The organism is Pseudomonas sp. R4-15, from assembly GCF_055768815.1.
Map to the genome: position 1 here is coordinate 561,301 of NZ_CM147293.1, position 114,712 is coordinate 676,012.

The following is a 114,712-nucleotide window of genomic DNA, read 5'->3' on the forward strand; positions in this document are numbered from 1 at the left end:
GTACACGGCGACCAGTGCCTGGACGACGACGAGCGCGCCGAATACCTCGCCGTGTGCTGCGGCGGCTGCAATTCCAAGCGCCTGACCCTGGAGCTGTAAGGCATGCCTGCGCCGACGCTGCTGAGCAATGCGCGCCTGCCGCGCTGGTACCTGCCTGCCGACTGGCCGTCGCAGCAGGGCCAGCCGCTGCTGGCGGACATCCCGCTGGATGGCAGCGGCGCGCCGCGCCCGGCCGGCGCCCAGGCGCCCGCCGGCGAAGTCATCGACCTGCACGGCCGGCTGGTCCTGCCGGCGCTGATCGAGGCCCACGTCCACCTGGACAAGACCTACACCCGCAGCCGTCTCGGCGCGCTGCAGCCCGGCCTGCTGCCGGCCATCGAAGCGATGCGCCGCGACCAGCACACCAACTGGAACGCCGAAGACCTGCGCCAGCGCAGCGAGCGCGCCCTGCACGCCGCCTGGGACGCCGGCACCCGGCTGTTGCGCAGCCACGTGGACTGGATCGACGCCGAGCGCACGCCGCTGGCCTGGCAGGTACTCGGTGAGCAGGCACAACGCTGGCAGGAGCGCCTGCGCCTGCAGCGCGTGGCGCTGGTGCCGCTGCCGCTGCTCGCCGACGCCGGCTGTGCGCAGGCGATCATCCGCCAGGTGGCGGCCAGCCAGGATGCGCAGATGGGCGCCTTCATCCACAGCAGCAACTTCGACGCCGCGGCGATCCACCAGTTGGTCGCGCTCAGCGCCGCCGCCGGGGTGGACCTGGACCTGCACATCGACGAAGAACTCAGCGGCCATGCCGGCGGCCTGGAATGCCTGCTCGATGCCCTCGAAGCGCTGCCTGCTCGCTTCCCCGGACGCATCGTCTGCGGCCACCTCTGCGCCCTCGCCAGCCAGGCCGAGGACGGCGCCCTGGCGCTGCTCGAGCGCGTGGCTGCGCAGCCGATCACGCTGGTCGCGCTGCCGGCCACCAATCTCTTCCTGCAGGACGCGCGCCCCGGCCGCACGCCGCGCCAGCGCGGCCTGACCCTGCTGCAGGAGGCCGCGGCGCGGAATATTCCGCTGCTGCTGGCCAGCGACAACGTGCAGGACGCCTTCAACCCGCTGGGCAACTACGACCCGCTCGACGCGTTGCGCCTGGGCGTACTCGCCGCGCAGCTGGACGAGGCCTTCGACCGCTGGTCGCGGGCGATCTGCGACAGCGCCGCGCTGGGCGCCGAGGCGCCCGTCGGCGAATGGCTGGTGTTCGACAGCCGTGATCCCTGGAGCTGGCCAAGCGAGCCGCGCCACTGCGTGGTGCGCGCCGGGCAGACGCTGCCGGCCAGTCTTCTTTCCCCCACCGACGAGCCGAGGAGCCGCCGATGAGCACCGAGAACAGCCAGGGCGCGCCCCTGGCGCGCTACGCCGCCAGCAAGCGCGTGGGCGATTTCATTTTCCTCTCCGGGGTGATTGCCGTGGACCCGGCGCGCCGCCTGATCGTGCGCGGCTTCGAGGACATCCCGGCGGACGTCGCCGACAGCCTCGGGCGCACCGGTGAGTTCTCCAGCGACATCAAGCAGGGACCGATCCTGGCGCAGAGCTGGTACGTGCTCGACGCCATCCGCCAGATCATCGAGCGCGAAGGCGGCCAGATGAGCGACGTGTTCAAGCTGGTGCAGTACTTCCGCAACCTCGACCACTTCCCGGCCTACAGCCAGGTGCGCCGGCGCTTCTTCCCCGGTGAACCGCCCATTTCCACCATCGTCGAGGTCAGCGCCATGCTGCCCAGCGAGGACATCCTGGTGGAAGTCGAAGCCACCGCCTACCTGCCGCTGCGCGGCACCAAGGAGTAACGATGCTACACGGTTATACCCCGGCCAAACGCTTCCTGCCGTACCTCAGCTGGACCGACGTCGACGCCCTCGAGGACAAGGCCAACACCGTCATCGTGCTGCCGGTCGGTGCCATCGAACAGCATGGCCCGCACATGCCCTGCGCCACCGACTCGATCATCGGCGCCGGCGTGGTCGGCAAGGCCATGGAGCTGCTCGAGGATGACATCCCCGCCTACGCCCTGGCGCCGATCACCTACGGCAAGTCCGACGAGCACCTGCACTTCCCCGGCACCATGACCCTGACCGGCGAGATTCTCCTGCACACCATCCAGGAGATCGGCGAATCGGTATACCGTGCCGGCTTCCGCAAATTCATCATGGTCAATGCCCACGGCGGCCAGCCGCAGCCGCTGGAAATGGCCGCGCGCGAGATGCGTCTGCGCCACGGCGACTTCATGGTCATCACCCGTTCCGCCTGGAGCGTCAAGGTGGATACCAGCTTCTTCTCCGAAGAAGAACGCCAGTTGGCCATGCACGCCGGCCACGGCGAGACCGCGATCCTCATGCAGTTGGCCCCCGACACCCTGCACATGGACCGCGCCGAAGCCCATTTCCCGCCGCCGTTCCCCTGCCCGACGCTCTCCAGCACCCGCCCGGCAGCAGCCTGGACAGCCCGCGACTTCGGCCCCACCGGAGTCATCGGCGATCCCACCGGCGCCACTCCGGAACAGGGCGCGCAGCTGCTCGAGCAACTGGCCAGCCAGTGGGCCCAGGCGATCCGTGAAGTGCATCAGGCGCGCTGGCTGGAACGCGACGTGCCCACCTGGGGCCGTGGCCACTTCACCGGCCACATACAGACCCACGACTGAAACCGCAGCACCCCATAACCAGAACGTTTGGAGACCGTGTCATGCAGGCAAAAAGACTTTCCCGTGCTTGGACCCGCTGCGGCAGCGCAGTGCTTTCCCTGACCGCCGCTTTCGCGTGCGCCCAGGCCCAGGCCGCCACCCCGTTCACCGTGATCACCAACTGGTACGCTCAGGCCGAGCACGGCGGCTTCTACCAGGCCAAGGCCGAAGGCCTCTACGCCGACAAGGGCCTCGACGTGACCGTGCGCATGGGCGGACCGCAGGTCAACTCCACGCAACTGCTGGCCGCTGGCCAAGCGCAGTGCATCATCCGAGACGACCTGGGCACCATGCTGGCGCGCCAGCAGGGCATACCGATGACCATGGTCGCCAGCAGCTTTCAGTACGACCCCGTCGTGATCATCAGCCATAGCGATATCGCTTCGTTGGAGGACCTGAAGGGGCACACCCTCCTGATCTCTTCCAGCGCGCATTCGTCCTGGTGGCCGTGGGCCAAGCAGCGCTTCGGCTATAGCGACGAGATGGTGCGTCCCTACACCTTCAATATCCAGCCGTTCATGGCCGACGCGAACTTGGCGCAGCAGGGCTATATCGGCTCCGAGCCCTTCGCCATGAAACAGGCGGGTGCCGACTACAAGGTGTTCTCCCTGGGCCAAGCCGGCTATCCGCCCTACGGCAACTCCATAGCCTGCCGCGACGACGTGATCCAGGAGCATCCCGAGCAGGTGCAAGCCTTCCTCGAAGCCACCATGCAGGGCTGGAAGGACTATCTGGCCAATCCCGAAGCGGGCAACGCGCTGATCAAGAAAGAAAACCCCAACATGAGCGATGAGCAGCTCGCGTTCGCACTCAACCTGCTACGCAATACCGGCATCCTTATCGGCGGTGATGCGGCGACCCAGGGCATCGGCGTGATCACCGAGCAACGGATGCAACAGACCTGGAACATGGCGGTGAAGAACCAGTTGGTCGACGACAGCAAGGTCTCCCTGTCGGAGGTCTACACGACCCGCTTCATCACCCAAGCGCCGGTATTGCCATGAGCGCTCGCGAAGCCCTGACGTCGGAGGCGCCGCTGGCGCCCTCCGACAGCGAGGTCCACGCGGTCGAGCTGCTCTCCTGCGAGAAGGTCTACCCCAACGGCACCCGCGCGCTGATGCCGGTCGACCTGAAGATCCGCGAGGGCGAGTTCGTCACCCTGCTGGGCCCCTCCGGCTGCGGCAAGAGCACCCTGCTGAAGATGGTTGCCGGCCTCACCGATCCATCCGACGGCCGCCTGCTGCTGTGGAACAAGCCCGGCGCGCGCCTGCACGAGACCGGCCACTCGCTGTCCTTCGTGTTCCAGGAGGCCTCGCTGATGCCCTGGCACAGCGTGCGCAAGAACGTCAGCCTGCCGCTGGAGCTGGAAAAGCGGCCACGCGCCGAGATCGACGCCCGCGTCGATGAGGTGCTGGCACTGGTGGGCCTGTCGCGCTTCGCCGACGCCCTGCCCCGCGAGCTGTCCGGCGGCATGCAGATGCGCGTGTCGATCGCCCGCGGGCTGGTGGTGCAACCCGACCTGCTGCTGATGGACGAACCCTTCGGTGCGCTCGACGAGATCACCCGCTTCAAGCTCGACAGCGACCTGCTCGATCTGTGGCAGAAGAACGGCCTGAGCGTGATGTTCGTCACCCACTCGATCCATGAGGCGGTGTTCCTCTCCGAGCGTGTGGTGGTGATGGCCGCCCGCCCCGGCCGCGTGGTTGCCGACATCCGCATCGAAGAGCCCTTCCCGCGCAGCCCGGCGTTCCGGCTGAGCGCGCGTTTCAGCGAGTACGCCATGCAACTGCATGGGTGCCTGATGGCCGCCGCCAGTTCGGAGGACGAAGCATGAATCCGCGTCAGCCCCTGTGGCGCAGCGAGCGTTTTCGCAGCGTCTTCATCCCCACCCTGATTGCCGCGCTACTGCTGGCCCTGTGGCAGATCACGGTGACGCTGGGCAAGGTGCCGGAATACCTGTTCCCGGCACCGCTGTCGGTGGCCAAGACCCTGGTAAGCGACTGGGGTCTGCTCAGCTCGGCGCTGCTCTACACGCTGAAGATCACCCTGCTGTCGTTCGCCGTGGCGATCGTCGTCGGCGTGCTGATCGCCTTCGTCTTCGTGCAGAGCCGCACCATCGAGACCGCGTTCTTCCCCTACGCGGTGCTGCTGCAGGTGACCCCGATCGTGGCCATCGCGCCGCTGATCATCATCTGGATCAGCAACACCACCCTGGCGCTGACCGTGTGTGCCTCGCTGGTGGCGCTGTTCCCGATCATCTCCAACACCACCCTGGGCCTGCGCAGCGTCTCGCCGAACCTGCTGGCGTACTTCCGCCTGCGTCGCGCCAGCCGCTGGCAGACCCTCTGGCGCCTGCGCGTGCCCTCGGCGCTGCCGTACTTCTTCGCCGCGCTGCGTATCGCCAGCGGCCTGGCGCTGATCGGCGCGGTGGTCGCGGAGTTCGTCGCCGGCACGGGTGGCTCGAATACCGGACTGGCCTACCAGATTCTGCAGTCGGGTTACCAACTGAATATCCCGCGCCTGTTCGCCGCACTGATGCTGATTTCGCTGACGGGGGTCATGCTGTTCGTCGGCATGTCCGTGCTGTCCCGCCTGGCGATCGGCCATTGGCACGAAAGCGAAGCCTGAGCCCCTTTTCCCCTGACCTACCGAGACTGCCATGATTTCGACGGACACCCTGAACACCCTGCAGCAACGCCTGCCGGAGCTTGAATGGATCACCTCGAAGATCCATATCAAACGCCTCTCCAAGGACTTCTACTGGTTCAGCCCACTGCTCGCGCCGCAACTGGCGGACAAGAAGGCCGACCTGGTGGTGCGTCCCCATGACGAGGCGCAGCTCAAGGCCGTGGTCAGTGCCTGCGTCGACCTCGACATTCCGATGACCGTGCGCGGCGGTGGCACCGGCAACTACGGCCAGGCCGTGCCGCTGGCCGGCGGCGTGGTCCTCGACATGACCGCCTGCACCAGCCTGGAATGGCTCTGCGACGGCCTGGTGCGGGTGCAGGCCGGCATGCGCATCGCCGAGCTGGAAGATCGCGTGCGGGAGAAGGGCTGGGAACTGCGCTGCCTGCCCTCCACCTACAAGGCGGCGAGCATCGGCGGGCTGTTCGCCGGCGGCTTCGGCGGTGTCGGTTCGATCAACTACGGGCCGATCTCGGCACCCGGCACGGTGCAGCGCATCCGCGTGCTGACCATCGAGGCCGAGCCGCGCGTGCTGGAAATCAGCGGCGCCGATCTGCTCACCTACCACCACACCTACGGCACCAACGGCGTGCTGATCGACATGGAACTGGCACTGGCCCCGGCACGCGCCTGGGACGAGTACCTGTTCGGCTTCGCCAGCATCGAGTCGGCCTACGCCTTCTGCCGCCAGCTGCTGGACAGCGTGAGCATCGAGAAGCGCGAGCTGTCGCTGTATGACAGCCAGGCCGCCAACTACTTCAAGGAAATCCCCTTCAGCCTGGCCGACGGCCAGTACCTGGTGATGACCCTGGCCGCACCGCATTCCCGTCTGCCGCTGGCCCAACTGCGCGAGGCGCATGGCGGCGAGCAACTGTGGACGCAGACGTTCGAGCAGGCCAAGTCCAGCGGACTGACGCTGATGGAGCACTGCTGGAACCACGCGACCCTGCAGGCACTCAAGTACGACAAGGGCCTGACCAACCTGCAAACCAACTACGACGGCAGCCAGGTGTTGGAACAGCTCGCCGCGCTGCGCGCCGAAGTCGGCGACGAGGTGCTGACCCACCTGGAGTTCATCCGCCTGGCCAATGGCACGCCATTGATTACCGGACTGCCGCTGGTGCGCCACAGCAGCAACGAGCGCCTGGAAGCGCTGATGCGTCTGCACGAATCGCTGGGCATCAAGGTCAACAACTCCCACGTCTATACCCTTGAGGACGGCAAGCACGGCGGCTCGCTGAGCCCGGCGATTCTCGCCAGCAAGGCCGCCAACGACCCGCGGCACCTGCTCAACCCAGGCAAGATTCGCTCGCTGCCTGCCAGCGTCGGCAGCCCGGCCTGAGCCACACCGGGCGCGGCAACCGCAGCGGCCGGCGGTTCGACTAGACGCCGGCTTCGAGCTCGGCGAGGCAGGCGTCGAAGGCCGCCGACTGCACGCCGATGCACACCAACTGGCCGACGAAACTGGCGCGCGCACTGCGCGTCAGCGACAGCCGGCCGCCGCTCAGCTGCAGCACCGCGCAGTAGGGCTCGGCGCCGTCGTCGAGCATGAGCATGCCCTTGGCACGCAGCAGGCAGGCGGCATGCCGGGCGAAGAAGGCCTGCAGCCAGTCCCGCGGCAGCGCCGCCGGCAGGCGTGCGGTGCGCGTGGTGAGACTGCCGGCAAGCAGCGCCGGGGCGCTCTGTGCGGCCACCGGCGGGCCGGGCAGCCAGGTCTGCGTGGCCTGCGGCGCCAGCTCGCGCAGTTGCGCCTGCAGCGCGCTGCGCGCCGCGGCGTCGCCGCCACGGTTGAGCAGCAGGCGAGTGGCCGCACGGATCTGCTCGAACCAGATGTCGCTGACCTGCGGGTTGCCCTGGTGACGTGCCACCGCGCTGGCGTCCACCAGGCAGGTCACATCGCTCAGGCGAAATTCCCTGGCCAGGGCGATCACGTCGATCACGCTGCGTGGCCGGCCGACGCCGCTCATCTCGATGAACAGCGCCGCCGGGCGCACCGGCAAGGCCAGGGTGGCGTGGATCTGCTCGGCGACGCTGCCCACCAGCGAGCAGCACATGCAGCCGTTGCTGAGGCGGATGACGCGGTCGTCGCGGTAGTCGACCAGTTCGGCGTCGATATTGATGGCGCCGAAGTCGTTGATCAGCAGCACGCTGTCCGGCGGCAGGCCGTCGCGGATCAGCTGGTTCAGGTAGCTGGTCTTGCCGGCACCGAGGAACCCGCTGATCAGCTCGACCGGGATCGCCTCAGTCGACATGCGCCACCCGGCCGCCGAGCACGGTGGCGCGCACGGCGATCTCGCCCAGGCGCTCCGGCTCGATCGCCAGCGGATCTTCCTCGAGCACCGTCATGTCGGCGAACTTGCCGATCTCCAGGCTGCCGACCAGGTGGTCCATGCGCAGCGTGTAGGCGGCATCCAGGGTGATCATGCGCAGCGCGTCCTCCACCCCGACCTTCTCCAGCTCGCCGAGCACGCGGCCGCTGGCGGTGCTGCGCGACACCGCGCACCAGGCGGTGTGCAGCGAGCCGAGCGGGGTCACCGGCGCATCGCAGTGCACGGTGGTGACGATGCCCAGGCGGCGCGCCGAGGCGATCGGCTCCAGGCGCTGGCAACGCTCGTGGCCGAGGGTGCGCTCGTAGTGGATGTCGCCCCAGTAGAACAGGTGGTTGGAGAACATGTTCAGGCACACGCCGAGGCGCTGCGCACGGCGCATCTGTGCGTGGCTGATGATCTGGCAGTGCTGCAGGGTGTGGCGGTGATCGGCGCGCGGCCAGAGGGTCAGCGCTTCCTCGATGGCGTCGAGCATCAGCTCCACCGCCTCGTCACCGTTGGTGTGGATGTGCAGTTGCAGGCCGGCCTGGTGGTAGGCCAGGACCATCGCCTTGAGGGTTTCCGGCGGCGCGTTCCACAGGCCGTTGGGATGCCCGTCGTGGTAGTGCGGCCACTGCAGGCGCGCGGTGTAGCCCTGGATCGAACCGTCGGTCATCAGCTTGACCAGGCCGTAGCGCAGGTTGTCGCGCGATTCGCCGCACGCGGCGAGCACGCGCGCGACGCCTTCCTCGGCGTCGTAGCTCAGCGCCCCCATCGCCGGCAGCAGGCGGATGGCGAAGGCCTCCGACTCGCTGGCCAGGCGCATCTGCTCGCGCGCCTCGTCCGACAGCGGGTTGTACAGGTCGGTGGCGGTGGTGATGCCGACGTTGCGGCAGGCCCGCGCGTAGCGCTGCAGGGAGGCCGCATCGACGGTCCTCTGGATGCCCAGTTGCAAGTGCGCCATCACCGCGTGCATCGCGGCCATTTCCTGCAGTTCGCCGCTGACCTGGCCCTGCTCGTCGAGCAGCACGCCCTCGACACCGGCGCCGGCGTCGATGCCGACCCGCTCGATCATCGCGCTGTTCACCGTCATCACGTGCAGGTTGGCGTGGAGGATGGCCACCGGGCGGTCGGCGACCGCCGCGTCGATGGCGTGACGGTCCAGGCGCGGCCCGTCGAAGTAGATCGGGTCGAAGCCCCAGGCGATCAGCGGCTCGCCCGGCGCCAGGCTGGCGGCCTGCTCGGCCAGGCGCTGCTGCACCTGGGCCAGCGAGGTGAGGCCGTCCCAGCGGCGCCCTTCGGGATCGCGGCGGGGGAAGTAGCCCAGGTACAGGTAGTCCCACATCACGCCCTCCAGGGCGTGGCTGTGGCCTTCGACGAAGCCCGGCAGGATCACCGCGTCGGCGAAGCGCGCGTCGACTTCGAAGGGCTGCAGGCTGGCCAGGGTCTCCAGCGTGCCGACTCCGAGAATCCGCCCGTCACGCACGGCGATGTGCGTGGCGTAGGGCTGCGACGGGTTCATGGTGATGATCTTGCGTGCGGCGAAAACAGTGGTGGACATGCCTCAGGCCTCCCCGGCCAGTCCATTGCCAACCGCTCTCGGCCATTTCAGCAACAGTCCGCCGAAGGCCAGCGCGACCAGCGAGGTCCCCCCGAAGACCGCGACGTAGCCGCCCACGCTCATCGACGGTGCGATCGGCGCGAAGATGGTCAGCAGGTGAATGTTGACGATGATGATCGCCAGGTTGAAGAACGCCAGTTCCTTGGGCACCGAGGTGGCGAAGTTGGCGTCGAGCATGCGCAGCAGCAGCAGACCGGTGCCGGTGGAACCGCAGCAGCAGCCGAAGGCGGTCACCGCGCGCTCGTGGCCCAGGGTGCCGCTCAGACGCCCGAGCAACAGGCACAGCGCCAGGGTGAACAGGGTGATGACCACGGTGATCAGCAGGATCGGCAGCAGGAAGGTGTAGAGCACGGCGAACTTGATGCTCATCAGGGTGCCGACCACGGTGAAGTCCACCGAGCTGCCGGTCACGCGCTTGACGGTTTCGTCATCGACGAAGCGCGCCAGGCCCAGGCGGTCGATCAGCATGCGCATCAGCACCGCCACCAGCACGCCATGGATGAAGAACAGGTTGTAGCTGAACAGCACCGAGAGGCTGATGCCGAACGGCTTGGCATCGGCCACCAGCGGCTGCATCACGTTCAGCCAGCCGTAGGTGAGCACGTAGGCCACGCCGAGCAGGCCCAGGTGGTAGGCCAGCGAGTCGATGTTCGCCGGATGGGTGACGCTGCGCGCGGCCAGCGGCGGCTCGCTGTTGCGGAAGAAGCCGCTGAGGAAGTGCTCGTCGATGCGCGACTCGCGGTTCAGGTTGAGCCCGCGGCCGATCACCCGGCGCGCCAGCGGTACGCCCACCAGGAACGCCATGAGGAAGCCCAGCGAGGCATAGATGATGCCGATCTGCGCGGCGTCGGCGATGCCGAAGTCCTTCTCCCAGATGGTCCCGTAGGTCAGGGCTAGGCCCGGACCCTGGGTGAAGCCGTGGGTGATGATGGCGCCCAGCCAGGGGCTGATCTCGCTGCCGGTGACGGCGTCGTAGCCGAGGAACACGCCCAGCCCGAGCACGCCCTGCAGGCCCAGGCTGGCGGTCCAGATGATGGTCAGCCAGAGGCCGCCGCGCACCACGCTGCCGCCGCTCAGGCTACGGTCCTTGCTGGCCCCGGTCAGGCACAGGGACATGAAACTCAGGGTGAAGACATGGAAGGTGATCGCCGAGAAGTCGCTCGGCGCAAAGCCCGGTAGCCAACCCAGGGACAGCAGCGCGAAGCCGATCACCCCGCCGATCACGCTGGCCGGAATCAGGGTGCGCTGCAGCACGGGCACCCGGTAGCGGAGCACGCTGCCCAGCAGCAGCAGGCTGCCCAGCAGTGCGAAGGCGATGACGCCGTGGAAAGTGTCGCCCATCAGTGTTTCCTCGCTCGGAGCGGCCTGTAGGCGCGCTCGGTGTATCGCTTCGAATGGTTCGTGGCCATCCTATGAACAACCTTGCGAGCCTCCGTAGGTACAGTTACGGTCCCGGCGGTGGCCAGAGCGATAAAAAGGCACATAAATTGCTTGATATTGGGGCAACTCCCAGGCTCACTCCCTTTCACGCACCATGAGTGTGCAGAAGCGCTTTCCAGGCGCTCCGCGGGAACACTCGCCCCCGCCCGCAGTCCCTTTGCTCCGTAAGATCCGAACGCCTACGCTAGCCGGCGTTCCGTCCGCCCCTGCCCTCCCGGAGCCCGTCATGGCCGACATCCAGATCCAGCGCCAGCAGCACGATGAACTGACCTGCTGGCACATTCGCAACGGTGCGTCCGAACTACGGGTCGCCGAGCAGGGCGCGCAGGTGCTCGACTACCGGCAGCAGCAGCATCCGATCATCTGGCTCAGCGAACAGGCCGCCTTCGCCCGCGGACAGTCGCTGCGCGGCGGCGTGCCGCTGTGCTGGCCCTGGTTCGGCGACCTGGCGCGCAACCCTCTGCCGGTGCGCGAGCTGTGGCAGGGCGAGGGCGCCGCGCCGTTCCACGGCCTGGTGCGCGGCATCGACTGGCACCTGCAGGACGTCATCGAGGCGGACGCGGCGGTGACCCTGGTATTCACCCTGCAGGCGCCCGCCTTCCCCCTGCCCGAGTGCCCGACGGCCCCGCATGTGGAGTTCCGCCTGCGGCTCGACGAGCAGGGCCTGCAACTGACCCTCGACAACCACAATGCCGGCAGCCGTCCCCTGGCCTTCAGCCAGGCGCTGCACAGTTACTACGCGGTATCCGACGTGCGCCAGGTGCGCGTCGAGGGCCTGCGGGGTTGCCATTACTACGATGCGCTGCGGGACTGGCAGCGCTACGGGCAGGACACGCCCGTCACCTTCGCCGGCGAAACCGATCGCGTTTACCTCGACGTACCCGCGCAACTGCTCATCGAAGACCCGGCCTGGCAGCGCCGCATCGTCCTCGACAGCCAGGGTTCGTCGTCCGCGGTGCTGTGGAATCCCTGGATCGACAAGGCCCAGCGCCTCTCGCAGTTCGCCGACGACGCCTGGCAGCGCATGCTTTGCGTGGAGACCGGCAACCTCCTGGAGGACGCTCGGACACTCGCCCCCGGGGCTTCCCACAGGCTCTCTCTGAGTATCCGCGAGCAGGCGCTGTAGCCGCTTGACAGCAGGCCGCACCGGCCCACAGGATGACGTGCGAAAAAATGCACGAGGCGTTCAACATGTCCGTTAGCGGTATCGCCGAACACGCTGTGGGAACCCTGGCCGACCGGGAGCGCGAACGCTTCCTCAGCGCCAATCCCAACTCCGTCGCCCTTGCCGAGCGCGCACGTCGCTCGTTGTTCGGCGGCGTGCCGATGCACTGGATGAGCGACTGGTCCACGCCGGTGCCGCTGTTCGTCGAAGCGGCCCAGGGCGCGCGCTTCCGCGATGCCGACGGGCATGACTACGGCGACTTCTGCCTGGGTGATACCGGCGCCATGTTCGGTCATTCGCCGGCGCCGATCGCCCGCGCCCTGGCCGAGCAGGCCGGCCGTGGCCTGACCAGCATGCTGCCCGGCGAAGACGCGGTGGTCTGCGGCGAGCTGCTGGCGCAACGCTTCGGCTTGCCGTTCTGGCAGGTCGCGACCACCGCCAGCGATGCCAATCGCTTCGTCCTGCGCTGGGTCCGCGCGATCACCGGACGCAAGGTCATCCTGGTGTTCGACGGCTGCTACCACGGCGCTGTGGACGAGACCATGGTGCGTGGCCGCGAAGGTCACACGATCCATCGCGCCGGGCTCATCGGCCAGGCGCGCAACCTCACCCAGCACACCCGTGTGGTGCCGTTCAACGACCTCGCCGCGCTGGAGGCCGCGCTGGCCCGCCAGGACATCGCCGCCGTGCTCTGCGAACCGGCGATGACCAACATCGGCATGGTGCTGCCGGAGCCCGGCTTCCTGCAGCAGGTGCGCGAAGCCACCCGGCGCCATGGCAGCCTACTGGTCCTCGACGAGACCCACACCCTCTCCACCGGCCCCGGCGGCTGCACCCGCGCCTGGAACCTGGAGCCCGACTTCCTGACCCTCGGCAAGGCCATCGCCGGCGGCGTGAGCTGTTCGGTATACGGCTGCACCGCAGAGATGGCGCGGGCCATGCGCCTGGTTCGCGAACATGCCAGCGAGATGATCCACGGCCACGGTCACAGCGGCATGGGCACCACGCTCTCCGGCAACGCGCTGGCCATGCATTGCCTGCGCGCCAACCTCGAAGAGGTCGCCAGCGAAGCGGCCTACACGCACATGCTGAGTTTGACCACGCGCCTCGCCGATGGCCTGCGCGGACTGTTCGCGCGGTTGCAGTTGCCCTGGTCGGTGACCCAGCTCGGCGCCCGCTGCGAATTCCAGTTCTGCGCCAGCGCGCCGAAGAATGGCGCCGAGGCGGAGGCGGCCTTCCACGACAGCCTCGAGCAGGCGCTGCACCTGTACCTGATCAACCGCGGCATCCTCATCACGCCGTTCCACAACATGATGCTGTGCGCGCCGCAGACCACCGAGCAGGACGTGGACCAGTTGCTGCAACTGCTCGGCGAAGGGCTCGAAGAACTGCTGGCGATCCCCGGCGCACGCGCCTGAGTTCGAACAAGGACGACCACCGATGCGTTTCGCCGATCCCCAGGAGGCCCGCGACTTCCTCGCCGCGCACCCCGAGGTGCGCAGCCTGGAGCTGTTCATCATCGACGCCAATGGCGTGCCGCGGGGCAAGCTGCTGCACCGCGAGGAGCTGCTGGCGGTCTACGAGGGCGGCCGGCCACTGCCGAGCACCATCCTCGGGTTGACCGTCAACGGCGATGACGTCGAGCAGACCGGTCTGGTCTGGGACGTCGGCGATGCCGATTGCTGGACCTTCCCGCTGCCCGGCAGCCTGACCCTGCAACCCTGGCGCTCACGTCCCACCGGGCAGTTGCAGGTCAGCATGCACCCGGAACTGGGCCAACCCGCCAGCCCCGCCGATCCACGTCACGTGCTGGCGCGGGTGATCGAGCGCCTGCAAGCCGATGGCTACCATCCGGTGATGGCGGTCGAACTGGAGTTCTTCCTGCTCGACCGCGACAGCGCCGAGGACGGCCGGCCACGCCCGGCCGCCGGCATGAACGGTCGACGCCCGCAGGCCACCCAGGTTTACGGCGTGCAGGAATTGGAACAACTGCAGCCGTTCCTCGACGACCTCTACGAGGCCTGTGAAGTGCAGGGCATCCCGGCGCGCACGGCGATCTCCGAGTACGCACCAGGGCAGGTGGAAATCACCCTGCAGCACCGTTTCGATGCCTTGCAGGCAATCGATGAAGGCGTGCGCTACAAGCGCCTGGTCAAGGGCGTGGCCAACCGCCATGGCCTGCAGGCGTGCTTCATGGCCAAGCCCTTCGCCGAGCTTTCCGGCAACGGCATGCACCTGCACCTGAGCCTGGCCGACGCCGGAGGGGAGAACCTCTTCGCCAGCGAGGACCCCGCCGGCACGCCTCTGCTGCGCCAGGCCATCGGCGGCATGATGGAAACCCTGGGCAGCAGCCTGGCGATCTTCTGTCCCCACGCCAACTCCTTCCGCCGCTTCCAGGCCAACAGCTACGCGCCGCTGGCCAAGAGTTGGGGCATCAACAATCGCACCGTGTCGTTCCGCGTACCGGGCGGTCCCGCGACCAGCCGGCACATCGAACATCGCATCTGTGGGGCCGACGCCAACCCCTATCTGGCCGCCGCGGCGTTGCTCGCTGGAGTGCATCGGGGCATCCGCGAGGGGCTCGACCCCGGCGAGCCGGTCGAAGGCAACGGCTATGCCCAGGCCCACGAGAAGCTGCCGACCGACTGGCTCGGCGCGCTCCAGGCGCTGCAGGCCTCGACCTGGGCCCGCGAGGCGCTGGGCGAGGAGTTCCTGCGGGTCTTCCTCGCCATCAAGCAGGCCGAGTACGCGCAGTTCATGGGTGAAGTCGGCGAACAGGACTGGCGCTGGTACCTCGATCAGGCCTAAGGCTATCGCCGGGATAGCGAGATAGAACAGGCAGGCGCGCCACGCCTGGGTTATCGTGTGTCTTCCGCGACAAAGGAAGACCCGATGGAAGCCGGTACCGCCCAGCTCAGCATGACCGTGCTGATGACCCCCGACATGGCCAACTTCTCCGGCAATGTGCATGGCGGCACGCTGCTCAAGTACCTCGACGAAGTCGCCTACGCCTGCGCCAGCCGCTACGCCGGGCGCTACGTGGTGACCCTGTCGGTCGACCAGGTGATGTTTCGCCAGCCGGTGCACGTCGGCGAGCTGGTGACCTTCCTCGCCTCGGTGAACTACACCGGCCGTACCTCCATGGAGATCGGCATCAAGGTGATTACCGAGAACATCCGCGAGCGCTCGGTACGCCACACCAACAGTTGCTTCTTCACCATGGTCGCGGTGGATGACGAGGGTCGCTCGGTGGAGGTCCCCGCGCTGCAACCGGAAACCCCCGAGGAGCGACGCCGCTTCGCCAACGCGCGCCAGCGCCGGCGCATCCGCGAAGAACTGCAACAGCGCTACGAAGCCCTCAAGCACGAGATCGACGAAGGCTAACGCCTTTCGACGCTTCATTCTCGGCAAAAGCCTTCAAGTTTTCCGACGGGCGGCCGACTCTCAGAGCACACTCATAAAGCCCCAGGGGGCATGCTCTGTTCAGTCGTTTCTGACCAGGCAGACAACCGCTCCCCTGGATGGCAGAATGCCTCTCTGACTCAACGGCGGACGGCATGGAGGCGGCCCGTTGGAGAATCTTTACCTATCGCCCGCGTTGCTGGGCCTCAACCTGTTGCTGGCGTGCGCGCTGACCAGCACCGGGCTTTGGCTATTCTCGCGTCCCTACCGCGGCCCCGGCTGGTGGATGGTCGGCAGTTGGACCGTGGCCACCGGCATGCTCTGCTCGCTGGCCTACAACCTGCACCCGCAACCCTGGCTGCACATCCTCGCCGCCCTGTTGCTGCTCGCCGGCGAAGCCATCGTGCTACTCGGCGTGCTGCGTTTTCTCGACCGCCCGCTGCCTTACTGGCTGCTGCCCACCAGCACGCTGGCGATGCTGGTCGCCGAACTCTGGTACTTCACCTCGCCCTTCGACGGACGCCTGCTTACCGCCCTGCACGCGCTGATCGCAGCGGGCCTGCAGCTGGAAGCCGCACGGGTGCTCTGGCAGGCGCGCAACGACGAGGGCATTCGCGGCGTGCGCCGCTTCGTCATGGTCGCACTGCTCGGCACCAGCCTGCTGCAACTGCTGCGCGCGGCACAGGCGCTGCAACTGCATCCGATCGGCGACTGGTTGCCGCCGGGTTCGCAAGCGGAGATGCTCCAGCTGAGCCTGGGTCTGCCGGCCTGGCTGGTGGTCATCAACGGCCTGACGCTGATGACCATGCACCGCATCCTCACCGACAGCCGCCGCCATGCGCGGCGTGCCGAGGCCAACGCCCAGCGTTTCGAGCGCCTGATGCGCGTCGCCAGCGCCGCCAAGCTGCTGATCGACGACGGCCGGGTCAGCGATGCCAACCCGACGGCCGAGCGTCTCTTCGGACGCTCGCGCGAAGGGCTGCTGGGACGCCCCTTCGAAAAGCTCTTCGACAACCCCTCGCGGGCACGCACGCTGGTCGAGCAAGCCGACGGCCGACCGCACGACCTGCCAGCGCTACATAACGGCAGCCGTCGCTTCCCCGCCGAGGTCCGCGTCTCGCGCCTGGACGACGGCAGCCAGTTGATCGCCGAGGTCCGCGATGTCAGCCATCGCCGGGTACTGGAAGACAAGCTGCTGCGCCTGGCGACCACCGACGGCCTCACCGGCGCATTGAACCGGCGTGCGTTCGGCGTCTGCGCCGATCACGAACTGCGCCGCGCGCTACGCCACAACTACCCGCTGAGCCTGGCATTGCTGGACCTCGATCACTTCAAGCGGATCAACGACCAGTATGGCCATCCGATCGGTGACCAGGTCCTGCGCCAATTCGGCCAGTTGTGCCGACGGCAGATGCGCGGCACCGACCTGTTCGCCCGCGTCGGCGGCGAGGAATTCATCCTGCTGATGCCCGATACGCCGCTGGCCTCCGCCGTGCAGTTCCTCGACCGCTTGCGCCAGGATCTGCAGGAGCACGTATTCAATGGGCTCGCCGAAGAGCTGCAGGTCACCGTCAGCGTCGGCATCAGCTGTTGCACGCCGGACAGTGACCTGGAGAGCCTGCAGAAGGCTGCCGACGAAGCGCTTTACCGTGCCAAGGACAACGGCAGGAACCGGGTAGAGACGCAGCACCTCGAGCGCTCCGCGCAACGCCTGGAGCCCTGACGAAAAAGGGAGGCCGAAGCCTCCCTTGTTCAACGCAGCGGCGTGTCGATCAGAACAGCACGCGGGTGCGGATGGTCCCGGTGATGTTGTACAGCTTCTCCAACGCCAGGTCGGAGTAGGCGGCGTCGACGTCGATCACCACGTAGCCGACCTTCTCGTCGGTCTGCAGGAACTGGCCGGAGATGTTGATCCCGTTCTCGGCGAAGACCTTGTTGATCTCGCTGAGCACGCCCGGCACGTTCTGGTGGATGTGCAGCAGGCGGTGCTTGCCCGGATGCGACGGCAGCGCCACTTCGGGGAAGTTGACCGAAGACACCGAGGTGCCGTTGTCGCTGTACTTGACCAGCTTCTCGGCCACTTCCAGGCCGATGTTGGCCTGAGCCTCGGCGGTGGAACCGCCGATGTGCGGCGTGAGGATGACACGATCCAGGTTGCGCAGCGGGCTGACGAATTCCTCGTCGTTGGACTTGGGCTCGACGGGGAACACGTCGACGGCGGCGCCGATCAGGTGCTCGTCCTTGATCGCCGCGGCCAGGTGCTCCAGCTCGACCACGGTGCCGCGCGAGGCGTTGATCAGGATGCTGCCGGGCTTCATCGCACGGATTTCCTTCTCGCCGATCATCCACTGGGTGGACGGCAGCTCGGGCACGTGCAGGGTGACGATGTCGCTCATGCCCAGCAGCTCGTAGAGCGAGCCGACCTGGGTGGCGTTGCCCAGCGGCAGCTTGGTGACCACGTCGTAGAAGAACACCTGCATGCCCAGCGATTCGGCGAGCACGGAAAGCTGGGTGCCGATCGAGCCGTAGCCGACGATGCCGAGCTTCTTGCCACGGATCTCGAAGGAGTTGGCCGCGCTCTTGATCCAGCCACCGCGATGGCAGGCGGCGTTCTTCTCGGGGATGCCGCGCAGCAGCAGGATCGCTTCGGCGAGCACCAGCTCGGCCACCGAACGGGTGTTGGAGTAGGGCGCGTTGAACACGGCGATGCCGCGCTCGCGGGCAGCGCTCAGGTCGACCTGGTTGGTGCCGATGCAGAAGCAGCCGACGGCGACCAGTTTCTTCGCGCAGTCGAAGACTTCCTCGGTGAGCTGGGTGCGAGAGCGGATACCGATGAAGTGCGCATCGGCGATCTTTTCCTTGAGCTCGTCGCCGGAGAGCGCCGTCTTGAGGTATTCGATATTGCTGTAGCCAGCGGCCTTGAGCGTATCGACGGCGTTCTGGTGGACACCTTCGAGAAGAAGGAACTTGATCTTGCTCTTGTCGAGGGAGGTCTTGCTCATCTGCTTACCTGTGGTCCCGGTGGAATGGCAGGAGGAAGGACAGCGCACGGTGTGGCTGGAGCCCGGGCGGCGCATACGGGGAAGCCCGTATCGCGGGGGACGTATGCTAGCATGAGTTCCTTTTTCCAGGCTTGGTTGCGACCTGAACGGTTCTCACCGCGACCATGAATCAAGCGAGTGCTCTTGCGATGACCGACGCTGTACTGATCGACGAACTCAAGACCCTGGTCGAGCCCGGCAAGGTGCTCACCGATGCCTCTTCGCTGGAGGCCTACGGCAAGGACTGGACCAAGCACTTCGCCCCGGCGCCTTCGGCCATCGTTTTCCCCAAGAGCGCCGAAGAAGTCCAGGCCATCGTGCGCTGGGCCAACACCCACAACGTCGCACTGGTGCCCTCGGGCGGGCGTACCGGGCTGTCCGCCGCTGCGGTGGCGGCCAACGGTGAAGTGGTGGTGTCGTTCGATTACATGAATCGCATCCTCGACTTCAACGCCACCGACCGCACCGTGGTCTGCCAGCCGGGCGTGGTCACCGAGGCGCTGCAGAACTTCGCCGAAGAGAACGGCCTGTACTACCCGGTGGACTTCGCCTCCGCCGGTTCCAGCCAGATCGGCGGCAACATCGGCACCAACGCCGGCGGCATCAAGGTGATCCGCTACGGCATGACCCGCAACTGGGTCGCCGGGCTCAAGGTGGTGACCGGTACCGGCGACCTGCTGGAGCTGAACAAGGACCTGATCAAGAACGCCACCGGCTACGACCTGCGCCAGCTGTTCATCGGCGCCGAGGGCACCCTGGGCTTCGTCGTCGAGGCGACCATGCGCCTGGAGCGCCAGCCGAGCAACCTGACCGCGATGGTCCTCGGCGCACCGGACTTCGACTCGATCATGCCGGTGCTGCATGCCTTCCAGAGCAAGCTCGACCTGACCGCCTTCGAGTTCTTCTCCGACAAGTGCCTGGCACGGATTCTCGAGCGTGGCGACATCCCCGCGCCGTTCGAGACGCGCTGCCCGTTCTACGCCCTGCTGGAGTTCGAGGCGACCACCGAGAGCCGCGCCGAACAGGCGCTGGAGACCTTCGAGCATTGTGTCGAGCAGGGTTGGGTGGTCGATGGCGTGATGAGCCAGAGCGAAACCCAGTTGAAGAACCTCTGGCGCCTGCGCGAGGACATCTCCGAGACCATCGCGCCGTTCATTCCGTACAAGAACGACATCTCGGTCACCGTTTCCAAGGTGCCGGCCTTCCTCGCCGACATCGACGCCATCGTCGCCGCCGACTACCCCGACTTCGAGGTGCTCTGGTACGGCCACATCGGCGACGGCAACCTGCACCTGAACATCCTCAAGCCCGAGACGCTGTCCAAGGACGAATTCTTCGCCAAGTGCGCCGCGGTGAATACGTCCGTGTTCGAGACCGTGGAGAAGTACAACGGCTCGATCTCCGCCGAACACGGCGTCGGCATGACCAAGCGTGACTACCTGGCCTACAGCCGCTCACCCGTCGAAATCGCCGCGATGAAGGCGATCAAGGCGGTGTTCGACCCCAACGGCATCATGAACCCCGGCAAGATCTTCGCCTGAGCAGGAGACCGCGCATGAGCTACCAGCACCAGTACGTCGACGGCACCCCGATCCACTTCCCGCTGGGCAAGGTGGTGTGCATCGGCCGCAACTACGCCGAGCACGCCAAGGAACTGAACAACCCGGTACCGACCGAGCCGCTGCTGTTCATCAAGCCGGGTAGCTGCACCGTGCCCATGGCCGGTGGCTTCAGCATCCCCGAGGACCGCGGCTCGGTGCATTACGAAGCCGAGATCGCCGTGCTGATCGGCAAACCGCTGTCGCGCAAGCCCAGCGAGGAAGAAGTGCGTGACGCCATCTCCGGCTATGCCCCGGCGCTGGACCTGACCCTGCGCGACGTGCAGGCCAAGCTCAAGGAGAAAGGCTATCCCTGGGAACTGGCCAAGAGCTTCGATGGCGCCTGCGTGCTGGCTCCCTTCGTCACCGCCGACCAGGTGGCGGATACCACGGACATCGGCATCCGCCTGACCATCGATGGCGAAGTTCGCCAGGACGGCAGCAGTGCACAGATGCTCAACCCGATCCTGCCGCTGCTCGGCTTCATCGCCGCGCACTTCAGCTTGCAGCCGGGCGACGTGGTGCTCACCGGTACGCCGGCCGGCGTCGGCCCGCTGCTGCGCGGCCAGCAGTTGGTGCTGGAACTGGACGGCCTGACCCGTTGCGAGACGTCGGTGCTCTGATAGCGATTCAGTGGCGCGGTTAAGCTTCGCCTAAGCGGCGGTTAAGGATGAGCTCAGGCGTCTGCCCTAATCTGAACTCGTCAGCAACAAGACGAGGACACAGCACATGAAACGCACTTTCCAAGCCGCCCTGATCGCCGCCCCGCTGCTTATCGCCGGTACCGCCCACGCCGCCGGCTACACCGGCCCGGGTACGGTGCCGAGCGTGACCCAGGTCAGCGCCGCGCTGGAAGCCACCGACGATACGCCGGTCGTTCTCGAGGGCAGCATCGTGCGTCGACTCGGTGACGAGACGTACGAGTTCAAGGACGCCAGCGGTGCCACCATCCAGGTGGAGATCGATGACGATGACTGGCCGACCCGCGCCGTGGACGAGAACCAGAAAGTACGCCTGATCGGCGAGGTCGACGTGGGCCGCAGCTCCCGCGAGATCGACGTGGACCGGGTCGAGCTGATCGACTGATCGCCCCGCTCCACCGGCGGCGCCTGGCGCCGCCGCCCTTTTTCAGTCAGCGGATCGACTCCCACGTGTCTCGCCACCTGCGCCTTACCCTGCCCCTGATCCTGCTCATCGCCCTTGCCACGCTGGCCCAGCAATACCGCCTCTTCGAACGCCTGTGGTTCAACCTGTCCGCCTGGTACCAGCAGGACAGCCTGCGTGCGCGCTCGGCCTGGCTGCCGGACTACGTCGCCGACATCCAGGGCAAGGTCATCGACGGCCTCGATGACAACCTCTCCGCACTGAGCTACGACAGCCAGCGCAAGGTGCTGGTCAGCGTCACCAACACCCCCCCGCAGATGGTCGAACTGTCCCTGGACGGCCGCCTGCTGCGCCGCGTGACGCTGCACGGGTTCAGCGATCCCGAGGCGATCGAATACATCGGCCCCGGGCGCTACGTGATCGCTGACGAGCGCGAGCAGCGGCTGGTGGAAGCCCATATCCCCGCCGACGCCGAATCCTTCGATGCGACCGGCGCGCCTCGCGTAGCGCTGGGTCTGGACCTCAATGGCAACAAGGGCTTCGAGGGCCTGGCCTACGACAGTGACAAGCAGCGCCTGCTGGTGGCCAAGGAGCGCGATCCACTGCGCATCTACGGTATCGACGGCTTTCCCCGTCGCGCCGCGGACGCCCCCTTCGACATCCGCGTGACCGCCGACGAGGCACGCGACGCCCAGCTCTTCGTGCGCGATCTGTCGAGCCTCGACTACGACGCCGCCAGCGGCCACCTGCTGGTGCTTTCTGACGAATCGCGGCTGCTACTCGAACTCGACCGCGAGGGCCATCCGATCAGCAGCCTGTCGTTGCTCGCCGGACAGCAAGGCCTCGAGCGCAGCGTGCCCCAGGCCGAGGGCGTGGCGATGGACGATCAGGGCGTGATCTACCTGATCAGCGAGCCGAACCTGTTCTACCGCTTCGTCGCGCGCCGGCCCGCGGGTAAGTAACCGCTCTGGGACGCAACCTTTACCCAAAGCTTACGCTTCGTTACCCGCCCCTTACCCCGGCCTCGCGCTGCCCTCCCTATAGTGGCGCTACCCAATCGCGCGGCGGCGGGAGCGCCCATGACACGACTTCGCAAACACCAACTGATCCTCATCGTCCTGCTCCTCGCAGGCGTCGGTGCCGCCCTGGCCTGGCGCAGTTATTCCAGCCCCGCTGCGGGTGCCGGACTGCTCACCGCCGAGGTCAAACCGGCGGACATCGAGCAGACCGTGGCCGCCACCGGCACCCTCGAAGCCTTCAAGCAGGTCAGCGTCGGCGCCCAGGTCTCCGGGCAGATCAAGGCACTGCACGTAGACTTCGGCGACCAGGTCAAGCAGGGCGATCCGATCGCCGAGATCGACTCGCTACCGCAGCAGAACGCCCTGGCCAACGCCAAGGCCTCGCTGGCGGCGATCGAGGCGCAGCGCGCCGCCGAACGCGCCACCCTCAAGCAGGCCGAGCTGACCTTCTCCCGGCAGAAGAACCTGCTCGCGCAGAACGCCACCAGCCACGACGAGTACGAGGCGGCCGAGGCCGCGCGCGACAGCGCGCGGGCGCAGATCGCCGCCCTCGACGCGCAGATCGAGCAGGCGCGCATCGAGGTATCCACCGCCGAGCTGGACCTTGGCTACACGCGCATCACCGCGCCCATCGATGGCACCGTGGTTGGCGTGGTGGTCAAGGAAGGCCAGACGGTCAATTCCAGCCAGTCCGCGCCGACCCTGGTGAAGATCGCCCAGCTCGACAAGATGACCGTCAAGGCGGAGATCTCCGAAGCCGACGTGGTTCGCGTGGAGCCGGGCATGCAGGCCTGGTTCACCATCCTCGGCGAGCCGGACAAGCGTTACCAAGCGACCCTGCGCATGGTCGAGCCGGCGCCCGACTCGATCAACGACAGCGACAGCAGCTCCGCGGGCAGCAGCTCGAGCAGCGCCAGCAGCGACACGGCGATCTACTACCTGGGCGCCTTCGACGTGCCCAACCCGGAGGGCAAGCTGCGCATCTCGATGACCGCGCAGGTGAACATCGTCCTCGCCAGCGTGCACCACGTGCCCAGCCTGCCAGCTTCGGCGCTGGGCAGCGCCGGACGCGACGGCCGCTACAGCGTGCAGGTGCTGGGCGAAAACGGCCAGCTGGAAAGGCGCAGGATACGCACGGGGGTCGAGGACGGCGTCAACGTACAGGTACTCGATGGCCTGCAGAACGGTGACAAGGTGGTGCTCGGCGATGCCGCCGCGGGCTCCAGCACCGCCCTGCGCATGGGCCGCGGCGGCCCGCCGATGAGGCTGTGACGATGACTGCGCCCCTTCTGGAAATCCGCGGCCTGCGCCGAGAGTTCCTGGCTGGCGAGACGAGTGTCGCGGTGCTGCAGGACATCGACCTGAGCATCGCGCGCGGCGAAATGGTCGCCATCGTCGGCGCCTCCGGCTCCGGCAAGTCCACCCTGATGAACATCCTCGGCTGCCTGGATCGCCCCAGTGCCGGCAGCTACCGGGTGGCCGGCCGCGAAACCGGGCAACTGTCGCCGGACGCACTGGCACGCCTGCGCCGCGAGCACTTCGGTTTCATCTTCCAGCGCTACCACCTGCTCGGCGACCTGGACGCGGTCGGCAACGTGGAAATCCCGGCGATCTACGCCGGCGAGGACAGCGCCAGCCGCCGCCAACGCAGCGTCGCCCTGCTGCAGCGCCTGGGCCTGGGCGAGCGCCTGACGCACAAGCCGGCGCAGCTCTCCGGCGGCCAGCAACAACGCGTCTCGGTGGCTCGCGCACTGATGAACGGCGGCGAGGTGATTCTCGCCGACGAACCCACCGGCGCCCTCGACAGCCACAGCGGCCAGGAAATGCTCAAGCTGCTGCGCGAGCTGCACGCCGCCGGGCACACGGTGATCATCGTCACCCACGATGCCCAGGTCGCGGACACCTGCGACCGGCTGATCGAGATCAGCGACGGGCGCATCGTCGCCGACCGTCAGCAGCGTCACGCACGCGCGGAACCCGCGTTGCAGGAACCGCCCAGCGCCGCCTCGGCAGGCGCCTGGCGGGCCGGCGTCGATCGCTTCGGCGAGGCCTTGCGCATGGCTCTGATCGCCATGCTGGCGCACAAGCTGCGTACCTTCCTGACCATGCTCGGGATCATCATCGGCATCGCCTCGGTGGTCTCGGTGGTCGCCCTCGGCCAGGGCTCGCAGCAGCAGATCCTCGCCAACATCAGCTCGATCGGCACCAACACCGTGGACGTCTACCCCGGCAGCGGCTTCGGCGACCGCCGCTCGGCGCGGGTGCAGACGCTGGTGCCAGCGGATGCCCAGGCACTCGCCGGACAAGGTTTCGTCGACAGCGTGACGCCCTCGGTGAGCAGCTCAGGGACGCTGCGCTACCGCTCCCAGGCACTGACCGCGCAGTTCATCGGCGTCGGCGAACAGTACTTCCGCGCCAAGGGCTACACCTTCGCCGAAGGCCGCGGCTTCGATGCCCGCGCGGTGTCGAGCTCCGCCCAGGACGTGGTGATCGACGCCAACAGCGCGAAGAAGCTGTTCCCCAACGGCGGCGCACTGGGCCAGGTAATCCTCCTCGGCCAGGTGCCCTGCCGGGTGACCGGCGTGCTCGATCCGATCCAGAGCAACTTCGGCAACACCGACCAACTGCGCCTGTTCCTGCCCTACTCCGCGGTGATGAACCGCATGCTCGGCCAGGCCTACCTGGACAGCATCACCGTGCGCATCGACGACGGCGTCTCCAGCGATGCCGCCGAGCAGGGCATCGTGCGCCTGCTGACGCGCCGCCACGGCACCCAGGACTTCTTCGTGGTGAACACCGACACCATCCGCCAGACCATCGAGAAGACCACCCAGACCATGACCCTGCTGATCTCCATGATCGCGCTGATCTCCCTGGTGGTCGGCGGCATCGGGGTGATGAACATCATGCTGGTGTCGGTCACCGAGCGTACTCGCGAGATCGGCGTACGCATGGCGGTGGGCGCGCGGCAGAGCGACATCCTCCGCCAGTTCCTCATCGAGGCGGTGCTGGTGTGCCTGCTCGGTGGCGGCCTGGGGGTGCTCGCGGCCCTCAGCTTCGGCGCCGTGTTCCCCTACTTCACCAGCGAGTTCAGCCTGGTGTTCTCCGGCACCTCGATCATTGCCGCCTTCCTCTGTTCCACGCTCATCGGCCTGGTGTTCGGCTTCCTGCCCGCGCGCAACGCGGCGCGCCTGGACCCGGTCGAGGCATTGTCCCGGGAATGACGCCCTTGAATCGCACACCCCTGATCCTCGCGCTGCTGCTGGCCCTGGGCGGCTGCTCCAGCCTCAGCAGCGACTACACGCGCCCGGCCGTGGTCGTGCCGGGCGACTGGCAACAACAGGCACGCAGCGAGGCCGGCGCCAATCCCGATTGGTGGAAGGCCTTCGGCGACCCGACCCTCGACACCCTGGTGAACGAAGCCCTGGCGCGCAACAACGATCTGGGCAACGCCCTGCTCGCGGTGCGCCGTGCCCAGTTGCAGGCCGACCTCACCCGCAGCGATCAGTGGCCACAGCCGTCCAGCAGCTTCTCCGCCGACCGCAGCCGTGCGCTGCGCGGCGAGGGCAGCACCGCGCACAGCTACTCGTTGACCGGCAGCGTGAGCTGGCAGGCGGACCTGTGGAATCGCCTGGGCAGCCTCAGCGACGCCGCCGAACTGGAGACCCGCGCCAGCGCCGAGGACTACGCCGCCGCGCGCCTGTCGCTGATCGCCACCGTCGCACAACTCTACTGGCAACTGGGCTACCTCAACGAGCGCCTGGCGGCCAGCGCGGCGAGCATCGACTACGCGCGCCAGACCCTGGCCCTGGTGCAGGCGCAATACGCCGCCGGCCAGGTGTCCTCGCTGGAGCGCGCCGAGGCCGAGCAGAGCCTGCAGACCCAGCTCGCCGCCGACGTCGAGTTGCGCCAGCAGCGCGTCGAACAGCGCAATGCGCTGGCGCTGCTGTTCGACGGCCAGCTACCCACCTTCGACGAACCCCAGCGCCTCGACGTAGCGCGCCTGCCGACGGTCGCCGCCGGGCTGCCGGCGAGTCTGCTGGCGCGACGCCCGGACCTGCGCGCCGCCGAACTGCGCCTGCGCGAAAGCCTGAAGAACGTCGACGCGACCCGCGCCAGCTACTACCCGGACCTGTCGCTCACCGGCACCCTGGGCTATTCCAGCTCGGCCCTCGGCAGCCTGCTGCAGGACCCGGTCGGCGCCCTCGGCGCGGGCCTGAGCCTGCCGTTCCTGCGCTGGCAACAGATGAACCTGGAGGTCGATACCTCGCGCACCGACTACCAGGTCGCCGCCAACAGCTTCCGCCAGAGCCTCTACCAGGCACTGGCCGACGTCGAGAACGCCCTCGCCGGGCGACGCCACTACGCCGAGCAGGAAGACAACCGCGAACGCGCACTGGACGCGGCGCGCGAGGCCGAACGGATCTACCGGGCACGCTACGAGTCCGGCGCGCAGACCCTGCAATCCTGGCTCACCGCACAGGAGACACGCCGCAGCGCGGAAATCACCCTGGCCGAGAACCGCCTTAACCAACTGCTCAACGCCATCACCCTCGCCGAAGCGCTGGGCGGCGGCGCCGAGCAACCGGCGGAACCTGCCACGCTGCTCGGAGAAGCGCGCCCCTGAGCGGATCCGCCTGATCGAGGTCCAGGGCAGCGCCCGACGCTGCGCATCGTCTTCATCAACAACGCAGGCACGCCGAGCGGCCAGTACGATGACCAGCCCACGTACGCGTCGAGGGCGCCGCGCAGATCCGCCTCTGTAGCAACGACGGGTATTGAGCGGCGTTCCCGCGACCCATTGTCGCAGGAAGCCTTCCGCGCACACCGAACCGCTCTAGCACGCCACTTTCCGGCAAAAATCCGGTGACGGTCGCGGGCTTGGCGGGGCTGTCACCGATCAAGTTTGGCACGGATTGCCGCTGGCAGAATGGAATCATCACCAGCCAGCGGACGCCGTGCGATATGAAACGCCTGAAGGACATTCCCATCTGGTTGCGCCTCACCGCGGCGATCTGGCTGCTGCTGGTCGTCGCCTGGGGCGGTCAGATCGCCTGGGAAACCCACGTCAACCGGCAGACCGCCATCGAGCAGGCGAAGGACTTCGCCGGCGCGGTCAACGAGATGACCCTGGCCGGGCTCACCGGGATGATGATCACCGGCACCATCGGTCAGCGCGAGGTCTTCCTCGACCAGATCAAGGAGCTCTCGCTGATCCGCGACCTGCGGGTGCTGCGCGGCGAACCGGTATCGCGGCTGTTCGGCCCCGGCAAGGGCGAGGAAGCCGAGCCGGACGCCGATGAACGTGCCGTGCTGGCGGGCGCCGACGCCCTGCTGCGCGTCGAGGAGAGCTCCACGGGCGAGCGCAGCCTGCGCGCAGTGATCCCGGCGCGGGCATCGAGCAACTACCTGGGCAAGAACTGCATGCTCTGCCACCAGACGCCGGAAAACACCGTGCTCGGCGCAGTCTCCATGCGTGTCTCGCTGGAGCGCGTGGACGCAGCCGTCACCAGCTTCCGCAACCACAGCCTGCTGTTCGCCGTGCTGGTCTCCCTGCCGCTGCTGGCGATCGTCTACCTGTTCATCCGCCATGCCGTGTCGCGACCGCTCGGCGAAATGGCCCACGGCCTGGCGGACATCGGTCAGGGCGAGGGCGACCTGACCCGCCGCCTGCCGGTACGCGGGCGCGACGAAATCGGCCGCACGGCCTGGCTGTTCAACCGCATGCTGGAAACCATCGGCGCGCTGGTGCGCCAGGTGGACGCCTCGGCGGCCTCTGTCAGCGACGCCTCGCGCAGTCTCGCCCAGGGCGCCAGCCACCTCACCGAGGCCTCGCGCCAGCAACACCTGGAATCGCAGGCCGCGGCGGATGCCGTCGAGAACCTGAGCAGCAGCATCGCGCATATCGCCAGCGGTGCCGAGGAGGTCCGCGACGGCTCGCGGGAAAGCCTCGCGCGCGCCGACCAGGGCACGCAGAACCTGGCGCAGTTGCTCGAGGAGGTCGATCACATCGAGCGCGCGGTACGCGACATGGCCGAGGCGATGGGCGCCTTCGTGCACTCCACCGAGGCCATCAGCGGGATGACCCGCGAGGTCCGCGAGATCGCCGAACAGACCAACCTGCTGGCGCTCAACGCCGCCATCGAGGCGGCGCGCGCCGGGGAGCAGGGCCGCGGCTTCGCCGTGGTCGCCGAGGAAGTGCGCAACCTGGCGGAGAAATCCGCCCACTCCGCGGGCGGCATCGACGGTATCACCCGGGACATCTCGCAACGCTCCCAGGCCGTCAGCCTGGCGGTCGACGAGGGCCTGCAGCACCTCAGCGCCGGTCGCGAGGCAGCAGCCTCGGTGGCCAACGTGCTCACCGCCACGCGCCAGGCCGTGGGCGAGGTGGATAGCCGCCTGGACCGCATCGTCGCGGCGACCGAAGCCCAGCAGCAGGCGATGGCCTCGGCCAGCGCCAGCATCGAGAACATCGCCGAGCGTGCCCGCGAGAACAACCAGGCGATCGAAGACAGCCTGAGTTCGGCGCAGGAGCTCGAGCAACTGGCAACACGTCTGCAGGAGCTGGTCGCGCGCTTCCGTGCCTGAGCCGACGGCGACCTACCCGCCCGCGTCAGAGGGCTTTCCGCACGCCAGACCGATCCGCTAGCCTGGCGCTCTCGACGGGGCCATCCCCGAACTGGATGCCCCGATGAAAGCGCGCGACGTTGCCAACTACCTGTTCCTGGCGCTGACCTGGGGCCTGTCGTTCCTGGTCGTGCTCAAGGTCGTGCAGGCCTTCGGCTGGATCGGCGCGGTGAGCTTCCGCGCGCTGGTCGCCGGGCTCACCCTGTTCGTCCTGGCCCGCGCGGCCGGCTGGACGCTGCGCTTCGCCGGACAGTGGCGCGCGCTGACGGTGGTCGGCGCGACCACCGTCGCCGGGCAACTGGTCGGGCTGTCCTACGCCACGCCGCGCATCGGCACCGCCATGGCGGCGATCTTCGTCGCCAGCATTCCACTGTTCTCGCTGCTGATCGGCCGCCTGTGGGGCGAGCGCATCAGCGTCTCCGGCGTGCTCGGCCTGCTGCTCGGTGTCATCGGTATCGTACTGCTGGTCGGCTTTCCCGCGGTGCCGGTGACGCCGGTGTTCCTCGCCGGCTGCGCCGCCTCGCTGGCCAGCGCCTTCTGCGCAGCCTTCGGCAGCCAGTACGTCAACCACCGCCTGCGCGACGCACGCCCCTGGGAAGTGACCTGCGGCGCCTTCCTCATCGGCGGCGCCCTGACCCTGCCGCTGCTGCTGGCGGTACCGGTCCCCAGCCGCCCGAGCCTGCCCGACTACGGCCTACTGCTGATCGCCGGTTGCCTGATGAGCGCGTTGACCTACGTGCTGTATTTCCGCCTGGTGGGCTCCATCGGCGCCACCCGGGCGATCAGCGTGGAGTTCGCCGTCACCGTGGTCGCGGTGCTGATCGGCGCCCTGTTGCTCGGAGAACCGCTGTCCGCCGCACAACTGGCCGGTGGCCTGGTGATCGTCTGCGGCTGCGCGCTGGTCCTCGGCCTGCTGCGACTGCCACGCCGTCTGCAGGCCTGAATTCCCCGCAGTTTGCGAACCGGTCGAGAAAACGCCACACGCGGTTTGCATCCGCCTCGCCGCCGCGCGATGGTCCGGCCTTTCCTTACCAACAAGGAGGTCGGTCATGCCCGGCAAGCCCGCTGCGCGCGTCGGTAACCCTACCGCCTGCCCGAAGCCCGGACACGGCACCAACCCCATCGCCAGCGGCTCACCGAACGTCCGCTTCGACGGCCTTCCCGCTGCCCGCCAGGGCGACCCCAGCGCCTGCGGCGGCGCCCTGAGCGGCGCGCTGGTCGGTAACGTGCTGATCAACGGAAAACCCGCCGCCGTGGTCGGCAGCGTGGGCAGCCACGGCAACGTGGTGATCGGCGGCTCCGGCACGGTGATCATCGGGCACAGTCCCAACCCGGCCCCCGTCAGCGCGCCCAGCCCCCTGCAGATCGCCGGCAGCATCCTCGCCGCCGTCACCCAACCCGCCGCACTGCTCGACGCTACCCGCCTCGCCGACAGCGGCTCTTCCGCCCCCCTGCAGAAACTCGCGGAAACCCTGCTGGAGGAGGAAGAAGAGCTCCCCGTGAAGCAGGGCATCACCCTGCGCATTGGCGTGTTCTTTGATGGGACGGGGAATAACGCCATCAATACGGCCCAAGGCGCCGAGTGCCGGGCTCAGGCTCTCGGATTGGACGAATCCACGGGGCGGGGCATTGCGCAGCGCTGCCACGCTTATAAATTGGGCCCGAATAGTAGTTACGCCAACGATGTGACCAATATTTGGCGTTTGTACGATCTTTATCGGGACGAACAACAAATGGAGCAAAGCTCGCAGCAAAGTACTGTCTTCGCTCCGATATATATCGACGGAATTGGCACTACCTCAGGAGAAATGGACAGCACACTTTTCGGCCAGGCATTGGGGGTTGGTTCAACGGGCATACTGGCCAAAATAGGGGAGGGTATGCAGCAGTTAGGCTCAGTCGTGCAGCAAGCGCTTACCGATAACCCAAACAAAATACTGGACGAGTTGAAACTAGATATCTTCGGTTTCAGCCGGGGCGCGGCCGCTGCGCGAGGCTTCGCTAATCAAGTTCTGAAACGGCAAGCCGGGCCATTAGGCGGGCTCCCTATACCAGAAAGCTTCGATTGGCAGTCGGATCTCTCCATCGGCTTCATAGGTTTATTCGATACCGTTTCTGCCTTGGATGGCCCGGGCCCGTGGGGCAGCCCTGCCAATGCAATGGCTGCAGGGATCGATCTGCATCTGGCACCCGACGCAGCGGAGCAGGTCATTCATTTGGTGGCCCGTGACGAATATCGCAAGAATTTCCCATTCAATCGCGTAGCGCCTCCGCATAGAGAGATTGTCCTTCCCGGCGCACACTCCGATCTGGGTGGGGGCTACGCGGAGGAGATGCGTGAATGTCTATATCCGGTTCGCCCTCGTAGCCAGTGGGTGGAGCAAAGGGTTGATGCGCGCCGTACAGCCGTTTTTAGCAACGCCTTGGAAGACACTCGGAGAGTCCGTAGTGCAGACCTGATCGACCCCGAGGATTCGCAGGCTCAACTGACCACCGACGTTTGGGAACATAGTTCGCTCTTCGGAGGCGGTCGCAATGAAACCAGAAAGCAAGTCATCGCCGCACCTATCCTCAATCGCCGGGTGTACGGACATCTTTCACGAGTCTACCTGCGAGTCATGCACGCACTGGCTAGTGAAGCAGGCGTTCCGTTAAAGGTCATTCCGGTAACTGCCTCCCTAGAATTACCTTTGGACCTCCATCCCTTTTCGCAAAAACTCGAAGCTGTTACTCGGAAAGGCGCACTGGATATATCTGAAGGCGAAGAGCAGTTACTCCAGCAGCGTTACATTCATCTCTCCTCTCACTGGAACGCTAGCATTGGCTCAGGAGGGGGAGTTTGGGAAACGGCATTCATTAACGCTCCGGAAAAAGGAGGGGTACGAGTGAGCTTCGAAGATAGATCAATGGGAGGTAGTAATTGAGGCGTGTACTGCTTTGTATATTCTTCCTACTGATGACCGGATGCGCCAACGGCAGCGGTTATCCGGAAGCTCTGCCCTATCAGAGCTGGCGCCTGGGCTTCCTAGTTCCTGACTATATGGAGGTTTGGATCGAGACTGCGGATGTGGAAGATATCCAAGGGCGCGTTTTTCAACATGTCGGAAGCGGTACAGCGTCTGTGGGGAAGCGAGGGCTGCAAAGTGAAAGTGCCCGTGGTTGGCGAAATGCTTGGGGCAAGGGGCGTTATGTGGACGGTGCAGACCTACCCCAACGGGTCTACGTTCGTTGGCAATCGTTGGTGGAACCGCAGACTTACAAGGTCACGCTCGATATTCCCGAGCGCGCTCGTCAACTGATGACGCAAAAAGTCTCACCTCCCTGTCAGGTGATGGAATACCCGCAGTCACTGACGATTGGCCTGGCTCCTGGCGGCGTGGTTCGTGGTTGGGTGACGGGGGCATGTGGGGCGCGCATGGAGGTGCTCCAGGCACAGGCTGAGATCGAGCCAAAAGGGCCGTCACAAGGAAAAACCGGCGGGCAATACGCTTTGCCTCTGGATGCTGACTCCAAAGCCTACATCGACCAACACGGCATTCCCTACGGCTCCTGGTGAACGCTCCCGTGAAGTTGCCCTTTCTGTCTCTTGCTCTATCCCTGTTGACCGGCTGCGCCAGTGGCAGCGGTTATCCGGATGGTCTGCCTTATCGAAGTTGGCGTTTAGGCTTCCTGGCTCCAGATTATATGGAAGTTTGGATTGAGACGGCTGATGTGGAAGACACTCAGGGGCGCGTGTTTAGGCATATGGGGGGAGGAACGGCATCCGTCAGTCGGCCGCCATTGGAGCTGGAAAGTGCCCGAGGCTGGCGTGATACATGGGGTAAGGGACGCTATGTGGATGGAGCCGATTTACCAGCTCGAATTTATGTGCGCTGGCAGTCAATGGTGGAGCCACAGACTTACAGCGTAACGCTGGATATACCCGAACGAGCACATCGGCTGATGACGGAAAAGCTCACGCCACCTTGTCCGCGGAGTGAGTATCCGCAGGTTTTGACGTTGGGATTGGCGCCCGGCGGGGTTGTCCGTGGTTGGGTTGCGGGTTTATGCGGGGAACGAAGAGAGGTGCTTAGGTCTCAGGCTGAAATAGAGCCCAATGGGCCATATGAAGGAAAATCTAATGGGCATTATCGACCTCTCTCGGAATCCTCCAAAGCCTACATCGAGAAAAATGGTATCCCCTACGGCTCATGGTGAACGCCCCCGTGAAGTCGCTCTTTCTGTCTCTTGCTCTATCACTGTTGACCGGCTGCGCCAATGGAAGCGGTTATCCGGAAGCTCTGCCCTATCAGAGCTGGCGCCTGGGCTTCCTCGTTCCTGACTATATGGAGGTTTGGATCGAGACTGCGGATGTGGAAGATATCCAAGGGCGCGTTTTTCGACATGTCGGAAGCGGTACAGCGTCTGTGGGGAAGCGAGGGCTGCAAAGTGAAAGTGCCCGTGGTTGGCGAAATGCTTGGGGCAAGGGGCGTTATGTGGACGGTGCAGACCTACCCCAACGGGTCTACGTTCGTTGGCAATCGTTGGTGGAACCGCAGACTTACAAGGTCACGCTCGATATTCCCGAGCGCGCTCGTCAACTGATGACGCAAAAAGTCTCCCCTCCCTGTCAGGTGATGGAGTACCCGCAGTCACTGACACTCGGCCTGGCTCCTGGCGGCGTGGTTCGTGGCTGGGTGACGGGAGTATGTGGCGAGCGCATGGAGGTTCTCCATGCACAGGCGGAGATCGAGCCGAAAGGTCCTTACGAAGGTATGTCCAACGGCAATCACCGACCTCTTTCGGAATCCTCCAAAGCCTACATCGAGCAAAACGGCATCCCCTACGGCTCCTGGTAGCGCCATCAGCTACCAGGGCAACGCCACCACGCCCTTCAGCACCGCCGCCAGCAGCAGATAGCGGCCGCCCTTGGCGAGGGTGACCAGGAGCAGGAAGCGCCACAGGGGTTCGCCCAGGGTCCCGGCGATCAGGGTCAGGGGATCGCCGATCAGCGGCGCCCAGGACAGCAGCAGGGACCAGTAGCCATAGCGCCGGTAGTGGCGTTCGGCACGGGCCAGGGCGCGTCCGCCGAAGGGCGCGCGGCGTTGCTGGCGCCAGCGCAGCAGGCCACGACCAAGCAGCCAGTTGATCAGCGAACCGAGCACGTTGCCGAGGGTGACGATGGCGAGCAGTGCCCACACCGGTTGCTCGCCCAGCAGCAGCAGGCCCGCGAGCACCGATTCGGATTGCGCCGGCAGCAGGGTGGCGGCGACCAGCGCGCTGAGGAAGAGTCCGGAGTAGGCAGCCAGATCGCCCATTTTCAGTGCGCCAACTGCGTTTTCAGGCCATCTCGGAAGGTCTGGATCAGCGGTTCGCGGGTGCGGCCGCGCTTGTGGATCATGGAGAACGGCGCCTGGTAGCCGAAGGTCGCCGGCAGCAACGGGCGCAGGCGGCGCTGCTCGACCCAGGGCTGGGCGAAGTGCTCGGGCAGGTAGCCGATATAGGCGCCGGAGAGTACCAGGATCAGTTGTGCCTCCATCGATTCCACGGTCGCCGCGCTGTGCTTGAAGCCGTGGCGGGCCAGCTCCGCCTGGCTCCAGTAGCCGCGCCCGACCATGCGCTGGCCGGTGATCACCTCGGCGGGGATGCGCCGCTGCTCGTACAGCGGATGCCGCTCGCTGCAGTACAACCAGTGCTGCTCACGGTACAGCGGCTGGTAGACCAGCCCGTTCATGCGTATCGAGAAGGCGCCGATGGCCAGGTCCAGGCGCGCCTCCAGCACGCCCTGCTGCAACTCGTACGGACTCATCACCGACAGATTCAGGTGCACGCCGGGGTGCTGCTCGCTGAAGGCGCCGATCACCTCGGCCAGGGGAATCGCCCGTTCACTGACCATCGAATCGAGGATACCGAGCTTGAGGGTGCCGGACAGCTCGCCCTTCAGGGTCGAGGAATAACGCTCGAACTCGTCCAGTTCGGCGAGGATGCGCAGGGTTTCCTGGTACAGCAGCTCGCCCTTGGCGGTCAGTGCGAAGCCGCCGCGGCCGCGATGGCAGAGGGTGATGCCGAGCTGGGTTTCCAGCTGGCTCATGTAGGTGCTGATCGCCGAGGTCGACAGGTTGAGCTCCTGCTGCGCGGCGGCGAAACCCTGCTGGCGGACCACCGCGACGAACACCCGCAACAGCTTGAGATCGGCCTGCTGGAGGGCCATGGGAAACCTCGACGGCATGGAAGACGCCGCAGTCTAGCGCGATAGTTCAGAAAATCCTGAAGTGATTTTTTCGCGATTGCGATTCTTTCGGGGCACCAAGTTTCCAAGAATCCCAAGCATCGCTCGACGCAAGACCAGAGGTCCCCGTGGAAAAGATCCTGCACCAGCCGCTGGGCGGCAACGAGATGCCACGCTTCGGCGGCATCGCCAGCATGCTGCGCCTGCCGCACATCCAGGACGATGCCGGCATCGCCCGCCTCGATGCCGCCTTCATCGGCATCCCACTGGACATCGGCACCTCGCTGCGCTCCGGCACCCGCTTCGGGCCGCGGCAGATCCGCGCCGAGTCGGTGATGATCCGCCCCTACAACATGGCCACCGGCGCGGCGCCCTTCGACTCGCTGTCGGTGGCGGATATCGGCGACGTGGCACTGAACACCTTCGACCTGAAGGACTCGGTGCGCATCATCGAGGAACACTACGACCGCCTGCTGTCGATCAGCGACCTCAAGCCGCTGACCCTGGGCGGCGACCACACCCTGACCCTGCCGATCCTGCGGGCGATCAAGAAGAAGTATGGCAAGGTCGGCCTGGTCCATATCGACGCCCATGCGGACGTCAATGACCACATGTTCGGCGAGAAGATCGCCCACGGCACCACATTCCGCCGCGCCGTCGAGGAAGGCCTGCTCGATTGCGATCGCGTGGTACAGATCGGCCTGCGCGCCCAGGGCTACACCGCCGATGACTTCAACTGGAGTCGCCGGCAGGGCTTTCGCGTGGTGCAGGCCGAGGAGTGCTGGCACCAGTCGCTGGCGCCGCTGATGGCCGAGGTGCGTGAGAAGGTCGGCGGCGGCCCGGTGTACCTGTCCTTCGACATCGACGGCATCGACCCGGCCTGGGCGCCGGGCACCGGCACCCCGGAAGTGGGCGGTCTGACCACCATCCAGGCCCTGGAAATCATCCGCGGCTGCTGGGGCCTGGACCTGGTCGGCGGTGACCTGGTGGAAGTCAGCCCGCCCTACGACAGCACCGGCAACACCTCGCTGCTGGGCGCCAACCTGCTCTACGAAATGCTCTGCGTGCTGCCCGGCGTGCTGCGTCGTTGAAGCCTGAGGCGGAGAAGGAGCGTCCGATGAAACTGGAAATCTTCCGTACCCTCTGGGGCTTTCGCGGCAGCCTCGACGACGCGTTGCAGAGCCTGCGCAGCGCCGGTTTCGACGGCATCGAGGCGCGCCTGCCGGAGGACCTCTCGGCACGCGAGCGGCTCGGGCACTTCCTCAGCGCCAACGGTGTGCCCTACGTGTGCATTCTGTTCACCTCGACACCGGTGCTGCCGCGCCAGACCGACAGTCCCGAGGATCACCTGCGCGACCTGCAGCGCAAGCTCGACTGGGCCGCCACGCTGCAACCACGCTTCATCAACCTGCTGGCCGGCAACGACCGCTGGAGCCTCGCCGAGCAGGTCGACTTCCACGGTCGCGCCCTGGAGCTGGCCCGCGCCAGCGGCCTGCGTTGTCTGTTCGAGACCCACCGGGCGCGCTCGCTGTACAGCCCCTGGGTGACCCTGGAACTGATCCGCCAGTTGCCCGAGCTGCGCTTCACCAGCGACATCAGCCACTGGGTGGTGACCTGCGAGCGCCTGCTGGACGACCCGGCGGACGACCTGTCGAGCTTCGTCGAGCGCGTCGAGCACATCCAGGCGCGGGTCGGTTACGACCAGGGCCCGCAGGTGCCGCACCCGGGCGCGCCGGAATACGCCGACGCCCTGGCCTTCCACCAGCGCCACTGGGAAAGCATCTGGAGCAGCCAGCGCCAGCGCGGCTTCGAAACGACCACCCTGACCCCGGAATTCGGCCCCGACGGCTACCTGCACCACCTGCCGTTCACCGACGTCCCGGTGGCCGACCTGTGGTCGCTCAACCAATGGATGGCGCGCACCGAGCGCCAGCACTTCCACCGCTACATGGGGCATTGATGATGAGCGCAGCCAAGGATTTCACGCGCATTCCGCAAGTCGACATCGCCGGGCTCTACAGCCCGGACCCGGCCGCGCGCCAGGCGGTGGCCGCCGAACTGGGTCGCGCCGCCCGCGAGGTGGGCTTTCTCTACATCGTCGGGCACCCGGTACAGGCTTCGGTGATCGACGCCCTGCACCGCGCCGCCGAGGCCTACTTCGTGCAGCCGCTGGACGCCAAGATGCGCCACTACATCGGCGCGTCGGAAACCCACAAGGGCTACGTGCCCGAGGGTGAAGAGGTCTACGCCAAGGGCAAGCCGGACCACAAGGAAGCCTTCGACATCGGCTTCGAGGTGCCCGAGGACAATCCGCTGGTACTCGCCGGTACGCCGCTGCTCGGCCCCAACCGCTGGCCCGAACTCGACGGCTTTCGCGAGGCGGTGCAGGCCTACTACGCGCAGGTGTTCGACCTCGGCCGCACGCTGTTCCGCGGCTTTGCCCTGGCCCTGGGCCTGGACGAGCGGCACTTCGACGACATGGCGCAGTTCCCGCCGTCGAAGCTGCGGCTGATCCACTATCCCTACGACGGCGAGGCGCAGGACGCCCCGGGCATCGGCGCACACACCGACTACGAGTGCTTTACCATCCTGCTCGCCGACCGTCCCGGCCTGGAGGTGATGAACGACCTCGGACAGTGGATCGACGCACCACCGGTCGACGGCGCCTTCGTGGTGAACATCGGCGACATGCTCGAAGTGATGAGCGCCGGCGCTTTCGGCGCCACCGCCCACCGCGTGCGCACGGTGAAGGAGGAGCGATATTCCTTCCCACTGTTCTACGCCTGCGACTACCACACGCAGATCGCCCCGCTGCCGCAGTTCGCCGACCAGGCGCAGGCGGACTACGAACCCCTGAGCATCGGCGACCACATGTGGAGCCAGGCCCTGCAAACCTATAGCTATCTGAAGAAACGCGTAGAGGCTGGAGAACTGAAACTGCCGGAGCGCGCCCGTCGCCCGGCCAGTTTCGGCCACCTGAAAAACCAGCCCAGCCTGCTTTGATCGTTCGCCTGCCGCCTCGATACCTTCCAAGGAGCGACACCATGAACACCGTGAAGACCTTTGCCCTGAGTGCCCTTGCCGCCCTGGGTCTCGCCGGCCTGCAAGCCGCCCACGCCGCCGACGCGCCCAAGACCCTCGCCGAAGGCGAGCTGAAAGTGGGCATGGAGATTTCCTACCCGCCCTTCGAGTACTACGAGGACGAGAAGGTGATGGGCTTCGACCCGGAAGTCTCCACCGCCCTCGCCCAACGCCTGGGCCTGAAAGCGAGCTTCTTCGACACGCGCTTCCCCAACCTGATCCTGGGCCTGGATGCCAACCGCTTCGACACCATCATCTCCGGCATGTACATCCTCCCCGAACGCCTGGAGAAGGCCGATGCCATTCCCTACGCCAAGACCGGCGCGGCGATCATGGTGCGCAGCAACGCCGAGAAGAAGCCCGCCACGCCCGAAGAGCTCTGCGGTCTGACCGTCGGCCTGCAGCAGGGCACCTCGTGGATTCCGGCCCTACAGAAAGTCTCCGACGGCTACTGCAAGGAGCACGATGCCGGCGCCATCACCATCAACCAGTATCCGACCACCGCCGAGGTGTCCCAGGCGCTGCTCGCCGGGCACATCCAGGCGCACCTGGAGATCGACGCCGCCTCCAAGCTGATCGTCGAGAAGAGCCGTGGACGCATCGTCATCAGCTCCCAGGGCTCGATCTACCCGCAGACCCTCGGCATCTACGTGAAGAAGGGCAACACCCAACTGCTCGATGCCCTGAAAGCCGCGCTGGATGAATTCAAGGCCAGCGGCGAGTACAAGGCGCTGCTGGAAAAATACAACCTGGAAGAGGCCTGACCGGCCAACGCCGCGGGCGCGTTGCCCGCGGCGTTTCGCTGCTGGCCGGTCGGCCGGCGCCACCGGCAATACCCGAGGTGACGCATGCAATTCGAATGGGGCTATTTCTTCTCGCTGTTCTCCATGCCGGCCTTCTGGGCGGCCTGCTGGACGGTGGTCAAGCTCAGCGCCCTGGCCTGGCTGATCGGCCTGGTGCTCGGCTTCGGCCTGGCCAGCGCCAAGCAGTCGGGCCGGCCCTGGCTGAAGGCGCCGGCAGCGGTCTACGTGTGGTTCTTCCGCAGCGTGCCGCTGCTGGTGCTGCTGATCTTCGTCTACAACCTGCCGCAGTTGCTGCCCGCCAGCGGCGCGTTGCTCTCCAACCCCTTCATCGCCGGCCTGCTCGCCCTGGTGCTGACCGAGGCGGCGTACATGGCCGAGATCCATCGCGGCGGCCTGCTCTCGGTCGCCAAGGGTCAGCGTGAGGCGGCCCGCGCCCTGGGCATCCGCCCGCTCGGCGCGCAGCGGCTGATCGTCGTGCCCCAGGCCTTTCGCATCGCGCTGCCGACGCTGACCAACGAATACGTCACCATCGTCAAGCTGACCTCACTGGTCTCGGTGATCTCCCTCACCGAGCTGCTGCTGGTCGGCCAGCGCCTCTACGCGCAGAACTTCCTGGTGCTCGAGACCCTCGGCGCCGTGGCCGTCTACTACGTGCTGATCGTCAGCCTGTTCGGCTGGGGCCTGCAGTACCTGGAGCGGCACCTGGACCTGACGCGACGCAAGCCCGACGCCCTCGACGACGCCGCCGTCGGCTCGCTGCGCGGCAATCTGCCGAAGGTCGTGGCGGGCAGCACGGCCGCCCAGCAGCCCGGCGCGCCGGATGCCCTGCGCCTGGTGGATATCCACAAGCGCTATGGCAGTCACCACGTGCTCAAGGGTATCGACCTGGTGGGGCGCCCGGGCGAGGTGATCTCGCTGATCGGCCCGTCGGGCTCCGGCAAGACTTCGCTGATCCGCACCATCAACGGCCTCGAAAGCGTCGACGCCGGCGAGATCGTGCTCTTTGGCGAGGACTTCATCCGCGCTGGCGACCGCCCGGACAACCCCCGCCAGCGCGCCGGCGTACGGCGCATCGGCATGGTCTTCCAGAACTTCAACCTGTTCCCGCACCGCAGCATCCTCGACAACGTGATGCTCGCGCCGCGCTATCACGGCCTGGCCGACACCACGGCGCTACGCCGTCAGGCCCTGGCACTGCTCGACAAGGTCGGCCTGCTGGCGCATGCGCACAAGTACCCGCACCAGCTCTCCGGCGGCCAGCAGCAGCGCGTGGCGATCGCCCGCGCGCTGGCCATGCAGCCGGACATCATGCTCTTCGACGAACCCACCTCGGCGCTCGATCCGGAGCTGGTCGGCGACGTCCTCAACGTCATCCGCGACCTGGCCCGCGAGGGCATGACGCTGCTGATCGTCACCCACGAGATGGACTTCGCCCTGTCGATCTCCGACCGCGTACTGTTCATGGAGGACGGCAAGGTGCAACTCGACGCCAGCCCCGAGCAGATCCGCAACGGCGAGCACGCGCGCGTGCGGCGCTTCGTCGGCCTGGAGGAAAGCGCATGAACGACATCGCCCAACTGCGCCGCGACCTCGCCGCAGCCTATCGCCTGGCCGCACTGTTCGGCTGGGAAGACACGCTCTACACGCACTTTTCCGTACGCCTGCCGGGCCACGGCGAGCCGCGTTTCCTGATCAATCCGTTCGGCCTGTTCTTCGACGAGATCCGCGCCAGCGACCTGATCGTGGTGGACATGCACGGCAAGGTGGTGGAGGGCGAGGCGGACTACAACGTCGCCGGCTTCACCATCCACAGCGCCGTGCACATGGCCCGCGACGACGCCCACTGCGTGATCCACACCCACACCCTGGCGGGCATGGCCGTGGCCGCGCAGGACGCCGGGCTGCTGCAGCTCAACCAGATCAGCACCGAGTTCCACGGTCGCCTCGGCTACCACGCCTACGAAGGCGTGGCGCTGGATCTCGACGAACGCGCGCGCATCCAGGCCTCGCTGGGCGACAACATCGCCCTGCTGCTGCGCCACCACGGCCTGCTCAGCGTCGGCGCCACGGTCGCCGACGCCTTCTACGTCATGTACTACCTCAACCGCGCCTGCGAGATTCAACTGGCGGCCACCGGCGGCGGCCAGCCGTGCAGCGAGATTCCCGAGCCCCTGTCGCGGCATGCCTGCGAACAGCTGCAGGGCGCCGAATGGCAGCGCCAGCTGATCTGGCAGGCCTGGCTGCGCCGCCTGGATCGTCTCGACCCGAGCTACAAGGACTGACCCGATGAGCCTGACCTGCGGCGAATTCCTCGTACGCCAACTCGAAGCCTGGGGCGTCGACACGGTATTCGGCATTCCCGGCGTACACACCGTGGAGCTCTACCGCGGCCTGCCGGACAGCGGCATCCGCCACGTCACGCCGCGCCATGAGCAGGGCGCCGGCTTCATGGCCGACGGTTATGCGCGGGTCAGCGGCAAGCCCGGTGTGTGCTTCATCATCACCGGACCGGGGATGACCAACATCCTCACGGCGATGGCCCAGGCCTACGCCGATTCCATCCCGATGCTGGTGATCTCGGCGGTCAACGAGCGCGCCCGGCTGGGCAGCGGCAACGGCTACCTGCACGAGCTGCCGGACCAACGCGCTCTGGTCGCCGGGGTCAGTGCCTTCAGCCACACTCTGCTGGACGTTGATGAACTGCCGGCACTGCTGGCGCGCGCCTTCGCCGTGTTCGACGGCGCGCGGCCGCGCCCCGTGCACATCGAGCTACCACTGGACGTAATCACCGCGCCGGCCGGGCACCTGGCGCTGGCGCCTCGTCCGCAGGTGTCGCGTCCGGCCGCCGCTCCGGCGCTGATCGCCGCGGCGGCCCGGCGCCTGGCCTGCGCGCAACGCCCGTTGCTGCTGCTCGGCGGCGGTTGCGTGAACGCCGCCGCCGAGGCCCGCGCCCTGGCCGAGGCGCTGGATGCGCCCACCGCGCTGACCATCAATGCCAAGGGCCTGCTGCCGCCAGCGCATCCTCTGCTGCTGGGCAGCAACCAATCACTGGTCCCGGTGCGTCAGCTGGCGCGCGAGGCCGACGTGGTGCTGGCGATCGGCACCGAGCTGGGCGAGACCGACTACGACGTGGTCTTCGACGGCGGCTTCGCGCTACCCGGCGAGCTGATCCGCATCGACATCGATGCCCAGCAGTTGAGCCGCAACCACCTGCCGGCGCTGGCCATCCAGGCCGACGCCGGCCTCGCCATGCAGCAGTTGCTGGCCGTGCTGCCCGCGCGGCCCTTCGCTGCCGACGGCATTGGCGCCCGTCGCGCCGCCAGCGTCAGGGCCGAACTGGCCGAAGGCTTCGCCGACTGGGCGCACTACCGCCGGTTGTTCGACACCCTGCATGCCGCACTGCCGGATGCCCGCTACGTCGGCGACTCGACGCAGACGGTGTACAGCGGCAACCACCTGGTGGACACCTCGACCCCGCGCCTGTGGTTCAACTCATCCACCGGCTACGGCACCCTCGGCTACGGCCTGCCGGCGGCCATCGGCGCCAAGCTCGCCGAGCCGGGCCGCCCGGTGGTCTGCCTGATCGGCGATGGCGGCCTGCAATTCAGCCTGCCGGAGCTGGCCAGCGCAGTGGAGGCCGCTGTGGGTATCGTCGTGCTGCTGTGGAACAACGCCGGCTACGGCGAGATCAAGCGCTACATGCAGCGCCGCGCGATCACCCCGCTGGGTGTGGATATCTACACCCCGGACTTCCTCACCATCGCCCGCGGTTTCGGCTGCCTCGCCGAACGCGCCGATGACCACGCGCAACTGGCCGAGCTGCTGCGCAGCGCACCGGCGGACCGTCCACTGCTCATCGAATTAGCCGAGGCGCCGCCGTTCCATCCCTGAACGAGCGGCACCCACACAAGAAGCGATGCCCCCCTTTCCCCCCTGCCAACGACAACACCCAAAAAGCATCCGGGAGATCAGCATGTTGAAGAATTTCGCACGGCACTTCGGTCAGGACGGCCTGGCCGCCACCGACGCCAGCCACCGCAGCCTCGGCCTGCGCGGCACCGCCGCGCTCTGGCTGGGCGCCAACGTGGTGGTCACCACCATCCTCACCGGCATGCTGCTGGTGCCCGACCTGCGCTTCGGCCCGGCGATGCTGATCGTCCTGCTCGGCTCGGCGATAGGCATCCTGCCGCTGGTGCTGGTCGGCCTGATGGGCCAGCGCAGCGGCCTGACCACCATGGTGCTGGCACGCGGCGCCTACGGTGTGCACGGCTCCAAGCTGCCGTCGCTGGTGAACCTGCTGAGCCTGCTGGCCTGGAGCTGGATCCAGGCGCTGCTCGCCGGCATGAGCCTGGACTACGCGGTGAAGTCGACCACCGGCTACAGCAACCTGCCGCTGTTCACCATCCTCTGCGAGACCCTGGTGCTGCTGATCGCCCTGCGCGGCCACCTGGGCATCGAACGTGTCGAGCGCTGGGCGGCGATCGGCATGCTGCTGCTCGCCGCGGCGATGTTCTACGCCATGGGCAGCCACTTCGAATTCGCCCAGCTGCTGGCGATGCCGGCCGAGTCGCGCAACGACATCACCCCGGGGATCGCCTTCGACATCGTCATCGCCACCGCCTTCTCGTGGATTCCGCTGGCCGCCGACTACAACCGTAACTGCCGCAGCCAGGGCGTGGCGGCGGTCGGCACCTGGGTCGGCTACGTCGCCGCGACGCTGCTGGCGATGGGCATGGGTGCGGCGGTGTCGGGCTTCTCGGTGCTCAGCGGCGTGGAGCAGACCTACGATCCGGCGGTGCTGCTCGCGGGCTTCGGTTTCGGCCTGCCGGCGGCCATCGTGGTGTTCCTCTCGGTGATGACCACCAACGTCATGTGCGTCTACAGCGCCACCCTGTCGTACCTCAACATCGCCCCGCGCACCGCCTTCTGGAAGCCGGCGCTGGTGATCGGCGTGCTGTCGATCCTCGGCTCGCAGATCCCCGGTATCCTCGACAACTTCCAGACCTTCCTGCTGGTGATCGGCAGCGTGTTCATCCCCGCCTTCGCGGTGATGATCGCCGACTACTTCGTGATCCAGCGCGGCGGCTACGTCGAGGCCGACCTGCTCGACGAGCAGGGTGGGCGCTACCGCTACCTGGGCGGCATCAACCCGGCGGCGTTCGTCGCCTACGGCCTGGGCGCGGCGCTGGCCTACTACTGGGGCTGGGTCTCGCCGCTGGCCTGGGGCGCCTCGCTGCCGGTATTCGTGCTCACCGCGCTGTTCTACGTCGTCGTGCGCAAGTGGCTGTGGGCGCCGCGCGCGCAGGTCGCCTGAGCCCGAGAGGAAACGCCGATGAAGATAGTCAGTCGCGAAGAGTGGTTCGAGGTACGCACGCTGGACGACGGCATCCGCCTGATCCACGAGCCCTGGGTGCGGCCGTTCTACCGCTGCAACCTGTGGCACGTCAGCGGCCGTGAACGCGATGTGCTGATCGACTCCGGCTCCGGCGTGGTCAGCCTGCGCGAGCAGTTGCCCTGGCTGACCGAGAAACCGCTGCTGGCAGTGGCCAGCCACTGCCACTTCGACCACATCGCCGGGCACCACGAGTTCCCCGAGCGCCTGGTACACCCGGACGAGGCGGACATCCTCGCCGCACCGGACGGGCAGAACACCCTGGCCGAGGCCTTCGTCGGCGACGAAATGTTCGAGGCGCATCCGGACTGCCCGCTGTGCTACGCCGAATACCGGGTCAAGGCGGCGCCGGCGACCCGGCTAGTGGAGGAGGGCGACGTGCTCGATCTGGGTGACCGCACCCTGCAGGTGCTGCACACGCCGGGGCATTCGCCGGGTGGCATCAGCCTCTGGGAAGCGCGCACGCAGACGCTGTTCTCCGGCGATGTGATCTACGACGGTCCGCTGATCGAGGACGCCTACCACTCCAACCTGGAGGACTACGCCGCCAGCCTGGCCCGCCTGCGCCGCCTGCCGGTGCGCCAGGTGCACGGCGGCCACTTCGGCAGTTTCTCCGGCACGCGCCTGCAGGCACTGATCGACGACTGGTTCGCCACCCATCCCGGGCTGGGCTGAGCGGTAGCGGGCGCGCCGGGGAGGCGCGCCCGCTACCGCTCAGCCGCGCTCGAGGGTCTTCACGCCGCTGGCGGTGCCGAGCAGCAGCACGTCCGCCGGGCGGGCCGCGAACAGACCGTTGGTGACCACGCCGACGATGGCGTTGATGTCACGCTCCAGGCCCACCGGATCGGTGATCGACAGGTTGTGCACGTCGAGGATGATGTTGCCGTTGTCGGTCAGCACGCCCTCGCGGTATTCCGGATCGCCACCGAGCTTCACCAGCTCGCGGGCCACGTGGCTGCGCGCCATGGGGATCACCTCCACCGGCAGCGGGAAGTTGCCGAGCACCGGCACCAGCTTGCTCTGGTCGGCGATGCAGACGAAGGTGCGCGCCACGGCGGCGACGATCTTCTCGCGGGTCAGCGCGGCGCCGCCGCCCTTGATCAGGTGCAGGTGCTCGTCGCTCTCGTCGGCGCCATCGACGTAGAACTCCAGCTCGCTCACCGAATTGAGGTCATAGACCGGGATGCCGTGGCCCTTGAGGCGCTGCGCGGTGGCTTCGGAGCTGGCCACGGCGCCATCGAAGGCCATCTTGTGATGCGCCAGGGCGTCGATGAAGAAGTTGGCCGTGGAGCCGGTACCGACGCCAACGATGCTCGTGGCATCGAGACGCGGAAGAATGAGGTCGACGGCGGCCTGGGCCACCGCCTGCTTGAGTTGATCCTGGTTCATGCCGGGCTCCGGGGTTCGCGAAGGCGCGCAGTATAACCCCGTGCTGCGCGCCTGGCTGGCCCCGGCGACGGCTGCCGGGAACGCGCCTACGCGGAGATCGGCGAACGCCAGTCGTCGGAGCCCGAGGTACCGGCCACTTCGTGGGTCCAGATGATCTTGCGGTAGGTGAAGTAGACGTCTTCCAGGTGGGTGAAGTGGGACATGCCCGGGTCCTGGCAGTTGGGCATGCGCGACTGCACGTCGACGATGACCGCGTCTTCCAGCTCGATGGTGAAGTAGTGTTCCTGAGTACCGGTGGCGGAGGTGCGGTACCACTCCAGACGGCACTTATCCAGGCGCTCGCCCGAGGTCAGCGCGTTGAAGATCAGCGGCGAGGACTTGTCGAAGACCTTGGTGATCATCAGCGGCTTGTGTACCCGCTGGCCGGTGGGTTGGCCGGACTGCGGGTCACGGGGAATGATCACCTGGTGTCCGTAGGCCTGTACCAGGATCTGGTCTTCGTGACCTTCCTGGAAGATGTTGCCGACCGAATCCTCGGTGAAGGTACCAGCGGTGATCAGGCCCTGCTTGGTCCCTTCGAGGGACAGGTACGCGGGAGTTGGCATGGGTGACGCTCCTTTTTTGCCAGCCGACCTCGTCCCTGTGACGAGGCTTCCCGTCATTCTTGGCAGTCTCCGTGCCAGCCTCGGGAAGCCGCTTTTCAATCAAAGGCTTATGCGGTCATCCACAATTGATGCCAAGCCGTTGCGCTACACAGCGCACATGGCGCTGCGCAAGGCGCTGCGCAGCTTTGGCAGGATTCGGCGCGGCGTTCCCGGGGCCTCAGCGCACCGCTTTTACGCGGGTTGCCCACAAAGTTATCCACAGCTTGTTGCGCAAGTGCTTGCCCACCTCCTGTTCGGGTCGGCAACTCGCCGCTACCCGCCCAGGGGAGTACACTCGGCGTTTTCCCGCCGTACCAGATCCTCGCCGTCATGCTCGAACACTACGTCAAGCACATCCTCAACTCGCGCGTTTACGACGTGGCCGAGGAAACCCCGCTGCAGCCCGCCCGCCAGCTCTCCGAGCGCCTGGACAACCGCGTGCTGCTCAAGCGCGAGGACCTGCAGCCGGTGTTCTCCTTCAAGATCCGCGGCGCCTACAACCGCCTGGCGCAGCTCTCCGCCGAGGAACGCGCGCGCGGCGTGGTCACCGCCTCGGCCGGCAACCACGCCCAGGGCGTGGCGCTGGCGGCCAAGCAGATGGGCGTGGCGGCGACCATCGTCATGCCGCGCACCACCCCGGAGCTGAAGGTGCAGGGCGTGCGCGCCCGTGGCGGCAAGGTGGTGCTGCATGGCGATGCCTTTCCCGAGGCGCTGGCGCATTCGCTGAAGCTGGTGGAGGAGAAGGGGTATGTCTACGTCCACCCCTACGACGACCCCCACGTGATCGCCGGGCAGGGCACCGTGGCGATGGAAATCCTGCGCCAGCAGCAGGGGCCGCTGGACGCCATCTTCGTGCCGGTCGGCGGCGGCGGACTGATCGCCGGCATCGCCGCCTACGTGAAGTACCTGCGCCCGGAGGTGAAGGTCATCGGCGTCGAGCCGGACGATTCCAACTGCCTGCAGCAGGCGCTGGCCGCCGGCGAGCGAGTGGTGCTGCCGCAGGTCGGGCTGTTCGCCGATGGCGTGGCGGTGGCGCAGATCGGCGCGCATACCTTCGAGATCTGTCGTGAGCACGTCGACGAGGTGGTCACCGTCAGCAGCGACGAGATCTGCGCGGCGATCAAGGACATCTACGACGACACCCGCTCGATCACCGAGCCGGCCGGTGCCCTTGCGGTGGCCGGGATCAAGAAATACGTGGCCCGCGAAGGCGTCAGCGGCCAGACCTTGGTGGCCATCGATTCGGGCGCCAACGTCAACTTCGACCGCCTGCGCCACGTCGCCGAGCGCGCCGAGCTGGGCGAGCAGCGCGAGGCGATCATCGCGGTGACCATCCCCGAGCGACCGGGCAGCTTCAAGGCCTTCTGCGAGGCACTGGGCAAGCGGCAGATCACCGAGTTCAACTACCGCTACCACGGCGAGGGCGAGGCGCACATCTTCGTCGGCGTGCAGACCCACCCGCAGAACGACCCGCGCCAGGCGCTGGTGCAGAACCTGCGCGAGCAGGGCTTCCCGGTGCTGGATTTGACCGACAACGAACTGGCCAAGCTGCACATCCGCCACACCGTGGGCGGGCATGCCGAGGCGGTGAGCCACGAGCGGGTGCTGCGCTTCGAATTCCCCGAGCGCCCCGGCGCACTGTTCAACTTCCTCAACAAGCTCGGCGGGCGCTGGAACATCAGCCTCTTCCACTACCGCAACCACGGCGCCGCCGACGGCCGCGTGCTGGCCGCGCTGCAGGTGCCGGAAGAGGAGCTGGCGCAGTTGCCCAAGGCGCTGGAAGCCATCGGCTATCCCTGGTGGGACGAGACCGAGAACCCGGCCTACCAGTTGTTCATGGGTTAAGGCGACGCATGGCTGAGCGCGCGTCCCAGCAACGTCCACGCACGCCAACCGCGGTCGTCAGCGCAGCCCTGGCCACCGCGTTCTGCCTGACCGGCGACTCCATGCTCTACATCGCCCTGCCGCTGTTCTGGCAGCAGGCCGGGCTCGACGCGCTCTGGCAGGTCGGCGTCCTGCTCTCGGCGAACCGCCTGGTACGCCTGCCGCTGAATCCACTGATCGGCCTGTTCTACCACCGTGCCTCGCTGCGCAGCGGCCTGCTGCTGGCGGTGCTGCTCGGCGTCGCCAGCACCCTCGGCTATGCCTTCGTCAGCGGCTTCTGGGCCTGGCTGGCGCTGCGCGCCCTGTGGGGCGTGGCCTGGTCGCTGTTCCGCATCGGCGGGTTGACCTGCGTGGTGCAGTGCGCCCCCGGCAGCGCGCGGGGCCGGGTGATGGGCAGCTATAACGGCCTCTACCGCCTGGGCAGCCTGGTCGGCATGCTGGTGGGCGGTGCGCTGGTGCCGGTGTTCGGCCTGCAGAGCATCGCGCTGGTGTTCGCCGCCCTCTCGCTGCTCGGCATTCCGCTGCTGCTGGCCGCCTTCGATCCCCAGCCGGCGGTCGATGCGCCAGCGGCGGCGGGCCCTGCCATACCGCACGCTCGGCGCGCACTGCCCAGGCAGCGTCTGGTTTGGCTGAACGGTTTTTGCGTGGCCTTGCTGATCCAGGGCGTGCTCGCTGCCACCCTCAGCGCGCTGGTGGCCTGGCGTCTGGGCCCCGAAATCCAGGTACTGGGCGTTGCCCTCGGCGCGGGTGCCTTGGCCGGCGCGCTGCAGGCCGCGCGCTGGAGCTGGGAAACGCCGCTGGCGATGCGGATCGGCACCTGGAGCGATGGTCCGCGCGGACGCCTGCCGCTGCTGACCGGCGCCCTGTTGGCCATGGCGCTGGGTTTCGCCGCCCTGTTACCGGCGCAGCCCATCGCGAGCTGGCTGGCCTGCGGGCTGCTGGCGATGCTTGCCGCCACGGCGCTGACCACCCTCTGCGATGCCCTGGCCGCCGACCTTGCCCGTCAGGGCAACGCCCTGCGCGGGATGACCGGCTACTCGATCATCCAGGACCTGGGCGCCGCGCTCGGGCCGATGGCGGCCTTCGCCCTGCTGGCGCTACCGGGCGGCTTCTTCTGGCTGTACGGCGGCTGTGCTGTGCTGTGCCTGCTGCTGGCGGCAGGCTGGTGGAGCACGCTACGTCGCTAGCGCAGCGAAATCACCGGCCAGCCCCGTTCCTCGGCGATCTTGCGCAGGGTCGGGTCGGGATCGACCGCCACCGGGCGGGTGACCGCCTCGAGCAGCGGCAGGTCGTTGGCCGAGTCGCTGTAGAAGGTGCTGTCGGAAAGATCCGCATCGTGCTCGGCGAGCCAGCGATGCAGACGTTCGACCTTGCCCTCGCGGAAGCAGGGCACGTCGGTGGTACGGCCGGTATAGCGGCCGTCCTGCATCTCGCACTCGGTGGCGAGCAACAGGTCCACGCCCAGCCGCGCGGCGATCGGGCCGGTGATGAAGCGGTTGGTCGCGGTGATGATCATCAGCGTGTCACCCGCGGCGCGATGCTCGGCGAGCAGTGCTTCGCCCTTGGCGAGGATGATCGGCTCGATGCACTCGCGCATGAAGCGCGCGTGCCACTCGGCGAGCTGCGCCATGTCCGTGCGACCGAGGATCTCCAGGCAGAAGTTCAGGTAGTCGCGGATATCCAGGGCGCCATTCAGGTAGTCCTGGTAGAAGGCGTCGTTGCGCGCCTTGTAGGTGACCTCATCGAGGATGCCCTGGGCACACAGCCAGTCGCCCCAGGCATGATCGCTATCGGCGGCGAGCAGGGTGTTGTCGAGGTCGAAGAGAGCGAGGCGCACGTGAATATCCCGAGTACGAAGGAAAAGGCCCGCAAGCATACCGTCAGAACCGCTCGACTGCATCGCACGGATGTCGGGCCCGCTCATTGCGACTCGGGAGCGGGAATCCCTGGTTTCGCACCGCGACGGTGGCCAGTGCCCAGGCTCATTCCCTCCCATTCAATGAGTGGTAGCCGAGACCGCAAAGCGGACGAGGTGGGCTGAGTCGCGTAGCCGAAAATACGCCGGCCCCGCCGGGGTTTCGCTGGAAATCTTCAACGCCGTGGGCAGGGCAGAGCCAACCATTCGTCCTCTTGCGGGTGCCCTACGGGGGTCGCTGCAAAGCCCTACGAGGCCCCTGCAGCGCCGTCTCCAGACGAGGCTGGTGACCTTCGGGGCGCGTTGGTGAATCTGTCCAGGGTGTTGCGCGCGAAGTGAATGCGGCATGCTGAGTCGGCCTCCTGCCGAGGGAGGATAGATGGCGATTGCATGGCCCGTGCCAGCTTGCCCAATGCAGCGGGCGCGACGCTTCCAGCCCCCCGCTCTTTTATGGAACAATGCCGTAACATGCGTTCAAGAGGTGCAGACATGATCGACCCCGATGGCTTTCGGCCGAATGTCGGCATCATTCTGACCAATGACGATGGCCAGGTCCTCTGGGCCCGGCGCATCAACCAGGACGCCTGGCAGTTTCCCCAGGGCGGCATCAACGAGCGCGAATCGCCCGAACAGGCGTTGTACCGCGAGCTCAACGAGGAAGTCGGCCTGGAGCAGCGCGACGTGCGCATCCTCGCCTGCACCCGTGGCTGGCTGCGCTACCGTCTGCCGCAACGCCTGGTGCGTACCCACAGTCAGCCGCTGTGCATCGGCCAGAAGCAGAAGTGGTTCCTGCTGCGCCTGCTCTCGGATGACGCGCGGGTGCGCATGGACCTGACCGGCAAGCCGGAGTTCGACGGCTGGCGCTGGGTCAGTTACTGGTACCCGCTGGGCCAGGTAGTCACCTTCAAGCGCGAGGTCTACCGGCGAGCCCTCAAGGAACTCGCGCCGCGCCTGCTGGCGCGCGACTGATCGGAGATTCGAGCCCTGGCCATGCTCAACACGCTGCGCAAGATCGTTCAGGAAGTCAACGCTGCCAAGGATCTCAAGGCGGCGCTGGGCATCATCGTGCTGCGCGTGAAGGAAGCGATGGGCAGCCACGTATGCTCGGTCTACCTGCTCGATCCGGAAGCCAACCGCTTCGTCCTGATGGCCACCGAGGGCCTCAACAAGCGCTCCATCGGCAAGGTCAGCATGGCCCCCAACGAGGGCCTGGTCGGCCTCGTCGGTACCCGTGAGGAGCCGCTCAACCTCGAGGACGCCGCCAGCCATCCGCGTTACCGTTACTTCGCCGAGACCGGCGAGGAACGCTACGCCTCCTTCCTCGGCGCGCCGATCATCCACCACCGTCGGGTGATGGGCGTGCTGGTGGTGCAGCAGAAGGATCGCCGGCAGTTCGACGAAGGCGAGGAAGCCTTCCTGGTGACCATGAGCGCACAGCTCGCCGGAGTCATCGCGCATGCCGAGGCCACCGGCTCGATCCGCGGCCTGGGGCGCCTGGGCAAGGGCATCCAGGAAGCACGCTTCGTCGGTGTTCCCGGCGCGCCGGGCGCAGCGGTCGGCCATGCCGTGGTGGTGCTGCCGCCCGCCGATCTGGAGGTGGTGCCGGACAAATCCATTGAGGACCGCGACGCGGAGGTCGAGCGCTTCGAGCAGGCCCTGGAAGCGGTGCGCATGGACATCCGCAACCTCTCCGGGCGCCTGGGCGGGCAGTTGCGCCCCGAGGAACGCGCGCTGTTCGACGTCTACCTGATGATGCTCGACGACGCCTCCATCGGCCAGGAGGTCAAGCGCATCATCCGCACCGGGCAATGGGCCCAGGGTGCGCTGCGCCAGGTGGTGATGGAGCACGTCAAACGCTTCGAGCTGATGGACGACGCCTACCTGCGCGAGCGCGCCTCGGACATCCGCGACCTCGGCCGGCGCCTGCTCTCGCACCTGCAGCACCAGCGCCAGCAGGACCTGGTCTACCAGGACAACACCATCCTGGTGAGCGAGGAGCTGTCCCCGGCGATGCTCGGCGAGGTGCCCGAGGGCAAGCTCGCCGGCCTGGTCTCGGTGATGGGCTCGGGCAACTCCCATGTGGCGATCCTGGCCCGCGCCATGGGTATTCCCACGGTGATGGGCATCGTCGATCTGCCGTACTCCAAGCTCGATGGCATCGAGCTGATCGTCGACGGCTACCACGGCGAGGTCTTCACCAACCCCAGCGAGATCCTCCGCCGGCAATACGCCGAAGTGGTGGAGGAAGAGCGCCAGCTCACCCAGGGTCTCGACGCACTGCGCTCGCTGCCCTGCGAAACCCTCGATGGCGTGCGTATGCCGCTGTGGGTGAACACCGGCCTGCTCGCGGACGTGGCGCGCGCCAAGGAGCGCGGCGCCGAGGGCGTGGGCCTGTATCGCACCGAAGTGCCGTTCATGAGCAAGGAGCGCTTCCCCAGCGAGAAGGAGCAGATGGCGATCTACCGCGAGCAGCTCGCGGCCTTTCATCCGCTGCCGGTGACCATGCGCAGCCTGGACATCGGCGGCGACAAGTCGCTGTCCTACTTCCCGATCAAGGAAAGCAACCCGTTCCTCGGCTGGCGCGGCATCCGCGTCACCCTCGATCACCCGGAAATCTTCCTGGTCCAGGCGCGCGCCATGCTCAAGGCCAGCGAAGGCCTGAACAACCTGCGTATCCTGCTGCCGATGATCTCCGGCACCCACGAGACCGAAGAGGCGCTGCATCTTATCCACAGGGCCTGGGGCGAGGTGCGCGACGAGGGCACCGACGTACCCCTGCCGCCGGTGGGGGTGATGGTGGAGATTCCCGCGGCGGTCTATCAGATCCGCGACCTGGCGCGCCAGGTGGACTTCCTCTCGGTGGGCTCCAACGACCTGACCCAGTACCTGCTGGCGGTGGACCGCAACAACCCGCGGGTCGCCGACCTCTACGACTACCTGCACCCGGCGGTGCTGCAGGCGCTGCAGCACGTGGTCACCGAGGCGCATGCCGAAGGCAAGCCGGTGAGCATCTGCGGCGAGATGGCCGGCGATCCGGCGGCGGCGGTACTGCTGTTGGCGATGGGCTTCGATTCGCTGTCGATGAACGCCACCAACCTGCCCAAGGTGAAATGGCTGCTGCGCCAGGTCAGCCTGGGCAAGGCCAAGGAGCTGCTCGCCCAGTTGCTGACCATCGACAACCCGCAGGTCATCCACAGTTCGCTGCACCTGGCGCTGCGCAACCTCGGCCTGGGCCGGGTCATCAACCCGGCGGCGACCATTCAGAGCTGAGGGCGCCCAGGGCAGGGCGCGCGGCGTTCAATCCGCCATTTCCCCGCACAGGTCGAGTGCCATCAGGCGCTCGACCTCGGCCAAGGGCAGATCGGCGCCGAGCAGGGCGAACAGCTTGCCCAGCGCCGCCTCACGGGTCATCCCGCCACCGGACACCACTCCCACCTGACGCAGCCGGCTACCGGCGGCATACACGCCAAACTCGACATGCCCTTGGGGACACTGGCTGATCGCGACCAGCAGGACGTTGCTGTCGCGGGCCTCGCGCAGCGCCTGCATCAGTGCAATGTCGTCCGACGGTCCGGTGCCGCTGCCGTAGCACTCCAGCAACAGCCCACGTACGCCGCTGGCGACCAGCGCGCGGACCAGCTCGGCCTGCACCCCGGGAAACAGCGGCAGAATGCCCAGCGCCAGCGGTCGCCGTGGCTGGCGATAATCCAGCGCCGGCGGCAGCCCATCGGCCCGCTCGGCCTGGCGTAGGCGCGGTAGGACCTGGAAGGCGTCGAACGCATCGCTGCGCAGCTTGGAACACCGTGCGCCATGCATCAACTGGCCATCGAAAAACAGGTGTACGCCGGGAGCGATGCCCTGACCCAGCGCGCACAGCGCCCCGAACAGGTTCGGCCAGGCATCGCCATCCGGCGTCCCGGCCGGCTGCATGGCACCGGTGAATACCACCGGTGCCGGCAGGCCGAGCAGCAGGAAGCTCAGCGCCGCGGCGCTGTAGGCCAGGGTATCGGTGCCATGCAGCACCAGGATGGCATCGCAGCCCTCCTCGTCGACGGCGGCGACGATGGCGTCGCGCAGTGCCAGCCACTGGGGCTGGCCCATGTTGGCGCTGTCGAGCAGCGGTGCCAGCTCGCGGAATTGCCAGTCGGGCAGGTCGTCGAGTCCCTGCGCGCGCTGTTCCTCGCGCATGCGCACGTCGAAACCGGAGGCCGGCGCGAGGCCTTCGGCGGTCATCTGCATGCCGATGGTGCCGCCGGTGTAGAGCACCCGCAGGCGTTGGGGTCCGTTCATGAACAATCCTCAGACAGAGAAAAGGGGGCTTAAGCCCCCTGTCTCGTGCAGCGTTCAGTGCTGCGTTTGGCTGTCGCGCTTGGGCCAGGCTGCCGGGTCGATATCCAGGTCGGCGAACTTCGCCGGGTCGAACTCCGGCGACTTCACGCCGGCTTTCATCTGCCCGTCATAGTCGCGCATCAGGCGCAGGCCGACCTTGAACAGCAGGGCGAGGGCGATCAGGTTGAAGATCGCCAGCAGGCCCATGGTGACGTCGGCGAAAGCGAACACCGTACCCAGGTCTTCCACCGACCCCCAGAGCACCAGCACGACGACCAGCACGCGGTAGACGATCACCGGCATGCGCTTCTCGGTGAAGAAGCCCAGGGCGTTTTCGCCGAGGTAGTAGTTGTAGATCAGCGTGGTGAAGACGAACAGCAGCAGCGCCAGGCTGACGAATACCCGACCCCACTCGCCGACCACGGCGGCCACGGCGCCCTGGGTCAGGACCACACCGGCCTCTTCCATGCCCGGCTGGTAGACGCCGGAAAGCAGGATGATCAGCGCGGTGCAGCTGCACAGGATCAGGGTGTCGATGAACACGCTCAGCGACTGCACGATGCCCTGGGCGGCGGGGTGCTTGACCTCGGCCACCGCCGCCACGTTCGGCGCGCTACCCAGGCCGGCCTCGTTGGAGAACAGGCCGCGCTTGACGCCCATGATGATCGCCGCGCCGATGCCACCAGCGAAGGCCGGCTCCAGGCCGAAGGCGCTCTTCACGATCAGCGCGAAGGTGGCAGGCACTTCGCTGATGTTCATGCCGATCACCAGCGCCGCCATGGCGATGTAGGAGAACGCCATCACCGGCACCAGCACATCGGCCATGCTGGCGATGCGACGGATGCCGCCGAAGATGATCAGGCCGATCACCAGCGTCAGGGCGATGCCGCTGACCAGGGTGGGCACGCCGAAGGTGTCGTGCAGCGAGCTGGCCACGGTGAAGGACTGCACCGCGTTGAAACCGAAGCCGAAGGTCACCAGCAGCAGGATCGAGACCACGATGCCCATCCAGCGCTGGCCCAGGCCGTGCTGGATATAGAAGGCCGGACCGCCACGGTAGGCGCCATCGGGCTCGCGGCGCTTGTACAGCTGTGCCAGGGAGCATTCGAAGTAGCTGGTGGCCATGCCTACCAGCGCCATTATCCACATCCAGAAGATCGCCCCCGGACCACCGAGCATGATCGCCACGGAGACGCCGGCGATGTTACCGGCACCGACGCGACCGGCGACCGACAACATCAGCGCCTGGAACGAGCTGAGTTGTCCCGGCTGACGCTGAAAGGCCTCGGCGAAGATGCTGAACATCCGGCCGAAATAACGAAACTGAACGAAGCGCGAAGCGATGCTGAAGAACAGCCCGAGGCCGATCAACATCACGATCAGCAACTTGCTCCAGATGAGGTCGTTGAGCAAATCAAGCATGTGATTCTCTCTTCTTGTAAGTGGCGGGACGGTGAAGGCGGCAATGGTTCGACATCAGACTGGCCACGACAATTTCGCGGGTCGTCTCAAGATGGTGCGAGTTGATGCTATATTTGCGCCACTCGCATCAAAGGAAAACCGTCCTTGTCCGAGCCACTCGCCAGTAATCTGCGCCTGCTCTGCAACCACTACCGCTCTATCGCGGAGGTTTGCCGCAAGCTTTCGATCAACCGCTCGCAGTTCAACAAGTACCTCAGCGGACAGAGCCGTCCAACGGCCTACAACCTCAAACGCATCGGCGATTTCTTCGGCGTCGAGGATTACGAGCTGAGCCTGCCGGCCGAACAGTTCGCCCGACTGGTCGGCGCGCGCCTGGGCGAAGTACGCGACAACACCAGCAAGGACCCGCTGCTCGGGCTGCTGCAGCCGCTGCGCGAGCATGCCGGCGATCTCTCCCGCTACTGCGGCTACTACTTCGAATACTCCAACTGCATGTCGGTGCCGGGGACCATCCTGGTATCGCTGGTGCACCTGCGCGAGGAGAGCGGCAATTTCCTCTTCGAGCGCCAGGAACGCCAGGAGCGCTCGGCGAGCAGCGACGTGCAGGCCGACGACTGGGTGCGCTGCCGTTACCTGGGCGCCGCCTTCGCCCTGCAGGATCGGCTGTTCCTCATCGACTACGAGTCGCTGACCCTCAACGAGATGAGCCAGACCATCCTGATTCCCAGCTACAAGAGCCGCATCACCCGCCTCAACGGCTTGAAGACCGGCGTATCCAGCGGCGACCGCCGCACCCCCTCGAGCTCCCGCGTGGTGTGGGAATACCTGGGCCCGGAGATCAACCGCATCAGCGCCTATCGCCAGGTGATGCTCTATCGCCCGGACGACTCGCGCATCGATGCCGACATCCGCCAGCGGCTGCAGGCCGAACAACCCGGGGATGGCCTGTTCGTGGCGCACTAGTGCTGCATGCCATGAGTAGGATGGGTCGAGCGCAGCGATACCCATCGTGGCGAGCGTGAGGGGTATCGCTGCGCTCGACCCATCCTACGGGGCGCGCACCCGGGCGTTCCCTTCAAGGAGGCCCTAGTCCCAACCGAGGAATGCGCGACGCTCGTATACCAAGGCGTAAAGCCGCCAACGCCGGCGCTCTACGCCAGGACGCAGGATCAGGCGCTCAGCGGCACCGCCCGCGGAGCGACCATGTTTTCCGGGCGCAGGATATCGGCCAGGGTCGCTTCGTCGAGCAAACCTTCCTCGCGCACCAGCTCCAGCACGCCGCGCCCCGAATCCAGCGCCAGCTTGGCGATGCGCGTGGCGTTTTCGTAACCGATGTAGGGATTCAGCGCGGTGACCAGGCCGATGCTGTGCTCGACCAGCTCGCGGCAGCGCGCCTCATTGGCGGTGATACCGACGATGCAGTGTTCGCGCAGCATGTCCATGGCACGCTGCAGCAGGCGCACGGAGTCGAACAGCTTGTAGACGATCAGCGGCTCCATCACGTTCAACTGCAGCTGGCCGCCTTCGGCTGCCATGGTCAGCGCCAGGTCGTTGCCGATCACCTCGAAGGCCACCTGGTTGACCGCCTCGGGGATCACCGGATTGACCTTGCCCGGCATGATCGAGCTGCCTGGCTGGCGCGGCGGCAGGTTGATCTCGTTGATCCCGGTACGCGGCCCGCTGGAGAGCAGGCGCAGGTCGTTGCAGATTTTCGACAGCTTCACCGCCAGGCGCTTGAGCAGACCGGAGAAGAGCACGAAGGCCCCCATGTCCGAGGTCGCTTCGATCAGGTCGCTGGCGGCCTTGAGCGGCTGCCCGCTGATCGCCGCCAGGCGTTCCACCGCCAGCGCCTGGTAGCGCGGGTCGGCGTTGATACCGGTACCGATCGCGGTGCCACCCAGGTTTACCTCGGTGAGCAGCTCGGGGGCGAAGCGGCGCAGCTTGTCCAGGTCCTCGCCGAGGGTGGTGGCGAAGGCGCGGAATTCCTGACCGAGGGTCATCGGCACAGCGTCCTGCAACTGAGTGCGGCCCATCTTCAGCACCGTGGCGAACTGCTCGCTCTTGCCGGACAGTGCCTGGATCAGGCTATCGAGGCTGGCCAGCAGGGTGTCGTGACCCAGCAGCAGGCCGACGCGGATCGCCGTGGGATAGGCATCGTTGGTCGACTGCGCCATGTTCACGTCGTTGTTCGGGTGCAGCTTGGCGTAGGCGCTCTTGGACTCGCCCATGGCTTCCAGCGCCAGGTTGGCGATCACTTCGTTGGCATTCATGTTGGTGGAGGTGCCGGCGCCGCCCTGGATCATGTCGACCACGAACTGCTCGTGGAACTCGCCACGGATCAGCCGCGCGCAGGCTTCGCTGATCGCCGCGTGTTTGTGCGCCGGCAGATGGCCGAGCTGATGGTTGGCATCGGCCGCCGCCTGCTTGACCATGGCCAGGCCGATCACCAGCTTCGGATAGTGCGACAGCGGCACGCCGGACAGGCGGAAGTTGTTCACCGCGCGCAGGGTCTGGATGCCGTAGTAGGCATCGGCGGGGACTTCGAGGGTACCGAGCAGGTCTTTTTCCAGGCGAATGACAGGGGCGACGACGCAGTTCATGGGGGACTCGGGAATAGTGCGGACGATGCCGCGATGGGACGCCACACTAGCGCCGCGAGGCCCCCGGCGGCCAATGCCGTTACTGTCTGGGTCATGCATGATCGGCATAAGAGAGGCGTGACTTGGTTGCGCCTGAGCGCTTCAATTCCCCAGACTATGGCGGTTGCACCTTCTGTGGGCTTCCACTTTCATACCTAATGGACATGAGCGTCGAGGACAGGGCATGAATCTGGAAAGCAAGTGGCTGGAAGATTTCGTCGCCCTGGCGGCACTCGGTAGCTTCTCCCAGGCGGCGCAGAAACGCTTCGTCACCCAACCCGCCTTCAGTCGGCGCATCAAAGCGCTGGAAGAAGCCCTCGGACTGACGCTGGTGAATCGTTCACGGACGCCCATCGAGCTGACCGAAGCCGGCCAACTGTTCCTGGTCACAGCGCGCAGCGTGACCGAACAGTTGAGCGAGGTCGCCCGCCACCTGCATCACCTGGAGGGCCAGCAAGGCGAAGTGCTGCAGATCGCGGCAGCGCACTCCCTGGCGCTGGGCTTCTACCCGGGCTGGCTGGCAGGGCTGCGCCAGCAGGGCTTGAGCTTCGCCAGCCGGCTGGTGGCGAGCAATGTCGGCGATGCCGTGCACGCGCTGCGCGACGGGGTCTGCGACCTGCTGCTCGCCTACCATGATCCGGAAGCGGTGCTGCAACTGGACCCGGAGATCTTCCCCTGGCTCGACCTCGGCAGCACGCAGATGCTGCCCGTGTGCGCCGTCGATGCCGAGGGTATGCCGCTGCATGACCTGGATGCCGGGCAGAGCGTACCGCTGCTGGCCTACAGCGCCGGCGCCTTCCTCGGACGCTCGGTGAACCTGTTGTTGCGCCAGCGGGCGCTGCGTTCGACTACCGTGTACGAAACGGCCATGGCGGACAGCCTGAAGAGCATGGCGCTTCAGGGCCTGGGCGTGGCCTGGGTGCCGCGCTTCTCGGTGGCCGCGGAATTGGCCCGTGGCGACCTGGTGATCTGCGGCGGGGAGCACTGGCAGGTACCGCTGGAGATTCGCTTGTACCGTTGTGCATTGATGCGCAAGGCTGCGGTTCGCCTGCTCTGGCGAAGACTGGAAAGCGCGGGCTAGGGACGCGTTCGCAGGCAGCGGAAGAGCGCGTGATCCTACGGCTTTAGCCGCATGGCGAGCGTACCAGTATTGGATATCATATAGCCATCATTCCCAGGAGTCCGGCCGTGAGCGAACGCGCCCCTCTCCGGTTGCGCCGATGGATTTGGCGCGCCTTTCTCAAGAGCGCCCTGCTTCCGCTGGTGTTGGTGGAAATAGTACTGATCGGGATCTACCTGCTCAGCAACGACAGCATCCGCGATACCCAGGTCGGCTATCTGCGCGAAACGGCGGTCACCGAGCTGCAGACGGCGCTGCGCAGCGAAAGCCACCTGATGCAACAACAACTGGAACAGGTGGCTCAGGCCACCTTGGTCTATCGCAACCTCACGGCCCGAGCCCTGGTCGACCAGGCGCGGCAACCCGAGCCGTTGGCGATCAGCCACGAGGGCGTGCGCTACAGCGCGAACGACAGCGGCGGCGCGGCGTCCTTCTACTCCGCGCACACGCCCCTCGCGCAGCAGGACCTGGACAAGGTCGCGCGGCTCGCCAGCCTCGATCCCCTGATGGGTGAGCTGGTCGCGCGGCTACCGCTGGTGACCAGCGCCTACTTCAACAGCTGGGACAGCTACAACCGCATCTACCCGTGGTTCCGCACCGACGAGCAATACCCGCCCGACATGCAGATCCCGACCTTCAATTTCTACTACCTGGCGGATGCCACCCATAACCCTACGCGCGGCCAGGTCTGGACCGATGTCTACCTCGACCCCGCCGGGCATGGCTGGATGATGTCCTCGGTGGCACCGGTGTACCGAGACGACTTCCTAGAGGGCGTGGTGGGGCTGGATGTCACCGTCAGCGGCATCCTCGAACACTTCGATCAGTTGCAACTGCCCTGGAATGGCTACGCCCTGCTGGTGGGCAGCAATCTCGATATCATGGCGCTGGCCCCCCGTGGCGAAGACGACTTCGGCCTGCGCGAGCTGACCGAGCATTCCTACGCGCAAGCCATCCAGCGCGAGGTACTCAAGCCGGACGACTTCAACCTGGCCCGTCGCGAGCCCGCCCTGGTCGCGGCGATGCGCGAGGTGGACAGCGGCAGCCTGGCCCTGCCACTGGCTGGGCGCAATCGCCTGGTGGCCTGGCAGCGCATCGACAAGACCGGCTGGCAGCTACTGGCGGTGGTCGATGAGGACCATGTATTCGCCCAGACCGATGCCTTGGCCAGTCGCTACCAACACATCGGCTACCTGTTGATCGCCGGCCTGATCCTCTTCTACCTGGTGTACTTCGCCGTACTCTGGCGTCGCGCCCAGCGTCTGAGCGAAGAACTGCGCCGGCCCATCACCGGCATTTCGCGAATGATGAGCGCCATCGGCCAAGGGCACTGGCGGCCACGGCCGGTCAGTTCGCCGATCATCGAGCTGAGTCAGATGGCGGCGCTCACCGCCCGTGTCGGCGAGCAACTGGAGCAGAGCGAGGCGCGACGCCAGACCGCGCAACGGCGTCTGGAGCTGGTCATGGAAAGTGCCAGCGAAGGACTCTGGGAACTCGACCTGCAGCGCGAGCAGCTTTACCTGAGCGGTCGCATTTGCGCGCTGTTCCGACTGCCTGAGGCCCTGCCCCTGGCGACGTTCGTGGGTCATCTGCATCCGCCCGACCAGGATCTGTTCGCTGCCGCGCTGGAGCAGGCGCGGGGAGACACCCACGGGCATTTCGAGGCCGAATTGCGCTTGCTCGACGAGCGTGGTCAGCATCACTGGCTGTTGGTCCGTGGCCGTGCGCTGGAATTCGATGAGCGCCAACGGGCGCTGGTGCTTGCCGGCACTCTGGTGGACATCCAGCGCATCAAGGCCGTCGAGGAGGCCCTGCGCCAGGCCAGTGAGTATGCCCAGGCGGCCAGCCAGGCGAAGTCGCGCTTCATCTCGAGCATGAGCCACGAACTGCGCACGCCACTCAATGCCATCCAGGGTTTCGCCCAATTGCTGGAAATGGAGAAGCGCGAAGGTCATTCGAACGCGATGCACCTGAACGAAATCCTCTCCGCCTCGCGCCACCTGAGCCATCTGGTGGAGGACATTCTCGACTGGTCCAGTGCGCAATCGGCCCCCGCCCCCCAGCCGAGTGCACCGATCGACCTGCTGCCGATCGTGTACGAATGCACCGAGATGGTCGCGCTGGACATCCGCCGCAATGGCCTGCAGTTGAAGATCGAGATGCCCCGCGAACCGCTCTTGGCACGGGCCGATGGGCGTCGCTTGCGCCAGGTGCTGCTCAACCTGCTGTCCAACGCCATCAAATACAACCGTCCCGGGGGCACCGTGAGCCTGGGCTGGCAACGCATCGATGATCGTCTACGTCTGATCGTCGCAGATACCGGGCGCGGCATCGACAGCGCCTCGCAGGCCCTGCTGTTCGAACCCTTCCAGCGTCTCGGGCTGGAGAACAGCGCGATCCAGGGCACCGGCATCGGCCTGGCGCTCTGCCGCGAATACGCCTTGGCGATGGGCGGCAGCATGGGCTTGGAAAGCGAGTGGCAGAAAGGCAGTCGCTTCTGGATCGAGCTGCCGGCCGCGCCCGATCGGAACCCGGTCATTCGCCACACCGGGCGTGCGCGGGTGTTCTACGCTGAGAGCGATGCCGCCAACCAGGTCCGCGTACGCGAAACCTTGGCCGACCTGGCAGACGTGGAAGTCTGCGGTGATGGCCAGCAGGCCCTTATGCGCTTGCTCGCGGACCCACCCAGCCTGCTGCTGCTGGACCTGCAGCTACCCGGACTGGAAGCGGCCGTACTACTCGATGCGCTACGCCACGACGGTGCAACGCGCCAGTTGCCGGTGGTGGTGCTCACGTCGTCCGACCCGGAACAACTGACCCGCGCGGCGGCCCTGAACTGCCAGGGTCTGCTCGGCAAACCGCTCGATAGGGAGCAGTTGCGGGGATTGGTAGCCGCCCTGCTGGTGGAGGAATCTAGACATGCTTGATGAGACCCTGCGTGACGCCGAGGTAGTACTGGTCGACGACGTCGTCGCCAACCTGCGCTTATTGGAGTCCAGCCTGCGTGCCTTCGGCATGCGCCGGATCAGGATATTCTCCGACTCGGCCACGGCACTGGACTGGCTGAGCCATAACGACTGGCACCTGTTGTTGCTGGACCTGGACATGCCGGCACCGGACGGTTTCGAAATTCTCCAGCATCTGACCGGACGCGATCGCAGCCGCCAGCCGGTGATCATCCTGACCGCGCTGAGCGATGTGGAGAACCGCCGCAGAGGCTACGAACTCGGTGCCAACGACTACCTGTGCAAACCCCTGGATCTGCCCGAGCTTCTCCTGCGCATGCGCAACAACCTCGGCCTGAGCCTGGCTACCCGTGCCTTGCAGCACCAACGCGACCACCTCGAAAGCGCCGTCGAAGAGCGCACCGCGCAACTGAGCGCCAGCTATGCCGGCGTCGTCCGCTGCCTGTCGCGTGCCGCCGAATACAAGGACAACGAGACGGGCAACCATATCCTGCGCATTGGCGAGAGTGCGGCACTACTGGCCCGGCTCCAGGGCGCCAGCGAGGAATGGGTAGAGCTGATACACATGGCCGCGCCGATGCATGATGTCGGCAAGATCGGCATTCCCGACCACATTCTCAACAAGCCTGGCCGTCTGACGCCGGAGGAGCGGGAAGTGATGAATCGCCATTCGGCCCTCGGCCACGCGATTCTCGACGATGCCAACCCGACGCCACTTACCCAACTGGCCGCGGAGATCGCCCTGTGTCACCACGAGCGCTGGGACGGTACTGGTTATCCACAGGGTCTGGCGGGCGAGGCGATCCCGCTGTCCGCGCGCATCGTCGCCCTCTGCGACGTCTACGATGCCCTGCGCTCGGTACGTCCCTACAAGAAGCCGTGGGACATGGCCAGCGCCGCTGACTATATCCGCGAGCATGCCGGCAGTCAGTTCGACCCGAAGCTGGCGGCACTGATGTGCGAGCACCTCGACGAGATCGAGGCCCTGCGCCTGGAACTGGCCGACGACTCCGGGCTACAGGGCCTGCAGAAACACGCCTAAGGTCGCGACAGCAGCGCCTAGAGCTGCAGCACCACGCGACCTTCGATGCGCCCGGCGTGCATGTCCTTGAAGATCTGGTTGATGTTTTCCAGGCGGTCGGTGTGGATGGTCGACTTCACCAGCCCTTCACCGGCGAAATCCAGCGCCTCCTGCAGGTCCGCGCGGGTGCCGACGATGGAGCCGGTGATACTGATGCCCTTGAGCACCACGTCGAAGATCGGCGTCGGGAAATCTCCCGGTGGCAGGCCGTTGAGGGCCACGGTGCCGCCACGCCGGACCATGTTGATGGCCTGGCCGAACGCGCTGTTGGACACCGCGGTAACCAGCACGCCATGGGCGCCACCGATATCCCGCTGGAGCACTTCGGACGGGTCCTCGTTGCGCGCATTGACGGTCAGGCTGGCGCCGAGTTTCTTCGCCAGCGCCAGCTTGCCGTCGTCGATGTCGATGGCCGCCACGTGCATGCCCATGGCCTTGGCGTATTGCACCGCGACGTGCCCCAGGCCACCGATACCGGAGATGGCGACCCATTGCCCTGGCTTCACGCCGGCGACCTTCAGTCCCTTGTAGACGGTGACGCCAGCGCAGAGGATCGGCGCGATCTCGGTGAACTCGACGTTCTTCGGTAGCAGGCCGACATAGTTCGGGTCGGCCAGCACGTACTCGGCATAACCACCGTTCACGGAATAGCCGGTGTTCTGCTGGCCTTCGCAGAGCGTCTCCCAACCGGTCAGGCAGTGCTCGCAGTAGCCGCAGGCCGTGTAGAGCCAGGGCACGCCGACGCGATCACCTTCCTTCACCCGGCTGACCCCGGCACCCACCGCGGCGACATAACCGACGCCCTCATGACCGGGAATGAACGGCAGGCTCGGTTTCACCGGCCAGTCGCCCTCGGCGGCATGCAAGTCGGTATGGCAGACGCCGGAAGCCTCGATTTTCACCAGGATCTGTCCGGGCCCGGGTTCGGGCACCTTCACTTCCTCGATACGCAGGGGTTCGCCGAAGGCATGGACGACGGCGGCTTTCATGGTGCTAGGCATGGCTGGGACCCTTTCGTGGAATATCCATGGGGGCCAGACGAACCGGGCGGCGTGCGATAGGGGACGGAGGCAACACGTGCCATCACGCTGCCGGCACGGGAGGCCGGAAAAGACTGCAGTAGACAGCGTAGGACGTCTTCGCCGAATACGCGAACCGTGGACGCCAGGCGGCACGCCGCGGCGCCCGTGCTTTGCTATAATCCGCGGCCCATTTCCCGCGAGCCACGCCCGTTTCACGGCGTGGCTCGCCGTTTTCCGACGCGCCGCAAGGCGCCGCCACGAGAGACGACACGATGAGCGCACTGGTAGGCGTGATCATGGGCTCCAAGTCCGACTGGTCCACCTTGAGCCACACCGCCGACATGCTGGAAAAGCTGGGCATTCCCTACGAGGTCAAGGTGGTCTCCGCCCACCGCACCCCGGACCTGCTGTTCCAGTACGCCGAAGAGGCCGAAGGCCGGGGCATCGAGGTGATCATCGCCGGCGCCGGCGGCGCGGCGCATCTGCCGGGCATGTGCGCGGCGAAGACTCACCTGCCGGTGCTCGGCGTGCCGGTGCAGAGTTCGATGCTCTCGGGCGTCGACTCGCTGCTGTCGATCGTGCAGATGCCCGCCGGCGTGCCGGTGGCGACCCTGGCCATCGGCAAGGCCGGGGCGATCAACGCGGCGCTGCTGTCGGCGAGCATGCTCGGCCACAAGCACCCGCAGTTCCACACCGCGCTCAAGGCGTTCCGCGACGAACAGACCCGCACGGTGCTCGACAACTCCGACCCGCGCGAGGCGTAAGGCATGAAGATCGGCGTGATCGGTGGCGGCCAGTTGGGCCGCATGCTGGCCCTGGCAGGCACCCCGCTGGACATGGACTTCACCTTCCTCGACCCGGCACCGGACGCCTGCGCCCGCGCGCTCGGCGAACATATCCAGGCGGCCTACGACGACCCGGCGGCGCTGCGCCAGTTGGCCGATCGGGTCGACCTGGTGACCTTCGAGTTCGAGAGCGTACCGGCCGAGACGGTGGCTTTCCTCGCCCAGTTCCTGCCGGTCTACCCCAACGCCGAGTCCCTGCGCATCGCCCGCGATCGCTGGTTCGAGAAATCGATGTTCCGCGAGCTGGGCATCCCCACGCCGGCATTCGCCGACGTACAGTCACAAGCCGATCTGGATGCGGCAGTCACGCGCATCGGCCTGCCGGCGGTGATGAAGACCCGCACCCTGGGTTACGACGGCAAGGGCCAGAAGGTCCTGCGCACGGCGGCCGACGTCGAAGGTGCGTTCGCCGAGCTGGGCAGCGTGCCGTGCATTCTCGAGGGCTTCGTGCCGTTCACCGGCGAGGTCTCGCTGATCGCCGTGCGCGCCCGTGACGGCGAAACGCGCTTCTACCCGCTGGTACACAACACCCACATCGGCGGTGTGCTCAACCTGTCGGTGGCGAGCAGCGCACACCCGCTGCAGGCGCTGGCCGAAGACTATGTCGGTCGGGTGCTCAAGCACCTGGACTACGTCGGCGTGCTGGCCTTCGAGTTCTTCGAAGTGGACGGCGGCCTGAAAGCCAACGAAATCGCCCCGCGCGTGCACAACTCCGGCCACTGGACCATCGAGGGTGCGCAGAGCAGCCAGTTCGAGAACCACCTGCGTGCGGTGGCCGGGCTACCGCTGGGCTCGACCGCGACGCTGGGGGAGAGCGCAATGCTCAACTTCCTCGGCAGCGTGCCGCCCACCGCGCAGGTGATCGCCATCGACGATTGCCACCTGCACCACTACGGCAAGGCCTTCAAGCCGGGCCGCAAGGTCGGCCATGCCACCCTGCGCAGCGCCGACCGGGAAGCCCTGCAGCGCGGCATCGATGCCGTCCAGGCGCTGATCGACGCCGGCGCCTGATCCGGCTCGTGGCGTCGGCTCAGGCCGGCGCCACGCCCTCGCGCTGCGGCAGCAACCGCACGATCGCACCGAGCAACATTCCGTAGAGCGGCACGAAGAGCACCAGGCTGACCGTCAGCTTGATTGCGTAGTCGACCGTGGCGATTTCCACCCAGTTGGCGGCCATGAACGGGTCGCTGCTGGCATGGAAGGCCACCGCGAAGAACACGAAAGTGTCCAGCGCATTGCCGAACAGAGTCGAGGCGGTCGGCGCGATCCACCACTGGCGCAGTTGGCGCAGACGATCGAAGACCTGGATGTCGAGCAGCTGGCCCAGCGCATAGGCGAGGAAGCTCGCCAGGGCGATACGGAAGACGAACAGGTTGAAGCTCGCCAGCGCCGCAAAGCCCGCGAAAGCGCCATCGTGGAACAGCACGGAGACGGCGTAGGAGGCCAGCAGCGCCGGCAGCATGACCTTGGCGATCACCCTTCGTGCCGGTCCCTTGCCCATCAGCCGCACGGTGAGGTCGGTGGCGAGGAAGATGAACGGAAAACTGAACGCGCCCCAGGTGGTGTGCCAGCCGAACAGTTGAATCGGCAGTTGCACCAGGTAGTTGGAGGCGATGATGACGAGAATGTGGAAAGCGATCAGCGCGGCCAACACGGGGCGACTGACCGAAGCGGGAAGCAACGGCATGGACTGGTCCTTTTTACCTGAAATGGGGTGAGGGAACCCATTGCCGCGGCCGGTATGGCCACGGACGGCGCGCATTCTAGCCGTGCCCGTACGACACGGCCAGCATCTCTCTCATCAGCGGTGGGCGATCACCGTCGGCGTATCCGGCATCACCCGCCGCGCCAACTGGAAACGGCGCTGCCAATAGCTGCTGCTCAGTTGTTCGATCCGTACCTTGGCGCCCCGTCGCGGGGCGTGGATGAAACGATCGTTGCCGAGGTAGATGGCCACATGGTCGATCTGCCGCCCGCGAATGCGGAAGAACAACAAGTCGCCGGGCTGCAGGTCGTCGCGGGCGACACGCGGGCTGTCCACTCGGGCCAGTGCGCGCGAGGTGCGCGGAAGATCGAGGTCGTCCACGTCACGGAAGGCGTAGTTGACCAGCCCGCTGCAGTCGAAGCCCCGCTTGGGCGTGCTACCGCCCCAACGATAGGGCGTACCGAGGACGGAAAGCGCGCGACGGATGACTTCGTCGGTGGCATCCTGGGATTCGAAGGCTTGTTCAGCGCTGGAGCCCGCGGGCATGCGCTCTATGCGGAAGGAAGCCTGGGCGCTGCTGGCGCCGAGAAAGAGGGCGCCAAGAAGGGCGGCGGTACTGAAAAATCTGCTCAAAACGGTGACCTTGGTAAACGGGGCGCTGGAACCTCCGGCGTCAGCACCCGAGACAATTCACGGGCGCCGGTAACTTGGCGAGCCGCAAGAAGACCCCAAGGATACGCAAAGGTTGCGCCGATGCCCAATCTATCGACCAACGGTTCAGCTGTTTTTCCGCCTCAGTACCACCCCTTTTCTCCACCCGGGCGCCTCTTGAAGCGCTTCATGGTCCACATGTACTGGTCCGGGTAGGCACGCACGTAATCGCCAATGACGCGGCTCATCGCGGCGACCGCGACCTGCGCATCCTCGCTGTACATGTCCTCCGGCGCGGCCTCGATGATGACTTTGTAGCCACTGCCATCGGGGAGCCGCAGGGCGTGCAGGAATACCCCTTGCGCCTTGCCGCCGGCGAGCATGCCGGCGACGAACTTGCTGGTCAGCGCGGTGGTACCGAGGAAGGGCACGAAGAGTCCAGAAGAAAGACTCGGCTCCGGATCCGCAGGAATGCCCACAGCACCGCCGCGGCGAACCTCCTTGATCACCAAGAGGATGCCTTCGCGGGTCGAGGGTGCAACCTTGTTACCCATCTGCACGCGCTGCTGGCGCAGCAATTCGTCGACCGCCTTGAGCTTCGGCGGGCGATAGAAAATGATCGGTTTGCACTGGTTGCAGTAGAAGTGGTTGAGCACTTCCCAGTTACCGAGGTGGCTGGTGATACCGACCACGCCCTTGTCCGCGGCGAGGGCGGCCTGCAAGACGTCCAAGCCCTCGACTTCGCGAATCAGCGCCAGCGATTTACGCGCCGGCCAGATCCAGGCGCAGGCACTCTCGGTGAGGGACTTGGAGACGCCTTTCAGGCTCGCCCGGAGCAAGCTCTCGAGCGCCGCTTTATCCAACTCGGGAAAACAATGCGCAAGGTTGGTCCGCGCGACTTCGCGCGAACGGTTGGGCAAGCATGCCATCATCCAGCCAATGCCCGCGCCCACTGCCTGCACCCACCGCCACGGCAATAATGCGAACAGGCGCAGGAAGCCCACCACCAGCGCGCCCTTGAACTTGTCCACCGATAGACCTCGCAGTCATAAAAAGCAGCCGCGCATTCTACCCGCTTACGCTTAGGGCCTGCGGTAATTCACAAAAGCTTTACCTGCGCGACAATGCCGCGTAACGCTCGCAGTCGGTGGTGTGGTCCATGACCATGCCGGTCGCTTGCATGAAGGCATAGCAAATGGTCGGTCCGACGAAGGTAAAACCGGCCTTTTTCAGGGCCTTGCTCATCGCCTGTGCCTCGGGCGTGATGGCCGGCACCTCGCTACGCTCGGCGAAGTCGTTGATGATGGGCGTCCCGCCGACGAACGACCAGAGCAGGGCAACCGGGTCCTCCAGACGCAGCCAGGCCTGGGCATTTTGCCGTGCCGCCTTGAGCTTGAGACGGTTGCGAATGATCCCGGGGTCCTGCATCAGTGCTTCGATCTCTTCGTCGCTGAGCCGCGCCAGGCGCTGTGCATCGAAACCATGCAGCACCTGGCGGTAGCGCTCACGCTTCTTCAGGACGGTGATCCACGACAATCCGGCCTGGAAGCCTTCCAGCAGCAGCATCTCGAACAGATGACCCGGATCGCGATTGGGCACGCCCCATTCCTGGTCGTGGTAGGCGATGTAGATCGGATCGTCGGTACACCAGAAACAACGAGGCACGGCGGCTCTCCAGCGGGTTAAAAGCGGTTATACAGAAAAGATAGCTTAATACTGTATAAAAACACAGTCATATGTCCCGCCACGCAAGCGCCAATGCGGGAGCCACGTGCCTTCGGGTATACTCCCGCACTTTTCGTCCCTGCCAGAACGGGTGACCTTAGTGAGCCAGAACATCCCCGCCGCACGCACCTTCCAGGACCTGATCCTGGCCCTGCAGCAATACTGGGCCGAGCAGGGCTGCGTCGTGTTGCAGCCCTACGATATGGAAGTCGGTGCCGGTACCTTCCATACCGCGACCTTCCTGCGCGCCATCGGCCCGGAAACCTGGAACGCCGCCTACGTCCAGCCCAGCCGCCGTCCCACCGACGGTCGCTATGGCGAAAACCCCAACCGCCTGCAGCACTACTACCAGTTCCAGGTGGTCCTCAAGCCGAACCCGGCGAATTTCCAGGAACTCTACCTGGGCTCGCTGAAGGCGATCGGCATCGATCCGCTGGTGCACGACATCCGCTTCGTCGAGGATAACTGGGAGTCGCCGACCCTCGGCGCCTGGGGTCTGGGTTGGGAAATCTGGCTGAACGGCATGGAGGTGACGCAGTTCACCTACTTCCAGCAGGTCGGTGGCATCGAGTGCTATCCGGTGACCGGTGAGATCACCTACGGCCTGGAACGCCTGGCCATGTACCTGCAGGGCGTCGACTCGGTCTACGATCTGGTGTGGACCGATGGCCCCTTCGGCAAGGTGACCTACGGCGACGTGTTCCACCAGAACGAGGTGGAGCAGTCCACCTATAACTTCGAGCACGCCAACGTCGAGAAGCTCTTCGAGCTGTTCGACTTCTACGAGTCCGAGGCCAACCGTCTGAGCGAGCTGCAACTGCCGCTGCCGACCTATGAAATGGTCCTCAAGGCCTCGCACACCTTCAACCTGCTGGATGCCCGCCGCGCCATCTCGGTGACCGAGCGCCAGCGCTATATCCTGCGCGTACGCACCCTGGCACGCGCCGTGGCGCACAGCTACCTGCAGGCACGCGCGCGCCTGGGCTTCCCGATGGCCACCCCCGAACTGCGTGAAGAAGTCCTGGCCAAGCTGGAGGAGGCTGCGCAATGAGCACCCGCGACTTTCTGGTCGAACTGGGCACCGAAGAGCTGCCCCCCAAGGCCCTGAAAACCCTTTCGGAGGCCTTCCTCTCCGGCATCGAACTGGGCCTCAAGGGTGCCGGTCTGAACTTCGCCGCGACCCGTGCCTATGCCGCGCCACGCCGGCTGGCCGTGCTCGTCGAAGGCCTCGACGAGCAACAGCCCGACCGCAGCGTGACCCTCGACGGGCCGCCGCTGCAGGCCGCCTTCGACGCCGAGGGCAATCCGACCCAGGCGGCGCTGGGCTTCGCCCGCAAGTGCGGCGTGGACCTCGCCGAGATCGACCGCAGCGGTCCCAAGCTGCGCTTCGCCCGCACCACGCCCGGCAAGCCGACCCTGAGCCTGCTGCCGGAGATCGTCGAGAGCTCGCTGGCCGGTCTGCCGATTCCCAAGCGCATGCGCTGGGCCGATCGCCGCGAAGAGTTCGTGCGTCCCACCCAGTGGCTGGTGATGCTCTTCGGCGATGCCGTGGTCGATTGCGAGATTCTCACCCAGGTCGCGGGTCGCGAATCCCGTGGGCATCGCTTCCACGCACCGGGAGAGATCCGCATCAGCGCACCGCGCAACTACCTGGAAGACCTGCGCGCTGCGCATGTGCTGGCAGACTTCGATGAGCGTCGCGCGCTGATCGAGCAGCGCGTCGCCCAGCTCGCTGCCGAGCAGCAGGGCAGTGCAGTGGTACCGCCGGCACTGCTCGACGAAGTCACCGCGCTGGTCGAATGGCCGGTGCCGCTGGTCTGCGCCTTCGAGGAACGCTTCCTCTCGGTGCCCCAGGAAGCGCTGATCACCACCATGCAGGACAACCAGAAGTACTTCTGCCTGCTGGATGCCGAAGGCAAGCTTTTGCCGCGCTTCATCACCGTGGCCAACGTCGAGAGCAAGGACCCGGCGCAGATCGTCTCGGGTAACGAGAAAGTCGTGCGTCCGCGCCTGACCGACGCCGAGTTCTTCTTCCTGCAGGACCAGAAGCAGCCGCTGGAAGCCTTCAACGAGCGCCTCAAGAACGTGGTCTTCCAGGCCCAGCTGGGCAGCGTCTACGACAAGGCCGTGCGCGTGTCCAAGCTGGCCGGCTTCATCGCCGAGCGCCTGGGTGGCGACGCCGCACGTGCCAGCCGCGCTGGCCTGCTGTCCAAGTGCGACCTGGCCACCGAGATGGTCGGTGAGTTCCCCGAGATGCAGGGCATCGCCGGTTTCTACTACGCCCAGGCCGGCGGCGAGGCCGACGACGTGGCCCGTGCGCTGGACGAACAGTACATGCCGCGTGGTGCCGGTGCGGTGCTGCCGCAGACCCTGACCGGCGCCATCGTCGCAGTCGCGGACAAGCTCGATACCCTGGTCGGCATCTTCGGCATCGGCATGCTGCCCACCGGCAGCAAGGACCCGTTCGCCCTGCGTCGCCAGGCACTCGGTGTGCTCCGCATCCTGATCGAGAAAGACCTGGACCTGGACCTGGACCTGGCCGAGGCGATCGACTTCGCCATTCGCCTGTACGCCGACAAGGTCAACGCCAAGGGCCTCGCCGAGCAGTTGCTGGAGTTCGTCTTCGACCGCCTGCGCGCGCGCTACGAGGATGAAGGCGTGGCGGTCGAGGTGTACCTCGCCGTCCGTGCCCTCAAGCCCACCTCGCCGCTGGACTTCGACCAGCGTGTGCAGGCGGTACAGGCGTTCCGTCAGTTGCCCGAGGCCGCTTCGCTGGCCGCCGCCAACAAGCGCGTTTCCAACCTGCTGGCCAAGGCCGAACACGAAGTGCCGGCGCAGATCGAGGCTCGCTGGTTCGACAACGCTGCCGAGTTCGCCCTGTACTCCGCCATCCAGCAGGCCGACCACGCGGTGCAGCCGTTGGCCGAGCAACGCCAGTACCGTGAGGCCCTGGAGCGTCTGGCGAGCCTGCGCGGACCGGTGGATGCGTTCTTCGAGGCCGTGCTGGTCAACGCGGAGCAGGCCGAGGTCCGGGCCAACCGTCACGCGCTACTGGCCAAGCTGCGCGGCCTGTTCCTCGGCGTGGCGGACATCTCGCTGCTGGGCTGAGGCTACGACGAGCCAGGGAGGGTGGATGCGGGCAGTCAGCCTCATCCACCCTTTTCTTTTGCTGCATCGAACAGGAAGCGCATGAAACTCATCGTTCTCGACCGCGACGGGGTCATCAACCAGGACTCCGACGCCTACGTGAAAAGTCTCGCGGAGTGGATTCCCATTCCCGGCTCGCTGGAAGCCATCGCACGCTTATCCCGCGCGGGCTGGACGGTAGCGGTGGCCACCAACCAGTCGGGTATCGCCCGCGGTTACTACGACGAAGCGGTACTCGCGCAGATGCATCAGGCACTGCGCGAGCGGGTTGCCGCGCTGGGCGGGGAGGTGGGTCTGATCCTGCACTGCCCGCACGGTCCGGACGACGGATGCGACTGCCGCAAGCCGTTGCCGGGCATGTTCCAGCGTATCGCGGCACATTACGGCCTCGACGACCTCGTAGGCGTGCCGGTGGTAGGCGACTCATTGCGCGACCTGCAGGCCGGCATGGCGCTCGGCGGGACCCCTTACCTGGTGCGTACCGGCAAGGGCCGACGAACCCTGGAAAAGCCGCTGCCCCAAGGCACCGGCGTGTTCGCCGATCTGGCGGCACTGGTCGATCATCTGCTGGAGACCCAGGCATGAAAATCCTGCACTGGCTGCGCATCGCGCTCTTCTACGTTCTGCTCGCCAGCAGTTCGATGTTCTGGTGCATCCTTTCAGTCTTCGTTGCACCCTTCCTACCGTTCCGCGCCCGCTATCGCTTCGTCGCCCAAACCTGGGCCCGCTGCGCAGTCTGGTTGTCCTGGCACGTGGCCGGGGTGCGTTACCGCCTGCGCGGCGCGGAGAACGTACCGGCGCGCAGTTGCGTGATCGTCGCCAACCACCAGAGTACTTGGGAGACCTTCTTCCTGACCGCCTACTTCGAGCCGGTGGCCCAGGTGCTCAAGCGCGAGTTGCTGTTCGTGCCGTTCTTCGGTTGGGCCATGGCGTTGCTAAAACCCATCGCCATCGACCGCGACAATCCCAAGCAGGCACTCAAGCAAATTGCCGAGCGGGGCCCTGGACGGCTACGAGAGGGCGCCTGGGTGATGGTGTTTCCCGAGGGAACGCGCATGCTTCCGGGAAAACTCGGCAAATTCACCCGCAGCGGCGCGGCGCTGGCGGCCAGTGCAGGGGTGCCGTTACTGCCCATCGCGCACAACGCCGGCGAGTTCTGGCCGCGCCACGGCTGGGATAAGCGCCCCGGCTACGTCGATGTGGTCATCGGCGAGCCGCTGATGTTGGAGGGGGAGGGGCCGCGCGCCGTCGCGAACCTCAGCGATCGTGCGCGCGACTGGATCGCCCAGGCCATTCCCGGCCTGGACGGTTGAGGCGATTACAGACGGAAGCGAGCAACCAACCCGTTGAGCTCCGCCGCCAGGCGCGAGAGATCGTGGCTGGCGGTGTTAGTCTGGTCCGCCCCTGCAGCGGTCTGCAGAGCCATGTCACGGATGTTGACCAGGCCTTCGTCGACGCTACGCGCGACCTGCGCCTGTTCTTCCGATGCGGCAGCGATCACCAGGTTACGATCATTGACCTCGGAGATGGCTTCGCCAATTTCACGCAGCGCATCTCCGGCTGAACGGGTCTGCTCACCGGTGCGCACCGAAAGCTGCGAGCTCTTCTGAATCGCGCTCACGGCTTTCTCCGCGCCGTCCTGGATGCCGCGGATCATCTGCTCGATTTCCTCGGTCGACTGCTGCGTGCGATGTGCCAGCGCCCGGACTTCGTCGGCCACCACGGCAAAACCTCGCCCCTGCTCACCGGCTCGCGCAGCCTCGATCGCCGCGTTGAGCGCCAGGAGATTGGTCTGCTCGGCGATACTGCGAATGACGTCGAGCACTTGGCTGATGTTCTTCACTTCGGCTGCCAGATGTCCCACATCCGCCGAGGTGTGCTGCATCTCGCCCATCAGTGCTTCGATGGATCCCACGGCCTGCTCGATGCGGGTACGCCCCTGCTGCGCGGCCTCATGCGTACGCTTGGTCGCTTCCGAGGTGCTGACGGCGTTGCTGGCGACTTCTTCCACGGCCGAGGTCATCTCGTTGACGGCGGTAGCGGCCTGCTCCAGCTCGCCGGTCTGCCGATGCAGGGTGTGCGTGGCGTCGTCCGTCACAGCACTCATTTCCTCAGCGGCCGAGGCCAGCTGGGTGGAAGAATCGAGGAGTTGCTGCAGGGTGCCACGTAGCGCTTCCTGCATCTCGCGCAAGGCCAGCAGCAGTTGCGCAAGTTCATCTTTTCCCTGCACCTGCACGGATTGGCTCAGGTCACCTGCCGCAATTCTCCGCGCTACGCCCAAGGCTTCGCCCAGTGGCCGCACAATGCCATGGGTAATCAACGAAGCAATCACGATGCTGCCCACCACGGCCAATCCCAGCAAGAGGGCGAGGGTCCAGGACGCTTCGCTAAACAGGTCGTCACTGCGCTGGGCGGCAGACTGGGCACCGTCCTTGTTCAACGTCGCCAAGTCGCCGAGCGCGCGCATCATGGCGTCCGACTGAGCATTCATTTCCTGAGTCACCAACTCAATGGCTGCGGCACGGTTTCCTTGCTCAGCCAGTTGAAGCATCCGCGCCTGGCTCGTCAGATAAGGTGCCAGTGCGCCTTGGAATTGCTCGAAGGCGTGTCTCTCCTCCGGGCTGGAAATCAGGGTTTCATATCGCTGCTGGTCCCTTTCAAGTTGTTCGGCGGCTTCCCCAAGTCGAGCCTTCGCAGCATCGAAATCGTTGCCCGGTGTGCTGATCAGTACCCGCAACCCCAGCGCTCTCACACGGCCCACGGACAGCCCTATGTGACTCACCGACGCTACCGAGGGCATCCAATTCTCGTTGATCTCATCGGACATGGCGTTCATACGTTTCATCTGCAACAAGCCGATCAGCCCTACTGCGACACACAGCAGGGTAATGATTGCGAAGCCAAGGGCAGCACGCACGCCGATACGTAGATTCCTTAAACTCATCTTATTGCTCCTGATATATCCATATAAATTGAGCGATGCAGACCTATGGCGATTTCCGCGACGCTCAGAGGGGTGGGGCGTCTATTTATTAGGTGTGGACTGGCGGAGAGCTTCCGCGTTCATCCGCTCGTCGACTCTATGGTCATCCCTAACCTCTGAATCATACTCACGCAGCTTTGCGACATCCTTTCATGAGCCACTTACCGGAAGGAAGTTCGAGCTTCCCTCAGCAATCAAAGCCTGGTTAAAAATAGTCCGATGTAGTCGCTCTAGCCTGATCCGCTGACAAACGAGTATTCGGGAAAGTTGCGGCCTTGGTCTGCTGCCGTTCTGACAGGCAGAAAAAACCCCGGCACTTGGCCGGGGTTATATGGAGCCGCACGCTGAAGATCAGCGGCGGAAACATCACACGTCGAGGTTCGTCACCGCCAGAGCGTTGCTCTCGATGAAATCACGGCGGGGTTCCACGGCATCACCCATCAGGGTATTGAATAGCTGGTCGGCGGCCAGTGCGTCGTCGATGGTGACGCGCAGCATGCGACGCACGTTCGGGTCCATGGTGGTTTCCCAGAGCTGGTCCGGGTTCATTTCACCCAGGCCCTTATAACGCTGGATGCTCAGGCGCTTGGTGCTCTCATTCATCAACCAGGCGAGCGCTTCCTTGAAGGTAGTCACCGGCTTGCGGCGCTCACCCCGCTTCACGTAGGCCCCCTCTTCCAGCAGGCTGTTCAACTGGTCACCCAAGGTGGCGACCAGTCGATAGTCATTGCTGGCGAAGAAGTCCCGGTTGAAGGTGATGTAGTGCGACAGACCGTGGGCGATCTGTTGTACCTCGGGCAACCACAGTCCCCGTTCCTTGTCTTCACGCAAGCCCACACTGTAGGTGATTCCGGAGCGAGCATTGGCAACCAAGCGCGCCTCGAGTTTCTCCAGCCAGGTGCGCATGCGCGCTTCGTCGGCCAGGTCCTCCACCTGCACACGGGGCAGGTAGACGAAGTGCTCGGTCAGCTCGTAGGGATACAGCCGCGACAGGCGCTTCAAGGTCCGGGTGACCTGGCGGAAGTCGTTGACGAGCTTTTCCAGGGCCGTACCGGAGAGTCCCGGGGCATCCTCGTTGACGTGCAGGCTGGCGTCTTCCAGCGCAGCCTGGGTCATGTACTCGTCCATCGCCTCATCGTCCTTGATGTACTGCTCGTTCTTGCCGCGCTTGATCTTGTAGAGCGGCGGCTGAGCGATATAGACGTAGCCACGCTCGATCAGCTCGGGCATCTGGCGGAAGAAGAAGGTCAGCAACAGGGTACGGATGTGCGAGCCGTCGACGTCAGCATCGGTCATGATGATGATGTTGTGGTAACGCAGCTTGTCGATGTTGTACTCCTCACGACCGATACCACAGCCCAGGGCAGTGATCAGTGTGCCGACTTCGGCAGAGGAGAGCATCTTGTCGAAGCGGGCCTTCTCGACGTTGAGGATCTTGCCTTTCAACGGAAGGATGGCCTGGGTACGACGGTTACGTCCCTGCTTGGCGGAACCGCCGGCGGAATCACCCTCCACGATGTAGAGTTCGGAGAGGGCCGGGTCCTTCTCCTGGCAGTCGGCGAGCTTTCCGGGCAGACCGGCAATGTCCAGCGCACCCTTGCGGCGGGTCATCTCGCGGGCCTTGCGCGCAGCTTCACGGGCCCGGGCAGCGTCAAGCATCTTGCCGACGACGGCCTTGGCTTCGTTGGGGCTTTCCAGCAGGAAGTCGGCGAAGTACTTGCCCATCTCCTGTTCGACGGCGGTCTTCACTTCGGAGGAGACCAACTTGTCCTTGGTCTGAGAACTGAACTTGGGATCCGGGACCTTCACCGAAATGATCGCGGTTAGCCCTTCGCGGGCATCGTCACCGGTGGTGGCTACCTTGAACTTCTTCGCCAGACCCTCGGCCTCGATGTAGTTGTTCAGGTTACGCGTCAACGCCGAACGGAAGCCGGCCAGGTGGGCGCCACCGTCACGCTGGGGAATGTTGTTGGTGAAGCAGAGGATGCTTTCGTTGAAGCCATCGTTCCACTGCAGGGCAACTTCCACGGCAATGCCATCGTCACGCTGGACGTTGAAGTGGAACACCTGATTCACCACCGTCTTGTTGGTGTTCAGGTATTCGACGAAAGCACGTAGCCCGCCTTCGTACTTGAATAGCTCTTCCTTACCGGTGCGCTCGTCGCGCAGCAGGATACCTACCCCCGAGTTGAGGAAGGAAAGCTCACGCAGACGCTTAGCCAGGATGTCCCAGCTGAACTGGATGTTGGTGAAGGTCTCGGCGGAAGCCTTGAAGTGAATCTCGGTGCCACTGCCTTCGGTTTCGCCAATGGGGGCGAGGGGAGCCTCCGGAACGCCGTGCCGATAGATCTGCTGCCAGACCTTGCCGCTACGTTTCACCGTGAGGCGCAGCTCTTCAGAAAGGGCGTTCACCACGGAAACACCTACGCCGTGCAGACCGCCGGAAACCTTGTAGGTGTTGTCGTCGAACTTACCGCCGGCATGCAGCACGGTCATGATGACTTCTGCGGCGGAAACACCTTCTTCCTTGTGGATATCCACTGGAATGCCGCGGCCATTGTCACGGACGGTGATGGATTCATCCATGTGGATGGTGATGGATATATCGGAGCAGAAGCCTGCCAGGGCTTCGTCGATCGAGTTATCGACCACCTCGAACACCATGTGATGCAGGCCAGTGCCGTCGTCGGTGTCGCCGATATACATGCCCGGCCGCTTGCGCACGGCATCCAGGCCCTTGAGGACCTTGATACTGGACGAGTCGTAGGTGCTGTTCTCGCTCATGTCTACTCCGATGCTGTTATTCGCCCATGTTCCACGTGGAACATGGCGACCGGCGTGTCGCCGCGCCAGCCATCATTCATCAATTCAGGATCCACACAGGTGATGAATACCTGACAATTCAAATCTTCCAGCAGCCGACACAGGGCCCGGCGATGCTGCTCATCCAACTCGGAAGGCAAGTCATCAACCAAGTAGACGCACTGCGCGCGACGTGCCTGGTCGAGGAGTCTTCCTTGGGCAATACGCAGGGCGCAGACCACCAACTTCTGTTGGCCGCGGGAAAGAATTTCCGCGGCGTTATGGCCTGACAATCTCAAGCGCAAATCCGCCCGTTGGGGACCGGCCTGGGTGTGCCCCAGCGCCTGGTCACGTACCAACGAAGCATCAAGCACCGCTTGCAGTTCGCGCTCTCGATCCCATCCCCGGTAATAGCTCAGCTGCAGCTCCCCGGGATCCACCAGCTCGCGCAGGACGTCCTCGAAGACCGGCTTCAACAGCTGTATGTAGCTGCGTCGATAGCCGTCGATCTCGTCTGCTGCACGGCATAGCTCCCGGTCCCATGCTGCCCGTGAAGGACCGTCCATATTACCATGTCGAAGCCACGAGTTCCGCTGACGCAGCGCTTGCTGCAGGCGCTGCCAGGCGGACAGGAAGCGTTGTTCCACGTGGAACACGCCCCAATCGAGAAACTGGCGACGTACCTTGGGAGCCCCCTCAAGTAGGCGGAAACTATCGGGGTTGATCAGTTGCAGCGGTAGAACCTCGGCCAGCTGGGAGGCACTACGCAAGCTCTGCCCGTCGAGGCGGATCTGCAATTCGCCCTGACGATCACGCGACACGCCGAGATTGGTCAGTGTGCCGCCGACGCGCTCCACCTGGCCGAAGACGGTACAAGCGGGTTGCTCGTGCTGGATGATGGGCTGTAGTCGGGTACTGCGAAAGGAGCGCGCCAGCCCTAACAGGTGGACGGCCTCCAGCACGCTGGTCTTGCCGCTACCATTATCGCCGTAAAGGATATTGACGCGGGGGGAGAGGGAAAGCGTCACCGGGTGCAGGTTACGCACCGCGGTGACGTTGAGGCGGCGAACGGACAAGTGGTCTCGCTTACAGACGCATCGGCATCACGACATACGCCGATTCGTCGTTATCGCCTTCCTGAAGCAGCGCGCTGCTATTGGAGTCGGAGAGGGTCATGCGCACCTGGTCGGTCGCCATGACCCCCAGAACGTCGAGCAGGTAGCTGACGTTGAAGCCGATCTCCAACTCACCGCCGTTATAGTCGACCACCACTTCCTCTTCGGCCTCTTCCTGCTCCGGGTTATTGGCCTGGATTTTCAGGAGACCATTGGAGAGCTGCAGGCGGATACCGCGATATTTTTCGTTCGAAAGAATCGCCGTACGACTGAAAGCTTCGCGCAACAGTTGGCGATCGCCGACCACGAGTTTATCGCCACCCTTCGGCAGCACGCGCTCGTAATCCGGGAACTTGCCATCGACCAGCTTAGAGGTGAAGGTAAATTCACCGGTGGTGGCCCGGATGTGATGTTGACCCAGCACGATCGCCACATCGGCATCCTGGTCACCGAGCAAGCGAGCGAGCTCGAGGATGCCTTTGCGCGGCACGATGACCTGGTGCTTTGCCGACACTTCCTGTGTATGCGCCATGCTGCACATTGCCAGGCGGTGACCATCAGTGGCGACCGCACGCACCACGCCCTGTGCAACCTCCAGCAACATGCCGTTGAGATAGTAACGTACGTCCTGCTGAGCCATGGCGAAGGAGGTGCGTTCGATCAACCGACGCAGCTTGGCCTGGGGCAGACTGAAACTCATCGAACCCTGACCTTCCTCTACCGTGGGGAAATCTCCTGCCGGCAGCGTGGACAGGCTGAAGCGACTACGGCCGGCCTTGACCAAAAGCTTCTGCTCATCGACGCGGATATCGATCAGCGCGTCGCTGGGCAGGCTCTTGCAGATATCCATCAGCTTGCGCGCGGGCACGGTAATTTCACCGGGGTCCGCGGCGTCCTCGAGAGCTACCCGACCGACCAGCTCGACCTCGAGATCGGTGCCGGTAAGCGAGAGCTGCTGACCTTCGACCACCAGCAACACGTTTGACAGGACCGGCAGCGTCTGCCGGCGCTCGACGACGCCAGCGACCAGCTGCAGGGGTTTGAGCAGAGCTTCGCGCGAAATGGAGAAATGCATGTTCGGTTCCCTTGCCTGAGGCTGCTAATTGGGTTCAGGTGGTCAAAGTACGCAGCAGTTTCTTGTAATCCTCGCGGATATCCGCGTCGGACTCCCTCAACTCGGCGATTTTGCGGCAGGCGTGCAGCACCGTGGTGTGATCACGCCCGCCAAAGGCATCGCCTACTTCCGGCAGACTATGGTTGGTCAACTCCTTGGACAAGGCCATCGCCACCTGGCGCGGCCGAGCAATGGAACGCGAGCGGCGCTTGGACAACAGATCGGACATCTTGATCTTGTAGTAGTCAGCGACCACCCGCTGAATGTTGTCGATGCTGACCAACTTGTCCTGCAACGCCAACAGATCCTTGAGCGATTCGCGGATCAATTCGATAGTGATATCGCGCCCCATGAAGTGGGCATGGGCGATCACGCGCTTGAGCGCGCCTTCCAGTTCACGCACGTTGGAGCGGATGCGCTGGGCGATGAAGAACGCCGCATCGTGGGGTAGCTCGATGCGCGCCTGGTCCGCCTTTTTCATCAGAATCGCGACGCGGGTTTCCAGCTCCGGCGGCTCTACGGCCACCGTCAGCCCCCAGCCAAAGCGCGACTTCAGGCGCTCTTCCAGTCCCTCGATCTCCTTGGGATAACGGTCGCTGGTGAGAATCACCTGCTGGCCACCCTCGAGCAAGGCATTGAACGTGTGGAAGAACTCTTCCTGGGAACGTTCCTTCTTCGCGAAGAACTGGATGTCGTCGATCAGCAAGGCATCCACCGAACGATAGAATCGTTTGAACTCGTTGATCGCATTGAGCTGCAGCGCCTTGACCATGTCCGCGACGAAGCGCTCCGAATGCAGGTACACGACCTTGGCGTTCGGATTCTTCTTCAACAGGTGGTTACCCACCGCGTGCATCAAGTGCGTCTTACCCAGACCCACACCCCCGTAGAGGAACAGGGGGTTGTAACCGTGCTTGGGGTTGTCCGCCACTTGCCAGGCCGCCGCCCGGGCCAGTTGGTTGGACTTGCCCTCAACGAAATTTTCGAAGGTGAAGGTACGGTTCAGGTAGCTCGTATGCTTGAGGCCACCTTCGACCTGGACGGTACGCGGCGGCGTGTCGACCACCGGCGGCGGTGGCGGCGTCACCTGTTCTTCGATGGCCACAGTTGCCGGCTCAGCGAAGGAAAGCTGCTCACGAACGGGGACCGGCGTTGGCTCGACCGCGACCTCGGCTACCGGCTGCCGCGCTTGAGCGGCCTGCGCGGCAGCCAACGGAGCGTTCGGAGCAGGACGCGCGGCAGAACTGCGGCGGCTGCCGATCAACAGCGCCAGCGAGGGAGATGCCCCCTCGCTACGCTCATCAAGCAGCTCCAACAATCTACCCAGGTATTTTTCGTTGACCCAATCGAGCACGAAACGGTTGGGTGCATAGACACGCAACTCGTGACCTTCCGCCTCGACCTGCAATGGGCGAATCCAGGTATTGAACTGCTGCAAAGGCAGCTCGTCGCGCAGCAGGTCAACACACTGCTGCCACAGTTCCACCGACACGGAAGCCCCCGAAAGCCAGAGAAGTAAAGCGGGCTATTGTAGCTGTCGGCACGCCGGTTATCCACATGTATGAGGCCAAGAGGCACGTCAAATCAAGCGCTTGGAAAAACACTGTGACTGAGCAGGCTTTTCTCCCTGTTAATAACTACCGTATCGAACACCTTCAGGCTTGTGGAAAGCCGACAGGAAAAACCCTCCTGTGTACAAACCACCAATCCATCCACAGACAGCATTCAGGAGACCCACACCGCTAACACCTGTTCCTGACAGAGCTATGCAAGGTCGCAGGACGCGTGTTGCCTGACCCTGGCATGGTTATCCACAGAGGGTGGAGCTCCTAAGAGCATTTACATTCACTGTCTTCTAAATCATTTCTTTCTTTCTATTTAATCTGCCTCCGTGCGGCCGGCGCGCTGATCACCGGAAATCTACGTTGGACGGAAATTGACCTACCGCGTGGCTTTCAATAGAATTGCCGGTCTCAAAAAACCGGGGCCACTTCAGGCCCGTAGTGACCACCAGGTAAAAGCACCATGAAACGCACTTTCCAGCCCAGCACCCTCAAGCGCGCTCGTGTCCACGGTTTCCGCGCCCGCATGGCCACCAAGAACGGCCGTCAAGTCCTGTCGCGTCGCCGCGCCAAAGGCCGCAAGCGTCTGACCGTCTAATAGACCGGCACGGGTGGTGAGTCGGGACTTCGGTCGGGAAAAGCGTCTGCTGAATCCCCGGCAATTCAAGGCGGTCTTCGACTCTCCCAGCGGCAAGGTTCCGGGCAAAAGCCTGCTGCTCCTCGCTCGCGATAACGCTTTGGATCATCCCCGTTTGGGCCTGGTGATCGGCAAGAAGAGCGTACGCCTCGCTGTCGAGCGCAATCGTCTTAAGCGTCAGATACGCGAATCCTTTCGCCTCAACCAGGATGCCCTGGCTGGCTGGGATATCGTGATCGTCGCGCGCAAAGGATTGGCAGAGTTGCAGAATCCGGAGATGGCTCAACAACTGGCCAAACTCTGGAAACGCCTGGCGCGTCAACGCAGCCCACGCGCCAATCCCGCTTCGGAGATGGACGATGGTCACTCCCAGTAGGCTGGCCCTGCTGCCCATCCGCTTCTATCGCTACGCCATCAGCCCCTTGATGGCGAGTCATTGCCGTTTCTATCCCAGCTGTTCCTGCTACGCCCAGGAAGCCATTGAAAATCATGGCTTACTCCGTGGTGGGTGGCTCAGCGCACGGCGACTTCTCAGATGCCACCCATGGCATCCCGGCGGCTACGACCCCGTTCCGCCCAAGCACCCTTCCCGACCTTCCTGACGGCCGAGTACTCATGGACATCAAACGCTCGATACTGCTTGTCGCATTGGCAGTCGTGTCCTACCTCATGGTTCTGCAGTGGAACCAGGACTATGGCCAGGCGGAACTCCCGCCGAGCCAGACCCAGAACGCCAACGCGGCATTGCCCACCCTACCGGATGCCGGCAACAGCGAGTCGACCGCCAGCAGCGCCGACGTACCGAGCGCCAGCAGCGAACAGACCGCCCAGGCTCCCGAAGCGGTACAGGCACCCAGCAATGAGCTGATCCGCGTTCGCACCGACGTGCTCGACCTCGCCATCGACCCCCGTGGCGGCGACATCGTGCAATTGCGCCTGCCGCTATACCCGCGTCGTCAGGACACCCCGGACGTTCCTTTCCAGCTGTTCGACAACGGCAACGAACGTACCTACCTCGCGCAAAGTGGCCTCACCGGCGCCAATGGACCGGACGCGCGCCGCGAAGGTCGTCCGCTGTATACCAGCGCCCAGCGCTACTACGAGTTGCAAGACGGTCAAAACCAGTTGGTCGTCGACCTCTCCTACAGTGAGGGCGGCGTCGACTACACCAAGCGCTTCACCTTCAAGCGTGGCGTCAACCCGCAGTGCTCCGCGCGCGATCTCGAACTGAAGAAGCCCGGTTGCATCGACACCGCGGCCTACGACATCGATGTCCGCTACCTGATCGCCAACAAGAGCGAGCAGACCTGGAACGGCAACCTGTTCGCCCAACTCAAGCGTGACAACAGTGGCGACCCCTCTTCGACGACCGCCACCGGTACCACCACCTATCTGGGTGCCGCACTGTGGACCGCCGATGAGCCTTACACCAAGGTGTCCATGAAGAACATGGACAAAGGCCCGCTGCGCGAAACCGTCGAGGGTGGCTGGGTCGCCTGGCTGCAGCACTACTTCGTCACCGCCTGGGTACCGCAACCGGGTACCACCAACGTGGTGCAGACCCGCAAGGACAGCCAGGGCAACTACATCATCGGTTTCACCGGCCCCGCAATCAGCGTCGCGCCGGGCAGCCAGACTGAAGTCTCCGCCAATCTGTATGCCGGTCCGAAGATCCAGGGTTACCTCAAGCAACTGTCTCCGGGTCTGGAACTGACGGTCGACTATGGCTTCCTGTGGTTCCTCGCCCAGCCGATCTTCTGGTTGCTGCAACATATCCACAGCATTCTCGGTAACTGGGGTTGGTCGATCATCGTCCTTACCCTGATCATCAAGATGGCCTTCTTCCCGCTCTCCGCCGCCAGCTACAAGTCCATGGCCCGTATGCGCGCCGTGGCTCCGAAGATGCAGGCCCTCAAAGAGCAATTCGGTGATGATCGCCAGAAGATGTCCCAGGCGATGATGGAGCTGTACAAGAAGGAACGCATCAATCCGCTGGGCGGCTGCTTGCCGATCGTGGTGCAGATGCCGGTGTTCCTGGCCCTGTACTGGACCCTGCTGGAATCCGTGGAGATGCGCCAGGCGCCGTGGATCCTGTGGATCACCGACCTGTCGATCAAGGATCCGTTCTTCATCCTGCCGATCATCATGGGTGCCACCATGTTCATCCAGCAGCGTCTGAATCCGACGCCGCCGGACCCCATGCAGGCGCGCGTGATGAAGCTGATGCCGATCATCTTCACCTTCTTCTTCCTGTGGTTCCCGGCCGGCCTGGTGCTGTACTGGGTGGTCAACAACTGCCTGTCCATCGCCCAGCAGTGGTATATTACCCGGCGTATCGAGGCTGCCGCCAAGCACGCCTAGATCACCGAGATACCCGCAAACGCCCCCTCGTGGGGCGTTTCGCGTTTCAGCCCCCAGGAGGTCAGCATGCAGCCCGTCAACGACACCATCGCGGCCGTCGCCACCGCCCAGGGTCGTGGCGGCGTCGGTATCGTGCGCGTCTCCGGCCCGGCGGCGCAGTCCATCGCGCTGGCCATTGGCGGCTTCCAGCCACGCCCGCGTCACGCCCATTACACGGGGTTCCAGGATCTGGCTGGCGAAGTGCTGGACGAGGGCCTGCTGCTGTACTTTCCGGGGCCGAACTCCTTCACGGGCGAGGATGTTCTCGAACTCCAGGGCCACGGGGGTCCGGTGGTGCTGGACCTGCTGCTGCAGCGGTGCCTGCAATTGGGCGCACGACAGGCGCGTCCCGGCGAATTCAGCGAGCGGGCGTTCCTCAATGACAAGCTCGACCTCGCCCAGGCCGAGGCTATCGCCGACCTGATCGAAGCCAGCTCGGCGCAAGCCGCGCGTAACGCCCTGCGTTCGTTGCAGGGCGAGTTTTCCCGGCGAGTCCATGCACTGACCGAGAAGCTCATCGAGCTGCGTATCTACGTCGAGGCCGCCATCGACTTTCCCGAGGAAGAGATCGACTTCCTCGCCGATGGCCATGTATTGAAGCAACTGGACGCGCTGCGCGAACAGTTATCCACAACGCAACGGGAAGCCGGCCAAGGCGCCCTGTTGCGCGACGGCATGACGGTGGTCATCGCCGGGCGGCCGAATGCGGGAAAGTCGAGCCTGCTCAATGCGCTGGCAGGCCGGGAAGCGGCCATCGTCACGGAGATTGCCGGGACCACGCGCGACGTACTGCGCGAACATATCCACATCGATGGGATGCCCCTGCACGTGGTGGATACCGCGGGGCTGCGGGAGACCGCCGACCAGGTCGAACGCATCGGTGTGGAACGCGCCCTTTCCGCCATCGAAGGAGCCGATCGCGTACTTCTGGTCGTCGATGCCACGGCTCCGGAGGCCAGCGATCCCTTCGCCCTCTGGCCGGAATTCCTCAGCGCTCGTCCTGACCCCGCCCGGGTCACGCTGATCCGCAACAAGGCGGACATCACCGGTGAGGCAGTCGCCCTGCAGGAGGACGGCGATGGGCGTGCCAGCCTGAGCCTTTCCGCACGTTCCGGCGCGGGCCTCGACCTGCTACGCGAGCATCTCAAGGCGTGCATGGGCTATGAACAGACCAGTGAGAGCGGCTTCAGCGCCCGCCGGCGCCACCTCGATGCGCTGCAACGGGCATCCGAGAGTCTTGCCCATGGCCATCGACAGCTCACTGCAGCGGGGGCGGGTGAATTGCTCGCCGAGGATTTGCGTCAGGCCCAGCAAGCCCTGGGAGAAATCACCGGGGCCTTCAGCGCCGATGACTTGCTGGGACGTATCTTCTCCAGCTTCTGCATCGGCAAGTAACAGCACTGGCCGAGCAAGGCCGATGGCGCTCGACTTTCCCTAGGTCGCGGCGCGCCTGTTGATAACCCGTTCAGCCGCTTCTCCGTGTCCATGCATTTCGGCAGCCCTTCTCCCTCCCTATCGTTCACCACTCGTTCTTCAGAGCTCCCCATCTGAAGGAGAGGTGCTTGCCCACGTTCGCCGATAACGCCTCCCATTGGCTGCCACTCCTGCCCAGCAGCGACTCTCCAGAGCAGTCGTTGCTGCTGCCGTGACGCTGCCAGGCGGTTCACGGAGCCCTGTTGATAACGCCACTGGAGGTCTTTGGAAAAGACCTGACGAAAACGGTGGAGCAATCGCCAACGGGAAAAGCACGCCGGTTATCAACAGGAATTTCGCTGCCTGCTCACGGGTAACCTTCTGTGGATACACAGGATTGTTATAGCGCTTCATAAGGCGTGAATATTGGCTTACAGCTACTTATCAACAGAAAGGACGGGGTCTAGTAGTTAACATATCTACAAGCTCTTTTTTTCAATGTTCCTTTTTAATCTATTTTTTCCACAGTGACGCCTCCCAGGGCATTGATCGTTTTTCACCCAATTTCGACTTCTTTCCCAAGGCACAACTCCCTATAATCCCGGGTCCTGTTTTTTCCCCGCCCACACGGGCAACGAGGTACTCGTGGATTTCCCTTCCCGTTTCGACGTGATCGTCATCGGCGGCGGCCATGCCGGCACCGAGGCCGCGCTCGCGGCCGCACGCATGGGCGTGAAAACGCTGCTGCTGACGCATAACGTGGAAACACTCGGACAGATGAGCTGCAATCCGGCCATCGGCGGTATCGGCAAAAGTCATCTGGTGAAGGAAATCGATGCCCTCGGCGGCGCCATGGCCATCGCCACGGACAAGGGCGGTATCCAGTTCCGCGTCCTTAACAGCCGCAAAGGCCCTGCAGTACGGGCAACTCGCGCCCAGGCCGATCGCGTGCTGTACAAGGCAGCCGTACGGGAAATTCTCGAGAACCAGCCCAATCTGTGGATATTCCAGCAAGCGGCCGATGACCTGATCGTCGAAGGTGAACAGGTACGCGGCGTAGTGACCCAGATGGGCCTGCGTTTCCTCGCCGAGCAGGTGGTGTTGACTACCGGGACCTTCCTCGGGGGTGTTATCCACATTGGTCTGCAGAACCACTCAGGGGGGCGCGCCGGTGATCCGCCGTCCATCGCGCTAGCTCAACGCCTGCGTGAGCTGCCACTGCGGGTGGGGCGATTGAAGACCGGTACGCCGCCACGTATCGATGGCCGCTCTGTGGATTTCTCGGTGATGAGCGAGCAGCCTGGCGATACGCCGATACCGGTGATGTCGTTCCTCGGCGAACAGGCGCAGCATCCGCGCCAGGTGAGCTGCTGGATCACGCATACCAACGCGCGTACCCACGAGATCATCGCCGCCAACCTCGATCGTTCGCCGATGTATTCCGGCGTCATCGAAGGCGTTGGGCCGCGCTATTGCCCGTCGATCGAAGACAAGATCCATCGCTTCGCCGACAAGGACAGCCATCAGGTCTTCCTCGAGCCCGAGGGGCTCACCACCCATGAGCTGTACCCCAACGGTATTTCCACCTCGTTGCCGTTCGACGTACAGCTGCAGATCGTTCGCTCGATCCGCGGCATGGAGAACGCCCACATCGTTCGTCCCGGCTACGCCATCGAGTACGACTACTTCGATCCGCGCGACCTGTGCTCTAGCCTGGAGACCAAGTCCATTGCCGGCTTGTTCTTCGCCGGGCAGATCAACGGCACCACCGGTTACGAGGAAGCCGGCGCCCAGGGACTGCTCGCCGGCGCCAACGCCGCGCTGCGTGCACAGGGCCGAGAAGCCTGGTGCCCGCGGCGTGACGAGGCCTACCTGGGCGTACTGGTCGACGACCTGATCACCCTGGGTACCCAGGAGCCGTATCGGATGTTCACTTCGCGCGCCGAGTACCGCTTGATCCTGCGTGAGGACAATGCTGACCTGCGCCTGACGGAGAAGGGCCGCGAACTGGGTCTGGTCGATGACGCCCGCTGGGCCGCCTTCGAACACAAGCGTGAAGCGATTGCCGCCGAGGAACAGCGCCTGAAGAGCACCTGGGTGCGTCCGGGCACGCCACAGGGCGAAGCGATCGCCGAGCGCTTCGGCAGCCCGCTGGCGCGTGAATACAACCTGCTCAACCTGTTGACCCGTCCGGAGGTGGATTACGCCGGGCTGATGCAGGCCAGCGGCGCCGAGCCCGCTGCGGAACAGGTCGCCGAGCAGGTGGAGATCCGCACCAAGTACGCCGGCTACATCGAGCGTCAGCAGGAAGAGATCAACCGTCTGCGCGCCAGTGAGAACACCCGCGTGCCGGTGGACATCGACTACACGAGCATTCCCGGCCTGTCCCGCGAGATCCAGGGCAAACTGGCCCAGGCGCGTCCGGAAACCCTCGGTCAGGCTTCGCGCATTCCCGGCGTCACACCGGCAGCGGTGTCGTTGCTGCTGATCCATCTGAAGAAACGCGGCGCGGCTGCGTCGCTGGAGCGCAGTGCCTGATGGCCGCACATGCCCCTGCCCATCTGGAAGAATTGCAGCGCGGTGCCGACCAACTGCAGATTGCCCTGAGTTCCACGCAGTGTTCGGCCCTGCTCGATTACCTGGCACTGCTGGTGAAGTGGAACAAGGCCTACAACCTCACCGCCGTGCGCGACCCTGACGAGATGGTTTCGCGTCACCTGCTCGACAGTCTCAGCGTGGTGCCGCATGTGGCTCCCAGAGGCGCGCACTGGCTCGACGTCGGCAGCGGCGGTGGCATGCCGGGCGTACCGCTGGCGATCCTGTTCCCCGAGCGTCGTTTCACCCTGCTCGATGGCAACGGCAAGAAGACCCGTTTCCTCACCCAGGTGAAGGCCGAGTTGGGCTTGGCTAACCTGGAGGTGGTGCACGCTCGGGTCGAGGCCTTCGCCCCGGAGCAGCCCTTCCAGGGCATCATTTCGCGGGCCTTCAGCGAGTTGAAGAATTTCACCGACTGGACCCGCCACCTGGGCGGCCTGGATACCCATTGGCTGGCGATGAAGGGCGTGCAGCCCGACGACGAACTGCAGGCCTTGCCCGAGGATTTTCGCGTGGAATCCTGCCAGGCACTGCAAGTCCCCGGTTGCCAAGGCCAGCGCCATCTGCTGATACTGCGCCGCTTCAAGTGACCGGGACCGTCTGACATGGCCAAAGTCTTCGCCATCGCCAACCAGAAGGGCGGGGTCGCCAAGACCACCACCTGCATCAACCTGGCGGCCTCGCTGGTCGCGACCCGGCGACGGGTTCTGCTCATCGACCTCGACCCCCAGGGCAATGCCACGACCGGCAGCGGTGTGGACAAGCTCGCCCTGCAGCACTCGATCTACGACGTGTTGATCGGCGACTGCAGCCTGGTCGATGCCATGCAGTTCTCTGAACACGGCGGCTACCAGTTGCTGCCGGCGAACCGCGACCTGACCGCTGCGGAGGTCGAGCTGCTCGAAGTCCCGAGCAAGGAGGGACGCCTGCGCGAAGCGCTGGCGCCGGTGCGCGAGAACTACGACTACATCCTCATCGACTGCCCGCCGTCGCTGTCGATGCTCACCGTCAACGCACTGGTCGCCGCCGATGGCGTGATTATCCCGATGCAGTGCGAGTACTACGCACTGGAAGGGCTCACCGACCTGATCAACTCGATCCAGCGCATCGGTCAGTTGCTCAATCCTTCGCTGAAGATCGAAGGATTGCTGAGAACCATGTACGACCCTCGGGTGAGTCTGACCCAGGACGTCTCCGAACAACTCAAGGCGCATTTCGGCGAGCGTCTCTACGACACCGTCATCCCGCGTAACGTGCGCCTGGCCGAAGCGCCCAGCCATGGCATGCCCGCGCTGGTCTACGACAAGCAGTCCAAGGGCGCGCAGGCGTACCTGGCGCTGGCCGGCGAGCTGGCGCGCCGCCAGCGCCAGGCCGCGCGTCAAGCAACCGCATAAGGAATCCGCATGGCAACCAAGAAACGAGGTCTCGGACGTGGACTGGACGCCCTGTTGGGCGGCGGCTCCGTCGTGTTGCAGGAGCAGGCCTCCCAGGCGGATCCCCGCGAGCTGCGAGAGCTGCCGCTCGAACTGATCCAGCGCGGCAAGTACCAGCCACGGCGTGACATGGACCCCGCGGCCCTCGAAGAACTGGCCCAGTCGATCCGTGCCCAGGGGGTGATGCAGCCGATCGTGGTGCGGCCCATCGACGACGGTCGCTACGAGATCATCGCCGGCGAACGGCGTTGGCGCGCCAGTGCCCAGGCGGGTCTGCGCACGATCCCGGCGCTGGTGCGCGAAGTGCCGGACGAAGCCGCCATCGCGATGGCGCTGATCGAGAACATCCAACGCGAGGACCTCAACCCCATCGAGGAGGCCTTCGCCCTGCAGCGCCTGCAGCAGGAGTTCCAGCTGACCCAGCAGCAGGTCGCCGAGGCTGTGGGTAAGTCGCGGGCGACCGTCGCCAATCTCCTGCGCCTGATCGGTTTGCCCGAAGAGGTCAAGACACTGCTGGCGCACGGTGACCTGGAAATGGGGCATGCCCGGGCATTGCTGGGATTACCGGCGGAACGTCAGGCGGAAGCCGCGCGACACGTTGTCGCACGAGGCCTCACCGTACGTCAGACCGAGGCGCTGGTTCGACAGTGGCTGAGCACGGCGGAGAAACCTGCCGAAGGGGTCAGGAACGATCCAGACATCGCTCGCCTGGAACAGCGTCTGGCCGAGCGCCTGGGCTCTCCGGTACAGATTCGCCACGGCGCCAAGGGAAAAGGCCGACTGGTCATCAGCTACAGTTCGCTGGATGAACTGCAGGGTGTTCTCGCCCACATCCGCTGAAACAATTGTTCACGGGTTGAGCTGTAGTCGACGCGCACAAAAGACTACCGGCGGTTGATAGCCTTCAACCGCCCCCCTATACTCTGCGCGCATTTTCCGCGGCACAAACTATGCCAAACACCCATCGTTATCGGTCTTTCCGGAAAGTGTGCTGATGGTCGCCCGCATGCCAAAACGCTTGCCCTTCCATCGTCTGGCAGTGTTCCCCCTGTTGCTCGCACAGTTGCTGGTTTTGCTGGTTGCAGCAGTGGTGTTGTACGCCTGGCTGGGAACCATCGCGGGATATTCGGGATTGTGTGGCGGGTTGATCGCCTGGCTACCCAATCTCTACTTTGCCCACAAGACGTTCCGCTTTGGCGGTGCGCGGGCAGCCCAGGCCATCGTCCGATCTTTCTATGCGGGCGAGGCGGGCAAATTGTTTCTCACGGCAGCGTTGTTTGCGCTGACGTTTGCAGGGGTCAAGCCTTTGAACGCTGCGGCTTTGTTCGGAGTGTTCGCGCTGACACTGGGGGTCGGTTGGCTAGCACCGCTGCTGATCAGAAAAAGAACATCGAATTGATGCGTTGAGGCAGACAATGGCAGCAGAAAGCGCTTCGGGTTACATCCAACATCACTTGACCAACCTTACCTTTGGTCAACATCCCGTGAATGGCTGGAGCTTCGCCCATAACGCGCAGGAAGCTCAGGACATGGGATTCTGGGCATTCCACGTCGATACCCTGGGTTGGTCGGTATTCCTCGGCCTCGTGTTCATCCTGCTGTTCCGCATGGCCGCCAAGCGTGCCCACAGCGGCGTGCCCACCGGCCTGCAGAACTTCGTCGAAGTGATGGTGGACTTCGTCGATGGCAGCGTGAGAGACACCTTCCACGGCCGCAACGCGCTGATCGCCCCGTTGGCGCTGACCATCTTCGTCTGGGTCTTCCTGATGAACCTCATGGACTTGGTGCCGGTGGACTGGCTGCCGTTGCTGGCGGCGAAGCTGAGCGGTAACGAACACCTGTTCTTCCGCGTTGTGCCGACCACCGACCCGAACGCGACCCTGGGCATGGCCCTGTCGGTGTTCGCGCTGATCCTGTTCTACAGCGTGAAGGTCAAGGGGATCGGTGGCTTCCTCGGTGAACTCACCCTGCATCCCTTCAGCAGCAAGAACATCGCGCTGCAGATCCTGCTGGTGCCGGTCAACTTCCTGCTCGAATTCGTCACCCTGATCGCCAAGCCGGTATCGCTGGCACTGCGACTGTTCGGCAACCTGTATGCCGGTGAGCTGATTTTCATCCTGATCGCCATCATGTTCGCCAACGGCGTCGTTCTCGGTGGTCTGGGTATCGTTCTGCAGTGGGCGTGGGCGACCTTCCACATCCTGATCATCACCCTGCAGGCGTTCATCTTCATGATGCTGACCATCGTCTATCTGGCGATGGCGCATGAAGACAGCGATCACTGATCCGAATTATCCAAGCTCCACCCCCTAACCAAAACGACATAGAGTCGGAGGAAAAATGGAAACTGTAGTTGGTCTCACCGCAATCGCCGTTGCCCTGCTGATCGGCCTGGGCGCTCTGGGTACTGCCATCGGCTTCGGTCTGCTGGGCGGCAAGTTCCTGGAAGGTGCTGCTCGCCAGCCGGAAATGGTCCCGATGCTGCAGGTCAAAATGTTCATCGTCGCGGGCCTGCTCGACGCCGTCACCATGATCGGCGTTGGTATCGCTCTGTTCTTCACCTTCGCAAACCCCTTCGTTGGTCAGATCGCTGGCTGATCGCTCGCATCTCGAGTGAATTGGTTTGACGGACAACGAACAAGCGAGGTGTTGGCGTGAACATTAATGCAACCCTGATTGGCCAGTCCGTTGCTTTCTTCATCTTCGTGCTTTTCTGCATGAAGTTCGTGTGGCCTCCGGTCATCACGGCGATGCGTGAGCGTCAGAAGAAGATCGCAGACGGCCTGGACGCTGCCAACCGCGCTAATCGTGATCTGGAGCTGGCACAGGAAAAAGTGGCCGAGCAACTGCGTGATGCCAAGGCCCAGGCGGCTGAAGTCATAGAGCAGGCCAAAAAGCGTGCTAACCAGATTGTCGATGAGGCCCGTGATCAGGCTCGTGTCGAGGGTGATCGCATCAAGGCCCAGGCACAGGCGGAAATCGAGCAGGAACTGAACAGCGCCAAAGATGCTCTGCGGGCCCAGGTAGGTCTGCTGGCGGTCACTGGTGCAGAGAAGATCCTGGGTAGCTCCATCGATCAGAACGCGCACGCGGGGCTGGTTGAAAAACTGGCCGCCGAAATCTAAGCGAGGTCGATCATGGCAGAACTGACCACGCTGGCCCGACCTTATGCCAAGGCAGCTTTCGAGTATGCCCAGGCCCGTCAGCAGCTGGCCGCCTGGTCGGCCATGCTCGGCTTGGCGGCAGCGGTGTCTCTGGACGAGCGCATGCAGCGCGTTCTGAAAGCCCCGCGTCTGACCAGCAAGGAAAAGGCCGACACCTTCATCGAGGTGGGCGGCGAAGAGTTCGATGCCGCGGTACGCAACTATCTTCACATCCTGGCCGAGCACGAGCGTCTGTCGCTCCTGCCGGACATCGTCGCACTGTTCGAGCTGTACAAGGCCGAACAGGAAAAGTCGATGGATGTCGAGGTGAGCAGTGCCTTCGCATTGAACGCCGAACAGCAAGACAAACTCGCCAAGGTTCTCAGCGCTCGGCTCGGCCGGGAAGTGCGACTGCACGCGGCGGAAGATCCCTCCCTCATCGGGGGTGTGGTCATCCGTGCCGGCGACCTGGTTATCGATGGCTCGGTTCGCGGCAAGCTCGCGAAACTGGCCGAAGCGTTGAAATCCTGAGTTTGAAGGGGCAGCAGAGCAATGCAGCAACTCAATCCTTCCGAAATTAGTGAAATCATCAAGGGGCGTATCGAGAAACTCGATGTCGCTTCCCAGGCCCGTAACGAAGGCACCATCGTCAGCGTTTCCGACGGTATCGTGCGCATCTACGGCCTCGCCGACGTCATGTACGGCGAGATGATCGAATTCCCCGGCGGCATCTACGGTATGGCGCTGAACCTGGAGCAGGACTCCGTCGGTGCGGTCGTACTGGGCAGCTACCTCGGCCTGGCCGAGGGCATGAGCGCCAAGTGCACCGGTCGCATCCTCGAAGTGCCGGTCGGTCCCGAACTGCTCGGCCGCGTGGTCGATGCCCTGGGTAACCCGATCGATGGCAAAGGTCCGATCAACGCCGCTGCGACCGACGCGGTGGAAAAGGTCGCTCCGGGCGTGATCTGGCGTCAGTCGGTCGACCAGCCGGTGCAGACCGGTTACAAGGCCGTCGATGCGATGATCCCGGTCGGTCGTGGCCAGCGCGAGCTGATCATCGGCGACCGTCAGATCGGTAAGACGGCCCTGGCCGTCGACGCCATCATCAACCAGAAGAACAGCGGCATTCGCTGCGTCTACGTAGCCATCGGTCAGAAGCAGTCGACCATCGCCAACGTGGTTCGCAAGCTGGAAGAACACGGCGCGCTGGACAACACCATCGTCGTCGCCGCGTCCGCTTCCGAATCCGCTGCGCTGCAGTTCCTGGCACCTTACGCCGGCTGCACCATGGGCGAATACTTCCGCGATCGCGGTGAAGACGCGCTGATCGTCTATGACGATCTGTCCAAGCAGGCTGTGGCCTACCGCCAGATTTCCCTGCTGCTGCGCCGTCCGCCGGGCCGTGAAGCCTACCCGGGCGACGTGTTCTATCTCCACAGCCGTCTGCTGGAGCGCGCATCCCGCGTCTCCGCCGACTACGTCGAGAAGTTCACCAACGGTGCCGTGACCGGCAAGACGGGCTCGCTGACCGCTCTGCCGATCATCGAAACCCAGGCCGGCGACGTTTCCGCGTTCGTTCCGACCAACGTGATCTCGATCACCGACGGTCAGATCTTCCTGGAAAGCTCCCTGTTCAACTCGGGTATCCGTCCGGCCGTCAACGCCGGTATCTCGGTCTCCCGCGTCGGTGGCGCTGCCCAGACCAAGATCATCAAGAAGCTCTCCGGTGGCATCCGTACCGCCCTGGCTCAGTACCGTGAACTGGCGGCCTTCGCCCAGTTCGCTTCTGACCTGGACGAAGCGACCCGCAAGCAGCTCGAGCATGGTCAGCGCGTTACCGAGCTGATGAAGCAGAAGCAGTACGCGCCGATGTCCATCGCCGACATGGCCCTGAGCCTCTACGCCGCAGAGCGTGGATTCCTGGGCGATGTGGAACTGGCGAAGATCGGTAGCTTCGAGACTGCGCTGATTGCCTACTTCAACCGTGATCATGCCGACCTGATGGCGAAGATCAACGTGAAGGGTGACTTCAACGACGAAATCGACGCAGGCATCAAGGCCGGCATCGAGAAGTTCAAGGCCACCCAAACCTGGTAAGCCGCAGCGGGGCCTTCGGGCCCCGCCTGCTAACCCTAAAGGTGTGAAATGGCAGGCGCAAAAGAGATTCGCAGCAAGATTGCGAGCATCAAAAGCACGCAAAAGATCACCAGCGCCATGGAAAAGGTGGCGGTCAGCAAGATGCGCAAGGCGCAGATGCGTATGGCTGCCAGTCGTCCTTACGCCGAGCGTATCCGTCAGGTGATCGGCCATCTGGCCAATGCCAACCCGGAATACGTCCACCCGTTCATGATCGAACGTGAGGTCAAGCGGGTCGGTTATATCGTCGTGACTTCCGACCGCGGCCTCGCTGGCGGCCTGAACACCAACCTGTTCAAGGCGCTGGTCAAGGACATGGGCGAGAATCGCGGGCAGGGTGTCGATATCGACCTCGCGGTGATTGGCGCAAAAGGCGCGTCCTTCTTCCGGAACTTCGGCGGCAACGTTGTAGCGGCGATCAGCCATCTGGGCGAAGCGCCTTCGATCAACGACCTGATCGGCAACATCAAGGTCATGCTGGATGCCTACATGGAAGGTCGCATCGACCGCCTGTACGTGGTTTCCAACAAGTTCGTGAACACCATGACCCAGAAGCCGACCGTGGAGCAGTTGATTCCGCTGGTGGCCGACGAGAACGCCGAATACAAGCATCACTGGGACTATCTCTACGAGCCCGATGCCAAGCAGCTTCTCGAAGGTCTGCTGGTGCGCTACGTGGAATCCCAGGTGTATCAGGCCGTAGTCGAGAACAACGCTGCCGAGCAGGCAGCGCGGATGATCGCCATGAAGAACGCCACCGATAACGCGGGCGAGCTGATCAGCGAATTGCAGCTGATCTACAACAAGGCCCGTCAGGCTGCGATCACCCAGGAAATCTCGGAAATCGTCGGCGGCGCTGCCGCGGTTTAACATTCAGAGGACTCAGAAGATGAGTAGCGGACGTATCGTTCAAATCATCGGCGCCGTCATCGACGTGGAATTCCCGCGCGATCAGGTTCCGAATGTGTATGACGCGCTGAAGGTCGAAGGCGCGCAGACCACCCTGGAAGTCCAGCAGCAGCTGGGCGACGGCGTGGTGCGTTCCATCGCCATGGGCTCGACCGAAGGTCTCAAGCGTGGCCTGAACGTCAACAGCACCGGCGAAGCCATTACCGTTCCGGTTGGCACGGCCACCCTGGGTCGCATCATGGACGTCCTGGGCAACCCCATCGACGAAGCCGGCCCGATCGGTGAAGAAGAGCGTTGGGGTATCCACCGCGCAGCGCCCTCCTATGCGGAGCAGGCTGGTGGCAACGATCTGCTGGAAACCGGCATCAAGGTCATCGACCTGGTCTGCCCGTTCGCCAAAGGCGGCAAGGTCGGCCTGTTCGGCGGCGCTGGCGTCGGCAAGACCGTGAACATGATGGAGCTGATCCGTAACATCGCCATCGAGCACAGCGGTTACTCCGTGTTCGCCGGTGTGGGCGAGCGTACCCGTGAAGGGAACGACTTCTACCACGAGATGAAGGACTCCAACGTTCTCGACAAGGTCGCCCTGGTCTATGGCCAGATGAACGAGCCGCCGGGTAACCGTCTGCGCGTGGCACTGACCGGCCTGACCATGGCCGAGAAGTTCCGTGACGAAGGCCGTGACGTTCTGCTGTTCATCGACAACATCTACCGCTACACCCTCGCCGGTACCGAAGTGTCGGCACTGCTGGGTCGTATGCCGTCCGCGGTGGGCTACCAGCCGACCCTGGCCGAGGAGATGGGTGTTCTGCAGGAGCGCATCACCTCCACCAAGAAAGGCTCGATCACCTCGATCCAGGCCGTCTACGTTCCCGCGGACGACCTCACCGACCCGAGCCCGGCGACCACCTTCGCCCACTTGGACGCTACCGTGGTTCTGTCCCGTGACATCGCTTCGCTGGGTATCTACCCCGCGGTCGATCCGCTGGACTCCACCAGCCGCCAGCTGGACCCGAACGTGATCGGTCAGGAGCACTACGAGACCGCGCGTGGCGTGCAGTACGTGCTGCAGCGTTACAAGGAACTGAAAGACATCATCGCGATTCTCGGCATGGACGAACTGTCCGAAGCCGACAAGCAGCTGGTGTCCCGCGCTCGTAAGATCCAGCGCTTCCTGTCGCAGCCGTTCTTCGTCGCCGAAGTCTTCACCGGCGCGCCTGGCAAGTACGTTTCCCTGAAGGACACCATCGCGGGCTTCAAGGGCATCCTCAACGGCGACTACGACCATCTGCCCGAACAGGCGTTCTACATGGTCGGTGGTATCGAAGAAGCCGTCGAGAAAGCCAAGAATCTGTGATCATTGTCCGCTGACGGGCAAACGGATCGGTTCGCGGGCACGCCCGCGCGCCGATCTGCCAAGCGAGGTTAGAGATGGCTATGTCAGTCCATTGCGATATCGTCAGTGCCGAAGGGGAAATCTTCTCCGGTTTGGTCGAGATGGTGATCGCCCACGGCTACCTGGGGGACCTGGGCATCGCACCGGGTCATGCGCCGCTGCTCACCGAGCTCAAGCCTGGCCCCATTCGCATCACCCAGCAGGGTGGCGCTGAAGAGGTGTACTACATCTCGGGTGGTTTCCTCGAAGTCCAGCCGAACGTGGTGAAGGTCCTGGCCGACACCGTGACTCGCGCTGCCGATCTCGACGAAGCCGCTGCCGAAGAGGCGGTCAAGGCCGCCGAGAAGGCCCTGAGTGCCAAAGGCGCCGAGTTCGACTACGGCTCCGCCTCTGCCCAACTGGCCGAAGCGGCAGCCCAGCTGCGTACCATTCAGCAACTGCGCAAGCAGGCCAAACGCTGATTGCCAACGTAGTGCAGAAAAAGGGGTAGCTTCGGCTACCCCTTTTTCGTTCCCATCCCCTGATGAACATTCGAGCGCTTGTCGCTTCGAGACGTCTGGCATATGGTCGCGACGTCCCGTCTTAACGTTGAAGGAGATCAGTTGCATGTCCCTGGATGTCGTCATCCTCGCCGCCGGCCAAGGTACCCGCATGCGTTCGGCCCTGCCCAAGGTACTGCATCCGGTGGCCGGCAAGCCGATGCTCGGTCATGTCGTCGAGGCTGCCCGCGCCCTGCAGCCACGAGCGATCCACGTAGTCGTCGGGCATGCTGCCGAGCGAGTACGTGAAAGCCTGGTGGGGGACGACCTGAACTTCGTCGTGCAGGCCGAGCAACTGGGTACCGGGCATGCTGTCGCCCAGGCATTGCCGCACATCCAGGGTGAGCGTGTGCTGGTGCTCTACGGTGATGTGCCGCTGATCGAAGTGGAGACGCTGCAACGCTTGCTGGACCAGCTCGATGACCGGCGCCTGGCGCTGCTCACCGTGACCCTGGACGATCCTACCGGCTACGGCCGCATCCTGCGTGACGCGCAAGGACGGGTCACCGCCATCGTCGAGCAGAAGGACGCCACGGCCGAACAACGGGCGGTACGCGAAGGCAATACCGGCATCCTGGCGATGCCCGCGGCACGCATGGCCGACTGGCTGGGGCGGCTGTCCAACGACAATGCCCAGGGCGAGTATTACCTCACCGACCTGATTGCCATGGCGGTGGCCGATGGCCTGGAGATATCCACAGGCCAGCCGCAGGACGCCATGGAAGTGCAGGGCGCCAACGACCGCCTGCAACTCTCGCAGCTGGAACGCCATTACCAGGCACGGGCCGCCCGCCGGCTGATGGCTCAGGGCGTGACGTTGCTCGACCCGGCGCGCTTCGATCTGCGCGGGAGCGTCGAGGTTGGTCGCGACGTGCTCATCGACGTCAACGTGATCCTCGAAGGCAAGGTGTGCATCGAGGACGGCGTGAGCATCGGGCCGAACTGCGTGATCAAGGACAGCATCCTGCGCCAGGGCGCCGTGGTGAAGGCCAACAGTCACCTGGAAGGCGCTGAGGTGGGCGAGGGCGCCGACTGCGGGCCGTTCGCACGCCTGCGTCCCGGCACCAAGCTGGGCGCCAGGGCGCATGTGGGTAACTTCGTCGAGCTGAAGAACGCGACCCTCGGCGAAGGCGCCAAAGCCGGGCACCTGAGCTACCTGGGCGATGCCGAGATCGGTGCCCGCAGCAACATCGGTGCGGGCACCATTACCTGCAACTATGACGGTGCCAACAAGCACCGCACGGTGATGGGCGAGGACGTCTTCATCGGTTCCAACAGTGCCCTGGTGGCGCCGGTCACCCTCGGGGATCGTGCCACCACCGGTGCCGGCTCCACCGTGGTCAGCGATGTTGCGGCGGACTCGCTTGCGGTCGGGCGCGCCCGACAGCGCAATATCGAAGGCTGGCAGCGGCCGCAGAAGAAGCGCTGATCCTCAGCCAGCGCTTGCGATCGGCGGGTCGCTATGTTTTGATTCGCGAAATTTTCTTTCGAATCGAAACATTTTAATGTCGAAACGAAATACCCCACAGCGCCGGCACGCCATACTCGCCTTGCTCACCGAGCAGGGCGAAGTCAGCGTGGACGCCCTGTCGCGACGTTTCGAAACCTCCGAGGTGACCATCCGCAAGGACCTCGCCGCCCTGGAAGCCAACGGCCTGCTGCTGCGTCGCTATGGCGGGGCGGTGCCGGTGCCGCAGGAACTGGTGACCAGCGACAGCCAGCCCGCCTCGCCCTACAAGCGCGCCATCGCGCGGGTTGCGGCCGATCTGATTCGTGAGCATGCACGCATCATCGTCGACTCCGGCAGCACCACCGCGGCACTGATTCCGGAGCTTTCGCGCAAGCGCGGCCTGGTGGTGATGACCAACTCGCTGAACGTCGCCAATGCCCTGCGCGAACTGGAGCCCGAGCCGGTGTTGCTGATGACGGGCGGTACCTGGGACCCGCATTCGGAGTCCTTCCAGGGGCAGGTGGCGGAACAGGTGCTGCGCTCCTACGATTTCGACCAGTTGTTCATTGGTGCCGACGGCCTGGATCTGCAGCGAGGTACCACCACCTTCAACGAGCTGCTCGGCCTGTCGCGGGTCATGGCCGAGGTGGCGCGCGAGGTGATCGTCATGGCCGAAGGCGACAAGCTCGGCCGGCGCATTCCCAATCTGGAGCTGCCCTGGAGCAGCGTCCATACCCTGATCAGCGACACGCGCCTGCCCGAAGCGGCGCGTGACAGCATCCGGGCGCGTGGCGTGGAACTGATCCTCGCCCGCGTCGAAGACCGATAGGAGAAGCAGCATGTGCGGCATCGTGGGCGCCATCGCCGAACGTAACGTCACCCCGATCCTCGTCGAAGGCCTCAAGCGCCTCGAATACCGTGGCTACGACAGCGCCGGCGTGGCCCTGCTTGGCAGCGCCGGGCTGGAGCGCCGCCGCTGTGTGGGCAAGGTCGCCGAACTGGAGCAGGCGTTGCGCGAGCAACCGTTGGCCGGGCGCCTGGGCATCGCCCATACGCGCTGGGCGACCCATGGTGCGCCCAGCGAGGCGAACGCCCATCCGCATTTCTCCGGCGACCGCCTGGCGGTGGTGCATAACGGCATCATCGAGAATCACGAGGCATTGCGCGAATGGCTGCGCGGCAAGGGCTACGCGTTCACCTCGCAGACCGATACCGAGGTCATCGTCCACCTGCTGCACCATCGCCTGCAGGAAACCGGGGACCTCACCAGCGCGCTGAAGATGGCGGTTAGCGAACTGCACGGTGCCTATGGCCTGGCGGTGATCAACGCCGCCCAACCGGACCGTCTGCTCGCCGCGCGCAGCGGCAGCCCGCTGGTGATCGGCCTGGGTCTGGGCGAGAACTTCCTCGCGTCCGACCAGTTGGCGCTGCGCCAGGTCACCGACCGCTTCGTCTACCTGGAAGAAGGCGACATCGCCGAGATTCGTTTGGACGGTGTCAGCATCTGGGACGTTGACGGCCACGCGGTGCAGCGCGAGACGGTGCGCTACCACGAAGGCGCCGAGGCCGCCGATAAGGGCGAGTACCGCCACTTCATGCTCAAGGAAATCCACGAGCAGCCGCGCGTGGTACAGCGCACCCTGGAAGGCCGCCTGGGCGAGGATCACGTCATGGTCCCGGCCTTCGGCCCGGGTGCAGAGGCATTGCTCAAGCAGGTGCGCAATGTACAGATCGTCGCTTGCGGCACCAGCTATCACGCCGGCATGGTCGCTCGTTACTGGCTCGAGGAACTGGCCGGTATCCCCTGTCAGGTGGAAGTCGCCAGCGAGTTCCGCTACCGCAAGGTGGTGGTGCAGCCGGACACCCTGTTCGTCACCATCTCCCAATCCGGGGAAACCGCCGACACCCTGGCAGCGTTGCGCAACGCCAAGGCGCTGGGTTACCTGGGCAGCCTGGCGATCTGCAACGTCGGCACCAGTTCGCTGGTTCGCGAGTCGGACCTGACGCTGCTGACCCAGGCCGGTCCGGAAATCGGCGTGGCCTCGACCAAGGCCTTCACCACCCAGTTGGTCGCCTTGCTGTTGCTGACGCTGGGACTGGGGCAGTTGCGCGGCGAGTTATCCACAGCGGACGAGGCGGCGCTGGTTTCCGAGTTGCGCCGGCTGCCCTCGCGCCTGGACGAGGCGCTGGCGATGGACAAGACCATCGAGCAGGTCGCCGAGCTGTTCGCCGAGAAGCACCACACCCTGTTTCTCGGTCGTGGCGCACAGTATCCGGTGGCCATGGAGGGGGCGCTCAAGCTCAAGGAAATCTCCTACATCCACGCCGAGGCCTACCCCGCCGGCGAGCTCAAGCACGGCCCGCTGGCGCTGGTCGATGCGGACATGCCGGTGGTCACCGTAGCGCCGAACAACGAGTTGCTGGAGAAACTCAAATCCAACCTGCAGGAAGTCCGCGCCCGTGGCGGCGAGCTGGTGGTGTTCGCCGATGCCGGCGCCGGCCTGGGCAATGGGGAAGGCGTGCACGTGGTGGGCATGCCGCGCATCCACGACGTGCTCGCGCCGATCCTCTACACCCTGCCGCTGCAATTGCTCTCCTACCACGTCGCCGTGCTCAAGGGCACCGACGTCGACCAGCCGCGCAACCTGGCAAAGTCGGTGACCGTGGAGTGATCTTCACCGCTTGAGGACAGACGGCGCCTGTCCCGCTCGACTATAGTGTGGCGAGGTGAAATGTCTCGCGCGCGAGGTCTCATCTGACGATGGGTTACGGCTGCGCTGGCTCGTTCGACGGAGTGGCACATGGGGGCGAGATTGCGCAGGGTGGAAGAGCGGGACGACGCGGCGGCGGTTATGCACGATCGCCTCGACAGCCTTTACCTGAACTCATCCTCGGCCCTGTCGATCACCGTGGTCGCCTCGGCGGGACTGACCCTCGGCTTCATCGGCCCCAAGCTGTACACCGCCAAGTTGCTCTGGTGGCTGATGATGCTGCTGGTCACCGCCGGCCGCGCGGTGGACATGCGCCGTTGGCATGCCAAATGCCGGCGCGGCGAGCGTGGCGATCGTCGTGATCTCTACTTCATAAGCGCCGGTACGATCGCCACCGCGTTGACCTGGAGTGCCTACGCCACGCTGTTCAACGGACGTGTGGATCTCTACGAGATGACCGCGGTGATGGTGATAATCGCCGCGCTGGCGGGTGGCGGCACCACCGTACTGTCTGCCAACGTCCATCTCTCGCGGGCCTACTCGGCGATCCTGATCCTGCCCTATTCGCTGATGATGCTGGCTGCGGAAAACGCGGAGCATCGTGTCCTGGGCTTACTGGGCCTGTGTTTCGCGTGGATCATGTACCAGGTTGCCGGGCGCGCCGCGAAATTCACCGACAGCTCGATCCAGTTGCGCTACGAGCACCTCAACCTGTTGCGCAACCTCGAGTCGGAGGTCGAATCGCGCACCGCGCGTATCGTTGAACTGAGCCAGACGGACACTCTGACGCGGATGCTCAACCGGCGCGCGTTCATGACCGAGGCGCGCCGTCGGCTGGCGGGGAAGCAGGCCGATCACCAGGTACTGGCGTTCATCGATCTGGATGGTTTCAAGCCGATCAACGACAGCCATGGCCATGCGGTCGGCGACGAGGTTCTGGGTGCGCTCGCCGGGCGTCTCCAGACATTTTCCGCGGATCGATACCTGGCCTGCCGCTGGGGGGGCGACGAGTTCATCGTCATGGCCGAGGTGTGCGACGAGGCGCACCTGCAGGCCTTTGCCAGCCAGCTGCTGGCGCTCTTCGAGGAGCCGCTGGTGCTGCGCCGACACAGCTTCGTGCTCGAGGCCTCGATCGGTCTGTCGCGTTTTCCCGCCCAGGGCGAGGACATCGCCGAACGCGTCAGCCAGGCGGACCAGGCGATGTACAGTTGCAAGCAGGCAGCGCGAAACGGCTGCGTGCGTTACGACGAGGCGCTGGAACTGCGCTTGCGGCATGAGCGCGAACTGGAGAGCGCGTTGCCGCAGGCGATCGCCAACCACCAGCTGTTCCTGATGTTTCAGCCGCTGGTGGATGCTGTGGATGGCCGCTACGTCGCTGCCGAGGCCCTGTTGCGCTGGAAGCTGGACGGCCAGTTGATCGCGCCGGACGAATTCATACCGCTCGCGGAAAAGAGCGGTGCGATCCGCGAGATCGGCTACTGGGTACTGGAGCAATCGCTGGCGCAACTGGGCCTGCTGCATCGCCAGGGCCTGCAAATCGCCCTGGGGGTCAACGTCTCGGTGGTGCAGTTCGAGGATCCGGATTTCGTCAGCCGGGTACTGCAGATCATCGAGCAGCAGCGGATCGAGCCCCGGTGGCTGAGCCTGGAAATCACCGAATCGGTCCTGTCGCGGGACGCAGGGCGCTTCGGCGAGGCCGTGTACGCGCTGCAGGGGGCGGGTGTGCGCATCGCCGTGGATGATTTCGGTACCGGCTATTCGTCGCTTTCGATGATCCAGAACCTGCAGGTCGACTGCGTAAAGATCGATCGTTCCTTCGTTCAGCGACTCGAACACCACGGTCTGGACGTGGTCCAGGCGGTCATGGTGATGGCTCGGGGCATGGGCTACAGCGTGGTGGCGGAGGGCGTAGAGACTTCCGGTCAGGCAGAGTCACTACGCAAGCTTGGGGTCGATTATCTGCAGGGGTATCTCTACGACCGACCGCTTCCGTTCGAAGAGCTGCGCGAGCGGCTGTTGACGCGCTACAGTGCCGCCAGCGATTGTGGATAACCCTGGCCTGCGGTGCAGTGCGGGCTAGTCGGCCTCTTCGGTACGCCCACGACCATTGCGCTTGGCCCGGTAAAGCGCCTTGTCGGCGCTTTGCAGGGCGCCGTCCAGGCTCTCGTGCCGCAGGCAGTCGGTGATACCGGCACTGAAGGCGATGAGGCTCCCCGAGCCCTGCAACTGGCGAAGTTCCTGGCGAATGCGCTCGAGCAGGGCGGCGGCGTCCTGCACGCCGCAATCGCTGAACAGCAGGGCGAATTCCTCGCCGCCTATCCGCGCGAAGAGATCCTCGCTACGTGCCTGGCGGCGGCAGGCGGCGACGAAGGTCTTCAGCGCGGCGTCGCCGACGCCGTGCCCGTGCAGGTCGTTGATCCGTTTGAAATGATCCAGGTCGAGCAGCGCCAGGGAGAGCGCCGTACCCTGACCTCGGGCACGCTCCAGCGCCTGTGGGTAACGTTCATGGAACGCGCGCCGGTTGAGCGTCCCGGTCAACGGATCGGTACTGGCCAGCAGCGCTAGCTGTGCCTCCAGTGCCTTTTGTCGTGACACATCGCGAATCTCGGCGAGCTGCAGATGCCCGTCCAGTGGCTTGACGGTGACTTCACTCTGGAAGCTGGTGCCGTCCGCGCGCAGGGCGATCAGGTTGTGCGGGTGCTCGTCCGAGGTGTTCAGCAACGACGGGTCGGTCTGTGGATGGAACAGGCTGACGAAGCACCGGTCATGCAGCACTTCAGGTCGGCAGCCGAAGAGCTCGCCGAGCTTCGGGTTGCTGTCGGCGATCAGGCCGTCGCGTATCAGTAGCATGGCTGCGCTGCTGACGTGCATCAGCTGTTCGAAACGCAACAGGTGCGCCTTCGCCAGCTCAGCATGGTTGCGGCTTTCCGCGAGCGTTCGATGCAGGCTCATGGCGGTCAGGGCGACCAGCGCGATGATCAGGAACGGCAGGCCGCTGTAGAACGAGAAGGCGGGCACCGAATACGCCCGGAACAGGCCGGCGGCATCGCCGTTGTAGGCCTGGTAGAGAGCGATCGCCATGCGCGCCAGGTGGGCCAGCGCATAGGCGATCAATGCACCGACGATGAAGTTGCGCACGCTGCGGGCCTCGCCCGACTCGCGGGTGCGGCGTATGGCGTCCAGGGGTTTCAGCGCCAGGCCCACGATGATGGCCGAGTAGAGGGCGTCGACCAGCGCTTGCGGCACCGGCGCGAATAGCCGCCAAACGTCCACCGCCAATATCGGCATGGCGCTGGCGAGGACGATCCAGAACGGTAGTGGCCGCCCCATGAAGCGGAAAACACCGAGGATCATGCAGGCTTGCGCGAGTACCAGGAGCAGGTTGACCAGCCATTCGGCTCGCCAGCTCATGTCGATGAAATGGTCCACCGCGAACAGCGAGAATCCGACCACCAGCAACCCGCAGCAGCCTGCCCAATAACCCGGCCCGCGTGCCGGACGACAGAAATACAGAATGCTGATGCTCGCTACGGTACAGGCGAACAGATAACCGAGGCCCATGAGAATCGGAGAGCCGTACAGCAGTTCTTGTGCGCTGGACACATCGGGCTGCCTTGCGCCCCCTACGGGACGTAACTGGTAGCTGGGCTAGGGCCTGCTCCCGTTTCATTCGCGGCCGCGCCGATGCCTGTTTTGGCGCGAGACAAGGCGCGAGTCGCTGGGCTTACCGGGGTAAGTCCAAGACGAGCAACGCCGTATCGCGCCAAAACAGGCACCGGCCCGTAGGGTTGTGCCAGAAATGGCCTGCGCTGTCGTTGCAGGACTTGCCAAGGGAGTGGCCATTGGCTGCGTCCTGCGCCTAACCGCAGACCATTTCTGGCGACAACGCTGTTCGCGAATGAAACGGGAACAGGCCCTAGACCCTCCCGGCGGAGGTCATCCTCCAGGAGAGCGGCTTGCTGCCAGTATAGGTGGCGTGTCGCAGCGCAACAGGTTCTACAGCAACGCCTTGCCGCGGGCGTAGTAGGCCTGCATCTCCTCCTCCGGCACCATGCTGCCGCCCGTGGCCCAGATCAGGTGCGTTGCATCGCGCGCCAGGTCGATGTGGGCCAGCGCCTCCGGCAACGCGTCCTGCTGCGAGGCGAGTCGGGCGAAGCCGCTGGCGCCGGCGACCGCCGAAGGCTCCAGGGCCAGACCCTCGCTGTCGCGCAATTGCGCCAGGCAGGCGAAGAGGTGCTCGTCGGTCACCGTGTAGATGCCCTCGAGCAGCGGCTCCATCACCCGTCCGACGAATGCCGAGGCGCGGCCCACTGCCAGGCCGTCGGCACAGGTCAGATTGTCCAGCCCCAGGTCCTGCACGCTGATGCAATTGTGCAGGCCGCTGTGCATGCCCAGCAGCATGCACGGCGAATGGGTGGGTTCGACGAAGAAACAGTGCACCGCGTCGCCGAACACCTGCTTCAAGCCGAACGCCACGCCGCCGGGACCGCCGCCGACGCCGCAGGGCAGGTAGACGATCAGCGGATGGGCGTTATCCACAACCAGGCCCTGCGCCTGGAACTGCGCCTGCAGACGTTGCGCCGCCACCGCGTAACCGAGGAACAGCGCGGTGGAATCTTCGTCGTCGACGAAATGGCAGCGTGGCAGGCTGGCCGCTTCGGCGCGGCCCTGGGTCACCGCCACGCTGTAGTCGGAGGCGTATTCGATCACCGTCACGCCCTTGCTGCGCAGCAGCGCCTTCTTCCACTCGCGGGCGTCGGCGGACATATGCACGGTGACGCGAAAGCCCAGCTGGGCGCTGAGGATGCCGATGCTCAGGCCGAGGTTGCCGGTGGAGCCGACCATGATCGAATGCTCGGCGAACAGCGCACGGAATGCATCGCTGGCGAAGCCGGCGTAGTCATCGCCTGGTTGCAGCAGACCGTGTTCCAGCGCCAGTTGCTCGGCATGCAGCAGCACTTCGTAGAAGCCGCCACGGGCCTTGATCGAACCGGAGATCGGCAGCTCGCTGTCGCATTTCATCCACAGCTGTGCCGGCGTCTCGGTGCCCAGCCATTCGGCCAGCCGCGTGGCCGCCCGGGGAATCCGCCGCAGCGGCGATTCGATGATGCCGTCGCTTACCGCCGTCTGCGGAAACACCGCACGGAAGTACGCGGCGAAGCGCTGCAGACGCTGGGCGGCGTCATCGATGTCCGCCGGGCCCAAGGGCAACTGATTACGTACGCCGTCGAAGGGCTGGCGCAGCGGATTGATCCACAGAGTTTCGCGCGCTTCGCGCAGGCGTTCGAGTTGAGTGTCATGGCGCGCGGCAGCATCCGCCAGCCAGCGTTGTTCGGGGGAATCGGTCATGACCCGCTCCTGTGGATAAGTTGGCTCAGGCGAAACCGAGAAAGCCTTCGGCTTCGCGCAGTGGCGTGGCTCGCGTGAGGTAGTCCAGGTCGACCTGCGGGCGGCGCAGTTCGGCGTCTTCGGCGAACAAGGCCTCCAGCTCCGCGGCGAACGCCAGGGTCTGCAGGTCGCTACCACGACGGCCGATGATCTGCAGACCGAACGGCATGCCGTTGCGGTCGCGCCCGGCGGGCAGGGTCACCGACGGATGCCCGGCGAGGGTCGAGGCGTAGGCCAGCGACAGCCAGTGATAGTAGCTCTGTGTCGGGCGGCCATCGATCTGCTCGGGGTACAGCTCGTGCCAGTCGCGCGGGCTGATGGTGGTGGTCGGCGCGAGGATGAAGTCGTGCTCCTCGAAGAATGCCTGCCAGCGGCGGTACAGTTGCGTTTGGTTGCCCAGCGCACGGACCACGTCGAGCGCCGAGTAGCTCTCGCCTTCACGGATGTTGTCGGTGATGTTCGGGCCCATCTGCTCCGGGTGCCGGTACAACAGATCGCGGTGATGGCCGGAGAAGCCCAGGGCGCGGATCACCGCGAAGGTGTCGTCGGCATCGCTGCAGTCCGGGTGGGCGTCGTCGCACTGGGCGAAGACATGGCCGAAGCGCGCGAGCTTGTCGGCCAGGCTGTCGGCCACCAGGCGTTCGGTGAGGGTGAAGCCGAAGTCGCTGGTCACCGCGACCTTGGCGCTGCACAGATCCACCGGCGGCAGTTGGCGATAGGCGCTGGCGTCGTGGGCCAGCGCGCCGTCGATCACCGGCACCCAGGGATCGCGGCGGTCCGCGCGGATCATCGAGGAGAGCATCAGGCCGACGTCGCCGACCGTACGTGCCATCGGCCCGTTGATCGACATCGGCAGCAAGCCCAGCGGACGGCTGTGTCCCGGCACCAGGCCGGGGGTTGCGCGAAAACCCACCACCGCGTTGAACGCGGCCGGATTGCGCAGGCTGCCGCCGGTGTCCGAGCCGGTCGCCAGCGGGGCCATGCCGCAGGCCAGCGCCACCGCCGAGCCGCCGGAGGAGCCCGCCGCCGAGCGGGTCAGGTCGAAGGGATTGGCGGTGACCCCGTAGACCGCGTTGCGGGTGTTGCCGCCGGCGCTCCACTCGGGGTTGTTGGCCTTGGCCATGATCAACGCGCCGGCGCCGCGCAACTGGGCGACCATCGGGTCGTCGCCGCTGGCGATGTTGTCGGCGTAGATCGTGCTGCCGAAGGTGGTCGGCAGGCCTTTGACGTCGACCATGTCCTTCACGCACAGCGGCAGGCCGTGCAGGGCGCCGAGGGTGTCGCCACGGTCGATGGCGCGTTGCGCCTCACGGGCGGCCAGGCGCATGTTGCGGTAGTCGTCGGCGACCAGCGCGTTGACGGCTGGATTGACCGCTTCGGCGCGGGCGATGCAGCTGTCCGCCAGTTCCACGGCGGAGAGTTTCTTGCTCGCCAGCAGGCGGCGCGCTTGCTGGGCACTCAAATCGCAGGGTTGCATGTGAGGGTTCTCGTTCGAGCGGAATGAAAGGCGGCGCCAGCGGCGCCGCAGCGAATCAGGAGGCGGGGGCGAAGGCGGCGAAGTCCCAGGAACGACCGGGCGCGACTTCGATCAGCTGGCGCGTGTACTCGGCCTTCGGTGCGCCCAGCACCTGCTGCGCGGGGCCGTACTCGACCACCTGGCCGCGCTGCATCACCAGTACGTCGTCGCAGATCTGCGCGGCCACGCGCAGGTCATGGGTAATGAACAGCACGGCGATGCCCAGGCGTTTCTGGATGTCGTCGAGCAATTCCAGCACCTGCGCCTGCACCGACACGTCGAGGGCGGAGACCGCCTCGTCGGCGACGATCACCGCGGGCTCCATGGCCAGCGCGCGGGCGATGGCGATGCGCTGGCGCTGGCCTCCGGAGAACTGGTGCGGGAAGCGCTCCAGGGCATCCGCCGGCAGGCCGACCAGGGTCAGCAACTCGGCCGCGCGGGCCAGTGCCTGCTCGCGTGGCACGCCGTAGTTCATCGGCCCTTCGATCAGGCTCTGGCCGACGCTGCGGCGCGGATTGAGCGAGCGATAGGGGTCCTGGAAGATCATCTGGATACGCTGCCGATGGGGCTTGAGCGCCGCCGGGCTCAGCTCGGAGATGTCCTGACCGGCGACGCGGATGGCACCGGAGGACGGATCGATCAGGCGCATCACGCAGCGTGCGACGGTCGACTTGCCCGAGCCCGACTCGCCGACGATGCCCAGGGTGCGCCCTTCCTGGAGCTGGAAGCTGACGTTCTGCACGGCGGCTGTGCCGACCCGCTGGCGGCGCCAGAGGCGACGCGGACCGGCGTAAACCTTGTGCAGCTCGGCGACATCGAGCACCACCCGTGGCCCGCTCGCCGGGCGCGGAGCACGCGGTGTCAGGCTCGGTACTGCCGCCAGCAGGTCTCGGGTATAGCGTTCCTTCGGCGTGGCCAGTACCTGGCGCAGCGGGCCCTGCTCGACGAGGGTGCCGAAGTGCATGACGCAGACGCGATCGGCGATGTCCGCCACCACGCCCATGTCGTGGGTAATGAAGAGCACCGCCGTGCCGTGCTTTTCCTGCAGCTCGCGGATCAGCCTGAGGATCTGGTGCTGGGTGGTGACGTCCAGCGCTGTGGTCGGTTCGTCGGCGATCAACAGCCGCGGTTCGAGCAGCAGCGCCATGGCGATCATGATGCGTTGGCGCTGGCCGCCGGACAGTTGGTGTGGATAACTTTCGTAGATGCGCTGGATATCCGGCAGGTGTACCTGGTCGAGGGCGGCCAGCACCCGCTCGCGCCGGGTCGCCGCGTTGTCGCGGGTGTGCTGGGCGAGCACTTCGTCCAGCTGTCGGCCGACCGTCAGCACCGGGTTCAGTGCGGTCATCGGCTCCTGGAAGATCATCGCCATGCGGCTGCCGCGCAGTTCGGCCAGGCGGGCCGGCGAGGCCTGCAACAGGTCTTCGCCATCGAGCAGGATGCGTCCGCCGCTGGCGCGCAGGGCGCCCTGCGGCAGCAGGCCCATGGCGGTCAGCGAGGACACCGACTTGCCCGAGCCGCTCTCGCCGACCAGGCACAGGGTTTCGCCGGCGTGGATCTCGAAGGAGATGCCCTTGAGGATCGGTCGCGGGCTGCCCCCGAGGGTTTCCACCTGCAGGTTTTCCACCTGCAAGACGGGACGTGGATCATTCATGCTCAGCCCTCCCGGCGCTGCATCTTCGGATCGAGGGCGTCGCGCGCCGCATCGCCGAGCAGGTTGATCGACAGGATGCACAGCGACAGCAACAGGCCGGCCCAGAAGATCAGCGACGGCTTGAGCTGAAAGAAGATGCGTCCGTCGGCCATGATGTTGCCCCAGGTCGGGGTCTCCGAACTCAGGCCCACGCCGAGGAACGACAGGGTCGACTCGGTGAGGATCGCCGCCGCGCAGATGTAGGTGCACTGCACGATCAGCGGAGCCAGGGTGTTGGGCATCAGGTGCCGCCAGATGATCGTCGGCGTCGGCGTGCCCATCAGCACGGCCGCCTCGACGAAGGCTTCCTCGCGGATCGACAGCACTTGCGAGCGGATCAGCCGCACCACCTGGGGAATCTCCGGAATCATGATGGCGATCATCAGCGTCCACAGGCTGGCGTGGGTCAGCGAGACGATGGCGATCGCCGCGAGAATCCCCGGGATCGCCATCAGGCCATCCATGAAGCGCATCAGCAGCGCGTCGATACTGCGGAAGTAACCGGCCAGCAGACCCAGCGGCAAGCCGACCAGCAGCGTGGCGATGGCCACGCCGGCGCCCACCGTCAGCGACACCCGCGCGCCGTAGATGACCCGCGCGAAGAGATCGCGGCCGTAGGCGTCGGTGCCCAGCCAGTGCTCCGCGCTCATGCCTTGCAGGCGTTGCGCCGGGGCGATCTCGGTGGGGTCGTAGTGGGTCAGCCAGGGTGCCAAGAGCGCCATCAGCACGATCAGCGCGAGCACCAGCGTCGCCGCCAGGGTGGCGCCGCGCGGGCGCTTGCGGACGAGGCCGGCGAGCAGGCGGGGCATCGTCCGCGCCTGTGGATAAGTCGTCTGGCTCATCAGTAGCGGATCCTCGGGTCGGTGATCGCGTAGGACAGGTCGATCAGCAGATTGATGACCACGTAGAGGCCGGCGGTGAGCAGGATCAGTGCCTGGATCACCGGGTAGTCGCGGGCCAGCACCGCATCCACGATCAGGCGGCCGAGCCCGGGGATGTTGAACACGCTTTCGGTGACCACCACGCCGGAGACCATCAGCGCGAAGCCGGCGCCGACTACCGTGAGGATCGGCACCGCGGCGTTGCGCAGGGCGTGGCGGAACAGCACCACGCGTTGGCTCAGGCCCTTGGCGCGGGCGGTGCGGATGTAGTCCTCGCGCAGCACTTCGAGCACGCTGGCGCGGGTCATCCGGGCGATCAGCGCGATGTACACCGAGGACAGCGTCAGCGCCGGCAGTACCAGTCGCGAGAGGAATTCGCCGAGGCCTTTGTCGAGGCCGCGGAAGCCCTGTACCGGCAGCCATTTCAGCTCGATGGCGAAGACCTGGATCAGCAGGTAGGCGATGACGAAGACCGGTACCGAGAAGCCCACCACCGAACTGGACATCACCAGGTTGTCGATCCAACTGCCTTGGCGCCAGGCGGCGATCACCCCCAGCGGCACGGAGATCAGCACGGTGATCAGGATGGCCGCCACGGCGAGGCTGACGGTGGGCTCCAGGCGCTGGGCGATCATCCCGCTGACCGAGGTCTGGGAGATCAGCGAGGTGCCGAAGTCGCCGTGCAGCAGGTTGCCGAGCCAGAGCAGGAACTGGGTCAGGATCGGCTCGTCCAGGCCCAGGGCGCGGCGAATGTTGGCGACCTGCTCCGGGTTGGCCATGTCGCCGGCGATGATCGTCGCCGGGTCGCCTGGCGCCAGGCGCAGCAGCAGGAACACGCTGAGGGCGACCACCAGCATGACCGGGATGGCGGTCAGCAGACGGCGGATGAAGTAACTGAACATGGTGACTCCCGGAGGATGCGAACGAGCGTGAGCGCCCCGTGTGGGGCGCTACGGCGTCAGTCGGCCTTCTTCATGCCCCAGAAGGCGGTGACGGTGCCGTGGACGATGTCGCTGAGGTCGTTGCGCCAGCTGGTGACGTTCTGGAACTGCCCCAGCGGGACGATGATCACCTGGTCCATGGCTTCCTTCTGCACGGCTTCGGCCAGTGCCTTGCGCTGCGCCGGATCGGAGGACAGCGAGAACTCGCGGCGCAGCTGCTCCATGTGCTCGTCCTTCGGCCAGCCGAACCAGGCATCGTCGCCGCCGGTGGCGATCAGCGTCGGGTTCACCGCCGGGCTCCAGATGCTGTCCACCGCGAAGTTGGTGAACATCATGTTCCAGCCGCCCTCGGAGGGGGCTTTCTTGCTGGCACGCTGGCTGACCAGGGTCTGCCAGTCCATCTGCCGCAGTTCCACGTTGAAGCCGGCCTTGCGCAGTTGCTGCGCGACCACCAGCGGTTGCGGCGCCAGGGTGCCGACGTCGGAGGGCTGCAGGATGACCACCGGGGTGTTCTGGTAGCCGGCTTCCTTGAGCAGTTTCTGCGCCTCGGCCAGGTTGCCGTCCTTGATCAGCGAGTCGGCGCCGATCTCGGTGCTCTGCGCGGTACCGCAGCCGAACACCGAGCCGCACAGCTGGTAGTAGCGTGGGTCGCCGACCAGCGCGGCGAGCACGTCCTTCTGCTTGATCGCCAGCAGTGCGGCGCGGCGGATGCGCAGGTCATCGAAGGGCGGCTGCAGGAAGTTCATGCGACCGACGGTCTGCATGCCGAGCTTGTCGAGCACTTCGCTGGTGATCTCGGAATTGCCTTCGAGCAGCGGCAGCAGGTCGAAGGGGGTGCGCTCGATGTAGTCGATGTCGCCGCTGTTGATGGCGTTCACCGTGGTCTGCATGTCCGGCATGTTGATCCACTCGACGCGGTCCACGTAGACCTGCTTGCTGCCAGCGGTACCGCTCGGGGCTTCGCTGCGCGGCTGGTAGTCGGTGAACTTCTCGAACACCGCCTTCACGCCCGGCTGGAATTCGGCATCGACGAAGCGGAACGGGCCGGAGCCGATGTGGTTGGCCAGTGGCTGGCCGGGCGCGGCCGAGGCGACCTTCTCGGGCATGATGAACGGCGCCACCGAGGACGGTTTGGCGAGCAGGTCGAGGGTGTCGCCGAAGGGCCGCGCGAGCTTGAGCACGAAGCGCTTGTCGTCGATCGGCTCCAGGCTCTCGACGTTGGCCATCAGCAGCTTGCCGCCGGCGTCGAACACGCCCCAGCGC

Annotated in this window: 100 protein-coding genes and 2 pseudogenes (2 of these 102 running past the window's edge); 72 read left to right on the forward strand and 30 right to left on the reverse strand. The window is 65.3% G+C overall.

Annotation, left to right across the window (positions count from 1 at the left end):
* The 8 genes in view from ACYRGX_RS02710 to ACYRGX_RS02745 are tightly spaced (at most 41 nt apart) and all read left to right on the forward strand, a layout consistent with a single transcriptional unit that may run on beyond the window.
* Positions 1–99, forward strand: the end of a protein-coding gene (locus ACYRGX_RS02710) for a PDR/VanB family oxidoreductase (protein WP_473055078.1). It extends 837 nt beyond the left edge of the window; 99 of the gene's 936 nt are visible here — the last part of the coding sequence; its start codon lies off the left edge, out of view; the stop codon is at positions 97–99.
* Positions 100–102: 3 nt separating this feature from the next.
* Complete coding sequence (locus tag ACYRGX_RS02715) at positions 103–1,359, forward strand: amidohydrolase family protein (protein ID WP_473055079.1); 1,257 nt, start codon at positions 103–105, stop codon at positions 1,357–1,359.
* A complete protein-coding gene (locus ACYRGX_RS02720; RefSeq protein ID WP_473055080.1) occupies positions 1,356–1,826 on the forward strand; it encodes a RidA family protein in 471 nt (156 codons plus the stop codon). Before ACYRGX_RS02715 ends, ACYRGX_RS02720 begins: the two co-directional genes overlap by 4 nt.
* A gap of 2 nt (positions 1,827–1,828) precedes the next feature.
* On the forward strand, positions 1,829–2,677 hold the full coding sequence (locus tag ACYRGX_RS02725; protein ID WP_473055081.1) for a creatininase family protein: 849 nt from the start codon (positions 1,829–1,831) through the stop codon (positions 2,675–2,677).
* A gap of 41 nt (positions 2,678–2,718) precedes the next feature.
* The gene (locus tag ACYRGX_RS02730) at positions 2,719–3,720 is read left to right on the forward strand and encodes an ABC transporter substrate-binding protein (protein ID WP_473055082.1); all 1,002 of its coding nucleotides are present in this window, start codon (positions 2,719–2,721) and stop codon (positions 3,718–3,720) included.
* The gene (locus ACYRGX_RS02735) at positions 3,717–4,550 is read left to right on the forward strand and encodes an ABC transporter ATP-binding protein (protein WP_473055083.1); all 834 of its coding nucleotides are present in this window, start codon (positions 3,717–3,719) and stop codon (positions 4,548–4,550) included. Before ACYRGX_RS02730 ends, ACYRGX_RS02735 begins: the two co-directional genes overlap by 4 nt.
* The gene (locus ACYRGX_RS02740; protein ID WP_473055084.1) at positions 4,547–5,344 is read left to right on the forward strand and encodes an ABC transporter permease; all 798 of its coding nucleotides are present in this window, start codon (positions 4,547–4,549) and stop codon (positions 5,342–5,344) included. The genes ACYRGX_RS02735 and ACYRGX_RS02740 overlap by 4 nt, the downstream gene beginning before the upstream one ends.
* Before the next feature lie 31 nt (positions 5,345–5,375).
* Complete coding sequence (locus tag ACYRGX_RS02745) at positions 5,376–6,743, forward strand: FAD-binding oxidoreductase (protein ID WP_473055085.1); 1,368 nt, start codon at positions 5,376–5,378, stop codon at positions 6,741–6,743.
* Positions 6,744–6,783: 40 nt separating this feature from the next.
* Here the strand turns inward: ACYRGX_RS02745 and ACYRGX_RS02750 are convergent, their stop codons facing one another.
* From ACYRGX_RS02750 to ACYRGX_RS02760, 3 genes are read right to left on the reverse strand one after another with little or no spacing between them, the layout of a single operon-like run.
* A complete protein-coding gene (locus ACYRGX_RS02750; protein ID WP_473055086.1) occupies positions 6,784–7,653 on the reverse strand; it encodes a CobW family GTP-binding protein in 870 nt (289 codons plus the stop codon).
* Positions 7,643–9,268: an amidohydrolase gene (locus ACYRGX_RS02755; protein WP_473055087.1), complete on the reverse strand. Its 1,626-nt coding sequence runs from the start codon at positions 9,266–9,268 to the stop codon at positions 7,643–7,645. Before ACYRGX_RS02755 ends, ACYRGX_RS02750 begins: the two co-directional genes overlap by 11 nt.
* A 3-nt stretch (positions 9,269–9,271) precedes the next feature.
* Positions 9,272–10,669: a sodium/glutamate symporter gene (locus ACYRGX_RS02760; protein ID WP_473055088.1), complete on the reverse strand. Its 1,398-nt coding sequence runs from the start codon at positions 10,667–10,669 to the stop codon at positions 9,272–9,274.
* A gap of 325 nt (positions 10,670–10,994) precedes the next feature.
* On the opposite strand from ACYRGX_RS02760, the gene ACYRGX_RS02765 reads away from it, so the two are divergent.
* The 5 genes from ACYRGX_RS02765 to ACYRGX_RS02785 all read left to right on the forward strand — a co-directional run bounded on the left by ACYRGX_RS02765 (position 10,995) and on the right by ACYRGX_RS02785 (position 17,058).
* Complete coding sequence (locus ACYRGX_RS02765; RefSeq protein WP_473055089.1) at positions 10,995–11,894, forward strand: D-hexose-6-phosphate mutarotase; 900 nt, start codon at positions 10,995–10,997, stop codon at positions 11,892–11,894.
* 65 nt (positions 11,895–11,959) lie between these two features.
* Positions 11,960–13,351 carry an aspartate aminotransferase family protein gene (locus tag ACYRGX_RS02770; RefSeq protein ID WP_473055090.1) on the forward strand — a complete coding sequence of 464 codons (1,392 nt, stop codon included), beginning with the start codon at positions 11,960–11,962 and terminating at the stop codon, positions 13,349–13,351.
* Positions 13,352–13,373: 22 nt separating this feature from the next.
* Positions 13,374–14,741 (forward strand): glutamine synthetase family protein, encoded by a 1,368-nt coding sequence (locus ACYRGX_RS02775; protein ID WP_473055091.1) that lies wholly within the window; start codon positions 13,374–13,376, stop codon positions 14,739–14,741.
* A gap of 84 nt (positions 14,742–14,825) precedes the next feature.
* Positions 14,826–15,317, forward strand: coding sequence for an acyl-CoA thioesterase (locus ACYRGX_RS02780; protein WP_473055092.1), 492 nt, complete (start codon positions 14,826–14,828; stop codon positions 15,315–15,317).
* Positions 15,318–15,504: 187 nt separating this feature from the next.
* Positions 15,505–17,058, forward strand: coding sequence for a sensor domain-containing diguanylate cyclase (locus ACYRGX_RS02785; protein WP_473055093.1), 1,554 nt, complete (start codon positions 15,505–15,507; stop codon positions 17,056–17,058).
* 49 nt (positions 17,059–17,107) lie between these two features.
* On the opposite strand, the gene serA is transcribed toward ACYRGX_RS02785, so the two are convergent.
* A complete protein-coding gene (gene serA, locus ACYRGX_RS02790) occupies positions 17,108–18,337 on the reverse strand; it encodes a phosphoglycerate dehydrogenase (RefSeq protein ID WP_473055094.1) in 1,230 nt (409 codons plus the stop codon).
* Positions 18,338–18,525: 188 nt separating this feature from the next.
* On the opposite strand from serA, the gene ACYRGX_RS02795 reads away from it, so the two are divergent.
* The 14 genes and pseudogenes from ACYRGX_RS02795 (at position 18,526) to ACYRGX_RS02860 (ending at position 33,562) form a co-directional block, all read left to right on the forward strand.
* A complete protein-coding gene (locus tag ACYRGX_RS02795) occupies positions 18,526–19,917 on the forward strand; it encodes an FAD-binding oxidoreductase (RefSeq protein ID WP_473055095.1) in 1,392 nt (463 codons plus the stop codon).
* 14 nt (positions 19,918–19,931) lie between these two features.
* Positions 19,932–20,597, forward strand: a complete 666-nt coding sequence (locus tag ACYRGX_RS02800; RefSeq protein WP_473055096.1) for a fumarylacetoacetate hydrolase family protein — start codon at positions 19,932–19,934, stop codon at positions 20,595–20,597.
* 106 nt (positions 20,598–20,703) lie between these two features.
* The gene (locus tag ACYRGX_RS02805; RefSeq protein WP_473055097.1) at positions 20,704–21,060 is read left to right on the forward strand and encodes a YgiW/YdeI family stress tolerance OB fold protein; all 357 of its coding nucleotides are present in this window, start codon (positions 20,704–20,706) and stop codon (positions 21,058–21,060) included.
* A 65-nt stretch (positions 21,061–21,125) separates the two neighbouring features.
* A complete protein-coding gene (locus tag ACYRGX_RS02810; protein WP_473055098.1) occupies positions 21,126–22,040 on the forward strand; it encodes an SdiA-regulated domain-containing protein in 915 nt (304 codons plus the stop codon).
* 117 nt (positions 22,041–22,157) lie between these two features.
* The gene (locus ACYRGX_RS02815) at positions 22,158–23,369 is read left to right on the forward strand and encodes an efflux RND transporter periplasmic adaptor subunit (protein ID WP_473055099.1); all 1,212 of its coding nucleotides are present in this window, start codon (positions 22,158–22,160) and stop codon (positions 23,367–23,369) included.
* 2 nt (positions 23,370–23,371) lie between these two features.
* Positions 23,372–25,321 (forward strand): MacB family efflux pump subunit, encoded by a 1,950-nt coding sequence (locus tag ACYRGX_RS02820; protein WP_473055100.1) that lies wholly within the window; start codon positions 23,372–23,374, stop codon positions 25,319–25,321.
* Between the two features lie 5 nt (positions 25,322–25,326).
* Positions 25,327–26,724, forward strand: a complete 1,398-nt coding sequence (locus ACYRGX_RS02825) for an efflux transporter outer membrane subunit (RefSeq protein ID WP_473055101.1) — start codon at positions 25,327–25,329, stop codon at positions 26,722–26,724.
* A 989-nt stretch (positions 26,725–27,713) separates the two neighbouring features.
* Positions 27,714–27,776: pseudogene (locus ACYRGX_RS02830) on the forward strand (hypothetical protein); the annotation flags it as partial.
* 45 nt (positions 27,777–27,821) lie between these two features.
* Positions 27,822–28,685, forward strand: a complete 864-nt coding sequence (locus ACYRGX_RS02835) for a methyl-accepting chemotaxis protein (protein WP_473056623.1) — start codon at positions 27,822–27,824, stop codon at positions 28,683–28,685.
* A gap of 103 nt (positions 28,686–28,788) precedes the next feature.
* Positions 28,789–29,667, forward strand: a complete 879-nt coding sequence (locus ACYRGX_RS02840; protein WP_473055102.1) for a DMT family transporter — start codon at positions 28,789–28,791, stop codon at positions 29,665–29,667.
* A gap of 106 nt (positions 29,668–29,773) precedes the next feature.
* A complete protein-coding gene (locus tag ACYRGX_RS02845) occupies positions 29,774–31,648 on the forward strand; it encodes a PAAR domain-containing protein (protein WP_473055103.1) in 1,875 nt (624 codons plus the stop codon).
* On the forward strand, positions 31,645–32,280 hold the full coding sequence (locus ACYRGX_RS02850) for a DUF2931 family protein (RefSeq protein ID WP_473055104.1): 636 nt from the start codon (positions 31,645–31,647) through the stop codon (positions 32,278–32,280). The genes ACYRGX_RS02845 and ACYRGX_RS02850 overlap by 4 nt, the downstream gene beginning before the upstream one ends.
* 8 nt (positions 32,281–32,288) lie before the next feature.
* Positions 32,289–32,921, forward strand: a complete 633-nt coding sequence (locus tag ACYRGX_RS02855; RefSeq protein ID WP_473055105.1) for a DUF2931 family protein — start codon at positions 32,289–32,291, stop codon at positions 32,919–32,921.
* 8 nt (positions 32,922–32,929) lie between these two features.
* Positions 32,930–33,562, forward strand: a complete 633-nt coding sequence (locus ACYRGX_RS02860) for a DUF2931 family protein (RefSeq protein WP_473055106.1) — start codon at positions 32,930–32,932, stop codon at positions 33,560–33,562.
* Positions 33,563–33,571: 9 nt separating this feature from the next.
* Here ACYRGX_RS02860 and ACYRGX_RS02865 read toward each other — a convergent pair whose 3' ends face one another.
* Together ACYRGX_RS02865 and ACYRGX_RS02870 are read right to left on the reverse strand one after the other, a co-directional pair.
* Complete coding sequence (locus ACYRGX_RS02865; RefSeq protein ID WP_473055107.1) at positions 33,572–34,021, reverse strand: YqaA family protein; 450 nt, start codon at positions 34,019–34,021, stop codon at positions 33,572–33,574.
* A gap of 2 nt (positions 34,022–34,023) precedes the next feature.
* Positions 34,024–34,914, reverse strand: a complete 891-nt coding sequence (locus tag ACYRGX_RS02870; protein ID WP_473055108.1) for a LysR family transcriptional regulator — start codon at positions 34,912–34,914, stop codon at positions 34,024–34,026.
* A gap of 146 nt (positions 34,915–35,060) precedes the next feature.
* On the opposite strand from ACYRGX_RS02870, the gene speB reads away from it, so the two are divergent.
* The 9 genes from speB (at position 35,061) to ACYRGX_RS02915 (ending at position 44,883) form a co-directional block, all read left to right on the forward strand.
* The gene (speB, locus tag ACYRGX_RS02875) at positions 35,061–36,023 is read left to right on the forward strand and encodes an agmatinase (RefSeq protein ID WP_473055109.1); all 963 of its coding nucleotides are present in this window, start codon (positions 35,061–35,063) and stop codon (positions 36,021–36,023) included.
* A gap of 26 nt (positions 36,024–36,049) precedes the next feature.
* On the forward strand, positions 36,050–36,892 hold the full coding sequence (locus ACYRGX_RS02880; protein WP_473055110.1) for a sugar phosphate isomerase/epimerase family protein: 843 nt from the start codon (positions 36,050–36,052) through the stop codon (positions 36,890–36,892).
* A complete protein-coding gene (locus ACYRGX_RS02885) occupies positions 36,892–37,935 on the forward strand; it encodes an isopenicillin N synthase family dioxygenase (RefSeq protein WP_473055111.1) in 1,044 nt (347 codons plus the stop codon). The genes ACYRGX_RS02880 and ACYRGX_RS02885 overlap by 1 nt, the downstream gene beginning before the upstream one ends.
* Before the next feature lie 41 nt (positions 37,936–37,976).
* On the forward strand, positions 37,977–38,777 hold the full coding sequence (locus ACYRGX_RS02890; RefSeq protein WP_473055112.1) for an ABC transporter substrate-binding protein: 801 nt from the start codon (positions 37,977–37,979) through the stop codon (positions 38,775–38,777).
* A gap of 84 nt (positions 38,778–38,861) precedes the next feature.
* The gene (locus ACYRGX_RS02895; RefSeq protein ID WP_473055113.1) at positions 38,862–40,379 is read left to right on the forward strand and encodes an amino acid ABC transporter permease/ATP-binding protein; all 1,518 of its coding nucleotides are present in this window, start codon (positions 38,862–38,864) and stop codon (positions 40,377–40,379) included.
* A complete protein-coding gene (locus tag ACYRGX_RS02900; protein WP_473055114.1) occupies positions 40,376–41,098 on the forward strand; it encodes a class II aldolase/adducin family protein in 723 nt (240 codons plus the stop codon). Before ACYRGX_RS02895 ends, ACYRGX_RS02900 begins: the two co-directional genes overlap by 4 nt.
* Before the next feature lie 4 nt (positions 41,099–41,102).
* Complete coding sequence (locus tag ACYRGX_RS02905) at positions 41,103–42,707, forward strand: 5-guanidino-2-oxopentanoate decarboxylase (protein WP_473055115.1); 1,605 nt, start codon at positions 41,103–41,105, stop codon at positions 42,705–42,707.
* Positions 42,708–42,789: 82 nt separating this feature from the next.
* Positions 42,790–44,130: a purine-cytosine permease family protein gene (locus ACYRGX_RS02910; protein ID WP_473055116.1), complete on the forward strand. Its 1,341-nt coding sequence runs from the start codon at positions 42,790–42,792 to the stop codon at positions 44,128–44,130.
* Between the two features lie 18 nt (positions 44,131–44,148).
* Complete coding sequence (locus ACYRGX_RS02915; RefSeq protein ID WP_473055117.1) at positions 44,149–44,883, forward strand: MBL fold metallo-hydrolase; 735 nt, start codon at positions 44,149–44,151, stop codon at positions 44,881–44,883.
* Between the two features lie 39 nt (positions 44,884–44,922).
* Here the strand turns inward: ACYRGX_RS02915 and rpiA are convergent, their stop codons facing one another.
* Both rpiA and ACYRGX_RS02925 read right to left on the reverse strand, forming a co-directional pair.
* Positions 44,923–45,597 carry a ribose-5-phosphate isomerase RpiA gene (rpiA, locus tag ACYRGX_RS02920; RefSeq protein WP_473055118.1) on the reverse strand — a complete coding sequence of 225 codons (675 nt, stop codon included), beginning with the start codon at positions 45,595–45,597 and terminating at the stop codon, positions 44,923–44,925.
* Positions 45,598–45,683: 86 nt separating this feature from the next.
* The gene (locus ACYRGX_RS02925; RefSeq protein ID WP_473055119.1) at positions 45,684–46,202 is read right to left on the reverse strand and encodes an Hcp family type VI secretion system effector; all 519 of its coding nucleotides are present in this window, start codon (positions 46,200–46,202) and stop codon (positions 45,684–45,686) included.
* Positions 46,203–46,571: 369 nt separating this feature from the next.
* On the opposite strand from ACYRGX_RS02925, the gene ilvA reads away from it, so the two are divergent.
* Together ilvA and ACYRGX_RS02935 are read left to right on the forward strand one after the other, a co-directional pair.
* Positions 46,572–48,086 (forward strand): threonine ammonia-lyase, biosynthetic, encoded by a 1,515-nt coding sequence (gene ilvA, locus ACYRGX_RS02930; protein WP_473055120.1) that lies wholly within the window; start codon positions 46,572–46,574, stop codon positions 48,084–48,086.
* Between the two features lie 8 nt (positions 48,087–48,094).
* Positions 48,095–49,312, forward strand: a complete 1,218-nt coding sequence (locus ACYRGX_RS02935) for an MFS transporter (protein WP_473055121.1) — start codon at positions 48,095–48,097, stop codon at positions 49,310–49,312.
* Here the strand turns inward: ACYRGX_RS02935 and ACYRGX_RS02940 are convergent.
* Entirely contained in the window at positions 49,309–49,962 is a 654-nt protein-coding gene (locus ACYRGX_RS02940; RefSeq protein ID WP_473055122.1) for a histidinol-phosphatase, read from the reverse strand. The genes ACYRGX_RS02935 and ACYRGX_RS02940 overlap by 4 nt on opposite strands.
* Positions 49,963–50,529: 567 nt before the next feature.
* On the opposite strand from ACYRGX_RS02940, the gene ACYRGX_RS02945 reads away from it, so the two are divergent.
* Both ACYRGX_RS02945 and ptsP read left to right on the forward strand, forming a co-directional pair.
* A complete protein-coding gene (locus ACYRGX_RS02945) occupies positions 50,530–51,009 on the forward strand; it encodes an RNA pyrophosphohydrolase (RefSeq protein ID WP_473055123.1) in 480 nt (159 codons plus the stop codon).
* 21 nt (positions 51,010–51,030) lie between these two features.
* Entirely contained in the window at positions 51,031–53,310 is a 2,280-nt protein-coding gene (ptsP, locus tag ACYRGX_RS02950) for a phosphoenolpyruvate--protein phosphotransferase (protein WP_473055124.1), read from the forward strand.
* 27 nt (positions 53,311–53,337) lie between these two features.
* On the opposite strand, the gene ACYRGX_RS02955 is transcribed toward ptsP, so the two are convergent.
* Both ACYRGX_RS02955 and ACYRGX_RS02960 read right to left on the reverse strand, forming a co-directional pair.
* On the reverse strand, positions 53,338–54,330 hold the full coding sequence (locus ACYRGX_RS02955; protein ID WP_473055125.1) for an asparaginase: 993 nt from the start codon (positions 54,328–54,330) through the stop codon (positions 53,338–53,340).
* A 54-nt stretch (positions 54,331–54,384) separates the two neighbouring features.
* A complete protein-coding gene (locus ACYRGX_RS02960) occupies positions 54,385–55,791 on the reverse strand; it encodes an alanine/glycine:cation symporter family protein (RefSeq protein ID WP_473055126.1) in 1,407 nt (468 codons plus the stop codon).
* A 144-nt stretch (positions 55,792–55,935) separates the two neighbouring features.
* On the opposite strand from ACYRGX_RS02960, the gene ACYRGX_RS02965 reads away from it, so the two are divergent.
* Positions 55,936–56,754, forward strand: a complete 819-nt coding sequence (locus ACYRGX_RS02965) for a helix-turn-helix domain-containing protein (protein ID WP_473055127.1) — start codon at positions 55,936–55,938, stop codon at positions 56,752–56,754.
* A gap of 206 nt (positions 56,755–56,960) precedes the next feature.
* On the opposite strand, the gene ACYRGX_RS02970 is transcribed toward ACYRGX_RS02965, so the two are convergent.
* A complete protein-coding gene (locus ACYRGX_RS02970; protein WP_473055128.1) occupies positions 56,961–58,391 on the reverse strand; it encodes an aspartate ammonia-lyase in 1,431 nt (476 codons plus the stop codon).
* A 223-nt stretch (positions 58,392–58,614) separates the two neighbouring features.
* On the opposite strand from ACYRGX_RS02970, the gene ACYRGX_RS02975 reads away from it, so the two are divergent.
* The 3 genes from ACYRGX_RS02975 to ACYRGX_RS02985 all read left to right on the forward strand — a co-directional run bounded on the left by ACYRGX_RS02975 (position 58,615) and on the right by ACYRGX_RS02985 (position 63,558).
* Positions 58,615–59,511: a LysR substrate-binding domain-containing protein gene (locus ACYRGX_RS02975; RefSeq protein WP_473055129.1), complete on the forward strand. Its 897-nt coding sequence runs from the start codon at positions 58,615–58,617 to the stop codon at positions 59,509–59,511.
* A gap of 107 nt (positions 59,512–59,618) precedes the next feature.
* Entirely contained in the window at positions 59,619–62,477 is a 2,859-nt protein-coding gene (locus ACYRGX_RS02980; protein WP_473055130.1) for an ATP-binding protein, read from the forward strand.
* Complete coding sequence (locus ACYRGX_RS02985) at positions 62,470–63,558, forward strand: HD-GYP domain-containing protein (protein ID WP_473055131.1); 1,089 nt, start codon at positions 62,470–62,472, stop codon at positions 63,556–63,558. The genes ACYRGX_RS02980 and ACYRGX_RS02985 overlap by 8 nt, the downstream gene beginning before the upstream one ends.
* A gap of 17 nt (positions 63,559–63,575) precedes the next feature.
* Here the strand turns inward: ACYRGX_RS02985 and adhP are convergent, their stop codons facing one another.
* Positions 63,576–64,598 carry an alcohol dehydrogenase AdhP gene (gene adhP / locus ACYRGX_RS02990; protein ID WP_473055132.1) on the reverse strand — a complete coding sequence of 341 codons (1,023 nt, stop codon included), beginning with the start codon at positions 64,596–64,598 and terminating at the stop codon, positions 63,576–63,578.
* Positions 64,599–64,891: 293 nt separating this feature from the next.
* Between adhP and purE the strand changes: the two genes are divergently transcribed.
* Together purE and ACYRGX_RS03000 are read left to right on the forward strand one after the other, a co-directional pair.
* The gene (purE, locus tag ACYRGX_RS02995) at positions 64,892–65,383 is read left to right on the forward strand and encodes a 5-(carboxyamino)imidazole ribonucleotide mutase (protein WP_473055133.1); all 492 of its coding nucleotides are present in this window, start codon (positions 64,892–64,894) and stop codon (positions 65,381–65,383) included.
* Between the two features lie 3 nt (positions 65,384–65,386).
* Complete coding sequence (locus ACYRGX_RS03000) at positions 65,387–66,475, forward strand: 5-(carboxyamino)imidazole ribonucleotide synthase (protein ID WP_473055134.1); 1,089 nt, start codon at positions 65,387–65,389, stop codon at positions 66,473–66,475.
* Positions 66,476–66,494: 19 nt separating this feature from the next.
* On the opposite strand, the gene ACYRGX_RS03005 is transcribed toward ACYRGX_RS03000, so the two are convergent.
* The 4 genes from ACYRGX_RS03005 to ACYRGX_RS03020 form a co-directional block, all read right to left on the reverse strand.
* Positions 66,495–67,151, reverse strand: a complete 657-nt coding sequence (locus ACYRGX_RS03005; RefSeq protein ID WP_473055135.1) for a 7-cyano-7-deazaguanine/7-aminomethyl-7-deazaguanine transporter — start codon at positions 67,149–67,151, stop codon at positions 66,495–66,497.
* Positions 67,152–67,265: 114 nt separating this feature from the next.
* Positions 67,266–67,715, reverse strand: a complete 450-nt coding sequence (locus ACYRGX_RS03010; RefSeq protein ID WP_473056624.1) for a C40 family peptidase — start codon at positions 67,713–67,715, stop codon at positions 67,266–67,268.
* A 248-nt stretch (positions 67,716–67,963) separates the two neighbouring features.
* A complete protein-coding gene (locus tag ACYRGX_RS03015) occupies positions 67,964–68,851 on the reverse strand; it encodes a lysophospholipid acyltransferase (protein WP_473055136.1) in 888 nt (295 codons plus the stop codon).
* Positions 68,852–68,930: 79 nt separating this feature from the next.
* Complete coding sequence (locus tag ACYRGX_RS03020; protein ID WP_473055137.1) at positions 68,931–69,485, reverse strand: DNA-3-methyladenine glycosylase I; 555 nt, start codon at positions 69,483–69,485, stop codon at positions 68,931–68,933.
* 160 nt (positions 69,486–69,645) lie between these two features.
* Here ACYRGX_RS03020 and glyQ point away from each other — a divergent pair, with 160 nt between their 5' ends.
* The 4 genes from glyQ to ACYRGX_RS03040 all read left to right on the forward strand — a co-directional run bounded on the left by glyQ (position 69,646) and on the right by ACYRGX_RS03040 (position 74,005).
* The gene (gene glyQ, locus ACYRGX_RS03025) at positions 69,646–70,596 is read left to right on the forward strand and encodes a glycine--tRNA ligase subunit alpha (protein ID WP_473055138.1); all 951 of its coding nucleotides are present in this window, start codon (positions 69,646–69,648) and stop codon (positions 70,594–70,596) included.
* A complete protein-coding gene (gene glyS, locus ACYRGX_RS03030) occupies positions 70,593–72,653 on the forward strand; it encodes a glycine--tRNA ligase subunit beta (protein ID WP_473055139.1) in 2,061 nt (686 codons plus the stop codon). Before glyQ ends, glyS begins: the two co-directional genes overlap by 4 nt.
* A gap of 81 nt (positions 72,654–72,734) precedes the next feature.
* Complete coding sequence (gene gmhB / locus ACYRGX_RS03035) at positions 72,735–73,277, forward strand: D-glycero-beta-D-manno-heptose 1,7-bisphosphate 7-phosphatase (protein ID WP_473055140.1); 543 nt, start codon at positions 72,735–72,737, stop codon at positions 73,275–73,277.
* Complete coding sequence (locus ACYRGX_RS03040; protein ID WP_473055141.1) at positions 73,274–74,005, forward strand: lysophospholipid acyltransferase family protein; 732 nt, start codon at positions 73,274–73,276, stop codon at positions 74,003–74,005. Before gmhB ends, ACYRGX_RS03040 begins: the two co-directional genes overlap by 4 nt.
* Before the next feature lie 5 nt (positions 74,006–74,010).
* On the opposite strand, the gene ACYRGX_RS03045 is transcribed toward ACYRGX_RS03040, so the two are convergent.
* From ACYRGX_RS03045 to dnaA, 6 genes and pseudogenes are all read right to left on the reverse strand, one after another.
* Positions 74,011–74,874, reverse strand: coding sequence for a methyl-accepting chemotaxis protein (locus tag ACYRGX_RS03045; protein WP_473056625.1), 864 nt, complete (start codon positions 74,872–74,874; stop codon positions 74,011–74,013).
* Positions 74,869–75,636, reverse strand: a pseudogene (locus ACYRGX_RS03050) (MCP four helix bundle domain-containing protein); the annotation flags it as partial. The pseudogene ACYRGX_RS03050 and the gene ACYRGX_RS03045, both read right to left, overlap by 6 nt.
* A gap of 405 nt (positions 75,637–76,041) precedes the next feature.
* Complete coding sequence (gene gyrB, locus ACYRGX_RS03055; RefSeq protein WP_473055142.1) at positions 76,042–78,459, reverse strand: DNA topoisomerase (ATP-hydrolyzing) subunit B; 2,418 nt, start codon at positions 78,457–78,459, stop codon at positions 76,042–76,044.
* A 2-nt stretch (positions 78,460–78,461) separates the two neighbouring features.
* Positions 78,462–79,553 carry a DNA replication/repair protein RecF gene (gene recF, locus ACYRGX_RS03060; protein ID WP_473055143.1) on the reverse strand — a complete coding sequence of 364 codons (1,092 nt, stop codon included), beginning with the start codon at positions 79,551–79,553 and terminating at the stop codon, positions 78,462–78,464.
* A gap of 10 nt (positions 79,554–79,563) precedes the next feature.
* The gene (dnaN, locus tag ACYRGX_RS03065) at positions 79,564–80,667 is read right to left on the reverse strand and encodes a DNA polymerase III subunit beta (RefSeq protein ID WP_473055144.1); all 1,104 of its coding nucleotides are present in this window, start codon (positions 80,665–80,667) and stop codon (positions 79,564–79,566) included.
* Between the two features lie 34 nt (positions 80,668–80,701).
* Positions 80,702–82,198, reverse strand: coding sequence for a chromosomal replication initiator protein DnaA (gene dnaA, locus ACYRGX_RS03070; RefSeq protein WP_473055145.1), 1,497 nt, complete (start codon positions 82,196–82,198; stop codon positions 80,702–80,704).
* A 533-nt stretch (positions 82,199–82,731) separates the two neighbouring features.
* Here dnaA and rpmH point away from each other — a divergent pair.
* The 22 genes from rpmH to ACYRGX_RS03180 all read left to right on the forward strand — a co-directional run bounded on the left by rpmH (position 82,732) and on the right by ACYRGX_RS03180 (position 105,082).
* Positions 82,732–82,866: a 50S ribosomal protein L34 gene (gene rpmH, locus ACYRGX_RS03075; RefSeq protein ID WP_003100258.1), complete on the forward strand. Its 135-nt coding sequence runs from the start codon at positions 82,732–82,734 to the stop codon at positions 82,864–82,866.
* Between the two features lie 13 nt (positions 82,867–82,879).
* Positions 82,880–83,281 carry a ribonuclease P protein component gene (gene rnpA, locus ACYRGX_RS03080; RefSeq protein ID WP_473055146.1) on the forward strand — a complete coding sequence of 134 codons (402 nt, stop codon included), beginning with the start codon at positions 82,880–82,882 and terminating at the stop codon, positions 83,279–83,281.
* Positions 83,265–83,507: a membrane protein insertion efficiency factor YidD gene (gene yidD, locus ACYRGX_RS03085; protein ID WP_473055147.1), complete on the forward strand. Its 243-nt coding sequence runs from the start codon at positions 83,265–83,267 to the stop codon at positions 83,505–83,507. The genes rnpA and yidD overlap by 17 nt, the downstream gene beginning before the upstream one ends.
* A 13-nt stretch (positions 83,508–83,520) precedes the next feature.
* Positions 83,521–85,266 (forward strand): membrane protein insertase YidC, encoded by a 1,746-nt coding sequence (gene yidC, locus ACYRGX_RS03090; protein WP_473055148.1) that lies wholly within the window; start codon positions 83,521–83,523, stop codon positions 85,264–85,266.
* 66 nt (positions 85,267–85,332) lie between these two features.
* Positions 85,333–86,700 (forward strand): tRNA uridine-5-carboxymethylaminomethyl(34) synthesis GTPase MnmE, encoded by a 1,368-nt coding sequence (gene mnmE / locus ACYRGX_RS03095; RefSeq protein WP_473055149.1) that lies wholly within the window; start codon positions 85,333–85,335, stop codon positions 86,698–86,700.
* A gap of 663 nt (positions 86,701–87,363) precedes the next feature.
* Positions 87,364–89,256, forward strand: coding sequence for a tRNA uridine-5-carboxymethylaminomethyl(34) synthesis enzyme MnmG (gene mnmG / locus ACYRGX_RS03100; protein WP_473055150.1), 1,893 nt, complete (start codon positions 87,364–87,366; stop codon positions 89,254–89,256).
* On the forward strand, positions 89,256–89,903 hold the full coding sequence (gene rsmG / locus ACYRGX_RS03105) for a 16S rRNA (guanine(527)-N(7))-methyltransferase RsmG (RefSeq protein WP_473055151.1): 648 nt from the start codon (positions 89,256–89,258) through the stop codon (positions 89,901–89,903). Before mnmG ends, rsmG begins: the two co-directional genes overlap by 1 nt.
* Positions 89,904–89,918: 15 nt before the next feature.
* A complete protein-coding gene (locus ACYRGX_RS03110) occupies positions 89,919–90,707 on the forward strand; it encodes a ParA family protein (RefSeq protein ID WP_473055152.1) in 789 nt (262 codons plus the stop codon).
* Between the two features lie 9 nt (positions 90,708–90,716).
* Entirely contained in the window at positions 90,717–91,586 is an 870-nt protein-coding gene (locus ACYRGX_RS03115; RefSeq protein ID WP_473055153.1) for a ParB/RepB/Spo0J family partition protein, read from the forward strand.
* Positions 91,587–91,740: 154 nt separating this feature from the next.
* The gene (locus ACYRGX_RS03120; protein WP_473055154.1) at positions 91,741–92,145 is read left to right on the forward strand and encodes a F0F1 ATP synthase subunit I; all 405 of its coding nucleotides are present in this window, start codon (positions 91,741–91,743) and stop codon (positions 92,143–92,145) included.
* 16 nt (positions 92,146–92,161) lie between these two features.
* Complete coding sequence (atpB, locus tag ACYRGX_RS03125) at positions 92,162–93,031, forward strand: F0F1 ATP synthase subunit A (protein ID WP_473055155.1); 870 nt, start codon at positions 92,162–92,164, stop codon at positions 93,029–93,031.
* Positions 93,032–93,086: 55 nt separating this feature from the next.
* Positions 93,087–93,344 carry a F0F1 ATP synthase subunit C gene (gene atpE, locus ACYRGX_RS03130; protein WP_003097235.1) on the forward strand — a complete coding sequence of 86 codons (258 nt, stop codon included), beginning with the start codon at positions 93,087–93,089 and terminating at the stop codon, positions 93,342–93,344.
* A gap of 56 nt (positions 93,345–93,400) precedes the next feature.
* On the forward strand, positions 93,401–93,871 hold the full coding sequence (locus ACYRGX_RS03135) for a F0F1 ATP synthase subunit B (RefSeq protein ID WP_473055156.1): 471 nt from the start codon (positions 93,401–93,403) through the stop codon (positions 93,869–93,871).
* A gap of 12 nt (positions 93,872–93,883) precedes the next feature.
* Positions 93,884–94,420 (forward strand): F0F1 ATP synthase subunit delta, encoded by a 537-nt coding sequence (locus ACYRGX_RS03140; RefSeq protein ID WP_473055157.1) that lies wholly within the window; start codon positions 93,884–93,886, stop codon positions 94,418–94,420.
* Positions 94,421–94,441: 21 nt separating this feature from the next.
* Positions 94,442–95,986: a F0F1 ATP synthase subunit alpha gene (atpA, locus tag ACYRGX_RS03145; protein WP_473055158.1), complete on the forward strand. Its 1,545-nt coding sequence runs from the start codon at positions 94,442–94,444 to the stop codon at positions 95,984–95,986.
* A 48-nt stretch (positions 95,987–96,034) separates the two neighbouring features.
* Positions 96,035–96,895: a F0F1 ATP synthase subunit gamma gene (atpG, locus tag ACYRGX_RS03150; RefSeq protein ID WP_473055159.1), complete on the forward strand. Its 861-nt coding sequence runs from the start codon at positions 96,035–96,037 to the stop codon at positions 96,893–96,895.
* 19 nt (positions 96,896–96,914) lie between these two features.
* Positions 96,915–98,291: a F0F1 ATP synthase subunit beta gene (atpD, locus tag ACYRGX_RS03155; protein ID WP_473055160.1), complete on the forward strand. Its 1,377-nt coding sequence runs from the start codon at positions 96,915–96,917 to the stop codon at positions 98,289–98,291.
* 74 nt (positions 98,292–98,365) lie between these two features.
* Complete coding sequence (locus ACYRGX_RS03160) at positions 98,366–98,791, forward strand: F0F1 ATP synthase subunit epsilon (protein WP_473055161.1); 426 nt, start codon at positions 98,366–98,368, stop codon at positions 98,789–98,791.
* Positions 98,792–98,936: 145 nt separating this feature from the next.
* The gene (gene glmU / locus ACYRGX_RS03165; RefSeq protein WP_473055162.1) at positions 98,937–100,298 is read left to right on the forward strand and encodes a bifunctional UDP-N-acetylglucosamine diphosphorylase/glucosamine-1-phosphate N-acetyltransferase GlmU; all 1,362 of its coding nucleotides are present in this window, start codon (positions 98,937–98,939) and stop codon (positions 100,296–100,298) included.
* A 76-nt stretch (positions 100,299–100,374) separates the two neighbouring features.
* Complete coding sequence (locus ACYRGX_RS03170; RefSeq protein ID WP_473055163.1) at positions 100,375–101,148, forward strand: DeoR/GlpR family DNA-binding transcription regulator; 774 nt, start codon at positions 100,375–100,377, stop codon at positions 101,146–101,148.
* A 10-nt stretch (positions 101,149–101,158) separates the two neighbouring features.
* Positions 101,159–102,991 (forward strand): glutamine--fructose-6-phosphate transaminase (isomerizing), encoded by a 1,833-nt coding sequence (gene glmS / locus ACYRGX_RS03175; protein ID WP_473055164.1) that lies wholly within the window; start codon positions 101,159–101,161, stop codon positions 102,989–102,991.
* Between the two features lie 180 nt (positions 102,992–103,171).
* Complete coding sequence (locus ACYRGX_RS03180) at positions 103,172–105,082, forward strand: putative bifunctional diguanylate cyclase/phosphodiesterase (protein ID WP_473055165.1); 1,911 nt, start codon at positions 103,172–103,174, stop codon at positions 105,080–105,082.
* A 24-nt stretch (positions 105,083–105,106) separates the two neighbouring features.
* Here the strand turns inward: ACYRGX_RS03180 and ACYRGX_RS03185 are convergent, their stop codons facing one another.
* The 7 genes from ACYRGX_RS03185 to ACYRGX_RS03215 form a co-directional block, all read right to left on the reverse strand.
* Positions 105,107–106,633: a GGDEF domain-containing protein gene (locus ACYRGX_RS03185; RefSeq protein WP_473055166.1), complete on the reverse strand. Its 1,527-nt coding sequence runs from the start codon at positions 106,631–106,633 to the stop codon at positions 105,107–105,109.
* 393 nt (positions 106,634–107,026) lie between these two features.
* On the reverse strand, positions 107,027–108,379 hold the full coding sequence (locus ACYRGX_RS03190; RefSeq protein WP_473055167.1) for a D-serine ammonia-lyase: 1,353 nt from the start codon (positions 108,377–108,379) through the stop codon (positions 107,027–107,029).
* Positions 108,380–108,404: 25 nt separating this feature from the next.
* A complete protein-coding gene (locus ACYRGX_RS03195) occupies positions 108,405–109,895 on the reverse strand; it encodes an amidase (RefSeq protein ID WP_473055168.1) in 1,491 nt (496 codons plus the stop codon).
* Between the two features lie 55 nt (positions 109,896–109,950).
* Positions 109,951–111,588 carry an ABC transporter ATP-binding protein gene (locus ACYRGX_RS03200; protein ID WP_473055169.1) on the reverse strand — a complete coding sequence of 546 codons (1,638 nt, stop codon included), beginning with the start codon at positions 111,586–111,588 and terminating at the stop codon, positions 109,951–109,953.
* Positions 111,589–111,590: 2 nt separating this feature from the next.
* A complete protein-coding gene (locus ACYRGX_RS03205; RefSeq protein ID WP_473055170.1) occupies positions 111,591–112,469 on the reverse strand; it encodes an ABC transporter permease in 879 nt (292 codons plus the stop codon).
* Complete coding sequence (locus ACYRGX_RS03210) at positions 112,469–113,410, reverse strand: ABC transporter permease (protein ID WP_473055171.1); 942 nt, start codon at positions 113,408–113,410, stop codon at positions 112,469–112,471. The genes ACYRGX_RS03205 and ACYRGX_RS03210 overlap by 1 nt, the downstream gene beginning before the upstream one ends.
* A gap of 56 nt (positions 113,411–113,466) precedes the next feature.
* Positions 113,467–114,712, reverse strand: the 3' portion of a protein-coding gene (locus ACYRGX_RS03215; protein ID WP_473055172.1) for an ABC transporter substrate-binding protein. The gene runs 362 nt beyond the window's last position; only the last 1,246 of its 1,608 coding nucleotides appear in the window; the start codon falls outside the window, past its right edge; its stop codon occupies positions 113,467–113,469.

Excerpts from the sequence above, each read along its gene's own strand:
- dnaN (WP_473055144.1), bottom strand. The coding sequence starts at position 80,667 with ATGCATTTCTCCATTTCGCGCGAAGCTCTGCTCAAACCCCTGCAGCTG.
- ACYRGX_RS03170 (WP_473055163.1), top strand. The coding sequence starts at position 100,375 with ATGTCGAAACGAAATACCCCACAGCGCCGGCACGCCATACTCGCCTTG.
- ACYRGX_RS03040 (WP_473055141.1), top strand. The coding sequence starts at position 73,274 with ATGAAAATCCTGCACTGGCTGCGCATCGCGCTCTTCTACGTTCTGCTC.
- ACYRGX_RS03160 (WP_473055161.1), top strand. The coding sequence starts at position 98,366 with ATGGCTATGTCAGTCCATTGCGATATCGTCAGTGCCGAAGGGGAAATC.
- ACYRGX_RS02765 (WP_473055089.1), top strand. The coding sequence starts at position 10,995 with ATGGCCGACATCCAGATCCAGCGCCAGCAGCACGATGAACTGACCTGC.
- ACYRGX_RS03140 (WP_473055157.1), top strand. The coding sequence starts at position 93,884 with ATGGCAGAACTGACCACGCTGGCCCGACCTTATGCCAAGGCAGCTTTC.
- ACYRGX_RS02840 (WP_473055102.1), top strand. The coding sequence starts at position 28,789 with ATGAAAGCGCGCGACGTTGCCAACTACCTGTTCCTGGCGCTGACCTGG.
- ACYRGX_RS02975 (WP_473055129.1), top strand. The coding sequence starts at position 58,615 with ATGAATCTGGAAAGCAAGTGGCTGGAAGATTTCGTCGCCCTGGCGGCA.
- ACYRGX_RS02835 (WP_473056623.1), top strand. The coding sequence starts at position 27,822 with ATGCTGGAAACCATCGGCGCGCTGGTGCGCCAGGTGGACGCCTCGGCG.
- mnmE (WP_473055149.1), top strand. The coding sequence starts at position 85,333 with ATGCAGCCCGTCAACGACACCATCGCGGCCGTCGCCACCGCCCAGGGT.
- ACYRGX_RS02730 (WP_473055082.1), top strand. The coding sequence starts at position 2,719 with ATGCAGGCAAAAAGACTTTCCCGTGCTTGGACCCGCTGCGGCAGCGCA.
- ACYRGX_RS02720 (WP_473055080.1), top strand. The coding sequence starts at position 1,356 with ATGAGCACCGAGAACAGCCAGGGCGCGCCCCTGGCGCGCTACGCCGCC.
- ACYRGX_RS03200 (WP_473055169.1), bottom strand. The coding sequence starts at position 111,588 with ATGAATGATCCACGTCCCGTCTTGCAGGTGGAAAACCTGCAGGTGGAA.
- purE (WP_473055133.1), top strand. The coding sequence starts at position 64,892 with ATGAGCGCACTGGTAGGCGTGATCATGGGCTCCAAGTCCGACTGGTCC.
- ACYRGX_RS02960 (WP_473055126.1), bottom strand. The coding sequence starts at position 55,791 with ATGCTTGATTTGCTCAACGACCTCATCTGGAGCAAGTTGCTGATCGTG.
- ACYRGX_RS02745 (WP_473055085.1), top strand. The coding sequence starts at position 5,376 with ATGATTTCGACGGACACCCTGAACACCCTGCAGCAACGCCTGCCGGAG.
- ACYRGX_RS02915 (WP_473055117.1), top strand. The coding sequence starts at position 44,149 with ATGAAGATAGTCAGTCGCGAAGAGTGGTTCGAGGTACGCACGCTGGAC.
- ACYRGX_RS03045 (WP_473056625.1), bottom strand. The coding sequence starts at position 74,874 with ATGCAGGAAGCGCTACGTGGCACCCTGCAGCAACTCCTCGATTCTTCC.
- ACYRGX_RS03195 (WP_473055168.1), bottom strand. The coding sequence starts at position 109,895 with ATGCAACCCTGCGATTTGAGTGCCCAGCAAGCGCGCCGCCTGCTGGCG.
- ACYRGX_RS02805 (WP_473055097.1), top strand. The coding sequence starts at position 20,704 with ATGAAACGCACTTTCCAAGCCGCCCTGATCGCCGCCCCGCTGCTTATC.
- ACYRGX_RS02820 (WP_473055100.1), top strand. The coding sequence starts at position 23,372 with ATGACTGCGCCCCTTCTGGAAATCCGCGGCCTGCGCCGAGAGTTCCTG.
- ACYRGX_RS03120 (WP_473055154.1), top strand. The coding sequence starts at position 91,741 with ATGGTCGCCCGCATGCCAAAACGCTTGCCCTTCCATCGTCTGGCAGTG.
- ACYRGX_RS03005 (WP_473055135.1), bottom strand. The coding sequence starts at position 67,151 with ATGCCGTTGCTTCCCGCTTCGGTCAGTCGCCCCGTGTTGGCCGCGCTG.
- ACYRGX_RS02735 (WP_473055083.1), top strand. The coding sequence starts at position 3,717 with ATGAGCGCTCGCGAAGCCCTGACGTCGGAGGCGCCGCTGGCGCCCTCC.
- rpiA (WP_473055118.1), bottom strand. The coding sequence starts at position 45,597 with ATGAACCAGGATCAACTCAAGCAGGCGGTGGCCCAGGCCGCCGTCGAC.
- ACYRGX_RS02780 (WP_473055092.1), top strand. The coding sequence starts at position 14,826 with ATGGAAGCCGGTACCGCCCAGCTCAGCATGACCGTGCTGATGACCCCC.
- atpG (WP_473055159.1), top strand. The coding sequence starts at position 96,035 with ATGGCAGGCGCAAAAGAGATTCGCAGCAAGATTGCGAGCATCAAAAGC.
- ACYRGX_RS02890 (WP_473055112.1), top strand. The coding sequence starts at position 37,977 with ATGAACACCGTGAAGACCTTTGCCCTGAGTGCCCTTGCCGCCCTGGGT.
- rpmH (WP_003100258.1), top strand. The coding sequence starts at position 82,732 with ATGAAACGCACTTTCCAGCCCAGCACCCTCAAGCGCGCTCGTGTCCAC.
- ACYRGX_RS02815 (WP_473055099.1), top strand. The coding sequence starts at position 22,158 with ATGACACGACTTCGCAAACACCAACTGATCCTCATCGTCCTGCTCCTC.
- atpD (WP_473055160.1), top strand. The coding sequence starts at position 96,915 with ATGAGTAGCGGACGTATCGTTCAAATCATCGGCGCCGTCATCGACGTG.
- ACYRGX_RS03010 (WP_473056624.1), bottom strand. The coding sequence starts at position 67,715 with ATGCCCGCGGGCTCCAGCGCTGAACAAGCCTTCGAATCCCAGGATGCC.
- ACYRGX_RS02955 (WP_473055125.1), bottom strand. The coding sequence starts at position 54,330 with ATGAACGGACCCCAACGCCTGCGGGTGCTCTACACCGGCGGCACCATC.
- ACYRGX_RS02905 (WP_473055115.1), top strand. The coding sequence starts at position 41,103 with ATGAGCCTGACCTGCGGCGAATTCCTCGTACGCCAACTCGAAGCCTGG.
- adhP (WP_473055132.1), bottom strand. The coding sequence starts at position 64,598 with ATGCCTAGCACCATGAAAGCCGCCGTCGTCCATGCCTTCGGCGAACCC.
- ACYRGX_RS02740 (WP_473055084.1), top strand. The coding sequence starts at position 4,547 with ATGAATCCGCGTCAGCCCCTGTGGCGCAGCGAGCGTTTTCGCAGCGTC.
- ACYRGX_RS02865 (WP_473055107.1), bottom strand. The coding sequence starts at position 34,021 with ATGGGCGATCTGGCTGCCTACTCCGGACTCTTCCTCAGCGCGCTGGTC.
- ACYRGX_RS02985 (WP_473055131.1), top strand. The coding sequence starts at position 62,470 with ATGCTTGATGAGACCCTGCGTGACGCCGAGGTAGTACTGGTCGACGAC.
- ACYRGX_RS02925 (WP_473055119.1), bottom strand. The coding sequence starts at position 46,202 with ATGCCAACTCCCGCGTACCTGTCCCTCGAAGGGACCAAGCAGGGCCTG.
- atpE (WP_003097235.1), top strand. The coding sequence starts at position 93,087 with ATGGAAACTGTAGTTGGTCTCACCGCAATCGCCGTTGCCCTGCTGATC.
- ACYRGX_RS02725 (WP_473055081.1), top strand. The coding sequence starts at position 1,829 with ATGCTACACGGTTATACCCCGGCCAAACGCTTCCTGCCGTACCTCAGC.
- ACYRGX_RS02935 (WP_473055121.1), top strand. The coding sequence starts at position 48,095 with ATGGCTGAGCGCGCGTCCCAGCAACGTCCACGCACGCCAACCGCGGTC.
- ACYRGX_RS02770 (WP_473055090.1), top strand. The coding sequence starts at position 11,960 with ATGTCCGTTAGCGGTATCGCCGAACACGCTGTGGGAACCCTGGCCGAC.
- ACYRGX_RS02715 (WP_473055079.1), top strand. The coding sequence starts at position 103 with ATGCCTGCGCCGACGCTGCTGAGCAATGCGCGCCTGCCGCGCTGGTAC.
- ACYRGX_RS02775 (WP_473055091.1), top strand. The coding sequence starts at position 13,374 with ATGCGTTTCGCCGATCCCCAGGAGGCCCGCGACTTCCTCGCCGCGCAC.
- ACYRGX_RS02900 (WP_473055114.1), top strand. The coding sequence starts at position 40,376 with ATGAACGACATCGCCCAACTGCGCCGCGACCTCGCCGCAGCCTATCGC.
- ACYRGX_RS03000 (WP_473055134.1), top strand. The coding sequence starts at position 65,387 with ATGAAGATCGGCGTGATCGGTGGCGGCCAGTTGGGCCGCATGCTGGCC.
- glmU (WP_473055162.1), top strand. The coding sequence starts at position 98,937 with ATGTCCCTGGATGTCGTCATCCTCGCCGCCGGCCAAGGTACCCGCATG.
- gmhB (WP_473055140.1), top strand. The coding sequence starts at position 72,735 with ATGAAACTCATCGTTCTCGACCGCGACGGGGTCATCAACCAGGACTCC.
- ACYRGX_RS02845 (WP_473055103.1), top strand. The coding sequence starts at position 29,774 with ATGCCCGGCAAGCCCGCTGCGCGCGTCGGTAACCCTACCGCCTGCCCG.
- ACYRGX_RS03115 (WP_473055153.1), top strand. The coding sequence starts at position 90,717 with ATGGCAACCAAGAAACGAGGTCTCGGACGTGGACTGGACGCCCTGTTG.
- atpA (WP_473055158.1), top strand. The coding sequence starts at position 94,442 with ATGCAGCAACTCAATCCTTCCGAAATTAGTGAAATCATCAAGGGGCGT.
- ACYRGX_RS02795 (WP_473055095.1), top strand. The coding sequence starts at position 18,526 with ATGACCGACGCTGTACTGATCGACGAACTCAAGACCCTGGTCGAGCCC.
- ACYRGX_RS03110 (WP_473055152.1), top strand. The coding sequence starts at position 89,919 with ATGGCCAAAGTCTTCGCCATCGCCAACCAGAAGGGCGGGGTCGCCAAG.
- ACYRGX_RS02895 (WP_473055113.1), top strand. The coding sequence starts at position 38,862 with ATGCAATTCGAATGGGGCTATTTCTTCTCGCTGTTCTCCATGCCGGCC.
- ACYRGX_RS03205 (WP_473055170.1), bottom strand. The coding sequence starts at position 112,469 with ATGAGCCAGACGACTTATCCACAGGCGCGGACGATGCCCCGCCTGCTC.
- ACYRGX_RS03210 (WP_473055171.1), bottom strand. The coding sequence starts at position 113,410 with ATGTTCAGTTACTTCATCCGCCGTCTGCTGACCGCCATCCCGGTCATG.
- ACYRGX_RS02760 (WP_473055088.1), bottom strand. The coding sequence starts at position 10,669 with ATGGGCGACACTTTCCACGGCGTCATCGCCTTCGCACTGCTGGGCAGC.
- ACYRGX_RS02885 (WP_473055111.1), top strand. The coding sequence starts at position 36,892 with ATGATGAGCGCAGCCAAGGATTTCACGCGCATTCCGCAAGTCGACATC.
- ACYRGX_RS02945 (WP_473055123.1), top strand. The coding sequence starts at position 50,530 with ATGATCGACCCCGATGGCTTTCGGCCGAATGTCGGCATCATTCTGACC.
- serA (WP_473055094.1), bottom strand. The coding sequence starts at position 18,337 with ATGAGCAAGACCTCCCTCGACAAGAGCAAGATCAAGTTCCTTCTTCTC.
- ACYRGX_RS02880 (WP_473055110.1), top strand. The coding sequence starts at position 36,050 with ATGAAACTGGAAATCTTCCGTACCCTCTGGGGCTTTCGCGGCAGCCTC.
- ACYRGX_RS02750 (WP_473055086.1), bottom strand. The coding sequence starts at position 7,653 with ATGTCGACTGAGGCGATCCCGGTCGAGCTGATCAGCGGGTTCCTCGGT.
- glmS (WP_473055164.1), top strand. The coding sequence starts at position 101,159 with ATGTGCGGCATCGTGGGCGCCATCGCCGAACGTAACGTCACCCCGATC.
- ACYRGX_RS03180 (WP_473055165.1), top strand. The coding sequence starts at position 103,172 with ATGCACGATCGCCTCGACAGCCTTTACCTGAACTCATCCTCGGCCCTG.
- atpB (WP_473055155.1), top strand. The coding sequence starts at position 92,162 with ATGGCAGCAGAAAGCGCTTCGGGTTACATCCAACATCACTTGACCAAC.
- glyS (WP_473055139.1), top strand. The coding sequence starts at position 70,593 with ATGAGCACCCGCGACTTTCTGGTCGAACTGGGCACCGAAGAGCTGCCC.
- gyrB (WP_473055142.1), bottom strand. The coding sequence starts at position 78,459 with ATGAGCGAGAACAGCACCTACGACTCGTCCAGTATCAAGGTCCTCAAG.
- yidD (WP_473055147.1), top strand. The coding sequence starts at position 83,265 with ATGGTCACTCCCAGTAGGCTGGCCCTGCTGCCCATCCGCTTCTATCGC.
- ptsP (WP_473055124.1), top strand. The coding sequence starts at position 51,031 with ATGCTCAACACGCTGCGCAAGATCGTTCAGGAAGTCAACGCTGCCAAG.
- ACYRGX_RS02870 (WP_473055108.1), bottom strand. The coding sequence starts at position 34,914 with ATGGCCCTCCAGCAGGCCGATCTCAAGCTGTTGCGGGTGTTCGTCGCG.
- yidC (WP_473055148.1), top strand. The coding sequence starts at position 83,521 with ATGGACATCAAACGCTCGATACTGCTTGTCGCATTGGCAGTCGTGTCC.
- ACYRGX_RS02910 (WP_473055116.1), top strand. The coding sequence starts at position 42,790 with ATGTTGAAGAATTTCGCACGGCACTTCGGTCAGGACGGCCTGGCCGCC.
- ACYRGX_RS02970 (WP_473055128.1), bottom strand. The coding sequence starts at position 58,391 with ATGAACTGCGTCGTCGCCCCTGTCATTCGCCTGGAAAAAGACCTGCTC.
- ACYRGX_RS03190 (WP_473055167.1), bottom strand. The coding sequence starts at position 108,379 with ATGACCGATTCCCCCGAACAACGCTGGCTGGCGGATGCTGCCGCGCGC.
- ACYRGX_RS02755 (WP_473055087.1), bottom strand. The coding sequence starts at position 9,268 with ATGTCCACCACTGTTTTCGCCGCACGCAAGATCATCACCATGAACCCG.
- ilvA (WP_473055120.1), top strand. The coding sequence starts at position 46,572 with ATGCTCGAACACTACGTCAAGCACATCCTCAACTCGCGCGTTTACGAC.
- ACYRGX_RS02800 (WP_473055096.1), top strand. The coding sequence starts at position 19,932 with ATGAGCTACCAGCACCAGTACGTCGACGGCACCCCGATCCACTTCCCG.
- rsmG (WP_473055151.1), top strand. The coding sequence starts at position 89,256 with ATGGCCGCACATGCCCCTGCCCATCTGGAAGAATTGCAGCGCGGTGCC.